This window comes from Streptomyces sp. NPDC006476 (assembly GCF_040612015.1).
Classification (GTDB): Bacteria; Actinomycetota; Actinomycetes; order Streptomycetales; family Streptomycetaceae; genus Streptomyces; species Streptomyces griseorubiginosus_B.
Map to the genome: position 1 here is coordinate 1 of NZ_JBEXPK010000013.1, position 112,419 is coordinate 112,419.

General features: G+C 71.0%; 102 protein-coding genes and 8 pseudogenes (1 of these 110 only partly in view). 41 read left to right on the plus strand and 69 right to left on the minus strand.

All coding sequences use genetic code 11. The annotated features are described in order from the left end of the window. Positions 1 to 266, minus strand: a 266-nt coding sequence (locus ABZZ74_RS16325; protein WP_356765300.1) for an endo-1,4-beta-xylanase, incomplete at its 3' end; no start/stop codon positions are given. 298 nt (positions 267 to 564) lie between these two features. On the opposite strand from ABZZ74_RS16325, the gene ABZZ74_RS16330 reads away from it, so the two are divergent. Beyond that, positions 565 to 1,539 carry a TauD/TfdA family dioxygenase gene (locus ABZZ74_RS16330; RefSeq protein ID WP_356765302.1) on the plus strand — a complete coding sequence of 325 codons (975 nt, stop codon included), beginning with the start codon at positions 565 to 567 and terminating at the stop codon, positions 1,537 to 1,539. A 2-nt stretch (positions 1,540 to 1,541) separates the two neighbouring features. Here the strand turns inward: ABZZ74_RS16330 and ABZZ74_RS16335 are convergent, their stop codons facing one another. From ABZZ74_RS16335 to ABZZ74_RS16350, 4 genes and pseudogenes are all read right to left on the minus strand, one after another. After that, a complete protein-coding gene (locus tag ABZZ74_RS16335) occupies positions 1,542 to 2,570 on the minus strand; it encodes an LLM class flavin-dependent oxidoreductase (RefSeq protein WP_356765304.1) in 1,029 nt (342 codons plus the stop codon). Positions 2,571 to 2,663: 93 nt separating this feature from the next. Continuing rightward, positions 2,664 to 4,169: a metallophosphoesterase gene (locus ABZZ74_RS16340; RefSeq protein WP_356765306.1), complete on the minus strand. Its 1,506-nt coding sequence runs from the start codon at positions 4,167 to 4,169 to the stop codon at positions 2,664 to 2,666. Between the two features lie 33 nt (positions 4,170 to 4,202). Then, a complete protein-coding gene (locus tag ABZZ74_RS16345) occupies positions 4,203 to 5,222 on the minus strand; it encodes a MerR family transcriptional regulator (protein ID WP_356765308.1) in 1,020 nt (339 codons plus the stop codon). Positions 5,223 to 5,322: 100 nt separating this feature from the next. After that, positions 5,323 to 5,415, minus strand: a pseudogene (locus ABZZ74_RS16350) (DUF5914 domain-containing protein); the annotation flags it as partial. Between ABZZ74_RS16350 and ABZZ74_RS16355 the strand changes: the two are divergent. Then, a pseudogene (locus ABZZ74_RS16355) lies at positions 5,416 to 5,685 on the plus strand (FAD-dependent oxidoreductase); the annotation flags it as partial. A gap of 42 nt (positions 5,686 to 5,727) precedes the next feature. Here ABZZ74_RS16355 and ABZZ74_RS16360 read toward each other — a convergent pair. Both ABZZ74_RS16360 and ABZZ74_RS16365 read right to left on the minus strand, forming a co-directional pair. Continuing rightward, positions 5,728 to 6,624: an MHYT domain-containing protein gene (locus ABZZ74_RS16360; RefSeq protein ID WP_356765310.1), complete on the minus strand. Its 897-nt coding sequence runs from the start codon at positions 6,622 to 6,624 to the stop codon at positions 5,728 to 5,730. Between the two features lie 162 nt (positions 6,625 to 6,786). Then, complete coding sequence (locus ABZZ74_RS16365) at positions 6,787 to 7,605, minus strand: SDR family oxidoreductase (RefSeq protein WP_356765312.1); 819 nt, start codon at positions 7,603 to 7,605, stop codon at positions 6,787 to 6,789. Positions 7,606 to 7,732: 127 nt separating this feature from the next. Here ABZZ74_RS16365 and ABZZ74_RS16370 point away from each other — a divergent pair, with 127 nt between their 5' ends. Further along, entirely contained in the window at positions 7,733 to 8,593 is an 861-nt protein-coding gene (locus ABZZ74_RS16370; RefSeq protein ID WP_356765314.1) for a helix-turn-helix transcriptional regulator, read from the plus strand. Between the two features lie 27 nt (positions 8,594 to 8,620). On the opposite strand, the pseudogene ABZZ74_RS16375 reads toward ABZZ74_RS16370, so the two are convergent. Continuing rightward, positions 8,621 to 9,093 (minus strand): annotated as a pseudogene (locus ABZZ74_RS16375) (transposase); the annotation flags it as partial. A 13-nt stretch (positions 9,094 to 9,106) separates the two neighbouring features. Here ABZZ74_RS16375 and tnpA point away from each other — a divergent pair. Then, on the plus strand, positions 9,107 to 9,382 hold the full coding sequence (gene tnpA, locus ABZZ74_RS16380) for an IS200/IS605 family transposase (RefSeq protein WP_356765316.1): 276 nt from the start codon (positions 9,107 to 9,109) through the stop codon (positions 9,380 to 9,382). Between the two features lie 45 nt (positions 9,383 to 9,427). On the opposite strand, the gene ABZZ74_RS16385 is transcribed toward tnpA, so the two are convergent. Together ABZZ74_RS16385 and ABZZ74_RS16390 are read right to left on the minus strand one after the other, a co-directional pair. Continuing rightward, on the minus strand, positions 9,428 to 9,970 hold the full coding sequence (locus tag ABZZ74_RS16385) for an FABP family protein (protein ID WP_356765318.1): 543 nt from the start codon (positions 9,968 to 9,970) through the stop codon (positions 9,428 to 9,430). Between the two features lie 60 nt (positions 9,971 to 10,030). Beyond that, a complete protein-coding gene (locus ABZZ74_RS16390) occupies positions 10,031 to 10,411 on the minus strand; it encodes a helix-turn-helix domain-containing protein (protein ID WP_356765320.1) in 381 nt (126 codons plus the stop codon). Positions 10,412 to 10,934: 523 nt separating this feature from the next. On the opposite strand from ABZZ74_RS16390, the gene ABZZ74_RS16395 reads away from it, so the two are divergent. Further along, positions 10,935 to 12,206, plus strand: coding sequence for a hypothetical protein (locus ABZZ74_RS16395; RefSeq protein ID WP_356765322.1), 1,272 nt, complete (start codon positions 10,935 to 10,937; stop codon positions 12,204 to 12,206). A 278-nt stretch (positions 12,207 to 12,484) separates the two neighbouring features. Continuing rightward, complete coding sequence (locus ABZZ74_RS16400) at positions 12,485 to 14,878, plus strand: M4 family metallopeptidase (RefSeq protein ID WP_356765324.1); 2,394 nt, start codon at positions 12,485 to 12,487, stop codon at positions 14,876 to 14,878. A 52-nt stretch (positions 14,879 to 14,930) separates the two neighbouring features. On the opposite strand, the gene ABZZ74_RS16405 is transcribed toward ABZZ74_RS16400, so the two are convergent. From ABZZ74_RS16405 to ABZZ74_RS16420, 4 genes are all read right to left on the minus strand, one after another. Then, a complete protein-coding gene (locus ABZZ74_RS16405) occupies positions 14,931 to 16,130 on the minus strand; it encodes a glycoside hydrolase family 64 protein (RefSeq protein WP_356765326.1) in 1,200 nt (399 codons plus the stop codon). A gap of 184 nt (positions 16,131 to 16,314) precedes the next feature. Further along, positions 16,315 to 17,070, minus strand: a complete 756-nt coding sequence (locus ABZZ74_RS16410; RefSeq protein WP_356765328.1) for a dienelactone hydrolase family protein — start codon at positions 17,068 to 17,070, stop codon at positions 16,315 to 16,317. Positions 17,071 to 17,194: 124 nt separating this feature from the next. Beyond that, on the minus strand, positions 17,195 to 17,815 hold the full coding sequence (locus ABZZ74_RS16415) for an L-threonylcarbamoyladenylate synthase (protein WP_356765330.1): 621 nt from the start codon (positions 17,813 to 17,815) through the stop codon (positions 17,195 to 17,197). Positions 17,816 to 17,824: 9 nt separating this feature from the next. Next, a complete protein-coding gene (locus ABZZ74_RS16420; protein ID WP_356765332.1) occupies positions 17,825 to 18,319 on the minus strand; it encodes an FBP domain-containing protein in 495 nt (164 codons plus the stop codon). Between the two features lie 72 nt (positions 18,320 to 18,391). On the opposite strand from ABZZ74_RS16420, the gene ABZZ74_RS16425 reads away from it, so the two are divergent. The 7 genes from ABZZ74_RS16425 to ABZZ74_RS16455 all read left to right on the plus strand — a co-directional run bounded on the left by ABZZ74_RS16425 (position 18,392) and on the right by ABZZ74_RS16455 (position 25,061). After that, positions 18,392 to 18,973 carry a TetR/AcrR family transcriptional regulator gene (locus tag ABZZ74_RS16425; RefSeq protein ID WP_133042574.1) on the plus strand — a complete coding sequence of 194 codons (582 nt, stop codon included), beginning with the start codon at positions 18,392 to 18,394 and terminating at the stop codon, positions 18,971 to 18,973. Between the two features lie 4 nt (positions 18,974 to 18,977). Beyond that, positions 18,978 to 20,165: a GDSL-type esterase/lipase family protein gene (locus tag ABZZ74_RS16430; RefSeq protein ID WP_356765335.1), complete on the plus strand. Its 1,188-nt coding sequence runs from the start codon at positions 18,978 to 18,980 to the stop codon at positions 20,163 to 20,165. Between the two features lie 102 nt (positions 20,166 to 20,267). Further along, positions 20,268 to 21,791 carry a helix-turn-helix domain-containing protein gene (locus tag ABZZ74_RS16435; protein WP_356765337.1) on the plus strand — a complete coding sequence of 508 codons (1,524 nt, stop codon included), beginning with the start codon at positions 20,268 to 20,270 and terminating at the stop codon, positions 21,789 to 21,791. 257 nt (positions 21,792 to 22,048) lie between these two features. Continuing rightward, positions 22,049 to 23,398, plus strand: coding sequence for a transaminase (locus ABZZ74_RS16440; protein WP_356765339.1), 1,350 nt, complete (start codon positions 22,049 to 22,051; stop codon positions 23,396 to 23,398). A gap of 13 nt (positions 23,399 to 23,411) precedes the next feature. Next, the gene (locus tag ABZZ74_RS16445) at positions 23,412 to 23,852 is read left to right on the plus strand and encodes an Lrp/AsnC family transcriptional regulator (protein WP_356765341.1); all 441 of its coding nucleotides are present in this window, start codon (positions 23,412 to 23,414) and stop codon (positions 23,850 to 23,852) included. A 62-nt stretch (positions 23,853 to 23,914) separates the two neighbouring features. Beyond that, positions 23,915 to 24,151, plus strand: coding sequence for a hypothetical protein (locus tag ABZZ74_RS16450; protein ID WP_356765343.1), 237 nt, complete (start codon positions 23,915 to 23,917; stop codon positions 24,149 to 24,151). A gap of 133 nt (positions 24,152 to 24,284) precedes the next feature. Continuing rightward, positions 24,285 to 25,061, plus strand: coding sequence for an alpha/beta fold hydrolase (locus ABZZ74_RS16455; RefSeq protein WP_356765345.1), 777 nt, complete (start codon positions 24,285 to 24,287; stop codon positions 25,059 to 25,061). A gap of 5 nt (positions 25,062 to 25,066) precedes the next feature. Here the strand turns inward: ABZZ74_RS16455 and ABZZ74_RS16460 are convergent, their stop codons facing one another. After that, positions 25,067 to 25,600, minus strand: coding sequence for a DoxX family protein (locus ABZZ74_RS16460; RefSeq protein WP_356765347.1), 534 nt, complete (start codon positions 25,598 to 25,600; stop codon positions 25,067 to 25,069). Between the two features lie 170 nt (positions 25,601 to 25,770). On the opposite strand from ABZZ74_RS16460, the gene ABZZ74_RS16465 reads away from it, so the two are divergent. Beyond that, the gene (locus ABZZ74_RS16465; protein WP_356765349.1) at positions 25,771 to 26,301 is read left to right on the plus strand and encodes a hypothetical protein; all 531 of its coding nucleotides are present in this window, start codon (positions 25,771 to 25,773) and stop codon (positions 26,299 to 26,301) included. A 503-nt stretch (positions 26,302 to 26,804) separates the two neighbouring features. Here the strand turns inward: ABZZ74_RS16465 and ABZZ74_RS16470 are convergent. Together ABZZ74_RS16470 and ABZZ74_RS16475 are read right to left on the minus strand one after the other, a co-directional pair. Beyond that, positions 26,805 to 28,088, minus strand: coding sequence for an MFS transporter (locus ABZZ74_RS16470; RefSeq protein ID WP_356765351.1), 1,284 nt, complete (start codon positions 28,086 to 28,088; stop codon positions 26,805 to 26,807). A gap of 301 nt (positions 28,089 to 28,389) precedes the next feature. Beyond that, complete coding sequence (locus ABZZ74_RS16475; protein WP_356765353.1) at positions 28,390 to 28,956, minus strand: hemerythrin domain-containing protein; 567 nt, start codon at positions 28,954 to 28,956, stop codon at positions 28,390 to 28,392. Positions 28,957 to 29,134: 178 nt separating this feature from the next. Here ABZZ74_RS16475 and ABZZ74_RS16480 point away from each other — a divergent pair, with 178 nt between their 5' ends. Next, the gene (locus ABZZ74_RS16480; RefSeq protein ID WP_356765355.1) at positions 29,135 to 30,328 is read left to right on the plus strand and encodes an amidohydrolase; all 1,194 of its coding nucleotides are present in this window, start codon (positions 29,135 to 29,137) and stop codon (positions 30,326 to 30,328) included. Here ABZZ74_RS16480 and ABZZ74_RS16485 read toward each other — a convergent pair. The 9 genes and pseudogenes from ABZZ74_RS16485 to ABZZ74_RS16525 all read right to left on the minus strand — a co-directional run bounded on the left by ABZZ74_RS16485 (position 30,312) and on the right by ABZZ74_RS16525 (position 42,786). Continuing rightward, a complete protein-coding gene (locus tag ABZZ74_RS16485) occupies positions 30,312 to 31,307 on the minus strand; it encodes a M23 family metallopeptidase (protein WP_356765668.1) in 996 nt (331 codons plus the stop codon). The genes ABZZ74_RS16480 and ABZZ74_RS16485 overlap by 17 nt on opposite strands. A gap of 203 nt (positions 31,308 to 31,510) precedes the next feature. Then, positions 31,511 to 32,413, minus strand: a complete 903-nt coding sequence (locus ABZZ74_RS16490; protein ID WP_356765357.1) for a peptidoglycan-binding domain-containing protein — start codon at positions 32,411 to 32,413, stop codon at positions 31,511 to 31,513. A 109-nt stretch (positions 32,414 to 32,522) separates the two neighbouring features. Beyond that, a complete protein-coding gene (locus tag ABZZ74_RS16495; protein ID WP_356765359.1) occupies positions 32,523 to 33,416 on the minus strand; it encodes an oxygenase MpaB family protein in 894 nt (297 codons plus the stop codon). Between the two features lie 102 nt (positions 33,417 to 33,518). After that, a complete protein-coding gene (locus ABZZ74_RS16500; RefSeq protein ID WP_133042561.1) occupies positions 33,519 to 33,689 on the minus strand; it encodes a hydrophobic protein in 171 nt (56 codons plus the stop codon). Between the two features lie 133 nt (positions 33,690 to 33,822). Continuing rightward, positions 33,823 to 34,286, minus strand: a pseudogene (locus ABZZ74_RS16505) (ferritin-like domain-containing protein). A gap of 73 nt (positions 34,287 to 34,359) precedes the next feature. Then, entirely contained in the window at positions 34,360 to 34,848 is a 489-nt protein-coding gene (locus tag ABZZ74_RS16510) for an ATP-binding protein (protein WP_356765670.1), read from the minus strand. 417 nt (positions 34,849 to 35,265) lie between these two features. Further along, positions 35,266 to 35,550 (minus strand): annotated as a pseudogene (locus tag ABZZ74_RS16515) (SpoIIE family protein phosphatase); the annotation flags it as partial. Between the two features lie 383 nt (positions 35,551 to 35,933). Next, positions 35,934 to 38,438 carry a SpoIIE family protein phosphatase gene (locus ABZZ74_RS16520; RefSeq protein ID WP_356765361.1) on the minus strand — a complete coding sequence of 835 codons (2,505 nt, stop codon included), beginning with the start codon at positions 38,436 to 38,438 and terminating at the stop codon, positions 35,934 to 35,936. Between the two features lie 76 nt (positions 38,439 to 38,514). After that, positions 38,515 to 42,786, minus strand: coding sequence for a HAMP domain-containing protein (locus tag ABZZ74_RS16525; RefSeq protein WP_356765363.1), 4,272 nt, complete (start codon positions 42,784 to 42,786; stop codon positions 38,515 to 38,517). A gap of 398 nt (positions 42,787 to 43,184) precedes the next feature. Between ABZZ74_RS16525 and ABZZ74_RS16530 the strand changes: the two genes are divergently transcribed. Further along, positions 43,185 to 44,024, plus strand: coding sequence for a SigB/SigF/SigG family RNA polymerase sigma factor (locus tag ABZZ74_RS16530; protein ID WP_356765365.1), 840 nt, complete (start codon positions 43,185 to 43,187; stop codon positions 44,022 to 44,024). 3 nt (positions 44,025 to 44,027) lie between these two features. On the opposite strand, the pseudogene ABZZ74_RS16535 reads toward ABZZ74_RS16530, so the two are convergent. Both ABZZ74_RS16535 and ABZZ74_RS16540 read right to left on the minus strand, forming a co-directional pair. After that, positions 44,028 to 44,506 (minus strand): annotated as a pseudogene (locus ABZZ74_RS16535) (MSMEG_6728 family protein). 23 nt (positions 44,507 to 44,529) lie between these two features. After that, positions 44,530 to 44,850: pseudogene (locus ABZZ74_RS16540) on the minus strand (short-chain dehydrogenase); the annotation flags it as partial. 346 nt (positions 44,851 to 45,196) lie between these two features. Between ABZZ74_RS16540 and ABZZ74_RS16545 the strand changes: the two are divergent. Then, positions 45,197 to 45,664 carry a hypothetical protein gene (locus tag ABZZ74_RS16545; RefSeq protein ID WP_356765367.1) on the plus strand — a complete coding sequence of 156 codons (468 nt, stop codon included), beginning with the start codon at positions 45,197 to 45,199 and terminating at the stop codon, positions 45,662 to 45,664. 48 nt (positions 45,665 to 45,712) lie between these two features. On the opposite strand, the gene ABZZ74_RS16550 is transcribed toward ABZZ74_RS16545, so the two are convergent. Further along, positions 45,713 to 46,591, minus strand: coding sequence for a UbiA family prenyltransferase (locus tag ABZZ74_RS16550; protein ID WP_356765369.1), 879 nt, complete (start codon positions 46,589 to 46,591; stop codon positions 45,713 to 45,715). Positions 46,592 to 46,700: 109 nt separating this feature from the next. Here ABZZ74_RS16550 and ABZZ74_RS16555 point away from each other — a divergent pair, with 109 nt between their 5' ends. The 3 genes from ABZZ74_RS16555 to ABZZ74_RS16565 are packed head-to-tail and all read left to right on the plus strand — an operon-like array spanning position 46,701 to position 49,349. Then, positions 46,701 to 47,777, plus strand: a complete 1,077-nt coding sequence (locus ABZZ74_RS16555) for a 3-oxoacyl-[acyl-carrier-protein] synthase III C-terminal domain-containing protein (RefSeq protein ID WP_356765371.1) — start codon at positions 46,701 to 46,703, stop codon at positions 47,775 to 47,777. Positions 47,778 to 47,784: 7 nt separating this feature from the next. After that, positions 47,785 to 48,333, plus strand: a complete 549-nt coding sequence (locus ABZZ74_RS16560; protein ID WP_356765373.1) for an isoprenylcysteine carboxylmethyltransferase family protein — start codon at positions 47,785 to 47,787, stop codon at positions 48,331 to 48,333. Further along, positions 48,318 to 49,349: an NAD(P)/FAD-dependent oxidoreductase gene (locus ABZZ74_RS16565; RefSeq protein ID WP_356765375.1), complete on the plus strand. Its 1,032-nt coding sequence runs from the start codon at positions 48,318 to 48,320 to the stop codon at positions 49,347 to 49,349. The genes ABZZ74_RS16560 and ABZZ74_RS16565 overlap by 16 nt, the downstream gene beginning before the upstream one ends. Positions 49,350 to 49,362: 13 nt before the next feature. On the opposite strand, the gene ABZZ74_RS16570 is transcribed toward ABZZ74_RS16565, so the two are convergent. Next, positions 49,363 to 49,623: a hypothetical protein gene (locus tag ABZZ74_RS16570; RefSeq protein WP_356765377.1), complete on the minus strand. Its 261-nt coding sequence runs from the start codon at positions 49,621 to 49,623 to the stop codon at positions 49,363 to 49,365. 401 nt (positions 49,624 to 50,024) lie between these two features. Between ABZZ74_RS16570 and ABZZ74_RS16575 the strand changes: the two genes are divergently transcribed. The 4 genes from ABZZ74_RS16575 (at position 50,025) to ABZZ74_RS16590 (ending at position 54,795) form a co-directional block, all read left to right on the plus strand. Continuing rightward, a complete protein-coding gene (locus ABZZ74_RS16575; RefSeq protein ID WP_356765672.1) occupies positions 50,025 to 50,831 on the plus strand; it encodes an SDR family oxidoreductase in 807 nt (268 codons plus the stop codon). Between the two features lie 6 nt (positions 50,832 to 50,837). Further along, positions 50,838 to 52,178 carry an NAD(P)/FAD-dependent oxidoreductase gene (locus ABZZ74_RS16580; protein WP_356765379.1) on the plus strand — a complete coding sequence of 447 codons (1,341 nt, stop codon included), beginning with the start codon at positions 50,838 to 50,840 and terminating at the stop codon, positions 52,176 to 52,178. A 92-nt stretch (positions 52,179 to 52,270) separates the two neighbouring features. Beyond that, positions 52,271 to 53,755: a cytochrome ubiquinol oxidase subunit I gene (locus ABZZ74_RS16585; protein ID WP_356765381.1), complete on the plus strand. Its 1,485-nt coding sequence runs from the start codon at positions 52,271 to 52,273 to the stop codon at positions 53,753 to 53,755. Further along, complete coding sequence (locus ABZZ74_RS16590) at positions 53,755 to 54,795, plus strand: cytochrome d ubiquinol oxidase subunit II (RefSeq protein WP_356765383.1); 1,041 nt, start codon at positions 53,755 to 53,757, stop codon at positions 54,793 to 54,795. Before ABZZ74_RS16585 ends, ABZZ74_RS16590 begins: the two co-directional genes overlap by 1 nt. 14 nt (positions 54,796 to 54,809) lie before the next feature. Here the strand turns inward: ABZZ74_RS16590 and ABZZ74_RS16595 are convergent, their stop codons facing one another. The 4 genes from ABZZ74_RS16595 to ABZZ74_RS16610 form a co-directional block, all read right to left on the minus strand. Beyond that, entirely contained in the window at positions 54,810 to 56,390 is a 1,581-nt protein-coding gene (locus ABZZ74_RS16595; protein WP_356765385.1) for a GMC family oxidoreductase, read from the minus strand. A 170-nt stretch (positions 56,391 to 56,560) separates the two neighbouring features. Next, on the minus strand, positions 56,561 to 57,046 hold the full coding sequence (locus ABZZ74_RS16600; protein WP_356765674.1) for a gluconokinase: 486 nt from the start codon (positions 57,044 to 57,046) through the stop codon (positions 56,561 to 56,563). 78 nt (positions 57,047 to 57,124) lie between these two features. Continuing rightward, the gene (locus ABZZ74_RS16605; protein ID WP_356765387.1) at positions 57,125 to 58,069 is read right to left on the minus strand and encodes a cyclase family protein; all 945 of its coding nucleotides are present in this window, start codon (positions 58,067 to 58,069) and stop codon (positions 57,125 to 57,127) included. A 3-nt stretch (positions 58,070 to 58,072) separates the two neighbouring features. Beyond that, positions 58,073 to 59,893, minus strand: coding sequence for a glycoside hydrolase family 15 protein (locus ABZZ74_RS16610; protein WP_356765388.1), 1,821 nt, complete (start codon positions 59,891 to 59,893; stop codon positions 58,073 to 58,075). 269 nt (positions 59,894 to 60,162) lie between these two features. Here ABZZ74_RS16610 and ABZZ74_RS16615 point away from each other — a divergent pair, with 269 nt between their 5' ends. The 4 genes from ABZZ74_RS16615 (at position 60,163) to ABZZ74_RS16630 (ending at position 65,711) form a co-directional block, all read left to right on the plus strand. Beyond that, positions 60,163 to 61,116, plus strand: coding sequence for a DUF389 domain-containing protein (locus tag ABZZ74_RS16615; RefSeq protein ID WP_356765390.1), 954 nt, complete (start codon positions 60,163 to 60,165; stop codon positions 61,114 to 61,116). Positions 61,117 to 61,324: 208 nt separating this feature from the next. After that, on the plus strand, positions 61,325 to 62,245 hold the full coding sequence (locus ABZZ74_RS16620) for an aldose 1-epimerase family protein (RefSeq protein WP_356765392.1): 921 nt from the start codon (positions 61,325 to 61,327) through the stop codon (positions 62,243 to 62,245). A 138-nt stretch (positions 62,246 to 62,383) separates the two neighbouring features. After that, the gene (locus ABZZ74_RS16625; protein WP_356765394.1) at positions 62,384 to 64,162 is read left to right on the plus strand and encodes a cation:proton antiporter; all 1,779 of its coding nucleotides are present in this window, start codon (positions 62,384 to 62,386) and stop codon (positions 64,160 to 64,162) included. Between the two features lie 187 nt (positions 64,163 to 64,349). Next, complete coding sequence (locus ABZZ74_RS16630) at positions 64,350 to 65,711, plus strand: alpha-lytic protease prodomain-containing protein (protein ID WP_356765396.1); 1,362 nt, start codon at positions 64,350 to 64,352, stop codon at positions 65,709 to 65,711. A 58-nt stretch (positions 65,712 to 65,769) separates the two neighbouring features. Here the strand turns inward: ABZZ74_RS16630 and ABZZ74_RS16635 are convergent, their stop codons facing one another. The 8 genes from ABZZ74_RS16635 to ABZZ74_RS16670 form a co-directional block, all read right to left on the minus strand. After that, positions 65,770 to 66,843: a serine hydrolase domain-containing protein gene (locus ABZZ74_RS16635; protein ID WP_356765398.1), complete on the minus strand. Its 1,074-nt coding sequence runs from the start codon at positions 66,841 to 66,843 to the stop codon at positions 65,770 to 65,772. Continuing rightward, positions 66,840 to 67,760 (minus strand): hypothetical protein, encoded by a 921-nt coding sequence (locus ABZZ74_RS16640; protein WP_356765400.1) that lies wholly within the window; start codon positions 67,758 to 67,760, stop codon positions 66,840 to 66,842. The genes ABZZ74_RS16635 and ABZZ74_RS16640 overlap by 4 nt, the downstream gene beginning before the upstream one ends. Next, entirely contained in the window at positions 67,757 to 68,656 is a 900-nt protein-coding gene (locus ABZZ74_RS16645; protein ID WP_356765402.1) for a hypothetical protein, read from the minus strand. Before ABZZ74_RS16645 ends, ABZZ74_RS16640 begins: the two co-directional genes overlap by 4 nt. After that, positions 68,653 to 69,336, minus strand: a complete 684-nt coding sequence (locus tag ABZZ74_RS16650) for a hypothetical protein (protein WP_356765404.1) — start codon at positions 69,334 to 69,336, stop codon at positions 68,653 to 68,655. Before ABZZ74_RS16650 ends, ABZZ74_RS16645 begins: the two co-directional genes overlap by 4 nt. Positions 69,337 to 69,358: 22 nt before the next feature. Next, on the minus strand, positions 69,359 to 69,544 hold the full coding sequence (locus ABZZ74_RS16655) for a hypothetical protein (protein ID WP_356765406.1): 186 nt from the start codon (positions 69,542 to 69,544) through the stop codon (positions 69,359 to 69,361). Between the two features lie 114 nt (positions 69,545 to 69,658). Next, positions 69,659 to 70,777 carry a hypothetical protein gene (locus ABZZ74_RS16660; RefSeq protein WP_356765408.1) on the minus strand — a complete coding sequence of 373 codons (1,119 nt, stop codon included), beginning with the start codon at positions 70,775 to 70,777 and terminating at the stop codon, positions 69,659 to 69,661. Positions 70,778 to 70,913: 136 nt separating this feature from the next. Next, positions 70,914 to 71,804: an SDR family oxidoreductase gene (locus tag ABZZ74_RS16665; RefSeq protein ID WP_356765676.1), complete on the minus strand. Its 891-nt coding sequence runs from the start codon at positions 71,802 to 71,804 to the stop codon at positions 70,914 to 70,916. A gap of 99 nt (positions 71,805 to 71,903) precedes the next feature. Then, positions 71,904 to 72,329 carry an ANTAR domain-containing protein gene (locus ABZZ74_RS16670; RefSeq protein WP_356765410.1) on the minus strand — a complete coding sequence of 142 codons (426 nt, stop codon included), beginning with the start codon at positions 72,327 to 72,329 and terminating at the stop codon, positions 71,904 to 71,906. A 246-nt stretch (positions 72,330 to 72,575) separates the two neighbouring features. Between ABZZ74_RS16670 and ABZZ74_RS16675 the strand changes: the two genes are divergently transcribed. Further along, positions 72,576 to 73,532 (plus strand): helix-turn-helix transcriptional regulator, encoded by a 957-nt coding sequence (locus ABZZ74_RS16675; RefSeq protein WP_356765412.1) that lies wholly within the window; start codon positions 72,576 to 72,578, stop codon positions 73,530 to 73,532. Between the two features lie 34 nt (positions 73,533 to 73,566). Here the strand turns inward: ABZZ74_RS16675 and ABZZ74_RS16680 are convergent, their stop codons facing one another. Genes ABZZ74_RS16680 through ABZZ74_RS16690 form a run of 3 tightly spaced genes read right to left on the minus strand, consistent with a single transcriptional unit; the run spans position 73,567 to position 75,094 of the window. Further along, a complete protein-coding gene (locus tag ABZZ74_RS16680) occupies positions 73,567 to 74,532 on the minus strand; it encodes a YihY/virulence factor BrkB family protein (RefSeq protein WP_356765414.1) in 966 nt (321 codons plus the stop codon). 6 nt (positions 74,533 to 74,538) lie between these two features. Continuing rightward, entirely contained in the window at positions 74,539 to 74,712 is a 174-nt protein-coding gene (locus ABZZ74_RS16685; protein ID WP_356765416.1) for a hypothetical protein, read from the minus strand. 25 nt (positions 74,713 to 74,737) lie between these two features. Next, a complete protein-coding gene (locus tag ABZZ74_RS16690) occupies positions 74,738 to 75,094 on the minus strand; it encodes a PRC-barrel domain-containing protein (RefSeq protein WP_356765678.1) in 357 nt (118 codons plus the stop codon). 187 nt (positions 75,095 to 75,281) lie between these two features. On the opposite strand from ABZZ74_RS16690, the gene msrA reads away from it, so the two are divergent. Beyond that, a complete protein-coding gene (msrA, locus tag ABZZ74_RS16695) occupies positions 75,282 to 75,794 on the plus strand; it encodes a peptide-methionine (S)-S-oxide reductase MsrA (protein ID WP_356765418.1) in 513 nt (170 codons plus the stop codon). Positions 75,795 to 75,882: 88 nt separating this feature from the next. Here msrA and ABZZ74_RS16700 read toward each other — a convergent pair whose 3' ends face one another. Both ABZZ74_RS16700 and ABZZ74_RS16705 read right to left on the minus strand, forming a co-directional pair. After that, on the minus strand, positions 75,883 to 76,989 hold the full coding sequence (locus ABZZ74_RS16700) for an epoxide hydrolase family protein (protein ID WP_356765420.1): 1,107 nt from the start codon (positions 76,987 to 76,989) through the stop codon (positions 75,883 to 75,885). Positions 76,990 to 77,109: 120 nt separating this feature from the next. Next, positions 77,110 to 77,976 carry a hypothetical protein gene (locus ABZZ74_RS16705; RefSeq protein ID WP_356765422.1) on the minus strand — a complete coding sequence of 289 codons (867 nt, stop codon included), beginning with the start codon at positions 77,974 to 77,976 and terminating at the stop codon, positions 77,110 to 77,112. 208 nt (positions 77,977 to 78,184) lie between these two features. Between ABZZ74_RS16705 and ABZZ74_RS16710 the strand changes: the two genes are divergently transcribed. After that, positions 78,185 to 80,533, plus strand: a complete 2,349-nt coding sequence (locus ABZZ74_RS16710) for a glycoside hydrolase family 95-like protein (RefSeq protein ID WP_356765424.1) — start codon at positions 78,185 to 78,187, stop codon at positions 80,531 to 80,533. A 15-nt stretch (positions 80,534 to 80,548) separates the two neighbouring features. Here ABZZ74_RS16710 and ABZZ74_RS16715 read toward each other — a convergent pair whose 3' ends face one another. Further along, positions 80,549 to 80,842 carry a hypothetical protein gene (locus ABZZ74_RS16715; protein ID WP_356765426.1) on the minus strand — a complete coding sequence of 98 codons (294 nt, stop codon included), beginning with the start codon at positions 80,840 to 80,842 and terminating at the stop codon, positions 80,549 to 80,551. 81 nt (positions 80,843 to 80,923) lie between these two features. Here ABZZ74_RS16715 and ABZZ74_RS16720 point away from each other — a divergent pair, with 81 nt between their 5' ends. Further along, positions 80,924 to 81,130 carry a hypothetical protein gene (locus ABZZ74_RS16720; RefSeq protein ID WP_356765428.1) on the plus strand — a complete coding sequence of 69 codons (207 nt, stop codon included), beginning with the start codon at positions 80,924 to 80,926 and terminating at the stop codon, positions 81,128 to 81,130. A gap of 101 nt (positions 81,131 to 81,231) precedes the next feature. Continuing rightward, entirely contained in the window at positions 81,232 to 81,657 is a 426-nt protein-coding gene (locus ABZZ74_RS16725; protein WP_356765430.1) for a DUF6003 family protein, read from the plus strand. A 53-nt stretch (positions 81,658 to 81,710) separates the two neighbouring features. Here the strand turns inward: ABZZ74_RS16725 and ABZZ74_RS16730 are convergent, their stop codons facing one another. After that, positions 81,711 to 83,243: an MFS transporter gene (locus tag ABZZ74_RS16730; RefSeq protein WP_356765680.1), complete on the minus strand. Its 1,533-nt coding sequence runs from the start codon at positions 83,241 to 83,243 to the stop codon at positions 81,711 to 81,713. A 145-nt stretch (positions 83,244 to 83,388) separates the two neighbouring features. Beyond that, positions 83,389 to 84,243, minus strand: coding sequence for a DMT family transporter (locus ABZZ74_RS16735; RefSeq protein WP_356765432.1), 855 nt, complete (start codon positions 84,241 to 84,243; stop codon positions 83,389 to 83,391). A gap of 148 nt (positions 84,244 to 84,391) precedes the next feature. On the opposite strand from ABZZ74_RS16735, the gene ABZZ74_RS16740 reads away from it, so the two are divergent. Both ABZZ74_RS16740 and ABZZ74_RS16745 read left to right on the plus strand, forming a co-directional pair. Beyond that, complete coding sequence (locus tag ABZZ74_RS16740; protein WP_356765434.1) at positions 84,392 to 84,931, plus strand: isochorismatase family cysteine hydrolase; 540 nt, start codon at positions 84,392 to 84,394, stop codon at positions 84,929 to 84,931. Positions 84,932 to 85,185: 254 nt separating this feature from the next. Then, positions 85,186 to 87,102, plus strand: coding sequence for an N-acetylmuramoyl-L-alanine amidase (locus ABZZ74_RS16745; RefSeq protein ID WP_356765436.1), 1,917 nt, complete (start codon positions 85,186 to 85,188; stop codon positions 87,100 to 87,102). Positions 87,103 to 87,223: 121 nt separating this feature from the next. Here ABZZ74_RS16745 and ABZZ74_RS16750 read toward each other — a convergent pair whose 3' ends face one another. The 5 genes from ABZZ74_RS16750 to ABZZ74_RS16770 are packed head-to-tail and all read right to left on the minus strand — an operon-like array spanning position 87,224 to position 92,367. Continuing rightward, the gene (locus ABZZ74_RS16750) at positions 87,224 to 88,237 is read right to left on the minus strand and encodes a Gfo/Idh/MocA family oxidoreductase (protein ID WP_356765438.1); all 1,014 of its coding nucleotides are present in this window, start codon (positions 88,235 to 88,237) and stop codon (positions 87,224 to 87,226) included. Further along, the gene (locus ABZZ74_RS16755; protein WP_356765440.1) at positions 88,234 to 89,238 is read right to left on the minus strand and encodes a Gfo/Idh/MocA family oxidoreductase; all 1,005 of its coding nucleotides are present in this window, start codon (positions 89,236 to 89,238) and stop codon (positions 88,234 to 88,236) included. The genes ABZZ74_RS16750 and ABZZ74_RS16755 overlap by 4 nt, the downstream gene beginning before the upstream one ends. Positions 89,239 to 89,252: 14 nt before the next feature. Next, positions 89,253 to 90,080 carry a carbohydrate ABC transporter permease gene (locus ABZZ74_RS16760; protein ID WP_356765442.1) on the minus strand — a complete coding sequence of 276 codons (828 nt, stop codon included), beginning with the start codon at positions 90,078 to 90,080 and terminating at the stop codon, positions 89,253 to 89,255. Continuing rightward, on the minus strand, positions 90,077 to 91,021 hold the full coding sequence (locus ABZZ74_RS16765; protein ID WP_356765444.1) for a sugar ABC transporter permease: 945 nt from the start codon (positions 91,019 to 91,021) through the stop codon (positions 90,077 to 90,079). The genes ABZZ74_RS16760 and ABZZ74_RS16765 overlap by 4 nt, the downstream gene beginning before the upstream one ends. Continuing rightward, on the minus strand, positions 91,021 to 92,367 hold the full coding sequence (locus ABZZ74_RS16770; RefSeq protein ID WP_356765446.1) for an extracellular solute-binding protein: 1,347 nt from the start codon (positions 92,365 to 92,367) through the stop codon (positions 91,021 to 91,023). The genes ABZZ74_RS16765 and ABZZ74_RS16770 overlap by 1 nt, the downstream gene beginning before the upstream one ends. A 191-nt stretch (positions 92,368 to 92,558) precedes the next feature. On the opposite strand from ABZZ74_RS16770, the gene ABZZ74_RS16775 reads away from it, so the two are divergent. From ABZZ74_RS16775 to ABZZ74_RS16795, 5 genes are all read left to right on the plus strand, one after another. Beyond that, a complete protein-coding gene (locus ABZZ74_RS16775; protein WP_356765448.1) occupies positions 92,559 to 93,986 on the plus strand; it encodes an ROK family protein in 1,428 nt (475 codons plus the stop codon). A 108-nt stretch (positions 93,987 to 94,094) separates the two neighbouring features. Next, positions 94,095 to 94,934, plus strand: a complete 840-nt coding sequence (locus tag ABZZ74_RS16780; protein ID WP_356765450.1) for a hypothetical protein — start codon at positions 94,095 to 94,097, stop codon at positions 94,932 to 94,934. Positions 94,935 to 95,152: 218 nt separating this feature from the next. After that, positions 95,153 to 95,899, plus strand: coding sequence for a DUF5995 family protein (locus ABZZ74_RS16785; RefSeq protein WP_356765452.1), 747 nt, complete (start codon positions 95,153 to 95,155; stop codon positions 95,897 to 95,899). A 387-nt stretch (positions 95,900 to 96,286) separates the two neighbouring features. Further along, positions 96,287 to 96,532, plus strand: coding sequence for a BlaI/MecI/CopY family transcriptional regulator (locus ABZZ74_RS16790; RefSeq protein ID WP_356765454.1), 246 nt, complete (start codon positions 96,287 to 96,289; stop codon positions 96,530 to 96,532). Then, entirely contained in the window at positions 96,529 to 97,437 is a 909-nt protein-coding gene (locus tag ABZZ74_RS16795; protein ID WP_356765456.1) for a M56 family metallopeptidase, read from the plus strand. Before ABZZ74_RS16790 ends, ABZZ74_RS16795 begins: the two co-directional genes overlap by 4 nt. A 295-nt stretch (positions 97,438 to 97,732) precedes the next feature. Here the strand turns inward: ABZZ74_RS16795 and ABZZ74_RS16800 are convergent, their stop codons facing one another. The 14 genes and pseudogenes from ABZZ74_RS16800 to ABZZ74_RS16865 all read right to left on the minus strand — a co-directional run bounded on the left by ABZZ74_RS16800 (position 97,733) and on the right by ABZZ74_RS16865 (position 111,913). Continuing rightward, entirely contained in the window at positions 97,733 to 100,009 is a 2,277-nt protein-coding gene (locus tag ABZZ74_RS16800) for a heavy metal translocating P-type ATPase (protein ID WP_356765458.1), read from the minus strand. A gap of 114 nt (positions 100,010 to 100,123) precedes the next feature. Continuing rightward, positions 100,124 to 100,432: a heavy-metal-associated domain-containing protein gene (locus ABZZ74_RS16805; protein ID WP_356765460.1), complete on the minus strand. Its 309-nt coding sequence runs from the start codon at positions 100,430 to 100,432 to the stop codon at positions 100,124 to 100,126. Between the two features lie 280 nt (positions 100,433 to 100,712). Beyond that, positions 100,713 to 101,582: a DUF5134 domain-containing protein gene (locus tag ABZZ74_RS16810; RefSeq protein WP_356765462.1), complete on the minus strand. Its 870-nt coding sequence runs from the start codon at positions 101,580 to 101,582 to the stop codon at positions 100,713 to 100,715. A 68-nt stretch (positions 101,583 to 101,650) separates the two neighbouring features. Further along, a complete protein-coding gene (locus ABZZ74_RS16815) occupies positions 101,651 to 103,078 on the minus strand; it encodes a hypothetical protein (RefSeq protein ID WP_356765464.1) in 1,428 nt (475 codons plus the stop codon). Between the two features lie 149 nt (positions 103,079 to 103,227). Beyond that, positions 103,228 to 103,641 (minus strand): annotated as a pseudogene (locus ABZZ74_RS16820) (sugar phosphate nucleotidyltransferase); the annotation flags it as partial. Between the two features lie 13 nt (positions 103,642 to 103,654). Further along, positions 103,655 to 104,866 (minus strand): nitric oxide synthase oxygenase, encoded by a 1,212-nt coding sequence (locus ABZZ74_RS16825; RefSeq protein ID WP_356765466.1) that lies wholly within the window; start codon positions 104,864 to 104,866, stop codon positions 103,655 to 103,657. A 174-nt stretch (positions 104,867 to 105,040) separates the two neighbouring features. After that, on the minus strand, positions 105,041 to 105,742 hold the full coding sequence (locus ABZZ74_RS16830) for a sterol desaturase family protein (RefSeq protein WP_356765468.1): 702 nt from the start codon (positions 105,740 to 105,742) through the stop codon (positions 105,041 to 105,043). After that, positions 105,742 to 106,581 (minus strand): SDR family oxidoreductase, encoded by an 840-nt coding sequence (locus tag ABZZ74_RS16835; protein WP_356765470.1) that lies wholly within the window; start codon positions 106,579 to 106,581, stop codon positions 105,742 to 105,744. The genes ABZZ74_RS16830 and ABZZ74_RS16835 overlap by 1 nt, the downstream gene beginning before the upstream one ends. Before the next feature lie 45 nt (positions 106,582 to 106,626). Further along, on the minus strand, positions 106,627 to 107,178 hold the full coding sequence (locus ABZZ74_RS16840) for a flavin reductase family protein (protein WP_356765472.1): 552 nt from the start codon (positions 107,176 to 107,178) through the stop codon (positions 106,627 to 106,629). Then, positions 107,175 to 107,672 (minus strand): SRPBCC family protein, encoded by a 498-nt coding sequence (locus ABZZ74_RS16845; protein WP_356765474.1) that lies wholly within the window; start codon positions 107,670 to 107,672, stop codon positions 107,175 to 107,177. Before ABZZ74_RS16845 ends, ABZZ74_RS16840 begins: the two co-directional genes overlap by 4 nt. 1 nt (position 107,673) lies before the next feature. Then, the gene (locus ABZZ74_RS16850; RefSeq protein ID WP_356765476.1) at positions 107,674 to 108,936 is read right to left on the minus strand and encodes an aminotransferase class III-fold pyridoxal phosphate-dependent enzyme; all 1,263 of its coding nucleotides are present in this window, start codon (positions 108,934 to 108,936) and stop codon (positions 107,674 to 107,676) included. Continuing rightward, positions 108,933 to 110,021 carry an SDR family oxidoreductase gene (locus ABZZ74_RS16855; protein ID WP_356765478.1) on the minus strand — a complete coding sequence of 363 codons (1,089 nt, stop codon included), beginning with the start codon at positions 110,019 to 110,021 and terminating at the stop codon, positions 108,933 to 108,935. The genes ABZZ74_RS16850 and ABZZ74_RS16855 overlap by 4 nt, the downstream gene beginning before the upstream one ends. A gap of 86 nt (positions 110,022 to 110,107) precedes the next feature. Continuing rightward, on the minus strand, positions 110,108 to 111,244 hold the full coding sequence (locus ABZZ74_RS16860) for an acyl-CoA dehydrogenase family protein (protein ID WP_356765480.1): 1,137 nt from the start codon (positions 111,242 to 111,244) through the stop codon (positions 110,108 to 110,110). 192 nt (positions 111,245 to 111,436) lie between these two features. Continuing rightward, entirely contained in the window at positions 111,437 to 111,913 is a 477-nt protein-coding gene (locus ABZZ74_RS16865) for an SRPBCC family protein (protein ID WP_356765482.1), read from the minus strand. 277 nt (positions 111,914 to 112,190) lie between these two features. On the opposite strand from ABZZ74_RS16865, the gene ABZZ74_RS16870 reads away from it, so the two are divergent. After that, on the plus strand, positions 112,191 to 112,419 hold the 5' portion of the coding sequence (locus ABZZ74_RS16870) for a response regulator transcription factor (RefSeq protein WP_356765484.1). Its footprint extends 473 nt past the window's final position; the window shows 229 of its 702 coding nt (coding positions 1-229); the start codon lies at positions 112,191 to 112,193; the stop codon falls past the right edge of the window.

A 112,419-nucleotide genomic window follows, 5' to 3' on the forward strand; every position in this document is an offset into this window, starting at 1 on the left:
GTGGTGTCCCACTTCATCTCGTTCTCCGGGGTGATCATGTTGAACTCCCGGTCGAGAATCGTGGAGTACGTCGAGTCACCGAGCTTCCCGGCGGCGACGGCGGTGCCGAAGTAGCGCCCGGACTGGGCTGCCTGGGCCCCGAGGGTCGAGGCCTTGACGGTGGCGTCGGGCGCCGCGGCCGCTGTTCCGGCGGCCAGCAGTGCGGTGGCGGCCATCAGGCCGACGGCGGAAAGCCGACGCCCTCGTAAGGGGTGGAGAGGGTTCATGACGCTCCTCTGCGGTGGTGTGGGGTGCGCACGCACTTGAGCGGGACATGACATCCGAGGATCGATATGTCGAACGTCGACCGTCTTCTCGGACGTCTTTGGATGATAGGAGGCCCACAGGAAGCGTCAATGCTTCTCGCATCATTCGTCGTTCACTTCGAAACTTTCGACCCGCCCGGTGGCCCCGCCACGTGCCCCGTCGGCGGCTCGCGACACCCTGTCGCCAGGCGCCGGAAACGCTGTCACGATCTCCGTGGCGGCTCGCACCGAACCGCCACGGACGAGCGACGGAGCGCGTATGACGGCGGAGTGGGATGCGATGGCAACGGCTGGACGGGCGGCCGGGATCGAGGTGAAACCGGTCGCCGGGCACATCGGAGCCGAGATCACGGGCGTCGACCTGGCGAGTGACCTCGACGACGCCGTCGTCACCGCGATCCGGGCGGCGGTGCTGCGCTGGAAGGTCGTGTTCTTCCGCGGTCAACGGCTCGACCACGCCGCCCACGTGGCCTTCGCGCGCCGGTTCGGACAGCCCGTCGTGCTGGGCAAGCGGGGCAGCGCCTCGCCGCCCGACGTCCCCGAGGTGGAGACCACCGCCGACCGGCTGGAACTGGGCGGGAAGTTCGGCATGGAGCACGAGGAGTGGCTGCAGCGCCGGCGGCACACCCTGCTGCGCGGCTGGCACTGCGACCACGGCGCCCGCGTCGACCCACCGGCGGCGACGATCCTGCGCGCCGAGACCGTACCGCCCTACGGCGGCGACACGACCTGGTCCAACCTGGCCGCCGCCTACGCCGGACTCTCAGCGCCCGTACGGGACTTCGCCGACCGGCTGCGGGCCGAGCACCGTCTCGGCGTCGGCTACCAGCCCCGCCCCGGCGACGACAGCTACCTGCGCCATCTGCTGGACCACCAGGTCGCCTCCGAGCATCCGCTGGTGCGCGTGCACCCCGAGACGGGGGAGCGGGTGCTGTTTGTCAACGGCTACTACCTGGAACAGATCACTGGCGTCTCCCGCCCCGAGAGCCGGGCCCTGCTCGACATGCTGCTGGAACAGGCGGTACGGCCCGAATACACCGTGCGCTTCCGCTGGGAGCCGGGCAGCGTCGCCTTCTGGGACAACCGGGCCACCATCCACCTCGCACCCAGCGACAACGCCCACCTCGACTTCCCGCGCATCATGCACCGCGTGATGCTCACCGGCGACGTCCCCGTCAGCGTGGACGGCACGCCGTCCCGGCCGATCACCGGCACCGCACCCGGGCGCTGGTGAGCTCACACCGACGGCTGCCAGCCGAGCGCGGGGCCCAGCTTCGTGGCCATGTCGGTCAGGATCTGCACATAGTCCTCGTGCTCGAAGGTGAACGGCAGCGCGAACGCCACCTCGTCCACCTCGCGGAACGCCGCGTGTCCGGCCAGCCGCTCGGCGATCTCGTCCGAGGTGCCGACGAGGTCGGGTGCGAACAGCAGCCGCGCGGGGCCTTGTGGTGACGTCGTACGAGGGGTGCGCTTGGCCGCGTACTCCTCGTACCGCTTGCGCTGCTCCGGCGTCGCGGAGTCGGTCGGGATGACGACCAGGCCCTGGGAGACGCGGGCGCCTTCCCCGTCCGGGTGCCGATCGCGGAAGGCGCGGATGTGGGAGAGCTGGATCTCGGCGAAGTCGTACGGCCCCTCCGTCTCCTCCACCTTGACGACGCTGCTGGTCAAGAAGTTCATGCCGTGCTCGCCTGCCCAGCGCGCCGAGCTGAGGCTGCCGCCGCCGTACCACACACGCCGGCCCAGGCCGGGGGAGTGCGGCTGCACTCGATCGGAGAAAACCTCGAAACCTTCGACGCCGCTGACGTCGGTCACGCTCTCGCCGCGTACGAAGGCGAGCAGCCGCCGCACCCGCTCGTAGGAGAAGTCCTCCGCATCCGCGGTGTCCGGATACAGCGCCTCCTTGACCTGCTCGAAGTGCATCGGCGGACCGACGCTGACACCCGGGTTGACGCGGCCTCCGGACAGGATGTCCACCGTCGCCAGGTCCTCCGCCAGCCGCAGCGGGTTCTCCCAGCCGAGCGGAATGACCGCCGTGCCCAGTTCGATGCGGCGGGTGCGCTGCGAGGCCGCCGCCATCACGGCGACGGGGGAGGAGATGCCGTACTGCAGATGCCGGTGGCGCAGCCACGCGCTGTCGAAGCCGAGCCGCTCGCCCAGCTCGATGATCTCGAGCGTGGACTCGTGGCCCCGGCGCGGATCGGCCTCGTCGAACAGTCCGATGGTCAAGAAGCCCAGCCTGCGCAGGGGGCGAGAGGTCGGCGGCACGGGTTCCTCCGTCGTTGCTTGATGAATCAAGTAGTACGGCAGTGCCAACCGGGACGTCGCGAGAAGTGTTCCGCCCCCAGGGTCAAGATCCGGTCAGGTCAGCGCGATGACGAACTCGTCCTCGATCGGCGGCTCGATCTCCTGCGCACGGTTGCCGGTGGCGGCGAAGCACCGCACCCGCACCGCCTCCGGACTCACGTCCAGGCGCAGGAAGCTCTTGAAGAAGGGCGGGCTGTAGGTCGCCGAGCTCGGAGAGAACAGCTGCGTGTAGATCTTGCGCACCGGCAGGCGGAAGCGCGAGGTACGGTCCGGGCGGCCGCCCGCGCCGAGCAGGCTCGCCACCAGACGCACCCGCCGGGTCACCCGCACCGGTCCGCCCGGCGTACGGGTCGGCTGGATGCCCAGCCGCTCGGCGATCACCGCCATCGCCTCCGCCTCGGTGAGCGTGAAAAAGCGGCGCAGCCGCAGCCGGCGGCCGTACAGGCGGCTGTAGAAGGCCAGGGAGTCACCGCGCAGCGGATAGCAGCGGAAGTCCTTCTCCGTGACGTTCGCGATGTCGACGCGCGGGATGGTGTGCGTGGCGTGCATGAACGCGCCGCCGCCGCCCGAGACGACGTACTGGATGGTGCGGCCCTCCACCTGGACCGGATAGCGCTGGTAGTTGTGGATGTCGCCGCCTATCGCCGCCACGTAGTGATGTGCCGGGTCGCGGACGATGTCGTCGACGGTGCCGCCCCCACCCTCGATCGTGCACGGGTGGTGCTCGCCGTCCACGTACAGGGGCGAACCGGTGACCAGGATCTTCGGGCGGGGCCCTTGCGAGACCTCACGCAGCCAGGCGCCCTGCTCGGCGTCGATGGTGCCCAGCAGACCCGTGTCGATGCCTATGATGCGCAGCGGTCCGGCGTCGATCGCCCAATACGGCCCCGGCTGCACCGCCTGCTGCTCGGGTGCGGACCTCAACTGCCGTTCCTCGTCGAGGTGTTGTCCGTCGTTGGAGCGCGGCCGGTGCCACAACAGCGAACGCATCCACGCCCGCGTGAAGCGCCGCGGCGCCGCCTCACGGGGCAGGGCCGGGGCGTTGCCGCAGAACACCCGCATGAAGGCACCCAGGTCCTCGTACCAGTCGTGGTTGCCCGGCACCGCGTAGATCGGCGCCGGGTAGTCCTGGTAGGGACGGAAGAACTTGGTGCCGTAGTCGTCGGCGCTGCCGACCGGATAGATGACGTCACTGGCGATGACGGCGAAGTCCGTCCCCCGACCGATCTTCAAGAAGCCCGGAACCACGGCGTACTGGGAGTCGTCGCCCTCACCCGTGTCGCCCATCAGCATGAAGGAGAACCGCTCCGGGTCCGCACGCCGGATCACCTTGTCGGCGGGTGCCCCCGCCGCCTCCCGCTGGGCCACCCACCTGCTGCGGGTGTGCCCCGTCGGGTCCCCGAACCACGAGGCCACCACACCGTTGCGGGCGGCCCACAGCGTCCTGGGGCTCAGCCAGGAGAGCTTCTCGACCTTGGACGGCATCAGCCGCTTGTACTCACCGGGTTCCGCGACGCCCCAGCCGGCACCCGCGGCGGTATCGCGTGAGGATTCAGACACCGGTGCACCGTAACAACAGGCCAATCCCGTTGCTCAGGCGGGAGTTGAAAGATCCAGGGCACTCAGCACGCGCAGCGCCTCGTGCAGGCCACGCGGGCGCAGCGGGCCGGGAATCCGGGTCCGTTTCCAGCCCGGACCGCACAGCAGCACCCGGCTCTGCATTCGGGCACCGCGAACGCCCCAGCGGGTCTCCATGAGGTGCTGGACCAACGGCGTACTGGCCGTGGAGACCGACTGCGACCACAGGGCCACGGCCGCCGGACCCACGCGCCGCACCGCGGCGATCAGCGCGTCCGGGGCCACGGCTCCGCCCAGCATGAGGGTGGGGACCCCGCGTTCGGTCAGTGTGGAGTTCAGTGCCTCCAGCGGGAGCGTGTGCTGCTCGCCCGGAACGCAGGCCAGCACCACCGGAGACGAGTGCGCCCCCTGCTGAGCGGACGCGCCGCGCACGTACAGGTGGCGCAAGGTCGCGGAGATGTGCCAGGACAGGAGGTGCTCCACCTCGACGTAACGCTCACCGGCCGACTGCCACTTGCGTCCGACGGCCTGCAGGGCGGGAGCCAGGATCTCCTCCCACGCGACCACCAGCCCATGCGCGCTGATCGCGGCGGTGAGCTGCTGCTGGACGGCGAAGGCGTCCAGCCGGACCGCTGCGCGGGCCAGGCCCCTGCACTCCTGGCGCACGCTCCCCAACGGCAGCCCGCTGCCGGACCGGGAGGCGTACAAAGGCTCCGCCACCTGCTCGTCCACAGCTGGGAGGTGGTGCGCCGACGGGGACTGCGGGGTGCTTCTCCCGGCGTGTTCCATCGCCGTCCGGGCCGCTTCCGCCGGCGGAATGCCGGCGGCCGTCATGCGGCACATCTCCAGGAGCATGGACACGTCGGCGGGCGTCCACCGGCGATGGCTTCCCCGCGCCCTGGTCGCCGGGCCCAGCCCGTATCGGCGGTCCCAGGAGCGCAGGGTGGTGGGGCTGACCCCCAGACGCCGGGCGAGGAACCCGGTGGTCACCCCGGCATCCGAGGACGCGCCTGCGTCCGCCTCGGGCCCGTCCATGGCCACCCTGTGAACCGCCCGCCTCAGCCGGGGAAGCGGCCGTCGAGCGCAGCAGCCAGCGGCGTTCGGCGTAGACGAGGTCGTCGCGCCACAGGCGTCAGGCCGCCGCCGTCATGATCCGGCGCAGCACCGGGGCCGCCGTACGAGCCGCGGCGAAGCCGGGACGCTCCGAGCAGGCCACGACCGCTTCTACCCCCTGTTCCCCGTCGGCGGGTACGGCGACCGACCCGGGGTCAGGACGCCGGACCCGAGACTGGTGCTCGCGGGTGAGCTCGTCCGCACCGATCTGCCTGTCGCCCTGATGGAACGGGCGGCCACCAGCGGCTTCCTCGCCGCCAACGCCCTGCTGCGGGAATGGGGAGTGCGGGGTCACCCGCTGTGGACCGTGCCCAACCACGGCCGTCTCCGTCTGCGCCGTGCCGAGCACCGGAAGGCGGCATCTCGGGTGGGGCGGTCGGGCTGAGCTGTCGCCGGACGAGTGACCGGCCCGCGCACCCTTCGGACGTCACCAGTCGTCGGCGCGCGGCGGGGTCCACTGCGGTGCGGCGGGTGCGGTGCCGTACGTCTCCTGCCGGGCCCGCGCGGTCACGGCGGGACCGCCGAGCAGCGTGCCCTCGGGCCGGGGCGCGGGCGGGTCGGCCCGAGGGGGTGACGGCGACCGGTTCCACTCGCCGTCGCCCAGCACCAGCAGCGGGTCGAACATGACGACCACACCGGCCAGCAGCAGGAAGACCGCCGGTCCCAGCAGCATGGGCAGCAGCAGGGACGTGGGCGAGTCGCCCGCGAAGGTGCCGGAGCCGTGCACATGGACGCTGACCGCGGCCATCGCCGTGTAGTGCATGCCGGACACGGCCACGCCCATCACCAGGCTGGCGCCGAGGCTCGCAAGGAACCCGCGGATGGAGACCGCCGCCCACAGTGCGGCGGTCGCGGCGACGATCGCGATCAGCACCGACAGGCCGACGGTGGCGGTGTCGTACACGATGTCCCCGTTGACCTGCATGGCGGCCATGCCGAGGTAGTGCATCGCGGCGACGCCCAGGCCGGTGATCACACCCGCGACGCCCAAGGTGACCCGGTCCGCACCGCGGTAGCCGACGATGAAGACGCCGATGCCGACCACGACGATCGCCACGGCCAGACTCAGCAGTGTCAGCCCCGCGTCGTAGCGGATCCCGGTCTGTGCGACCTGGAAGCCGAGCATCGCGATGAAGTGCATCGTCCAGATCCCGCAGCCGATGGACGCGGCGCCCAGCGCCAGCCAACCGTGTTTCCAGGACTGCTGGTTGAGCAGGGAGCGGACGATGCACCGCAGTCCGAGCGCCCCTCCCAGGCAGGCCATCAGATAGGCCGCCACCGGGGTCACCGCGCCATAGCGGAACCCGTCGATCGTGCCTTGCATACGCCAACTCCCCCCAGAGCCACGGCGGTTGTGGAGCAAGGTCTACGGGCAAGCACCCCACGGAATCAAGAGCTTACCGCCGGTAATTGAATTTTTCTCAATTACCGGCGATCGACTCCGGTCATCCATGGGTGAGTTCTCGCCATGATCGACCGTTCGGGGTCAGCCCTGCTGTACGGGCACCACCACGAGTTCGGCGATGTTGACGTGCGCCGGCGCGGCGGCGGAGAAGGCGATCACCTCGGCCACGTCCTCGGCGGCCAGCGGACGCAGATCGCTGCGCATCCGGTCCAGCGCCGTCCGCATGTCGTCGTCCCCCATGTCCGCGCCGAGTTCCGTGACGGTCACACCTGGTTCGACGGTACGCACGCGAACCCCGCGAGGGCCCAGTTCGGCGCGCAGATTGCGGGTGAGGTGGGCGATCGCGGCCTTGGTGGCGCAGTACACCGACCAGTTGGGATACAGGGAGTGGCCCGCCACCGAGCCGACATGGACCAGATCCGCGGCACGCCCCTCGGCCGCGGCGCTGAGCAGACCGCCGGTGAAGACCCGCGCGGTGTGCAGCACACCGCGCAGGTTGACGTCGAGCATGCGGTCCCATTCGTCGGTCCGGGCCGCCTCGAAGGGAGCGCCGAGCATCACCCCGGCGTTGGCCACGACGAGATCCACCCGGCCCAGACCCGAGCCGACGGCCTCGGCGACGCCGTCGAGCGCCTCGACATCGGTGAGGTCGACGGCGAACGGGAGGACGGTGCCGGACGCCGTCGCCCTGAGCTCCTCGGCCAGTTCCTCGAGCCGGTCCTCGCGGCGGCCCAGGAGCGCGACATCGGCACCCCCGGCCGCCAGCCGGCGGGCGGTGGCGGCGCCGATGCCGCTGGTGGCGCCGGTGACGACGGCGACCCGACCGGTCAGAGGCGGGGCGGGGCGGTAGGTGTCGTAGGTCGCAAGCGTGGTGTCCCGGTGGGGAGATGAAGAAGTCATGCCGCTGAGCCTGGTGCCGGCCGGATCGGCGCACCAGGCCGCCGCTCCCCGCCGAGCGCCGATCCTAGGAGTACGACGGCCACCCTCCGATCTCCCTTCCCGGGGCGCGCGTGCCTAGGGTGAGGCCATGGACAGCGCGAACCCGCTCGGCGAGTATCTGCGTGCCCGGCGCGCCCTGGTGAGCCCCGAGGACAGTGGCCTGCCGATCACGGGCCGGCGCCGGGTCGCAGGGCTGCGCCGGGAAGAGGTCGCGCTGCTGGCCGGTGTCAGCTCGGACTACTACGTACGGCTGGAGCAGGGCCGCGAACGGCACCCCTCCGCCCAGGTGGTCGACGCCCTGGCCCAGGCCCTGCGCCTGGACATGGAAGCCGCCGACCACCTGCACCGCCTGGCCCACCCGGCTCCGAAACGGCCCGCGTCACGCGCACGGGCCGAGCGGGTCAGCCCGGTCCTGCTGCGGATGATGCACGACTGGCACCGCACCCCGGCCGTGGTCCTGGACCACTGCCTGACGGTTGTCGCGCACAACGCCCTCGGCAAGGCCCTCTTCGCCGGCCACACCTACAGCGAGGATCTGGTGCGGCTGGTGTTCCTGGATCCGGACGCGCGCACGTTCTATCCGGACTGGGAGCGGGTCGCCGTCAACACCGTAGGCGGACTGCGCTCTTCGGCGGGCACGGGCCACGACGACCCCCGCCTGATCCGCACGGTCGGCGAACTCTCCCTGAAGAGCGCCGAGTTCCGGCGCCTGTGGGCCCGCCACGACATCCGCCAGAAGACCCGCGAGACCAAACGCTTCCAGCATCCCCTCGTGGGTGAACTGACCCTGGACTACGAGTCCTTGACCGTCAACAGTGCCCCCGGCCAGCAACTGGTCGTCTACCAGGCCGCCCCCGGCAGCACCTCGGAACAGGCCCTCGCTCTCCTGGGAAGCCTCACGGCCGACCGGCCCGACCGCGACCAAGCCGTATCCGAGAAGTCAACTTGACCCGGGGACTCCTCTGTCCAGACACCCCTATCGGGTGGCAGGGACGCGTGACTCACGCCCCGCGTTCCACACGCTCTCGCCACGGGCGGCGATGTTGTGGGAAGCATTCCGGTCGGCGTGGGCAACGACCCCGCACCCCCGGCAGATGAAAAGTCCTTGATCGACACGGTTGCGTTTGTCGACGTGGCCGCACTGGGCGCGTGTCTGGGACGTGTAGCGGGATCGACGAAGACTAGGGGCACGCCGACCCGCTTGGCCTTGTAGACGATGAAGTCTGCGAGCTGGGCGAAGGACCAGGAGTGGAGCGCGACCCGTTGGGGCTTGCCAAGCCGTACCCTCTGCCGGATTCCCTTGAGTTCTTCCAGGTGCCGCGCCTCGCGGCGGGAGCGCTCCTTGAGCCGGCGCTTGGCGGACTTGGTGCGCTTCTTGTGGAGCTTGGCCCGCAGGGCAAGCTGCCTCTTGCGATACCGGTTCAGGGCGCGTCCGGCGGCCTGGTAGCCGGACCACCTGCTCGTGCACCACCCGCCCAAGGTCGCCATCTCGCGGTTGGTCGGCTCCCTCGAGGGCGTCTCCGCCCGCAGGCTCCGCCAGGAGTTCTCCGGCCACATCCGCACGTACCTGTGGGGCGACCACTTCTGGTCCCCGTCCTACTTCGCCGCATCCTGTGGCGGCGCACCGCCAGCGATCATCAAGGAGTACATCGAGAACCAGAAGCAACCCGACTCAGGACAACAGTGCCCACCCGTGCGGGTCACCCCTATCTTGAGAAGCGCTTCCTCCCGGGCGTGAACGCCCGGGCTTCCGCGCTAGATCATGCTGAAAGGCCGACCCCGCCTACCGCTCGCGGCGCAACGTCGCCGACAGGTGATGCCGCAACGGCTGGCCGACCGCCGCCAGGTCGTGGACGAACGCGAGGGTGTCCTCGTCGGTGAGGGTGTAGCGGCGGCGGGTGGCGTCGACCTGTTTGGCCGTAGGAGTCAGGGCCACGCTGTCGGTGGCGAGGTCGACCACATCGTCAGCCGCCCGGCCCACCGCGATCTCGGCGATCCCGGTCGGCTGGGTGATCAGCGCCTCCACCCGGCCCTCCGGCTGCAGCCGCCACCACCCGCTCTCGCGCGCCGCCGGTCGCACGGGCGCACCGTCAGCGTCGATCAGCCACGCCCGGGCCTCGTACCGCAGGAAGGGCCGACCGTCGTGGCTGAAGGTGACCTCCTGCGCGTACGAGAAGTCGGCATCGAGCGTCGGATACTCGCCCGCGCCGCGCCCGCGCCACACCCCCAGCAGACCGAGCACGGGTTGCAGCAGCTCATGCGGCTGAGGAGCGGCGTCCGGTCGTCGGCTCTCGGGATACGGGTACTCCGCTACGACGTCGAACACGGCTGCGCTCCTCGGGTTGTGCCGGTGCCGGGGCAGAGCTTAGGGCCGCCGCCCCCTGCGTCAGGCGTCGAAACGGCTGCGAGCCGCCTCGATGTGGCCGAAGTACCGGTGAGTCCAGTCGCACATGCTGTCGACCGTCGCCCGCAATCCCTGGCCGGCGTCGGTCAGGGTGTACTCGACCCGGGGCGGGACGGTGGGGTGCACCGTCCGCTCCACCAGGCCGTTGCGCTCCAGCATCCGCAGGTTCTGGGTGAGCATCTTGTGGCTGACGCCCTCGATCTCTTTGCGCAGTTCGGTGAAGCGGAGGGTGCCCTCGCCGAGCGCCTCGATGATCAGGAACGCCCACTTGTTGGCCACGTCGGAGAAGATCTCCCGCGCCAACGAGTCCGCCCGCCGCAGATCCGCCGCGTCGACCGAGCCACCGGCCTGCTTGGTTCCCATCAGATTCCCCCAGTCACTGAGCGGCACGTCCTCGAAAGACGGATCATACTCTCCTGTGGTTCCTCAGTAACCACAGGAGACCGACCGTCTCCTCTTCCGGAGAACATGCCGATCAGACCGGGGCGCATCGGCTTCGTAGAACAACTCGTGGAGGTACGCGCCTTCGGCGGCGGCACCGGACCGTGCTGGCCGGGAGCGAGTCGAGGAGCCTGCCGCAGTTCGCCGCGCAGCACCTCCGGGCTCCCGCCCGTGCCGTCATCGGCCCGTTGCAGGATCCGGGCGAGCGTGAGGCGGCCGAGTCCGGCACCGATGATCGTGACGTCAGTGGCCATTACTCCTGCCTGCCTCCCGCAAGGGCGCAGCATGCCGTTTCCCCGCCGACCGTCATCGGGCGGTTGCCCGCCCTGCCCCGGTAGGGATTTCCCGAGGGGGGAAAGGCCTGGCAGCACGATGGTCCACGGAAAGGCGCGTTGCGAAGGTCGATGTGTCCGAGCACCGCAGCGCCGCATCCGAAGGAACCTCCATGCGCAGCTCTCGTCTCGTCGCCGCTTGTCTGGCCGGCCTCGTCGTCCCCGGTCTTGGCGTGACGGCCGTCGTCCCCGCTTCGGCCGCGTCCGCCTCGCACGCCGCGCCGGCATCGGCGGGGTCGTCGAAGCCTGCGAAGGGGGTGACGCTCACGCTTCCCGCGCCGCGGGGCCGTTATGCCACCGGCGAGTCGTCCTTCCGGCTCGCCGACGGCAAGCGCGCGGACCCGTGGGTGGCCGGCCGGTCCTACCGGGAGCTGATGATCAGCGTGTTCTACCCGGCGGTGCACACGGGCGGGCGGCCCTTCACGAAACAGTTCCCGCCGGCCGTGGCAGCGGCGACCGGTGCGGCGGTCGAGGAGAGCGACATGCTGCCGGCCGGTCTGGTGGATTGGGCCGCCACGAGGACGCACTCGGTCGCGGACGCCGCCATGGCACCGGGCCGTTTCCCGGTCGTCCTGTATTCGCCCGGTGCCGGGGACCCGAGGGGCTGGAACGTGTCCCTGGTCGAGGACCTCGCCTCGCGCGGCTACGTGGTGGTCACCGTCGATCACACCGGGGAGGCCCCGGCGGTGCAGTTCCCGGACGGCCATGTGGTGGGCAACGGGCCGATGACGGCGGCCTGGGACCAGGCGTTCCGCAACGGCACGACCCTGGCGTTCTTCACGAAGCTGATGGACACGCGCATCGCCGACTCCGAACTGGTGCTGGACCGGCTGACGCGTCTGCCGAAGCGGCTGAGCGACGGCATGGACCTGAACCGGATCGGCATGTTCGGGCACTCCGCCGGCGGGTTCACGGCGGCGAACATGATGTACGGCGATCGGCGGATCAAAGCCGGCGTCAATCTGGACGGCACGCTGGAGTACACCGCCAAGCCCGACGGAACCAACCTCAGCGAGGTCGCCCTGCACGGACTGGACCGGCCGTTTCTGCTGATGGGCAACAGCTCGGCGGACGACGGGAGCGATGTGCTCCGCGAGCCGTCGTGGGCGTCGCTCTGGCGGCACCAGCGCGGCTGGAAGGCCGACGTCACGCTGGACGACTCCGTGCACGCCTCGTTCACGGACGCCAAGGCGCTGCTGCCGCAGCTGGCGGGCCGGGTCCCGGCGGCGACGCTGGACGCGGCGGTCGGGACGGTCGACGCACATCGAGCGGTGGCGGCGAACCGGGCGCTGGTGGCCTCGTTCTTCGACCGGTTCCTCAAGGGCCGTGACGACCATCTGCTGGACGGCGGTCCGTCGCCGTACCCGATCACCTTCGTGCGGTAGCGGTAGGCGTGGCACAGCGAAAGAACAGGTGAAGCACAATTCTGCCAGGGGCGGGCGCCTTGCACCCGCCCCTCACCGAGGGATAACCCTTGACGCGTTCCTTACTTGCTGACATGTCACCGACAAGTCTGTCATTCTCCCTCTCAACTACCGCACGGTAGCCGCACGTCGCCGCCGCGCGTGCCCGGTCCCGCACAGCTCGGCTCGTCCCGGACAGCAGACCCGGCTGCCCGGTCTCTCACCGGTCGCCCCACGCGGCCGCAGCAGTAGGAGAACGAGTGAGACGCATCCCCCGCAAGCGGACCGCGGTAGGAGCCCTGCTCTCCACCGCCGCCGTCCTCGCCGTCGGCATGCAGTCGGTCCCCGCGAACGCCGAGCCGGCATCCGCCCGCCCCAGCCCCCTGCGCACCGGGGGCGTCGAGGCGAAGCTGAACCCGGCGCAGCACACCGCCCTGATCAGGGCCGCGCAGCAGAACACCACCGCGACCGCCCGCACCCTCGGCCTCGGGGCCAAGGAGAAGCTGGTCGTCAAGGACGTCGTCAAGGACAACGACGGTACGCTGCACACCCGTTACGAGCGCACCTACGCCGGTCTGCCGGTCCTCGGCGGCGACCTCGTCGTGCACACCCCGCCCGCCTCCCGCGCGGCGGGCACGGTGAGTACCACGTTCAACAACAGGCACACCGTCAAGGTCGCCACCACCACGGCCGCCGTCGCCAAGTCGGCCGCCGAGGCGAAGGCCCTCGCCGGCGCCAAGGCCCTCGGCGCCAAGCAGACCAGGGCCGACAACGCGCGCAAGGTCATCTGGGCGGGCACCGGCACCCCGAGGCTCGCGTGGGAGACCGTCATCGGCGGCTTCCAGGACGACGGCACGCCCAGCAAGCTGCATGTCATCACCGACGCCACCACCGGCAAGGAGCTCCACCGCTACCAGGCGGTCGAGACAGGCACCGGCAACACCCAGTACAGCGGCACCGTCACGCTCAACACGACGCTGTCCGGGTCGACGTACCAGCTGTACGACACCACCCGCGGCGGTCACAAGACGTACAACCTCGGCAACGGCACCTCGGGCACCGGCACCCTGATGACCGACTCCGACGACGTCTGGGGCACCGGATCCGGCTCCAACACCCAGACCGCCGGCGCCGACGCCGCCTACGGCGCCCAGGAGACCTGGGACTTCTACAAGAACACCTTCGGCCGCAGCGGCATCAAGAACGACGGCAACGCCGCCTACTCCCGCGTCCACTACAGCAGCAACTACGTCAACGCCTTCTGGGACGACGACTGCTTCTGCATGACCTACGGCGACGGCTCCGGCGGCACCCACGCCCTGACCTCGCTCGACGTCGCCGGTCACGAGATGAGCCACGGCGTCACGTCGAACACCGCGGGTCTGGACTACAGCGGTGAGTCGGGCGGGTTGAACGAGGCGACCTCCGACATCTTCGGCACCGGCGTGGAGTTCTACGCCAACAACTCCTCCGACGTCGGTGACTACCTCATCGGCGAGAAGATCGACATCAACGGCGACGGCACCCCGCTGCGCTACATGGACAAGCCCAGCAAGGACGGCTCGTCGGCCGACAGTTGGTACTCGGGCGTCGGAAACCTCGACGTCCACTACTCCTCGGGCCCGGCGAACCACATGTTCTACCTGCTGTCCGAGGGCAGCGGCAGCAAGACCATCAACGGCGTCACCTACAACAGCCCCACCTCCGACGGCGTCGCCGTCGCCGGCATCGGCCGCGCCGCGGCGCTGCAGATCTGGTACAAGGCGCTGACGACGTACATGACGTCCAGCACCAACTACGCCGGAGCCCGCACCGCCGCCCTCAACGCCGCCGCCGCGCTGTACGGCACCGGCTCCACCCAGTACGCGGGCGTCGGCAACGCCTTCGCGGGCATCAACGTCGGCAGCCACATCACGGTGCCGACCAGCGGCGTCACGGTCACCAACCCCGGCAGCCAGTCCTCGACCGTCGGCACCGCGGTGAGCCTGCAGATCTCCGCGAGCAGCACCAACAGCGGCTCCCTGAGCTACGCCGCGAGCGGACTGCCCACCGGCCTGTCGATCAACAGCTCCACCGGTGTCATCTCCGGCACCCCGACGACGGCCGGCACTTACAGCACCACCGTCACGGTGACCGACTCGACCGGGGCCACCGGCACCGCCTCCTTCACCTGGACGGTCAGCTCCAGCGGTGGCGGCGGCAGTTGCACCTCGGCCCAGCTCCTGGGCAACCAGGGCTTCGAGTCGGGCAACACCACCTGGACCGCCTCCAGCGGAGTGATCACCAACTCCAGCAGCGAGAGCGCCCACGGCGGCTCGTACTACGCCTGGCTCGACGGGTACGGCTCCACCCACACCGACACGCTCTCGCAGTCGGTGACCATCCCGAGCGGCTGCAAGGCGACGCTCACCTTCTATCTGCACATCGACACCGCGGAGACCGGCAGCACGGCGTACGACAAGCTGACGGTCACCGCCGGTTCGAGCACCCTGGCGACGTACTCGAACCTCAACGCCGCCTCCGGCTACACCCAGAAGTCCTTCGACCTGTCGTCCCTTGCGGGCTCGACCGTCACCCTGAAGTTCAGCGGGATTGAGGACTCCTCGCTGCAGACCAGCTTCGTCGTCGACGACACCGCCCTGACGACCGGCTGAGCCTTCGCACCGCCATGGGCCTCACCCCGCGCGGGGTGAGGCCCGTTCGGCGTCAGTTGAAGGGATCGAGGGTCAGATACGCCTGCTGCGGACTGCCGTCCTGGACGAGCGACTCGTGGTTGCCGACGTCGTCGAAGGCGAACGCGTAGGCCTTGCCGTCGGCCATCTGCGCGTGGATCGCGCGGGCGTACTGGTTGGTCACCGCGTCCTGGTAGAAGTTCGCCGCGGAGCTGTCCGGCTGGTTGGGGTTGACCAGCAGGGTGGAGCGGTTGAAGCCCGCGCACAGGGTGCGTGAAATGGGCCCGCGCACCTGGTCGTTGGGGGCGTCGAGCAGCTTGTGGCAGCCGAAGACGCTGTCCGCGTCCGGCTTCTGGAAGCTGGTGACGACCGCGCCCGAACCGTTGGTGAAGTTCATGACGTTGCCCGAGACCCGGCCGAAGTACTTGGTGTTCGGCTGATCGGCGAACGGTGTGACGGTCAGGGTCGTCGACGCGTACTTCTGCCACACGCGGTTGATGTAGTCGTCCATCACGGACGCCGGCAGCGCACCGGACTCCAGTCCGTGCCCCGGCGCCAGCGCCCGCAGCACCGTGCCGTCGGACCGGGTCTGGATCAGCCCTGCCCAGCCGCCGGACCGGCCGCGCAGGTCGCCCAGGACCCCGTTGTATCCGCCCGGCTTGAGGTGCCCGGTGCTCACCGTGGTCCCGTCGGAGCGCTGCACGCCGACCGCGTAGGGAGCCGAGAACATGTCGACCTGTGTGCTGTTCAGCCACAGGCCGGAGTCGTTCAGGGTGTACTCGGACCAGTTGAAGAGGATGTCGTGGTTGGGGTCGGTGGGGTTCTGCACCGCGGGCTGCACCAGGCCGCCGGTGGTCAGCTTGAACACCAGCTTCTGGCCGTAGGAGAAGTAGATCCGCCCGGAGAACTGGGGGATCCGGATGGTCGTGGACCCGCCCGCGGCGGGTCCGGGGATGGACGCGTCCGGTGCGGGAGTGGGTGGGTTGCCGCCGGCCGGCCATGCGTGGAAGGTGCCGTTCGCGTCCGCCCAGCCCTGCTGGCCGGTCGAGAGCAGGGTGCCGATCGTGTAGACGTAGACCGCGTCGCTCCGGCCGGAGTTGTTGGTCAGCTTCAGGGGGATCGTGGCGGGCACGGCCGCGTCGGCGGACGACGGTGAATGGACGGCGAGGACCGCCGCGAGCAGGGCGGCCGCCGCGGCCGGGGCCAGCAGCCGGTGAGTGAGCCTTCTGGGCACGCTCCACCTCCGTGGGGGTTCATCTGTTGTGGGGGGATGACCTGAGGGGAATGGTCCGGACCATGGTGAGAGCGCTCTCAAGGTGGCACCGAGGCGCGTGCATGTCAATGAGTTGAACGGAAGACGACGAGCGGCACCCGCGGAGCGAACTCCGCGGGCGCCGCCCGTCGTTGGTGGGTGGTGGTCAGAAGGTGCGGTCGAGGAGGTCGAGGAGCGCCGCCCAGTGCCGCTCGTCACCCTCCTTGTTGTAGGCGGCCGTGTCCGCCTGGGTGTAGCCGTGGGGCGCGCCCGCGTAGACCTCGCAGCGGTGCCGTACGCCCGCCGCCGTCAGCGTCTCCTCCAGCAGCTGCTGCTGCTCGGGCGGCATGGAGGGATCCTCGTCGGCGTGGCCGAAGTACAGCTCCGCCGTGACGCGCTCGGCCTCCAGGTGCGGGCTGTCCGGGTCGTCCGTCGCCAGCCGCCCGCCGTGGAAACCGGCCGCGGCGGCGACCCGGTCCGGATGGGCTCCAACCGTGTACAGGACCAGTCGGGCGCCCATGCAGTAGCCGGTCACCGCGACCGGGCCGTCCGCCACCAGCGGGGAGTCCGCCAGCCACTGGAGGTAGGCACCCGCGTCCCGCTTGGCGCGCTCGGGGGTGTGGGCCTGCATGACCGGCATGATCTGTTCCCACATCTGCGGCCGGGTCGACGGGTCGATGAACTCCGGCAGGTCAAAGACCGGCGAACGTCCGCTCCGGTAGAAGACGTTGGGCACCAGGACCGTGTAACCGGCCTCGGCGAGCCGGTCGGCCATCGACTTCAGGTGGGGGCGGAGCCCGAAGGCGTCCATGTACATCAGGACACCGGGCCGGGCGCTGCCGTCGGCGGCGTGCGCCACATAGGCGTCGGCGACGCCGTCCTCGGTGGTGATGTCAAGGGCTGTTCCCTGTACGGAGGTCATGGGGGCTGCCTCTCTGCGCGCTCGGCGGCGACCGGATGCACGGCCCGACGGGCCGGGTGCGGTCATCGTTGCATGGGCCACTCGCCGGGCCGAAAGGGCCCCCTGCCTCGGGTGATGCTGGAGCTCACTCGAAGCGTGAGACGTCCCCGGCTCCCCGCCGCACGATCTGCGCCTCGCCGTCGGAGAAGTCGATGACCGTCGTGGGCTCGGTGCCGCAGTCGCCGGAGTCGACCACCGCGTCCAGCACATGGTCCAGGCGGTCCTTGATCTCCCAGCCCTGCGTCATCGGCTCCTCCTCGTCGGGCAGCAGCAGGGTGCTCGACAGCAGCGGCTCGCCCAGCTCGGCGAGGAGGGCGTGGGTGACGACGTGGTCGGGGATGCGGACGCCGACCGTCTTCTTCTTCGGGTGCTGCAGCATCCGCGGCACCTCGCGCGTCGCCGGCAGGATGAACGTGTAGCTGCCCGGCGTGGACGCCTTGATCGCACGGAAGACGTCGTTGTCGACGCGCACGAACTGGCCCAGCTGCGCGAAGTCCTGGCACACCAGGGTGAAGTGGTGCCGGTCGTTGAGGTGGCGGATGGTGCGGATCCGCTCGATGCCGTCACGGCTGCCGAGCCGGCAGCCCAGCGCGTAGCAGGAGTCGGTCGGGTACGCGATCAGCGCGTCCGACCGGATGCTGTCCGCGATCTGGGCGATGGTGCGCGGCTGGGGGTTGTCGGGGTGCACGTCGAAGTACTTCGCCATCCGCAGAGCTTATGCCTGCCGCACCTTGGCCACGAACGCGGCGACGTTGGCGACGGTGCGCCGCACCTTCTCCTCCAGGGTGATCGTCTCGTGCAGCCGGGCACCGGCGCCCGCGTCCTTCTTGCCGCGCACATACAGCGAACAGGCCAGGTCACTGCAGATGTAGGCGCCCACCGAGTTGCCCTGCTGCCCGGCCTTGCCCGCGCGCGGGGCGACCATCAGCGAGACGCCGCCGGAGTGCGTGGTCAGGCACATGGAGCACATGCTGCGCCGCGTCTGCCAGGACCCGGCACTCGAGCCGCGCAGGACGACGCCCCGCAACTGCCCCTCCGACTCGGCCACCAGATAGGCGCGGTCGGGTGCCTGCGGGTCGCGCCAGCCCAGGAAGTCCAGGTCCTCCCACGGCTGCTCGGCCAGCTCACGGGGGACGGACAGACGCTTGGCCTCTCCCTTGCTGCAGTTGACGAAGGCGGCACGGATCTCTTGCTCGGTCAGCGGTTTCATAAACGCGAGGCTAATTTGCCTAAAGCTATTAGGCAAACGCATAATCGCTTCAGGCAGACTGAAGGGAAGCACATGGGACGCGTGGGCCTGACCACCGAACGCCTCGTCCGCGCGGGCGCCGAACTCGCCGACGAGGCCGGCTTCGAACAGGTCACCGTCTCCGCCCTGGCCAGACGCTTCGACGTCAAGGTCGCCAGCCTGTACTCCCACGTGAAGAGCTCCCAGGACCTCAAGACCCGGATCGCCCTGTTCGCCCTGGAGGAACTCGCCGACCTGGCCGCCGACGCCCTGGCCGGACGCTCCGGCAAGGACGCCCTGACCGCCTTCGCCAACGTCTACCGCGACTACGGCCGCGAGCACCCCGGCCGGTCGGCGGCCGCCCGGCTCAGGCTCGACCCCGAGACGGCCGCCGCCAGCGCGGGCGTACGGCACGCCCAGATGACCCGCGCCCTCCTGCGCGGCTACGACCTGCCCGAACCCGAGCAGACACACGCGGTCCGGCTGCTGGGAAGCGTCTTTCACGGGTACGTGAGTCTGGAGCTCGCCGGCGGCTTCAGCCACAGCCTCCCCGACTCCGAGGAGAGCTGGGCCCGCATGCTGGACGCCCTCGACGCGCTGCTGCGCAACTGGCCGACCCGACCGACAGGAGTCTGAGCAGATGACGAGCACCGCCGCACCCTTGATCTCCACCCCCGTCACCGCGTCCCTGCTGCGCGGCGCCCTGGAGGTCGAGCACACCGAGGACGGCGTGCTGCCCCACCGCCTGCCCGCCTGGGCCCGCGCCCAGTGCACCGACGGACAGCTCCTCATGGCGGAGTCCCAGCCCTCCGGCGTACGCCTCGTCCTCCGCAGCCGCACCCGGACGGTGGAACTCGACGCGCGCCCCACCAAGCGCGTCTACCCCGGCCTCGCCCACCGCCCCGAGGACGGGATCTACGAGCTGTTCATCGACGGCGCGCCCTACGCGCAGGGCACGGTCACCGGCGGCAACACCCTCACCATCGACATGGCCGCCGGCACCGCCGAACTGCAGCCCGGCCCGGCCGGCACCCTCCGCTTCGCCGAACTGCCCGACGGCGACAAGGACATCGAGATCTGGCTGCCGCACACCGAGACCACCGAACTCATGGCCCTGCGCACCGACGCGCCGGTGGAGTCCGCCCCGTACTCGGGACGCAGGGTCTGGCTGCACCACGGCAGCTCCATCAGCCACGGCTCCAACGCCACCACCCCCAGCACCACCTGGCCGGCGCTCGCCGCCTCCCTCGCCGGCGTCGAGCTCGTCAACCTCGGCCTGGGCGGCAGCGCGCTGCTCGATCCTTTCACCGCCCGCGCCCTGCGCGACACGCCCGCCGACCTGATCAGCGTCAAGATCGGCATCAACCTCGTCAACACCGATCTGATGCGGCTGCGTGCCTTCACCCCCGCCGTGCACGGCTTCCTCGACACCATCCGCGAAGGCCACCCCACCACACCGCTGCTGGTCGTCTCGCCCATCCTGTGCCCGATGCACGAGGACACCCCCGGCCCCACCGCGATGGACGTCAACAGCCTCGCCGCCGACCAGGTCCGCTTCCAGGCCATGGGCGACCCGGCCGAGGTCGCCGGCGGCAAGCTCACCCTGCACGTCATCCGTGACGAACTGGCCCGCATCGTCGCCCAGCGCGCGGCCGACGATCCCCACCTCCACTACCTCGACGGCCGCGAGCTGTACGGCGAGAAGGACGCCGAGGAACTCCCCCTCCCCGACGCCCTCCACCCCGACGGCCCCACCCACCGCCTCATCGCCGAGCGCTTCACGGAACTGGCCTTCGCCGCGGAGGGCCCCTTCACGGCCCGCTCCTGATCCCACGTCAGTCCGATCGTGCTCGTACGACCGCTGGGCACTCGTGGGGTAACGTCCCGGCGATACGCCGAGGCAGAAGCGATGCACGAGGAGAAGGGCGACATGGCAGGCCGAAGGGACGGAGGCCGTCCCACGCAGATCACGGGTGCCGACGACGCGCTGTGGGCGCGACAACTGCTCGAACAGCTTCGGCACACCGGGCGCGACGTCCACCGGGTCGTCTCCTGGCTCGCCGGAGCCGTCCACGGCTCGGCCTGTCTGCAAGGCGCCGACGGCGGCCTCGTCGCCGGTACGCCTGTGACGCTGGACGCCGATCTGGTCGCGGACGTAGCAGGCGGACGCATCTCCTCCGCCGCCTGGGACGACACGGGCCGCCATCTGCGCCTGGTCGGGGTGGAGCAGCCCGGGTCCCCGACGGCCTGCGTGCTCGCGGTCAGCCGTGAAACGCCCTTCGACCGGCGCGCCTCCGACATCGTCAGTCACACCGCCCAGGTCCTCGAACTGCTTCTGCGGGCCAACAGGTCCACCGAGGCCGCCCACCGCCTGAAACGCGCGACCTCCGATCTGCGCCTGGCGATCCTGCAGTTGCTGATGGTGGAGGACACCGTCGCCGCGCGCCGGGTCGCCGCCGGGCTGTGGCCCGGTCTGCTGGACACCGACACCGCCTGCGTCTATGTGCTGGAGGGGTGCGCTCAGGACCGTGACCGCATCGCCGAGGACTGCCTGGACGTGACACGGGAACAGGCGCTGGTCGTGCGCTGCCCGGCGGTCGACGCGCACGTCATCGTCGTGGCGCCGCGCGACACCGTCGCCGTACAACTGCGCGACCTCGTCGGTCGGCGGCCGGGCATCCTGCTCGGTGGCAGCGCCCCGCAGAGCCTCGCCAGCACCGCGACCGCCTACGGACAGGCCGTCAGCGCCCTCGCCGTCGCCCGGTTCCGCCCGGACAAGCAGGCCGTGTACGCCGAACGCACCCATCCCGAGCGCCTGATGGACCCGGCCGCACTGCACGCCTGGACCGCCCGCCTGCTGCGCCCGCTCGACACCCTGGCCCATCACACCCGCGGCGAACTCCTCGCCACCACCCGCCTCGGCCTGGAATTCACCGCCGTCAGCGCCGCGAAGATCCTCGGCGTCAGCCGCAACACCGTGCGCGCCCGCATGGAACGCGTGGAGACCCTGCTCCGCGCCGACTTCTCCGACCTCACCGTCCGCGCCGTCGTCCATCTCGCCCTCAACACCCAGGTCGGCCTGGCCCTCGACGCCGGTGAGCCCACCACACCGCATGCCCCGCTCGCCAACCTGCTGACCGGCCCCGCGCTGGGCACCTGGGCCCAGGACCTCATCGGCCGGCTCGACTCCGACGCCCGCGACCTGCGCCGCACCCTGCGCACCTGGATCGCCGCCGGAGGCAACGCCGAACGCGCCGCGCAGACCCTGGGCATGCACCCGCAGACCGTCCGTGAACACGTCCGCAGCGCCGAACCGGTCCTCGAACGCCAACTTCTGGCCGCCGGCAGCGACCTCTACGAGGTCGTCCTCGCGCACCTGGCCCTCGGTGACCTGCGGGCACCCGTCTTCCACGGGGCGAAAACGGACCATCCGGACTCACCTGTGCACGGGTGAGCCTTTCGGCCACGACAGCGGGCATCGACGCGGTACCGAACCCGTCGGCAGGCACGTAACTTCGACCTCCCTAGGGGCGCGACCGGAGCGGGGGACCGGTCGGGCCCCTTTTGGTTTTCATGTTGCGCCTGACAGTGGGTACGTTCGAATCGATCGTTGACGCACTCGATTCTGTCGCGATCTATTGATTGAGCCGTCGTTTCCGTCGTACCGTCCCACTGTTCGCCACCACCCCGACCGACGCACAGAGGTGAGCCATGGACCGCCCCCGGCTTCAGGAGCTGCTGGCTCGCGAGAGCGCGGAGGCCACGCGTCGCTGCCCGCGTTCGCAGGACGCCTACGCCCGCGCCGACCACCTTTTCGGCCGGGTGCCGATGACCTGGATGAACAAGACGGCGGGCCCCTTCCCGCGCTATCTGGCCACCGCCCGCGGGGCACGCGTCACGGACATCGACGGGCACGAGTACGTCGACTTCTGCCTCGGCGACACGGGAGCGATGACCGGCCACTCGCCGGCGGCCGTGGCCGAGGCGGTCAACCGGCGCTTCACCGAGCTGGGCGGTTCCACCGCGATGCTGCCGACGGAGGACGCCGAGTGGGTCGGCGCCGAGTTGACCCGGCGCTTCGGCCTGACCCGCTGGAGCTTCTCGCTGACCGCGACGGACGCCAACCGGTGGGCGATCCGGCTCGCCCGGGCCGTCACCGGCCGCTCGAAGATCCTGTTCAACAGCTACAGCTACCACGGCAGCGTGGACGAATCCCTCATCGTGGTCGGACCGGACGGCGGGGGAGCGGCCCGGCCCGGCAACGTCGGCGCCCCCTGCGACGTGACACTGACCAGCCGGGTTGCCGAGTTCAACGACCTGGAGCAGCTGGAGCGGGAACTCGCCCACGGCGACGTGGCCGCCGTTCTGATGGAACCCGCGCTCACCAACATCGGCATCGTGCTGCCCGAGACCGGCTATCTGGAGGGTGTACGCGAGCTGACCCGCCGTCACGGCACCCTGCTCATCAACGACGAGACCCACACCTTCTCGGCCGGCCCCGGCGGCTGCACCGCCGCCTGGGACCTGGAGCCCGACCTGCTCACCATCGGCAAGGCGATCGGCGGCGGCATCCCGGCCGGCGGCTACGGCCTGTCCGCCGAACTCGCCGACCGGCTCCTGGACCGCGCCGACCTCGATCTGGTCGACATGGGCGGCGTCGGCGGCACCCTCGCCGGCAACGCCCTCTCGGTCGCCGCCATGCGCGCCACCCTCGAACACGTCCTGACCGACGAGGCGTTCGCCCACATGGCCAAGCTCTCGGAACGCTTCGAGGCCGGCGTCCGCGCGGGCATCGACGCCCACGCCCTGCCCTGGTCCGTCAGCCGCCTGGGAGCCCGCACCGAATACCGCTTCGCCTCCCCGGCCCCGCGCACCGGCACCGAGTCGGCGGCCGCCGCGGACACCGAACTGGAGGACTTCCTGCATCTGTACCTGGCCAACCGGGGCATCCTGCTGACTCCGTTCCACAACATGGCCCTCATGTGTCCCGACACCACCGAGCAGGACGTCGACCTGCACACCGAGGTCTTCGCCGCCGCCCTTTCCGAACTGACGGCCTGAACCGGGGGCATCCGTGGACGAGATCGACCGGGCCATCCTGCGCGAACTGCAGGCCGACGGCCGTATCGCCTACGCCGACCTCGGCCCCAAGGTCGGCCTGTCCGCCTCGGCGGCACGCCAGCGTCTGCAGCGGCTGCTGGACTCCAGGGCCGTCCAGGTCGTCGGCGTCACCGACCCGATGGCCATGGGCGGCCAGGCCATGGCCCTGCTCGGCATCACCGTCGACGGTGACGTGCGCGCGGTCGCCGACGAACTGGCCCGGCACCCGGAGGTCGTCTACTCGGTGCTGACCTCCGGCGGCTTCGACCTCTTCGCCGAGGTCGTCGCACCCGGCCCGCGCGAACTCCTCGACTTCGTCAACGACGTCGTACGCCCGGTCGAGGGGGTCGAGCGGATCCAGCCGTTCCCCTACTTCGGCATCCACACCCACCGCTTCCTCTGGGATGTCGGCTGAATGCCCAGCGTGAGACGGGTACTCGGAGGACTCCGGAACGACAACCGCTGGAGGAGGTCCGCATGACCAGCAGCACGGAGACCGGCGGCGTGACCGGTACGCCGGACAAGGACTACAACCTGATCTGGTACGTCGAGGCGTGTCTGAACAACGCCCTGCGCCTGGAGTCCTACATCCAGGACGCGGAGCGCGAGAAGGACACCGAGGTCGCGGACCTTTTCCGCAAGGCCCAGGCGGACAGCCGCAAGGGCGCGGAACTGGGCAAGGACCTCCTGAGGGCACGTCTCAACGGCGGCTGAGTACCGCTCACGCTGGGGCCCGGCACCGTGCACGCCACGGTGCCGGGCTTTTCGACGTCCGCGGACCGGTGACGGCAGGCTCGCCTCCCGCTACCCTACTCGCCAGTAACCGGAGTGCATCCAGGAGGCGACCATGCCGCAGCTCGACGTCGACGGCGCGACCCTGACCTACGACGACGAGGGCCCCCGCGACGGCGAGCCCACGCCCCTGGTCTTCGTGCACGGCTGGACGGCGAACCGGCACCGCTGGGACCACCAGATGACCCACTTCGCCGACGCACGCCGCGTGATCCGTCTCGACCTGCGCGGCCACGGCGACAGCACCGGGGGAGGCGTACGGACGATCGCGGAGCTGGCCCGGGACGTCCTGGCGCTGCTGGACCACCTCAAGGTCGAGCGGGCCGTCCTCGTCGGCCATTCGATGGGCGGCATGATCGCCCAGACCATCGCCCTGGACCACCCCGAGCGCGTCGAACGCCTGGTGCTGGTCAACTCCATCGGACGCATGGCCTACAGCCGGGGCCGGGGACTGCTGATGGCGGCCTCCACCCTGGTGCCCTTCAAGCTGTTCGTCGCCGCCAACATCCAGCGCGCCTTCGCCCCGGGACACCCCCGCGAGGAGATCCGCGCCCATGTCAAGGCCTCGGCGGACACCCCGCGCGAGGTCGTCATGACCCTCTACGGCGCCATGCGTGCCTTCGACGTCCTGGACCGGGCCGGCGAGATCCAGGCGCCGACTCTGATGATCCACGGCTACCACGACATCCAGCTACCCGTGCGGCAGATGCTGCGCATGGCCAAGGCCTACCCTGACGTGGTGGTCCGCATCATCGACGCCGGTCACGAACTGCCCGTCGAGCGGCCCGCCGAACTCACCACCGCCCTCGACCGCTTCCTGACCGCCGCGTGAGGTGATCAGCGCGCCAGTTTGGCCCTGACCCCGCCCGCCGCCACCGCCGGGCGCGCCGTCGCCCGCACCGAGCGCCGCACCAGGTGTGCCTCCCGACGCAGATCATGGGCGGCGTGCCGGCCACGCCACACCAGCGAGGGGGACCCGGCGGTGTCGTCGGCCGCGATCAGCAGTCCGCCCAGCATCGAGAGGTTCTTCAGGAAGTGGATGCGCTGCTGGGCCCGCTCGTCGGGATCCTCCTCCTCCCAGAAGCGGTGCCCCGCCAGTGTGGTGGGCACCAGCGTGCCCGCGATGGCCAGCGCGGCCAGTCGCGGCAGCCGCCCGGTGCCCAGCAGCAGGCCCGCGGCCACCTGCACGGCACCGCTGAGCCGTACGGCCTGTTCGGTGCGGTCCGGCAGGGCGTCGACGCGTTCCGTGATCGGCTGGACGACGGGTTCGGCCGCGGGCGCGACCTTCTCCGGCGAGCGCAGGGAGTTCAGTCCGCCGGCCAGGAACATCGAGGCGAGCATGGGGCGGCCGACCAGTCGCAGGACACTCATGACTGTCTCCAAAGGGTGAGGACATGGGTACGGAGACCGAACGGGTTCCCGCGCTCATGTGGTCGATGCCACGCCCCGTGACCGGTCGCAGGTATGTTCACCGGCCATGGCCGCCCGCTACCGTTTTCCGCGCATTACCTCTCACACCCCGCAGTACGGACGGCCCCGCAGTGCTCACAGACCTCTCCCCGCTCATCGCGGCGACCGCCCAATGGCTGACCCGCGCCTACCCCTCCGGTGGCGGCGCGCTGGCCTCGGTCCTGTGCGAGGTGCAGGCACGCCAGGCCGTGACGGTCGCGGCGTGGCTGCGCTACCCGACCCCGATGGACGCCGCGCTCGTCGGCATGGCGGGCCCCGGCGGATCAGCCCGGCTGGACTGGATCACCGGCGCGGAGCCGGCCGACGACCCGGACGACGAGGACGCCCATGCCTGGCGCACCTGGGTGGACGAGGTCGTGGCGAGCTGGGCGGCCGCCCTGCTGAGCGACCCCGGCCTGGCCGCGACGGCGGTGGCCGCCCTCGCCATGGGCAGCCACACGACCGGTACACCCGTCGAGTTCCGCCGCCTGCTCGCCCCCGACGACGCCGACCGCCGCGCCGCCGCCCTCCTGCGCCACCCCGACCTGCTCGCCCCCGTGGCAACACTCCACCAGCCCCAACTCCTGAACCGCCTCGAACCGGGCCAGGCACTGACCGCCTGAGCGTCGACTGGACCGCTGTCCAGCCAGTCCGCCGGTTCGCCTGCAGGCGTCATGAGCATGGTCGCCCCTCGAGCCATGTCCGGCCGGGCCGGTCCCTCGTCGTCTCAGCGGCGACTGGGTTGTTGTTCAGCCAGGCCGCCGGTTGGCCTGCAGGCAGGCCTCTTGAGCATGGTCGCTGTTGTCGTAGCGCTCGGGGCCACCTCCGGCCGGGCCAGGCCTCACCGCTTCAGCGGGCCGGTTCGCCGGCAGGCCCGCTGCGTGTTCTCGCCGCTGCGGCAGCTCTGGCCGGGGCAGCCGTCATTGCTTCTGCGGTGACTGGGCGGAGGTGCGCTTGCCGCTGAGCTCGTTGACCACGGTGTAGGTTTTGGTCCGCCCGGCCACCGGCTTGAGGTCGAGCCGGCCGGTTCGCCACAAGGCCTCCTGAGCATGGTCGAAGGTGCGGCAGCGCCCGGGACCAGCTCCGGCCGGGCCCAGACCCTATGGTCCGGGCGTCGTTCGGGCGCTCAGGCTGCCGTGCCCAGCGTGTCCCGGTCGGTGACGTCGCCCTCCTCCTCGCGCACCATGACCGGCTGCGGAACCCGGCGTGTGCGCAGCAGGAGGCCGGAAGCGATGGTGCCGGTGATGAGCAGGCCCCCGGCGATCAGGGCGCCGCGGACCCCGGCCACTTCCATCAGCAGGCCGAGCGCGGGCGGCCCGCCCAGGCTCCACACCGTGCCGATGCTGCCCCACACGCCCAGCACCCGGCCGCGCAGATGGACGGGCGGGTCGGTCTGCAGTACGGCGGTGCCCGCGGTGTCGGAGACGGACTCCACCACGGCCATCGGCAGCACCAGAACCAGCAGCATCCCCAGCGAGGGCGACAGACCCGCGGCCACCTGCAGCAGCCCCCCGGCGGCGGCCAGCACGCCCACCAGCCGCACCGACGGCCGGCGTAGCCGCCCACCGAGAACGGCCCCCACGATGCCGCCCACGGCGAGCACCGTGGACACCGTGCCGAACGCCCCCGCCCCGCCCGCGAGCGGCCCGGTGACCAGCACCGCCAGCGTCAGCCCGTAGTTGCGGCCGAAGACCGCGCTGACGGCCGTGACACCGGCCAGCGCGACCAGCCGCGGGCGCCGGGCGAAGTAGTCCAGTCCCTCCCGGACCGTCATCGCGGCAGGCTCACCCGCCGGCCCCTCGACGACACGGCCCGCTCCGCGCACGGGACGCAGGAAGGGGATCACCGAGGCCACGAACAGGAACGACAGCCCGTTCGCCGCGTAGGCGGAGGCCGTGCCGAGGAAGCCGACGGCGACCCCGGCCAGGGCGGCGCCCACCAGCCGGCCCGCGCTGTGCACGAGGGCGCCCACCCCGATGGCGGAGGGAACGTCCTCGGCCGGGACGAGATCATTGCCCAGCAGGGCACAGGCGGGCCCGTCGACCGTGGCGACGACGCCGGTCACGGCGGCCAGCACCATCAGCACCGTCATGTCCAGCCGGTCCAGGGCCACCAGCACGGCCATCACGAAGGCCACGACACCCAGCAGGGCCTGGCTGACGGCGGCCGTCAGCTTCCGTGGCCAGCGGTCCACCGCCGCCCCGCCCAGCAGGCTCATCAGCAGGGCGGGCGCGGCCTGCACGGACATGGACAGTCCGGTCGCGGCGGCGGACCCGGTGATCTGCAGGACCAGCAGGTTCTGCACGGTCAGCTGCATCCACGTACCGGCGTTGGACACGAAGTTGGCGACGGACCACCAGCGCATGCTCCGGTAGCGGAGCGAGCGCCAGGGCGAGCGCGAAGGAGCCATGGAGGAAGACACAGTGCGGTACTCGAAGACGAGTCGGACGACTCAGCGAACGGACGACGAGGGAGTACCTTGCTGCGCTGCACGGGTCTCCATGGAGCCGGGATACGGCGCGGCCCATGGTGGCAGAAGAGATGAGCGGGTCAGTGCCGAAGGCGTCGCCCCGGGCGAGCGGTGTCGATCAAGTCCGATGGGGTGCAGGGGACTTGATACCTGGAGTGCCGTTGCTCACAGAAGTGCTGGTGGGGACGTGCGGGAGCCCGCCGCCTGGGGGCGACGGGCTCCTGAGTACGAGGCTGCCGGGTCAGTCGTCCATCTTGCCGCGGCCGCTGAGCGCGTCCCGCAGCCGGTCGACCAGCCCGGCCCCGGGCGCCAGCATCTTGTTGGCCGGGGGCTTGTCCGGCGCGGAGGGGTGCGGCCGGGTCGGCGCCATCTTCTTCGCCTGACGCACCTTGTCGCCCAGCTTGTCCAGCGCCTCCGGGGGACACGCCGCACGCAGCCGGGGGAAGAGGTTCTCCTCCTCGTCCGCGATGTGCGAGCGGATCTCCGTCATCAGCAGGCCGATGAGCCGGTCGAACTCCATGTGGTCCGCCTCGCAGCTCTCCAGATCCTTCATGATCTGCTCTGCCTTGGCGTGGTCCTCAAGTTCCTTGTCCGCGATGGCGTCCCCGCCGGCGACGTGCTCACGCACCGCCGGGTAGACATAGGCCTCCTCGGCGACCGAGTGCCGTACCAGTTCCATCGTGGCCTGGTCCGCGTACACCTTGCGGTTCTTGTCGCCGGGCGGCAGTGCCTCGATCCGGCCGAAGATCTCCTCGACCTCTCGGTGATCGGTCGTCAGCTCGTTGATGACGTTCCCACCGTGTCCCATGCTCCTCACCTCCAGCCAGGAAGCGGCGTCTCCCCGTCCGGATCCGCCGCGCACTCCGAGTGCCCTGGCCTTCGACTCACTAACGCCCCGCCCCCGCCCTCGGCCCACGGGGTGTACGACGCGTGCTCATTGGAACTCGCCTCCGTGAACGCCGACAGGACTGACCGGGGAGGCCGAGGTGTCCGATGCCGTCGACGAGGTGCTCGGGAGGGTGGGCGGCGAGGTGGCCGTCCGGGCGGAGCGACTGTGGCAGACGGCGATGGCGCTGCATGCGGACCCGGAATGCTCGTTCGCCGAACACCACGCGGCCGAGCTGCTCAGCGGGGAGCTGGAACGCGAGGGCTTCACCGTCGAACGCGGCCTCGCCGGACTGCCCACCGCCTTCGCCGCCAGGGCGGGCACGGGCCCGCGTCCCGCGGTGGCCCTGCTGCTCGAGTACGACGCCTTGCCGGGCCTGGGGCACGCCTGCGGGCACAACCTGATCGCTGCGGCCGGACTCGGCGCCGCCCTCGCCGCGCGGGCCGCGCTGGGCGACGCCCCCGGGACCGTGTGGGCCGTGGGAACGCCGGCGGAGGAGGGCGGCGGCGGGAAGGTCATCGAGACCGACGCCGGGGTCTTCGACGACCTCGACGCCGCGCTCATGTTCCACCCCGGGGTCCACGACTGGCAGTGGGCGCCGCTGACCGCGCAGACCCAGTACCGCGTCGGCTTCCACGGCCGCGCCGCGCACCCCACCGGAAACCCCACCGAGGGCATCGACGCGCTGGCCGCTCTCATCCAGCTGTTCAACACTCTCGCCGTCGTCGAGCGGCGGCTGCCGGCCGGCTCGCACATCCAGGGCATCGTCACCGACGGCGGGCGGGCGACGAACATCGTCCCCGAGTACGCCGAAGGCCTCTTCGGCCTGCGCGCGGCGACCACCTTCGGTCTGGAGGACCTGGCCGGCGAGCTGTTGACCTGCGCCCACGGCGTCGCCCGGGCGACGGACACGACCGTGACGGTCGAACGCGCCACACCCCGCTACGAGCACTTCCGCGACAGCCGTGTGCTGTCCGCCCGCTTCGCCCACCATCTGGCCCACGCGGGCATCGAGCTCACCCCGCCCGAACCGGGTGTGTTCCTGGGTTCCTCCGACATCGGCAACGTCAGCGGCCGCGTACCCGCTATCCACCCCTTCGTGGCGATCATGACGTCGGAAGGTTCCGATCACACCCCCGAGTTCGCCACCGCGGCCTCCTCCGAGCGCGGTCGCCGGGTGATGCTCGCTGCGACGGAGGCCCTGGCCCGCACGACGGTGGAGACGCTGCTGTCCGCCGACCTCAGGGACCGGGCGTGGAGCGAGCACGAGCTCAATGTCAGCGTGCGGGCGTGAGCCACGGCAGGGGATCGGTGTACTGCCCGTCGATCAGCACCTCGAAGTGCAGATGCGGCCCGGTCGACAGCCCGGTGGAGCCCACCAGCCCGACCGGGGTGCCGGTCGTGACGCTCTGTCCGACGGTGACCTGCAGCGCGGAGAGATGACTGTACGTCGTCTCCAGCCGCTTGCCCCCGATCGTGCCGTGGTCGATCACGACCCGGTTGCCGTACGCCGTGGTCATGCCGGCGAACTCCACCCGGCCGTCCCGCGCGGCGGACACCTGCGCTCCCTGCGGCGCACCGAAGTCGACCCCGGTGTGCAACTTGGTCACCCCGGTCAGCGGGTGCTTGCGGGAGCCGAAGGGGGAGGTGACGGTGAGCGTGGTGACCGGTGGGGCCAGGATGGCGATGGGTGCCTGGTTCGTGTTCTGCTCGGGGTTCTGCCGTACGAGCGCCTCGTACTGCGGCAGCCGGGCCTTGACCTGTTGCACGAAGTCCTGGGCCGCGGCCGGCACGCGGCCCGCCTTCTCCACCGGGCCGGTCCCGGCCCGGTAAGCGGCGAGGGTGAGATCGACCAGGTCCCCGTTGATGGTTCCCTTGGTCCTCAGCCTGGTCACCTGGTGCACGAGGGAACAGTCCTGCCGCCCCAGCGCCATGATCGCGTCCACCGCGTCGTGCGGGGAGGAGCGCCCGTTGCCGTCCTCGTCGCGCCCCCAGGTGCGCCACTGCGCGTCGGTGAAGCGGGCGATGCCCTGCTGGGACAGGCTCGCGGTGTCGTCGCTCCATCCGGACAGCTGATCGATCTGTGCGGCGAGCACGGACGGGGTGACGATGGCGCACGATCGGGTCGCCTTGCGCAGCCATGGTACGTAGGAGCCGTCGACCTTGCTCGTGGCGGAGTCGGCCGCGTCCGCCCCCTGGGGCAGTACGGAGGACAGGCCTCCGGTTGAGGCCAGGAACACCGACACCCCGGTCATCGCGACCAGCCCGGGCATCACGATCAGCAGGAAAGGACCGGGCCCCTTTCGCCGTGGACCGCTTTTCACGCTCGTGCTGTCCTGGACGACCGGAGTGTCCTCCGTCTGCTGGGGCACGCGACTCACGCTCGCAGGCTAGCCATTCCCTGACGTGACGTCACCGGACGCCGGGTCAAAGGGGGTTGCCCGAAAGGGCAGGGATGTCGCCGGACATGCGCGGGTCAGGGTTTCTTGGTCTCCGACTCCAGCGAGGCTCGGGTCGCCCTGCCGTACACGCCCGATTCGTCCTGCAGGACGAGACGGGTGAACTGATAACTGCGGACGGCGCTCTGCACGTCGCTGTCGTAGACACCGTCGGCGTCCTGGCTGTACAGGCCCACCTGGCGCAGCCGCAGCTGGAGTTCGACCACTTCCGGGCCGGTGTCGCCCAGCCGCAGGACGGGGGGCTGTCCGCTGGAGGCGCTGGGGGAGGGGGTCGCCGAGGCGGTGGCGGACGGGGTGCCGTCCGTGGGTGCCGGGTCCGTCGGGGTCGCCGTCCGGCTGGGCGTCGCGCCGGCCGGCTCCGACGTCGTCGGTGACGGCGAGGTGGACGACGCGCTCGCGGACGGCCGCACGGCTGCCGCGCTCGTGGAGGTGCCGGGATCCGGCAGGGGTGCCCGGATGCCGTCCGACCGCGAGGTGTCGTGGGAGGGCCCCTCGTACAACAGCCCGCCCACCGTGCCTCCCACGGCCAGGACGGCGACGGCGGCTCCCGCGAACAGGAGCCCGACGCGGCGACGCGGCGCGACCGGCTCGTCGACCGACGGGAAGGGCGTCGTCGGGGTGTCGCCCTCGGCCGGCATCGAGCTGTCCGGGGCGTGTACGGGTGACACATGCACGCCGTCAACTGCTGGGACGGTGTCGGGAGTTGCCGAGTCGTCGGGGTCGCTGGAGCCGTCCTCGTCCTCCAGTTCCACGAAGGGCCGGATCCGCACCGGGTCGAAATCCTCGGCGGCTGCTGCCGCCGCCGTACGGCTGTGGCGGTGGGCGTCGGAGACACGTCGTCCGCAGGCACAGGACGGAGTGCCGTCCGCTGCCCTGGGTGCGCCGCATAACGGGCAGACATGGGGGGTGTGTTCAGTCACGCCGGATCCCTCTCCGTGAAGAATCCAGAGTTTATTCATATGTTCAACACGCAATCTCCGAGGATGGGAGATGGCGTGTGTCCTCCCTCTTTTCGGGAGCCGGGACCGCTCAGCTCGCGGCCGGCGCGGTGCCAGGGCGGGACGGGGCCAGGACCCAGCGCACCGCCGAGGTCATCGCGGAGCCCAGGGGCCGTACACACCACTCGTCGACCACCGGCAGCCGAGGCAGGCGCAGTTCGCGGGCGGCCCAGGAGGGCAGGAGGGAGACCGCGTTGGCGGCCAGCACGCCGTAGGGGAGCCGGGCGGCCAGCGGTACCGGGGGATTGAGCAGGAGGAAGCGTGCGGCCTCGCGGGCCTGCGACGAGGCGCGCAGCTCGGGACGGTAGGCCTCGAGGACCCCCGCGAGCTCCTCGCGGTTGGTGGGCGGGTCGACGACGCCGAGTTCGGCGGCGATCCGCGCGGCGTCGGCGACGTACGCGTCACAGCCGTCCTCCGGCAGCGGCCGCGCGCCGTAACGCTGGTGCGCGCGCAGGAAGCTGTCGACCTCGGCGGCGTGCACCCAGGCGAGCAGGTGCGGGTCGGCGGCGTGGTAGCTCTCGCCCTCGGGGGTCCTGCCGCGCACCCGCTCGTGCACCGCCCGGACCTGGGCGCACGCCTCCTGGGCGTGGGCTGCGGTGCCGAACGTGGTGGTGGCCAGGAAGGTGCTCGTCCGCTGCAGCCGGCCCCAGGGGTCCCCGCGGTAACCGGAGTGCGCCGCCACGGCCGCCATGGCCAGCGGGTGCAGGGACTGCAGGAGCAGCGCCGACAGACCGCCGATGAACATCGAGGCGTCCGAGTGCACCCGGCGTATGGGGCGTTCGGGGCCGAACCAGCGGGGGCCGGGAGTGCCGTGGATCCGGGCCCGATTGCGCGGGCCGTCCGGGCCGGCGACACGGGCGAAGAGGCCCTTGCCCAGTTGCTCGCGCAGACCGAGTGCGCCGGATCCGGCGATTTTCGTCAGCACCTGGTCCTCCTCCAGATCACCTGGATCACGGCTGTGACCCCGCGTACGCGAACAGGTCCCGTCGGCTTCCTGCCCACGGGACCCGCTCACCACCCCGATGTCCTACCAGCGATACCAGCGGCCCCTGCGGCCACCATGCCCGGCGGGCCGCGCCACGAATCCCAGCAGCCACAGCACCAGAACCGCGATGGCGACCCACCACAGCGCCTTCAGGGCGAATCCGGCACCGAAAAGAACAACAGCCAGCAGCAGTACGAGAAGCAAGGGAACCATGTTTGTCTACCTCCGCAGTTTCTGGTGCCCCGGGAAAAGCGCGTCACGCACGTCAATTTCCCTTTGTTTGTCGTCAAGGCCGGGAATTCGGTCCGTTTCGTGTTTCCCGACCGGGCGGTGCGAAACGTCTGGTTCAGCCCTTGGCGGCCTTCGCCGCGTCCGCCTCCGTGTCGGCGCGGGACGTGGAAAGGGTGCCGCCCGCGTTCTCCAGATGGGCGCGCACGAACCACTGGAACTGCTCGAGGTCCCGCAGCTGCTCGATGAGCAGGTCCTCCGTCGCCGGGTCGATCTCCCCGACGGTCTTGACGGCGGCGCGTACGTCCTCGATGAGGCCGGTGTAGACGACGTCGAGCGCTCCCAGGTGCGCGATGGCGTCCTCGCGGCCGATCGAGTAGTCGTCCCAGGTGCGCTCCTTGACCAGGGAGCCGGGCGTGCTGCGATGAAGTGCGGTCCCACGACGTTCCAGTGCACGTGCTTGAGGGTGAGGTGGAGGTCGTTGAGGGCGTGCAGTCGCAGCCGCAGGACGTCGATGAGCCGGCCTGCCGCCTCGCGCTCGATGCCCGGGACCGTGTACTTGGGGGTAAAAGCCTTCGCCATCTCGAAACTCCTTGTCCGTGGGGCGACGGTGGAAGTCCGGATGCCCCGCCTTCGAGTTCCCAGACCGGCGATTTCACTGTGACGGGTGCAGTTTCACCAGACGTGTGAGGCCGGAGATGGTCAGCACCGGGTGCAGCAATGGCGGGGCGACCAGTTCGATGCGGTATTCCACACCTGTCAGATCGACGAGGAGGGGACCGGATTCGGCTTCCAGCGCCTCGGCGAGCAGCTCGCTGTTGCTCATGTCCATCTCGCCCTCGATGCCCAGGACGGCTCTGCCGTCGGCGGCGCGGCGGTGGAGAGTGGAGGCAGGATCCCGCGGCTTCCAGCGTCCGGCGTCGGCGACGGTGACCCGCACGGTGTCCGTGGACGCCTCGGCGGCCAGCCGGACGTCCCCGCCGGGCGTGTCGCGGTGGCCGTGCTCGATGGCGTCGGCGCAGGCCTCGCCGGCGGCGATGAGGACGTCCTGGGCGACACGCCGGGGCATGTCGCAGCGTGCGAGCCAGTCGCGCAGCGCGTGGCGCGCGAGGGCGAGCCGGCCGGACTCGGCGGGAAAGTCCACCCGCAGCGGGGCGGGATGGCGGCGGGATGGCGGTAGAGCAGCAGGGGGACGTCGTCCTCGTAGCCGCCCTCGGGGGCCAGTTCGGCCATGACGTGGTCGGCCGGCCCACGGACGTCCAGCCGGCGGCCGGCGTGCAGCGCCTCGGCGGAGCGCTGGATGCCCGTGCCGAGCGGCTGGCGCCGGCGTGCGACGAGGCCGTCGGCGTACAGCAGGAAGAGAGGAGCGGCCCGGCAGTCGGCAGACGTCCTCGGGGCGCTGGAGACCGGGACGGATGGCCAGGGGCAGGGCGTGCCCGCGGTCGAGGAGGCGGCTGCCGCCGTCCGGCAGGGCGAGCACGCTCGGGGGGGACCGGCCCTTGGCGAAGTGGTCGAGCGCCGTGAGGGTGCGTGCCGGACTGGGGTCCTGCAGGAACAGCGCCCGGCAGGCGCTGCGCAACTGTCCCATGACGGTGGCCGCCCGCAGCCCGCGCCCGACGCAGTCGCCGACCACGATGCCGATCCGGTCGTCCGGCAGCGTGATGACGTCGTACCAGTCGCCGCGATCTCCAGGGGAGGAGTCGCCGGCTCGTAACGCACGGCGAACCCCTCGGGCAACTGGGCCGGGCCGAGGATGGCGCGCCCTCGTTCCAGGTGGCCTCTCCCGTGGTGAGGACGCGGGCGATGCGGGGCCCCACGTCGGGCCAGATCTCCGACCAGACCTCACTGGCCGGACGGCCCAGCGCCCAGGGGTACTTGCGCCCCAGCGTGTCGCGTCGGTAGGCGGCGTTGCAGAAGAAGGTGAGGTCCGGGCCCCAGGCCATCCACATGGAGAACCGCGACGAGAGCAGGATGTCCACCGCCGTCAGCAGGCTCTGCGGCCACCGGGACGGCGGCCCGAGCGGCGTGGCCGACCAGTCCACGGCGGCCAGGTCCGCGCCCATGCCGGGATCGGCGGCGAAGGCCTCGGGCCAGGCCGCCTGCCGGGGGTCGTCTGCACTGTCGTCCGCGAGGGCCACCGGATTCCCGGTTCTCGTTCCCGTCGACTCGGAGCTCCGCCTTCTGTTCCGCCGCGACCCTCTCGGCGGATGCACTGCCCTCGCAACGAGGCTAGGCCACCCGGACACCCACGATGCAGGTGTCGTCGTCGGTGTCGGACCGGCTGTAGGTCAGCAGCCGGTCCAACTGCTGGTCGAGCGTGGGCGAGCCCGTGCGGGCCGCCGTCAGCAGCTGCGCCAGGGACTCCTCCACGGAGCGGTCGCGGCGCTCGATCAGACCGTCGGTGTACATCAGCAGGGTGTCGCCCACCGCCAGCTGGACCTCCTGCTCTTCATACCCCGCTTCCGGCACGGCACCCAGCAGCATCCCCTTGACCAGGGGCAGCGGAGCGGCCTCGCCGACGCGCACCAGGACCGGCGGCAGATGGCCCGCCCGGGCCCAGCGCAGGGTGCGCCGCTCGGGATCGTAGAGACCGCAGACCGCGGTGGCGGTGACGGCGCCGTTGAGATGGTGGGCCACCATGTTCAGCCAGGACAGCAGCTGTCCCGGCCCGGCGCCCGTCACGGCCAGTCCGCGCAGCGCGTTGCGCAGGACGACCATGCTGGTGGCCGCCTCGATGCCGTGTCCGGCGACGTCGCCCACGCACAGCAGCACCAGCCCGGAGGGCAGCACGACCGCGTCGTACCAGTCGCCGCCGACGAGGTTCTGCGTCTCGGCGGGGCGGTAGCGCACGGCCACCCGCAGGCCGGGGGCCTCCAGCGGCGCCTGCGCGGGCGGCATGATCGCGTGCTGCAGCTGGAGGGTGAGCCGGGCGCGTTCGCTGGCCTGCTGCTCGGTGTGGGCGAGCTGGTCGCGGGTGGCGGCCAGGGCGACCTCCGTCCAGTGCTGGGCGGAGATGTCCTGGTAGGCGCCCCGGACGACGAACAGGCGGCCGTCGGAGTCCAGCACCGGCTCGGCCACCACGCGGATGTGCCGGGTGACGCCGTCGGGCCGCTGCAGCCGGAACGCGGTGGACGCCGGCCGGCGATGATGCAGCAGGGTGCGCAGGAACCGGCCGATGGCGACGGCGTCGTCGGGGTGGGCGTGGGCGGGCAGGTCCTCCAGGGGGACCGGGCCGCTGGAGTCGGGCTTGCCGTAGAGGCTGTAGAGCTGGCCGTTCCAGGTGATCTCGCCGGTGAGGAGGTTCTCCTCGAAGCCGCCGATGCGGCCCAGCCGCTGGGCGTGCTGGAGCAGGCTCGCCAGCCGGGCCGCCTCGTCCTCTATGCGCCAGATCAGCAGGACGCTGCCGCCGTGCCGGGTGATGTTGATGTCGGCGACGGCGGCCAGCGGGACGTCGTCCACCAGCGCGGTCAGCCGCATGCGATGGGTGCGGTACGGCTCACCGGTGGCGTAGACCCGTTCCACCTGCTCGAACAGATCGCTCTGGCCGGCGGCCATGGGGTAGGCCTCCAGCAGCAGCGCGCCGCTGATGACGCCCCGCGGCCGGCCGGCTGGGTCGAGGAAACGGCTGTTGACGTGCTGGATGCGGAAGTCGACGAGGTCGCCGCCGGCGTCCAGGTACGGCACGAGCACAAGGGCCGGGTCGTGCAGTCCGTCGGCCAGGTCCATCAGTTCGGCCACGTCCGGCAGGATCCGGGGTTTGTGGTCGTCCTCCGGGTGCTGGTGGGCGTAGGTCTCCAGGGTGTGCGCGCACAGCTCGCCGAGCGCCTCGATCTGCCGGACGATCTGCGGCGGCTGCGGCTCCAGCGGCGTCGGCCAGACGATCTCCAGTACGCCGTGAATCCGGCCGCCGGTTCCGGCGGGTACGGCGACGCGGCCGCCGTCCGGGTACTGGTGCTGGCCGAGGGAGGGCAGGCCGGTCTTGGACAGGGAGCCGATCCACTGGTCCTCGCGGTCGCCGAGCCCGCGCCGCGCCACCGTCGCCACCCCTGGCGGCACGTACCGCCAGCGTCCCGCCTCGGCGGTGGAGAATCCGGCGCTGCCGGCCAGGGTGAGCGCGCCGTCGGGGCTCAGCGCCCAGATGGCCACCGCCACCGCGCCCAGCGGCATGAGGGCGTGGTCGAGCAGGGAGTCGGCCACGGCCTGGGCGTCGCGGGCGGCCAGCGCACCGCTCTCGGCGGCCCGCAGCCGTACGGCGGAGGAGCCGTCGCCCTCGGCGCGGCCGGTCGCCGCGGCCAGGAAGGCCGTGGTGACCTCGGAGAGCCGGTCGCGTGAGGCCTGGTTGATCACGTCCACGGCGAACTCCAGCGGGGTCACGCCCGCCTGCTCGGCCAGCTCCTCCAGCTGCCGCGCCGCCTGTGTGGGCCCGCAGCCCAGCCGTTCCACCAGGATGCCCTTGGCCAGTTCGATCAGGGCGCGCCCGTCCGCCTCGGCCTGGGCGGCCCGCACTTCCTGCCGCAGCCGTTCCACGGTCGCGGCCAGCCGGCCGACGGGGGAGGTGCGCCCGTCCTCCCCGGTCGTCGTCGTGCCGGGCGCCTCCTCGCCGGTGCGGGCGCCGGGCACCTCGGCTCCCGGATCGGCGCCGGCGAGGTCGACGCCCGGTGCGGAGGGTGCCGGCCGGCCGGCCGTGCCGGTGGCGCTGCCGTCCGGCTCGGGCGGCTGGTGGAGATTGCTCACGGTTGACCTGTTCCTCGGCTCGGACGTCCAGGGACGCCGCACGATCGGCGGATGGGCACGCTGGTGGGGGTACCCCTCACTCCGCCAGCCAGTGTCGGACGCGGCCGATGAGGTCGTTGGTGTCGACGGGCTTGGTGACGTAGTCGTTGGCGCCCGAGGCGAGGCTCTTCTCCTGGTCGCCCGGCATCGCCTTGGCGGTGACGGCGATGATGGGCAGCTCCGCGTACTGGGGCATGGCGCGGATCTCGGCGGTGGCGGCGTACCCGTCCATCTCCGGCATCATCACGTCCATCAGGACCAGCGCGATGTCGGGGTGGGCGAGCAGCATCTCGATGCCCTTGCGGCCGTTGTCGGCGTGCAGGACCTGGAAGCCGTGCAGCTCCAGCACCCCGCTGAGGGCGAAGAGGTTGCGCGCGTCGTCGTCGACGACCAGCAGCGTACGGCCGACGAAGGCGTCGTCCATGACATGCGCGGCCGGACGGTGCGGTTCCTCGGCGCGCACCAGCGACAGCACGTCCCCCGGCTCCTCGGCGGACAGGTGCAGCGTGATGCGTTCGCGCAGCTCGTCGAGGCTGGAGAGGAAGTCCAGCGGCCGGCCGACCGCGCCGGCGCGCAGCCGCTGCTCGTGGGCCAGGTCGACCCGGTGACCGGTGTGCACCAGCACCGGCACGCTGGCCAGCGCCGAGTCGCCCCGCATGGCCTCCAGCAGGTGGGCGCCCTCGTCGTCGGGCATGCCGAGTTCCAGGACGACGCAGTGGCAGGGCTCGGCGGCCAGTGTGCTCGCCGCCTCCTGCGCCCCGACCGCCGTGATGATGTCGATCGGCCCGTGCGGGTCGTCGGGATCGGACGCGAGGTCGGCGACCGCGCGCTCGGCGACGAGGGTCAGCAGCCCGCGGGGACGCTCCTCGACCACCAGCAGCCGCCTGCGGCGCTGCTCGGGTCCCTGGGCAACGGGGATTTCCTCCCCCTGCGCCGGCGGAAGCTCGGCGGTGGTCGTGGCGTGGGGCTGCTCCAGCGGCCTGCCGCCGTCCAGCAGATCCGCGAAGTCGGCGCGGGCGACGGGCAGATACAGCGTGAAGGTGCTGCCCTGACCGGGTGTGCTGTCGACGGTGACGGCGCCGCCGAGCAGATGGGCGATCTCGCGGGTGATGGACAGGCCCAGGCCGGTGCCGCCGTACTTGCGGCTGGTGGTGCCGTCCGCCTGCTGGAACGCCCCGAAGATCGTCTCCAGTTGCTGCTGGGGGATGCCGATGCCGGTGTCCTTGACCCGGAAGGCCACCACCGGGCCGCCGCGGTGGACGCCCGCGGGCACCTCCCGGTCCGAGGCGGGCTCGATGTGCAGCTCCACGCCGCCCTGCTCGGTGAACTTCACCGCGTTCGACAGCAGGTTGCGCAGGATCTGCCGCAGCCGGGAGTCGTCGGTGAGCAGGTCGGCCGGGGTGCCCGGCGCGGTGGCCACGGTGAACTCCAGGCTCTTCTGCGTCGTCATCGGCCGGAACGTGGCCTCGACGTACTCCAGCAGCTGGCGAAGCGGGACGCGTTCGGGAGCGACGTCCATCTTGCCGGCCTCGACCTTCGACAGGTCCAGGATGTCGTTGATCAGCTGGAGCAGGTCCGAGCCGGCGGAGTGGATGATGCCCGCGTACTCGACCTGCTTGGGGGTGAGGTTGCGGGAGGGGTTCTGCGCCAGCAACTGAGCGAGGATCAGCAGGCTGTTGAGCGGGGTGCGCAGCTCGTGGCTCATGTTGGCCAGGAACTCCGACTTGTACTTGGAGGCCAGCGCCAGCTCCTGGGCGCGGGTCTCCAGTTCCTGGCGCGCCTGCTCGATCTGCAGGTTCTTCGCCTCGATGTCGCGGTTCTGCGAGGCCAGCAGGGACGCCTTCTCCTCCAGCTCGGCGTTGGAGCGCTGCAGCTCGTCCTGCTGGACCTGCAACTCCTCCGAGCGGGCCTGGAGTTCGGCGGTCAGCCGCTGCGACTCGTCCAGCAGCTCGTCGGTGCGGGCGTTGGCGACGATGGTGTTGAGGTTGACGCCGATGGTCGGCATCAGCTGGCTGAGGAAGTCCTGGTGGATCTTTGTGAAGCGGGTGACGGAGGCCAGTTCGATGACGCCGAGGACCTGGTCCTCCACGACGATCGGGAGCACGACCAGGGCGCTGGGTGCGGTGTGCCCGAGTCCGGAGGAGATGGTGACGTAGCCCGGCGGCAGTTCCTCCACGCTGATGGGCTTGTGGTTGCGCGCGGCCTGTCCGACCAGCGAGCGTCCGACGGGGATGCGCTCGGGCCGGTCGCTGTCGTCGGGGTAGCCGTAGGAGCCCACCAGCCGCAGTTCATGGCCGCGTGCGCTCTCCTCCGCCAGGTAGAAGGCGCCGTACTGGGCGCTGACCAGTGGTGAGAGCTCGTCCATGATGAGCTCGGCGACGACGGGCAGCTCGCGGTGGCCCTGCATCAGGCCGGAGATGCGGGCGAGGTTGGTCTTGAGCCAGTCCTGTTCCTGGTTGGCCCGGGTGGTCTGCCGCAGGGACTCCACCATGGAGTTGATGTTGTCCTTGAGCTCGGCGACCTCGCCAGAGGCCTCCACCGTGATCGAGCGGGTCAGGTCGCCCTCGGCTACGGCGCTGGCGACCTCGGCGATCGCCCGGACCTGCCGGGTGAGGTTGCCGGCCAGTTCGTTGACGTTCTCCGTCAGCCGCTTCCAGGTGCCCTCGACGCCCTCGACCTCGGCCTGTCCGCCGAGCCGGCCCTCGCTGCCGACCTCGCGGGCGACGCGGGTGACCTCGGCCGCGAACGACGACAGCTGGTCGACCATCGTATTGATGGTCGTCTTCAGCTCCAGGATCTCGCCGCGGGCGTCGACGTCGATCTTCTTCGACAGGTCACCGTTGGCCACCGCGGTGGTCACCAGGGCGATGTTGCGCACCTGCCCGGTGAGGTTGTTGGCCATGGAGTTGACGTTGTCGGTGAGGTCCTTCCAGGTGCCGGCCACGTTCGGCACGTGCGCCTGTCCGCCGAGGCGGCCCTCGGTGCCGACCTCGCGGGCGACGCGGGTGACCTCGTCGGCGAACGCGGACAGCGTGTCGACCATGGTGTTGATGACGTCCGCGAGGGCGGCCACCTCGCCCTTGGCCTCCACGGTGATCTTCTGCGAGAGGTCACCGCGGGCGACGGCCGTGGCGACCTGGGCGATCGAGCGGACCTGCCCGGTGAGGTTCGACGCCATCACGTTGACGTTGTCGGTGAGGTCCTTCCACGTGCCGGACACGCCCCGCACGATGGCCTGTCCGCCGAGGTTGCCCTCGGTGCCGACCTCGCGGGCGACGCGGGTGACCTCGTCGGCGAAGGCGGAGAGCTGGTCGACCATCGTGTTGATGGTCTCCTTCAGTTCCAGGATCTCGCCGCGGGCGTCCACGGTGATCTTCTGGGACAGGTCGCCGTTGGCCACGGCTGTGGCGACCTGGGCGATCGAGCGGACCTGCCCGGTCAGGTTGCCCGCCATGAAGTTCACGGAGTCCGTCAGGTCACGCCAGGTGCCCTTCACGCCCTTGACGTCGGCCTGACCGCCGAGCCGCCCCTCGGTGCCGACCTCGCGGGCGACGCGGGTGACCTCGTCGGCGAAGGCGGAGAGCTGGTCGACCATCGTGTTGATGGTGTTCTTCAGTTCCAGGATCTCGCCGCGGGCGTCCACGGTGATCTTCTGGGACAGGTCGCCCTGTGCCACGGCGGTCGTCACCTGGGCGATGTTGCGGACCTGGGAGGTGAGGTTGCCCGCCATGAAGTTGACCGAGTCGGTCAGGTCGCGCCAGACGCCGCCGACCCCCGGCACTTGGGCCTGTCCGCCGAGGCGGCCCTCGCTGCCGACCTCGCGGGCGACGCGGGTGACCTCGGCTGCGAACGAGGACAGCTGGTCGACCATCGTGTTGACGGTCTCCTTCAGCTGCAGGATCTCGCCGCGCGCGGGCACGTCGATCTTCTGCGACAGATCGCCCTTGGCGACCGCCGTGGCGACCTGGGCGATGTCACGCACCTGCGTGGTCAGATTGCCCGCCATGGCGTTGACCGAGTCGGTCAGATCGGCCCAGGTGCCCGAGACGCCCGGCACCTCAGCCTGTCCGCCCAGCGTGCCCTCGGTGCCCACCTCGCGCGCCACCCGTGTCACTTCGGAGGTGAAGACCGACAGCTGGTCCACCATGCCGTTGAAGACCGTGGCGATGTCGCCCAGCAGACCCTCGCCGTCCGACGGCAGCCGGGTGCCGAAGTCACCGTCCCGTACGGCGGTCAGCCCGGCCAGCAGCTGCCGCAGCTCCTGCTCACCCGGGGCCCGCTCGACGGCCTCGGTAGTCCTGCTCGCCATGCGCACCCCTTGTTCCACTCCCCAAGAGCCCTCACCCCGAGGACTCGGAACCGCGCCGGGACCCCGTACGACCCCGCCTCACCGTCCGCGTTTACGCAGTTCACGGAGCGGCCCGATGAGAAAATCCGGTGAAGATTAACGCAGTTGTCGTGCGACAACCAAAGCCTCCAAAGAACATCGCAGCCGGCTCGAAATTCCGCGACCCGAGCTGCATGAAGGGTGTCTTCCCGGGTACACGAGCCGGTTTGCCAACCGGGTCCCACCGGGCCGGGCGATGGATGAAAATCGGCCACTTGTCCGTCTGGCGCGCAAGATTGTGGTGAGAAGCAGAATCCGGGGTATCCGCCAGCCCGAGCGGCTGGCAGGCCGCGAGTCGATACGAGGGAGAGGCATCCATCATGACGGCGGCGTTGACGACCGAATCCGGGACGGACCAGCTGTCGGAGGTAGCCGACCCCATCAACGTCACCCCTCGCGACGCCCGCGAGCTGACCCGGCACTTCCTGGCCCGGCTGGCGGAGCTGGAAGAGGGCACCCAGGAGTACCAGTACGCGCGCAACACGCTGATCGAGATGAACATCTCGCTGGTGCGCTACGCCGCCGCCCGGTTCCGCAGCCGCGGCCCGGCGGAGATGGAGGACATCGTCCAGGTCGGCGTGATCGGCCTGATCAAGGCGATCGACCGGTTCGAGGTCTCGCGCGAGGTGGAGTTCACCTCCTTCTCCATTCCCTACATCGTCGGCGAGATCAAGCGGTTCTTCCGCGACACCTCCTGGGCCGTCCACGTGCCCCGCCGACTGCAGGAGGCCCGGGTCCAGCTGGCCCACGCCACCGAGGAGCTCAGCAGCCGCCTGGGCCGCACGCCCACGGTGGCGGAGCTGTCGCAGCTGATGAGCCTGTCGGAGGAGGAGGTCATCGAGGCCCGCGTCGCCTCCAACGGCTACAACTCCTCCTCGCTCGACGCCGCCGTCTCCACCAGTGAGGACGGCGAGGGCGTGCTCGCGGACTTCATCGGCACCGAGGACGCCGCTCTGGAGCTGGTGGAGGACTTCCACTCCCTGGCGCCCCTGATCGCCGAACTCGACGAGCGGGAGCGGCTGATCCTGCACATGCGCTTCGTGGAGGAGTGCACCCAGGCCGAGATCGGCAAGCGGCTGGGCATCTCGCAGATGCATGTCTCCCGCCTGCTCAACCGTCTTCTGGCCCGGCTGCGCGCGGCCCTGCTCACCACGAGCTGAGCCTCAGGAGGCCCGCGCGTCCCGGCGGTCCGAGGTCGGCCACACAGAGGGCAGATCGTCGGGCACGCCGAGAAACAGCTCGCCGTAGACGGCGGGGTCCTTGCGGCCGAGCGCCGAGCGGTGACTGCGGTGGAACTGCTCGTCGCCCAGCCAGGGCGGCAGTTCCCGCTCGGCGGCCAGCTGCCCCTGCTCACGCACGGCATGTCCCGGGCGGTGTGCCGCGAAACCGGCGACGAGCGAGGCGGCGCAGCTGTCCTGGTGCCCCTGTTCGCGCCAGACTCGGCAGATCTCCAGCCCGTAGCGGACGAGAGCCTCCTCGTACCCGGCCCACATCCGCACCGCCGGGTGCCGACGCCAGCCGTAGCCCGGCACGGTCAGCCGCGCAGCACCAGAAGCGCCTCGACGCGTTGTTTGCCCAGGCGGCGGCGGTCCAGGAGCTGGGCCGTCGTCCTGAAGGCCGGGTCGGGGAGGAAGGTCTGCATGGTCGTCTTCCGTCGTTCGCCGGTCACGGGGCCGATCGCACCGCCTGATCCGCTCGGCTCCCGGCGCCGAGCGGGCGGGTGTGCTGCCAGGACTGCCGCCCGCCGCGCAGCTCTCGCCGGGCCAGGCGCAGCACGAGGGGTGGCAGCGCCGCGCGCAGCCAGCCTGGTGCGTACACGGCGGTGCGCCGCCGCTCCACGGCGCGGACGAGCCGGTCGGCCACCGTCTCCGCGGCGAGGACGCGGCGGGCCGGCGGCGGCATGTGAGCCCGCAGTTCACGCAGCACGGCGTACTCGTCGGCGTGCCGCACCATGTCGGTGTCCAACCAGTTGAGGTAGGCGATGCCCCGGATCCGCCGCGCTCGCCCCGGCCGCGACGGGTACGGCGATCCGCCTTCGTGTGTCAGGACTGCCCTCGGTTGTCTGCGGACTGGTGGTACGAGCCCGCGACGGCCACACCGAGACGGCGGCCAGCTGGGCGTCCGGCTACGCGACCGCGATCAGTGTCCCGGGATCGTCCTCCCTCGGAGCGTGCGACATCGCTCGTATGGACGTCGTCACCAGCTCTGGCCGACTTCTCGTCGAGCTCCGGCCGCGGTGAGCAAGATCAGCACAAAGCGCCAAGAATATGGATGAACAGAGAAGTGTCCTGATACGTACCTTGTGAGGAGGTGGCGGACCGAGGAGGAGCTCATGAACGCCGTCGTATCCGAACCCCGCGTACCGTCCCAGGCACGGCGGGTACTCACCCTGAGCGTCTGTCTGTGGGTGCTTCGCCTGCTCACCGCCGCCGGTCTGGCGGTGGACGCCTACGTGCACGCCGACCTCGCCGCGACCTACGATCCGGTCACCAAGACGATCAGCCAGGGGGATCTGTTCCGCATCGGGGCCGGCGCCGCGGCACTGGCGGCCCTGCTGGTGCTCGTTGTCGGTACGCGGCCCCTCGTGTGGGCCTTCGCGCTGCTGGTGGCCGCGGCCGGCCTCGCGGCGGTGCTGCTCTACCGGTACGTCGACGTCGGCGCCCTCGGGCCGCTGCCCAGCATGTACGAACCCGCCTGGTATGCGGAGAAGACCGCGTCCGCTGTCGCCGAGGCGGCAGCGACGCTCACCGCCGCCGCGGGGCTGCTCCTGGCCCACCGCCTGCGCAGGCGTTCTGGGTGAGGCGGGCAGGCCCGGCGCTCATCGGCGCACGATCGAGGTGATGCGTCGTCACGCGAGACTCGCGCCGCGCAGGAGGAGGAGGGCGACGTCGAAGGCGGCCAGGCCCAGGCACAGGAGGAAGGGCGTCCGGCTTCGCCCGGCCGGCCACAGGGCCACGGTCAGGGAGAGGGCGCAGGTCGCGGCGAGCCCGGCTCGTTCGGGGACGCCGACGGGACCCGCCGGGCCCACGACCAGCACGGCCGAGCCCGCCGCCAGCGCCGACGCCGCCAGCTTCCGCGCGCCGCGCAGGCCCACGCGTTGGGGCAGGCCGCGGATGTTCACGGCGAGGTCGTCGTCGATGTCCGGCAGGACGTTCGCCGCGTGGGCTCCCACCCCCAGCAGCGCCGCACCCGCCGACGCCCACCAGTGCGGCCAGGGGCCACCCGGCAGGGCGAGGGTGACGAACGCGGGCAGCAGCCCGAAGGCGACCGCATACGGCAGCCATGACCAGACGGTGCTCTTGAGGCCGAGGTTGTAGCCCCAGGCCGCGGCCACGCCGATCAGGTGTGCGCCGCCTGCCTGCCACCCGTTCGTGAGGGAGAGCGGCACACAGGCCGCGAGGGCGCAGCCCGCCGCGATCGTCACCACCCGAGCGGAGGTCGCTCCGGTCGCCAGGGGCTTGTCGTGGCGGGTGGCCGCCACGTCCCGGTCGGCGTCGATCAGGTCGTTGCTCCAGCCCACCGACAACTGCCCGGTGAGCACCGCCGCCGCGGTCAGCGCCGAGCCGGCGCCACCCCGTCCGGACGCGGTGGCCAACGCCGTGACCACCGCCGTCACGGCCGCCGAGGGAGCGGGGTGCGCAGCCCTCAGGAGGCCGATCGCACGCCCGGCTGCGCGGCGGCGGGCCTTTGCGCCGGCCGGGGTTGCCGGGGTTTCGACGCTGTGCACACCCCGCATGCTAGGCGCGGTCGGCCTGCCCCTACCGTTGCCACACTCGCGAAATGCCGATGATGTGCGCCTTGTGAGCATTCGCGGTGTAGATCCCTATTCTTCTCGAATGACGCGTATCGCCGCCGTCCACGGAGTGCTGCCGCCTCACCGCTACGACCAGCGCGAGATCACCGACGCCCTCGCAGCGATGCGCCTTCCCGCAGCCGCTGACCCCGAGCGGGACCGCGGCGTTCTGGACCGGCTGCACGCCACGGCCTGTGTCCGTACCCGCCACCTCGTCCTGCCGCTGGAGCGGTACGCCCTGCTGGACGGCTTCGGCCAGACCAACGACCTGTTCATCGCGGAGGGCCTGCGGCTCGGCCACGAGACGCTGCGCGCCGCCCTGGACCAGGCCGGGCTCCTCCCGCACGAGGTGGACCTCGTCTTCGCGACCTCGGTCACCGGGATCGCGGCCCCGTCACTGGAGGCCCGGCTGGCCGGCCGCCTGGGGCTGCGCCCGGACGTGAAGCGCGTGCCGGTCTTCGGCCTGGGCTGCGTGGCCGGAGCCGCCGGGCTGGCCAGGGTCCACGACTATCTGCAGGGCCACCCGGACCAGGTCGCGGTGCTGCTCTCGGTGGAGCTGTGCTCCCTCACCCTGCAGCGCGGTGACACCTCCGTGCAGAACACGGTGGCCGGTGCGCTCTTCGGCGACGGTGCCGCCGCCCTGGTCGCTGTCGGCCGGGACCATCCCCGCCTTGGGGAGTACGCCGGACCGCGGGTGGTGGCCACGCGCAGCCGCCTGTACCCGGGTACCGAGGACGCCCTGGGCTGGGACATCGGCGACAGGGGCTTCGCGATCGTGCTCGGCGCCGAACTGCCGGACCTGGTCCGGCTCCATCTGGGCGAAGAGGTGCGCTCCTTCCTGGCCGCACACGGCCTCAAGCCGGACGACATCACCGGCTGGGTCTGTCACCCCGGCGGCCCCAAGGTGCTGGAGGCGCTGCGGGAGACACTCGGTCTGGGCCCCGACTCGCTGGAGCTGACCTGGCGCTCCCTCGCCGGGGTCGGGAACCTCTCCTCCGCCTCCGTGCTGCACATCCTGCGCGACACCCTGGCCCTGCGCCCGCCCCCGGCCGGTAGCCCCGGCCTGCTGCTGGCGCTCGGACCGGGCTTCAGCTCCGAACTCGTCCTCCTGCGCTGGTAGGTGACGGATGACCGGCTACACCCTGCTGATCCTGCTCGTGGCCGCCGAGCGCGTCGGCGAACTCGTCGTCGCGCGCCGCAACGCCTCCTGGAGCCGCGCACGCGGCGGCGTGGCGTACGGCGACGGCCACTACCCGGCGATGGTCGCCCTGCACACCGGACTGCTGGCCGGCTGTCTCGCCGAGACCCAGCTCGCCCCGCGGCCCTTCCAGCCGCTGCTCGGCTGGCCGATGCTGGCCCTCGCACTTGGGGCGCAGGCGCTGCGCTGGTGGTGCATCAGCACCCTGGGGCCGCGCTGGAACACCCGGGTCATCGTCGTGCCCGGCCTGCCGCTGGTCAGCGCCGGCCCCTACCGGTTGCTGCGCCACCCCAACTACGTCGCCGTGGTCGTGGAGGGACTCGCCCTGCCGCTGGTCCACGGAGCATGGCTGACCGCGACCGGTTTCACCCTGCTCAACCTGCCCCTCCTGTGCGTCCGGCTCCGCTGCGAGAACGCGGCCCTGGCCCGGTCCGCCCCGCCTCCGGCCCCCGCGACCCCGCCATGCTCGACCTGCTGATCGTCGGCGGCGGGCCCGCCGGACTCGCCACGGCGATCCACGCCGCCCGCGCCGGCCTCGACGTGGCCGTGGCCGAGCCCCGGCCGACGCCGGTCGACAAGGCCTGCGGTGAAGGACTGATGCCGGGCGCGGTGCGGGCCCTCGCCGAACTGGGCATCGCCCCGCCCGGGCAACCGCTGCGCGGAATCCGCTACGTCGACGCCGTCGACGACGTCCGGACACGGGCCGAGGCTCGATTCCGCCACGGACCCGGCATGGGTGTGCGGCGTACCGACCTGCACGCGGCGCTGGCCCGGCGAGCGGCGGAGCTGGGTGTCCCGGTGCACCCGGTCAAGGTCGACGCGAGGATGGTCCGGCAGGACGCCCGCAGTGTCAGTGCGGCCGGTCTGACGGCCCGGTATCTCGTCGCCGCCGACGGCCTGCACTCGCCCGTCCGCCGACACCTCGGCCTGGACCTGCCCGATCCGCGCCCGCCCCGCTACGGGCTGCGCGGACACTTCACCGTCCCGCCCTGGACCGACCATGTCGAGGTCCACTGGTCCGCGCGAGCCGAGGCCTATGTCACCCCGCTGGGGCCGCAGCTGCTCGGCGTGGCGATCCTGACCGGCCGACGGGCACCGTTCGACGTGCAGCTCGCCGGCTTCCCGTCCCTGGCCGCCCGTCTGCCCGTGCGCGCCTGCACAGCCGTCCGGGGCGCTGGACCGCTGCGGCAACGGGTCCGTGTCCGGGTGGCCGGCCGGGTCCTCCTGGTGGGCGATGCCGCCGGATACATCGACGCGCTGACCGGCGAAGGCATCTCCCTCGCCCTGGCCGGTGCCGCCCAGCTCGTCCGCTGCGTCCGAGCCGACCGTCCCGGCGCCTACGAGCACGCCTGGCGCCGTGCCTCACGCCGCCACCGACTGCTCACCGACGCCCTGGTACGCCTGCGCGCTCGCCCCCGGCTCACCCACCTGATCGTGCCCACCGCCGCGCGCCTGCCCTCGTTGTTCGCAGGGCTGGTCAACGGCCTGGCGTGAGGCGCTCGGTTTTTCAGGCCTCTTCCAGAGCGTCCCCGAATTCGCGCAGCAGGCGGCCGTGGTGGCTGTGCGCGAGCTTGTGTCCGACCGTGATGGCAACCGCAACCGGCCATTCGATGATCTCCAGTGCGGCGAGTACGCCGAGCCCGGCGACAAAGGCGAGGTGCTCGGGCGGGGGCAGTTCGAGCCGCCTTCCGAACACGTCGAGCACCACGGCGTTGCGTGCGACGGCCGCGTCGGCTGCCGCATGGGGACTCTTAATTTCCGCGTCCACGGCAGGAGCTCCGGACCGAACGGGGCCGGACTGCTGTGTGGCGACCGTTGATGCAGTCATGTGCTGTCCGCCCATCATCTTCCATCTCATGCACTTGCTGCATATTTTAGGACTTTTCGCCGAGTGGCTGCGCGGTTGCGGCGGGGCCGGGCGGGGCGGCTCGTAGTCCGGCCGTGTGGAAAGCCCGGCATAAGACGACTCCGCGGCGTGCCGGTCAGTCCCGTCGGCGACACAGGGTGCTTTCGTCTGGAGACCGGGCACACGACGGCTCCGGGTCTGTCCTGGCGAGCCCGGACCACTCCCGGTCTTTGTCATGCGCGTCGCGCGTTCTCGGCGCGTGTGCCGTCCGAAGCGCCGAAGGAGAGATCGTGGTGGCAGCGAAAGTCGAGAGCCGCGGGCCGATGCCCATGCAGCTCCTCAAGGGCCAGAAGGCGCTGGTGACCGGCGCCAACTCGGGCATCGGTCTGGCGACCGCCGTCGCCCTGGGCCGGGCGGGAGCGGACGTCGTGGTGAACTACGTCGTCGGTGCGCACGAGGCCGAGGACGTAGTGAAGGAGATCGAGGGCTTCGGAGTCCGTGCCTACGCCCACGAGGCCGACGTGTCAGACGAGGACCAGGTGAAGGCCATGGTCGCGCGGATGGTCGAGGAGTTCGGCACCATCGACATCATGGTGGCCAACGCGGGCCTCCAGCGGGACTCGGCCGTCACGGAGATGACGCTCGCCCAGTGGCAGAAGGTCATCGACGTCAACCTGACTGGTCAGTTCCTGTGCGCGCGGGAGTCCGCCAAGGAGTTCGTGCGGCGCGGCGTGGTGGAGGAGGTCTCCCGCTCGGCCGGGAAGATCATCTGCATGAGCTCGGTGCACCAGATCGTCCCGTGGTCGGGGCACGTGAACTACGCATCCTCCAAGGGCGGTGTCGGCATGCTGATGCAGACCCTCGCCCAGGAGCTGGCCCCCCATCGGATCCGGGTCAACGCGGTCGCGCCGGGTGCCATCCGCACACCGATCAACCGCGACGCCTGGTCCACCCCCGAGGCCGAGGCCGGTCTGTTGCGCCTCATCCCCTACCGCCGCGTGGGCGACCCCGAGGACATCGCCAACGCCGTCGTCGCCATGGCGTCCGACCTGCTCGACTACGTCGTCGGCACCACTCTCTACGTCGACGGCGGAATGACGCTCTTCCCCGGCTTCGCCACCGGGGGCTGATCTTCAATGCGGGATCATGTCACGCCCCGCCGGGTGGTGATCCTCGGCGGGGGGTTCGCCGGGCTGTTCGCCGCCCGTGCCCTGCGGAAGTCACCGGTGGCCGTGACCCTGGTCGACCGCCGGGCCCACCACCTCTTCCAGCCGCTGCTCTACCAGTGCGCCTCCGGGATCCTGTCGGAGGGCCAGATCGCGCAACCGCTCCGCGGGGTCCTCCGGCGCCACCACAACGTGAGGTGCGTGCTCGCCGAGGCCACCGACGTGGACGCCGGTGCCCGGCTGGTGCACGCCCGTCGCCCGGGGGGCGGAATGCTTCAGCTGCCCTACGACGATCTGATCGTCGCCGTGGGCATGCGCCAGTCCTATTTCGGGCACGACGAGTTCGCCGGACACGCCCCCGGCATGAAGACTCTGAACGACGCGCTGGACATCCGCCGACGGATCTACCGGGCGTTCGAGATGGCCGAGACGGCGGCGGACGACCGGGAACGGCAGCAGTGGCTCACCTTCGCGCTCGTCGGCGGCGGCCCCACCGGTGTCGAACTCGCCGGACAGATCCGGGAGATCGCCGGACACACGCTCGACCGGGAGTTCCAGAGGATCGAGTCCGCCGACGCCCGGGTGCTGCTCTTCGAGGGGTCCGACGCGGTGCTGGGTGCGTTCGGCCCTCAGCTGGCTCACCGTGCGGCCAGGACCCTCAAGAGCCTCGGCGTCGAGGTCCACACGGGCACGAGGGTCACCGACATCGACGCGGACGGCCTGACGGTGCGGGATCACGACGGCGGGACGACCCGGTTCGACGCTCGCACGGTGCTGTGGACGGCGGGCGTCGAGGCCCCGCCGATCGCCGCCGCGCTGGCCCGGGCGACCGGCGCCAAACAGGACCGGGCCGGACGCCTCCTCGTCGAACCCGACCTCACCCTCCCCGGACACCCGGAGATCCGCGTCACCGGCGACGTGATGAGCCTGAACAGACTGCCCGGCCTGGCCGAGGTCGCCATGCAGACGGGCGCCTACGCCGGCCGGAGGGTGCGCCACGCCGTCGAGGGCAGGACCAGGCAGCCCAAGCCCTTCAAGTACGTGGATCTCGGCAGCGCCGCCTACATCGCCCGGGGCCGGGCCGTCGTCAAGGCCGGCCCGGTGCATCTGTCGGGCCTCACCGGCTGGCTGGTCTGGCTCTTCATCCACCTGGCCTTCCTCACCGGCTTCCGCAGCAGGCTGGGCGCGGTGCTCAGCTGGTCCGTCGCCTTCGCCACCAGCTCGCGCCGCGAACGCGCCTTCGCCCTGCCCGACAGGGACGCTTCGGGCGCCCGGGCGTCCGGGCCGAAGGCGCCCCCGCCGCCTCCCTGAGGACGGGCCACCCCGACCGGTCCTCCGCGGGCGTTCCTCCGCATCCTGTCCCTCCTCAGCCCCGCCCCGCGGGGCAGACCATCGAGGCGCACATGCTCCGTACCGCCGTCCTCCTGGCGAACAACGCCCCGGCCCAGCTGCTGCCGGCTCGCGAACTGATGGCCTTCACCCTCGCCTCGCACATCCTGTTGGTCCCGTTTGGGGTGGCACTGCCCTTCATCACGCTGCTGATGCACCACCGGGGACTGCGCCGCAACGACGCAGTCGCCCTCCAGCTCGCGCGGCGCTGGTCGGCGGTGATGGCGGTCCAGTTCGCCATCGGCATCATCACCGGCACCGTGCTGTCCTTCGAGTTCGGTCTGCTGTGGCCCGGCATGATGGGCCGCTGGGGCGACGTCTTCGGCCTCGGGTTCGGCGTCGAGGCCTGGGCGTTCTTCCTCGAGGCCGTCCTCATCGCCGTCTACCTGTACGGATGGCGCCGGCTCAAGCCCTGGACCCACTTCTGGCTCGCCGTACCGCTGCCGCTGGCCGCCCTGATGGGAGCGTTCGGCATCATCGCGGCCAACTCCTGGATGAACACCCCGCAGGGGTTCAGCCTCGACTCCCGGGGCAAGCCGACCGACGTCGACGTGCGACAGGCCGTCTTCTCCCCGATGTTCGGCCCGGAGTACTGGCACTTCGTGGTCGCGATGCTCCTGACCGCCGGCTACGTCGTCGCCGGCGTGTACGCGGTCGGCTGGCTGCGCGGGCGCCGTGACCGCTACCACCGGCTCGGATTCACCGTGCCGTTCACGGTCGCCGCGATCCTCACGCCGGTCCAGTTCATGCTCGGCGACTCCGCCGCCCGCGCGGTCTTCCACAAGCAGCCCGTCAAGTTCGCCGCCACGGAGATTGTCTGGAAGACCGACACCCACGTACCGGAGTACATGTTCGGACGGCTGAACAGTGACGGGACGATCTCCGGCGGACTGAAGATCCCCCAGCTGGACTCGATCCTCGCCGGCTTCAAGCCCAGCACCCAGGTGACCGGGCTGACCTCGGTGCCGGCCTCCGACCGCCCCACCGCCGTCCAGGCCACGATCGCGCACTGGGCCTTCGACATCATGGTCACCATCGGCAGCGTGCTGATCCTGCTCGCGCTCTGGTACGCCTGGTCCTGGTGGAGACACCGGGACAACCCGCACAGCCGCTGGTTCTACCGCTGCGCCGCGCTCGCCGGAGCCGCCTGCCTGGTGACCGTGGAGTGTGGGTGGATCACCACGGAGGTCGGCCGGCAGCCCTGGATCGTCTACAACCACATGAGGGTCTCGGAGGCGGTGACCGGCACCGGCGCCGGATCGCTGTGGGCGATGCTCGGCATCGTCATGGCCGTGTACGTCGCCGTCTTCGGATCGTTCCTCGCGGTTGTCCTTACAATGCGCACGCGCTGGCGCGTCGCCGACGAGGGCTCGGCCGCGCGCGCCGACCTGCCGCCGGAGAGCGACACCCCGTACGGTCCGAGAAGCGAGCCGGAGCACGCGACCGCCGGGACCGCGTCCGAGGGCGGGTCCGGCCACACCTCTGGCGGTGCGTCGTGATGGCCGAGTTCATCGCGTGGGTGCTGGTGGTCGTGATCGCCGCCTACGCGTGCGCCGGGGGCACCGACTACGGCGCGGGCTTCTGGGACCTGCTGGCAGGCGGCGCCGAGCGCGGCAAGCGGCCCCGCTGGCTCATCGACCACGCCATGGCACCGGTCTGGGAGGTCAACAACGTCTGGTTGATCTTCACCCTGGTCATCATGTGGACGGGCTTCCCGACGATGTTCCAGGCCGTCTTCTCCGCGATGTGGCTGCCGCTCGCCCTCGCCGCCGTGGGCCTGGTGCTCCGAGGTGCCGGGTTCGCGCTGCGCAAGCCGACCCGCCGCCTGGCCCGGCAGCGGGTCTACGGGGCGATGTTCGCCATCTCGTCGCTGGTCACCCCGTTCTTCCTGGGGGCGGTGCTCGGCGGCATCGCCTCCGGGCGGGTCAAGGTCGGCACGTCCGCCTCCGCGGACGCCTGGGCCAATCCGACCTCCGTCCTCGCCGGACTGCTGGCCGTCGCCGCCACCGCGTTCCTCGGAGCGGTGTTCCTCTGCTCCGACGCCCTCCGGTTCGGCGCCGACGACCTCGTCGGCTACTTCCGCCTGCGAGCGATGTCCGCCTTCGCCGCGGTCGTCGTCCTCGCCCTCATCGGTCTGCCCGTCACCCACAACGACGCCCGGTATGTCTGGGACGGTCTCACCGGCGGCCTGGGCCTGCTCCTGATCGCGCTGGCCGCGGTCTGCGGGCTGGCCACGGTGTTGCTGCTGTGGCGCCGGTCCTTCGGCTGGTCCCGCTACACCTCGGTGGCCTGCGTCGCCCTGACCGTCGGCGCCTGGGGCTTCGCGCAGCGCCCCTACCTGCTGCCCACCTCGCTGACGGTGACCGAGGCGGCCGGCGCCTCGCACACCCTGCGCTGGCTGGTGATCGTCACGGGCATCGCGATCGTGCTAGTCGGCCCCGCGCTGGTGCTGGTCTACCGGCTCGACACCATGGGCGAGCTGGAAGAGCTCACCGACGCCGACACCGGGGCCGTCGGAGCGGCGGGGGACAACGTGTAGGCGCGCGGCTCCCGTCAGGCCAGCCGGGCGGCGATGTGGTCGCCCACTCGCAGGGCGTTGGCGATGGCGGTCAGGGACGGGTTCACCGCGCCGATGCTCGGGAAGAAGCTGGTGTCCACGACGTAGAGGTTGTCGAGGTCGTGCGCCTTGCAGTTGACGTCGAGGGCCGAACTGCGCGGGTCGGTACCGAACCGCACGGTGCCGGCCTGGTGCGCGGTGGCGCCGATCGGCATGCCCTTGTGCAGGTAGATGCTGTGATCGAGCAGGTGGTGCTCGTGCATGCCCAGGTGCCCGAGCATGCCCCGCAGTTTGTGCTGGAGGCGCTTGAGCCCGGCGATGTTGTTCTTCTCGTCGAGTGCCAGGTGGATGCCGTCGTCCTCGTCGAGGGTGACCCGGCTCTCGGGCAGGGGGAGGTCCTCCCCGCACAGCCAGAAGTCGACGGCGTGGTGCGCCAGTACCTCGAAGGGCATGTCGGGCATGACGGTGCCGGCCCACCGCGGCGCCTCGCCGTGGATCTGGTCGGCGTCCGACTTGCCGAGCATCTGGATGCCGCCGAGCGGATACTCCCAGTCGTCGGCGCCGAGATACCAGTCGTTCAGCGCCAGGGTCTTCTGGAACCGGGTGGGGTTCGGTTCCTTCGACACCGCCATCAGAGCCAGGTTGTTGTGGCGCATGTAGTGGCGTCCCACCACATCCGAGCTGTTGGCGAGGCCGCCGGGGTGCTTGTCGTTGGTCGAACGCAGCAGTAGGACGGCTGAGTTGACGGCGCCGGCGGCGACCACCACGATGTCGGCGCCGAACGTCTGGGGCACTCCGTTACTGAGTTCGGCGACGACCCTGGTGACGGTGCGTCCGGTCGGGTCGGTCTCGAGGCGCCGCACGTTCGCGTCGGTCACCATCGTGACGTTGTCGTACGTGAGCGCGGGGTCGACGCAGATCACCTGTGCGTCGGACTTGGCGCCCATCAGACAGGGGAAGCCGTCGACCCGGTCGCAGCGTATGCAGACGCTGTCGTGGGTGGCCCGGCCGTGCTCGTCCTGGGTCAGGTTCACGCCGATGGGCAGGTGGAAGGGATGCAGGCCGACCTTCCCCAGATCGTCGCTGAGCTGCTGGATGCGTGCCTCGTGCTCGACGGGCGGGTGGAGGTACTGGGCGCTGGTGGGACCTGCGGTGGGGTCCTCGCCGTGCCGGCCGTGCACCAGGTAGAGGTGTTCGGCCTGGGTGTAGTACGGCTCCAGGTCCTCGTAGCGGATCGGCCAGGCCGGGGAGATGCCGTCGTGGTGGCGCAGTTCGCCGAAGTCCTCGGGCCGCAGCCGGAAGAGCGCGGCGCCGTAGAACTTGGTGTTGCCCCCGACGTAGTAGTTGACCTCCGGGGGGAACTCCTTGCCGTGTTTGTCGTACCAGAACTCGGGGGCCCGGTACTTGCCCTTGACGAAGACGGCCGTGGAGTCCCAGTTGTCGCGCTCCCGCGGCAGGTAGCCGCCGCGTTCCAGGATCAGGACCCGTTTGCCGGTGGGGGCCAGCCGGTGGGCGAGCGTTCCGCCGCCCGCTCCCGTACCGATGACGATGACGTCGTAGTGCTGATCGTCTGCCATGAGAGGTCCCGTCTTTGGAGTCGCCGGCTGTCCTGCCGTAGCGCCTGTCCGGGTCTCTGGGCGGCGCTGTTCCGCACGGACACTCGGGCAATCGGAACATTCAGCGCCATTTCCCAAGTTATCGGGTGGGCCGGGTGGCGGCGACCCGGCGCAGTCGGGCATGGGTGCGGTCAGCGGCTCTCCCGCAGAGCTAGGACCACTTCGTCGACGATCGCCCGGGGGTCGGCCGTCGCGTCGACGGTCAGGCCGGGCTCGTCCGGCCGCAACGGCTCCAGGGCGGCGTACTGGGAGTCCACCAGCCGGGCGGGCATGAAATGGCCGGCTCGGGCGGCGACCCGCCGGTCGGCGGTGGCCCGGTCGAGAGTCAGACACAAGAACCACACGTCCGGGTCCGCCCCGCGGAACGCATCCCGGTACTCGTGCTTGAGGGCGGAGCACGCCACCACCCCGCCCCGCCCGTTGCCGACCGCCTCGCGGATCCAGGCCGCGAGGGACCGCAGCCAGGGCCGGCGATCCTCGTCGTCCAGTGGGTGCCCCGATGCCATCTTCGCGCGGTTCGCGGCGGAGTGGACGTCGTCCCCCTCCAGAAAAGGCACCATCAGTCGCTGCGCGAGCAGCCGCCCCACGGTGGACTTCCCCGACCCCGAGACACCCATGACCACGACGACCGCGGGCGCCCTGTCAGCCGTTCGCACAACGCTCCCCTTCCCCCGGATCGGATCCGGGTCCCGGTCTCAGAGGACGGCGATCGGGTTGACCGGTGAGCCGGTGGCGTCCGGCAGCCTCAGCGGGGCGATCACGCAGAGGAACGACCAGCGTCCCTCCGCCTCGCAGACCGGTGCCAGGTCCTCGAACTGCAGGTAGTCCAGCAGGTGAAGGCCCATGGCGTGGATCGCCAGCACATGCACGGGAAAGCCGACGCCCTCGGTGGAACTCGGGGCGGTGTCGTTGTTGCCGTCGCCGCCGAGCACGGCGACCCGCCGGTCCGCCAGGAACTCCAGCGCGGACGGATGCAGCCCCGCGCGCGCGTCCGCCGCGTGCCAGGCGCCCAGCTCCCCACGGCGTCGCCGGTGGCCGACCCTGACGAAGAGGAGGTCGCCCTCGCCCACGTGGACGTGCTGGGCGGCCTCGGCGGCGGTGAGGTCGTCGACACTCACGTGATCACCGGGTTCGAGCCACGGCACGCCCCGCAGCCGCGGGATGTCCAACAGCACGCCGCGTCCGACGATCCCGTTGCGCGCCGCCTCGACGGACAGCGCCGTGGCCCCGTCCGCCGTGACGCTGTTCGCGCTGACTCCGCCGTGCAGGGTGCCGTCGTAGATCACGTGGCAGAGGGCGTCGATGTGGCTGTCGGCGTCGCCGTGCACGTTCATCGCGAAGCTGTCCATCGCGAAGTCGAGCCCGCTCGAGGGGCGTTGCTCCGGCCGCCCGCTCATCCGGTGCCTCGCCGGCTCCGGATTGTCGGGACCGGACCGCGTCTCCACCGGCGCGGCGAGCGTGACCGTCCGGCCGCTGCGCACGTCCCGGCTGGCGGCCAGCACCCGGGCGGGAGTGAGCGCGCTCAGGGCGCCCCGATCACCCTTGGCCCAGGCGGAGCGCTCGGCCAAGCGCCGGTAGAGCACGTCGAATTCGGCCTCGGTCAGCCGCGGCGGTCCTGGCGTACGGGCATGGGTGACCATGCGTCAGCGTCCGTGTTCCGCGTCGAGCGCCTCGTCGAGCGTGATGGCGGCCATGATCAGGGAGAGGTGGGTGAACGCCTGGGGGAAGTTGCCCAGTTGCTCCCCGCTCGGACCGACCTCCTCGGCGAACAGACCGACGTGGTTGGCGTAGGTCTGCATCTTCTCGAAGGTGTAGCGGGCCTGGGACACCCGCCCCGCCCGGGCCAGTGCGTCGACGTAGAGGAAGGTACACAGACTGAACGTGCCCTCGGAGCCGCGCAGACCGTCCGGTGATGACGCCGGGTCGTAGCGGTAGACGAGGCTGTCGGAGACGAGCTTGCGGTCCATCGCGTCCAGGGTGGACAGCCAGGCCGCGGTCCGGGGAGCGGTGAACCCGACCATGGGCATGACCAGCAGCGATGCGTCCAGGACGTCGCCGTCGTAGTGCTGGACGAAGGCGCGCTCCTTCTCGCTCCAGCCGCGTTCCATGACCTGGTCGAACACGGCGTCCCTCGCCTTGCGCCACCGCTCCACGTCGGCGGGGCGGCGGAAGTGGTCGGCCAGGCGCAGCCCGTGGTCGAAGGCGACCCACGACATCACCCGGCTGTAGGTGAAGTCCTGGCGGCCGCCACGGGTCTCCCAGATGCCCTCGTCCGGCCGGTCCCAGTTGTCGGCCAGCCAGTCCAGCGTCCTGGCTAGCGTCTGCCATCCCTCGAAGCTGGCCTGCTGGGCGATCTCGCGGCCCTGGGACACCGCGTAGAGGGCCTCGCCGTAGATGTCCAGCTGGAGCTGGTCGGCGGCGCCGTTGCCGACGCGGACCGGGGAGGAACCGCGGTAGCCCTCGAAGTGCTCGAGTGTCTCCTCCGGCAGCTCGGGGTTGCCGTCGATCCGGTACATCGTCTGGAGGGCCTCCTCCTCCTTGCCCTCGCGCTCACGCAGTCTCTCCATCAGCCAGTGGACGAAGGCGGTGGCCTCCTCGACGAAGCCGAGGTCCAGCATGGCCCGCACCGACAGAGCGCCGTCGCGGACCCAGGTGAACCGGTAGTCCCAGTTGCGCTCTCCGCCCACCTGTTCGGGCAGTCCCATCGTGGCCGCCGCGATCAGGGCGCCGGTGGGGGCGTAGGTGAGGAGTTTGAGCGTGATGACCGAACGGTGCACGAGCTCGGGCCACCGTCCGCGGTAGCGGGACTGGCGCAGCCAGTGCTGCCAGAACAGGCTGACCTCCTCGAACTGCCCGGTCAGCCCCTCGACCGTGGGAGGTGCCGGCGCCTCGCCGCCGGACGCGCAGACGGTGAACACGACGCCGCCGGACTGACCGGCGCGCAGTGTCACCCTGCCGCGCACGTCCTCGCCGTCCCGTTCCAGCGGGAAGGTGGACCGCAGGTGCCCGTCGATCCCGGGCGCCCTGAACACGGCGCCGTCCTCGTCGAGTCGGAGTTCGTGCTCGGCCCGGCCGTAGTCGAAGCGCGGCCGGCACTCGAGCGTGAAGTCGACCGTCCCCCGCACGGCACGCACCACGCGGATCAGGGTGTGACGGTCGGTGGCGGTGCGGGTCCGGTCCGGGGGCATGAAGTCGACCACCTCGCCCACCCCGTCCGGCGACATGAACCGGGTCACCAGAATGGCCGTGTCGGGGTAGTAAAGCTGCTTGTAGGTCGCCTCGGGATGCTCGGGGGCCAGCCGCATGTACCCGCCGCCGTCGTGGTGGAGCAGCGAGGCGAAGATGCTGGGCGAGTCGAAACGGGGAGCCGCGAACCAGTCGACGACGCCCTGCGACGAGACGAGCGCCGCGGTCTGCAGATCGCCCACCAGACCGTGTTCGGCGATGGGAGGGTAGCGGTCCATTTGCTGCTCCCCGGCGTCGGGAATCCCCCTACGTCCCTCCACTATCCGGCACCCCTGCCGTCCCTGCCATGTCGACGCGGTCGAGGGCCGTCCACCCGCGTGCCACCGAACAGGTGAGGCCGGGCGACCGCGGCAGGCCCTGCCTTCGTCTTGCCGGTCACCCTCCGGCAGGTGTTACTGACTGTGGTCGGCCGGGCACAGCCGGACCCGGCGCGGCGTGCGGACACTGCGGCACCCGTTCCGCCGTGGCCGACTGACGGAGGCTGCGGATGGAGATGATTCACGTCCGATTGGTGAGTCCGGTCGATCTCACCCCTCGGGCGGTCGGGCTGCTCACCGATGACCGCTATGTCTTCAACCTCGTCGTCCATCCCGGACTGGCCCACAACCCCGACGGCGACGCGGTCGAGTGCGACATTCTGGCGGGCGCGGCCAACACCGTGCTGCGCGGTCTGCGCGAGCTGGAGGTCGACCGCCGCGGATCCATCGTCATCGAGCCGGTCGACATGGCCTTCTCCGGCACCGCGGCCGAGGCGGAGCAGCAGCAACTCGGGGCGCTCGCCCACGCGCCCGTCTGGGAGGAGGTCGAAGCGCGCATTCGCGCCGAGGGCACCTACCTGCCGAGCTTCTACGTCTACCTGGTCATCGCAGGCGTCATCGGGGCGGTGGGCATCATCACCAACTCCCAGATCCTGATCGTCGCGGCGATGGTCGTCGGACCGGAGTACGGCGCCATTACCAGCGTCGCGCTGGGCCTCGACCGCGGCAACGGCACCCGGATCCGGCAGGGCCTGTTCGCCCTCACCGTGGGGTTCCTGATGGCCGTCCTGGTGACCTTCCTGTTCTCGGCGGCGATCCGGGGCCTCGGCCTTGAATCCAAGGCGTTCGACCTGGGTTTCAGGCCGGTCTCCACGCTGATCGACGCCCCCAACAGCTTCTCCGTCGTCGTCGCGGTGCTGGCCGGCATCGTCGGGATCGTGTCCCTGACCCAGGCCAGGACGAGCGCGCTGCTCGGCGTCTTCATCTCGGTGACCACCATCCCCGCCGCCGCGGACATCGGCGTCTCCTGCGCGTTCTCCAGCTGGAGCGAGGCGCGCGGATCCCTGGTCCAGCTCCTGCTCAACATCGTGCTGCTGATCCTCGTGGGCGTGCTGACGCTCCGATTCCAGCGGGCGGTCTGGCGGTACATCACCCGGCGCAGCGAGCGCTCCGGCGGCGGGTGAGGCCTCCGTCCCGTGCGGGAACGGCACCCGGCCGAGCCGTGCGGTGACCCCACCGGGCGAACGTGCCTGGCGATTCTGCCGGCGTGAACGTGTCGCGCTTGACCGCGCCGGAGGGTGGCCGCACGCTCGCGACGAGGAGGCCGCAACGAGAGGGCACCATCACGCCCACGTCCGAGGACGTCGGCCGGACGGACCGAGGAGGCCAGGCGTGCAGGAGAGCAGTACTGGGCGCCAACTGACCCTGCGCCACGGCGCGCACACCGCGGTCGTCGTCGAGCTGGGTGCGGCGCTGCGGTCGTACTCCGTCGGTGACCGTGCCGTCGTCGACGGATTCGCCGCACAGGACCGGATCACCGGCGGGCGGGGCCAGATCCTGGTGCCGTGGCCCAACCGGATCCGCGACGGCCGGTACCGCTGGAACGGACAGGACCACCAGCTGCCGCTCACCGAACCGGCCGGCGCCAACGCGATCCACGGACTGCTCCGGTGGACCTCGTGGCAGGTCGAGGAGGCGAGCGACAGCCGGGCCGTCCTGGAGGTGTCGCTGTGGCCGCAGCCGGGCTACCCGTTCCACCTGCGCGTCCGCGCCGAGTACGCGCTGCGCGACGGCGGGCTGGACGTCGCCGTCACCGCGCGCAACCTCGGTACGAGCGCCGCACCCTACGGCTTCGGGCAGCATCCCTACGTCACGGCGGGCACCGCGGTGGTCGACCAGGCGGTGCTGACCGTCCCCGCACGGACGTGGCTGCGCACCGATGAGCGCGGCCTGCCGGTGGCGACCGAGCCGGTCGCCGGGACGCCGTACGACCTGCGTACGCCCCAGCCGGTCGGAGCGCGCCTACTCGACACACCGTTCGGCGACCTCGACCGGGACACGGAGGGGCGGGTCGTGGTCCGCCTGGCTCATCCGTCCGGTGCGTCCGGCACGGACGTGTGGCTCGGCGAGGGCGCCGACTACGTCCAGCTCTATACCGGCGACACCCTTCCGCCGGGGGAGCGCCGTCGCGCGATCGCCGTCGAACCGATGAGCTGTCCGCCGGACGCCTTCCGCAGCGGCACGTCTCTCGTCGGTCTCGGTCCGGGGGAGCGGCACACCGTCCGCTGGGGGATCACACCCTGGGGGACATGACGGCACCCGCACGGTGCCGCGGTCATACCGGCCAGGACCGCCCCCACCGCCTCATGGCCACCCCGTCCCCGGTCTCCGCCCGCGGCTCGTGGGCAGGCGGATCCACCCCAACCATCACCACGCGACGCAGAGGCCCCCGTGACGACGAATCAGGTGCTCATCGGAGTGGGCCTGATCCTGGTCCTCGCCGTCGGATCGCAGATCCTCGCGAGCCGCCTGCGCATCCCGGCCCTCATCATCCTGCTGCCGGTGGGCTTCGCCGCCGGCGCCTTGATCGACGACGTCGACCCCCAGCGGCTGCTGGGCCCGGCGTTCTCACCGCTGGTGTCGCTGGCCGTCGCCGTGATCCTCTACGACGCGGGCCTCGGCCTGGACCTGGCGAGGCTGAAGGGGAACACCCGGCGCGTCGTCGTCCGGCTGCTGTGGATCGGTGTCCTGGTCACCTGGCTGCTCGCCGCGCTCATCTCCGCGCCGTTGCTGGGCATGTCCCGGCGCGCGGCCGTCATGATCGGCGCGATCCTCGTCGTCTCGGGGCCGACCGTCGTGGGGCCTCTTCTCAGCTTCGTACGGCCCAAGGACCGGCTCAGGCACCTCCTGGTCTGGGAAGGCTCCCTCATCGACCCGGTCGGGGGCATTCTCGGGGCACTGGTCTTCCACGCGGTCTCGGCGAGCACGAAGCACCGGTTCGTCAACGGTGCCGCCGGGTTCCTGGTCAGCATCGGTGTCGGAATGGCCGGAGGCGTCGTCGGGGCGGCTCTGCTGTGGGTGCTGTTCCGGGTGCTGCGGCTGGGCGAGGTCCTCGGCACCACCGCACAGCTCGCCGCGGTGATCGGGGTGGCGGCGCTGTGCGACGTCCTGCGCGACGACACCGGACTCATCGCCGCGGTGATGATGGGCCTGGCCGTCGCCAACCTGCCAGGCATCGACGTCCCCGCCCGCCGACCGTTCTTCGAGACCCTGGTCAGCCTGATCCTCGGCCTGCTGTTCATCTCCATCTCGGCCACCGTCACCCCGCGCTCGCTGAACCATGTGGGGCTCCCCGCGCTCGGGCTCGCCGCCTTTCTGGTGCTGGCCGTGCGGCCGCTGGTCGCGGCCGTGTCCACCGTCGGCACCGACCTGACGCGCGGCGAGCGGGGCTTCATCGGCTGGATGGCGCCCCGAGGCATCGTCGCGGCCGCCACCGCGTCGACGTTCACCGCCGGCCTCGTTGCCAAGGGGATCGGTGGCGCGTCCAAGATCCTCCCCGCCACGTTCGTGGTCATCGTCGCGACCGTGACGCTCTACGGTCTGACCGCCTCACCCGTGGCCCGGCGGCTGCGCGTCGTGCGCCCCTCCCGCTCGCGTCCGCTCCTGGTGGGCGGTGACCCGTGGGTGGTCGACCTGGGAGCGGCCCTGAAGTCGGCGGGGCTCGAAGTGCTGATGTGGGCGGGGCAGGAGCAGCAGCGCGCACGCATCAGACAGGCCGGGATCGAGCTCGCGCCCGGTGAACTGCTGGCCGCCGTCACGGGGCAGGACCCCGAACTCGAAGGCATCACGGCGGTGTTCTTCCTCACCGCCGAGGACGACTTCAACGCGCTGGCGGCGGCGATTCTGCGCGGCAGCGTGGAGGGGGTGGTCCACCACCTCGGCGCACCGCCCGACAGCCGAGGCGTGGTGGCGCCGTTCATCGGAGGCGAGGTCCTGTTCGGCACGGATCTGACCTGGCCGGCTCTCTCCCGCCGGTACGAGCAGGGGGCTGCCGTCCTGGCGCAGCCTGCCGGGGCCGCACTGCCGCACGGCTCCGACATGCTGTTCCTGGTACGGCCGGACGGCCGCCTCGATCCGGTCACGGAAGCACACGGACCACGGCCCGGCCCGGGGGACACGGTCGTCCTGCTGACCCCGGGCGGAGGGGGCACCGAGGGTCCACCGAAGTAGGCCCACCGCCGTGGCACGTCGTGGAAAGAGCCGGCGGGCGAGTGACACCCGCCGGGCCGCTACTGCACATGCCCTCTCGTGTGTCCCCCGAACTGTGCAAAAGCGCCGCGGTTGACATCTCCCACCCCATGGGGGGCTAGGCCTTTGGGGCCATCCGAACCCGCGCCCCCGTAGGAGGTACGCCCCCATGGCAGGCAGACCCCGTGCGCTCGCCCGCAACGCCGCCCTGGTAGCCCTCGGCACACTCGTCCTGACCGCGCTCCACCCGGCCGCGTCGGCCCAGCCGCCGTCCGGCCCCGCCCCCAGTGCCGCCCAGACCCTCGGCGCCGACAAGCCGTCCGCCCAAGTCCTGCGCGCGCTCGAGCGAGATCTGCGCCTGACGCCGACTCAGGCATCCGCCCGCCTGGTCAACGAGGCGGAGGCCGGAACCCGGGCCGGCGTCCTGCACAACGCCCTGGGCACTCGCTTCGCCGGCGCCTGGGTCAAGGGCGCGGCCTCCACCCAGCTGAGCGTCGCCACCACTTCCCGCGCCGACTTCCCGCTCATCCGGGCCCAGGGCGCCAGGCCGGCCCTCGTCCGCTGGACCCTGAACGACCTGCGCACGGCCCAGAGCAAGCTGGACAAGGCGGCCGCCCACCGGATCACCGCCAACACCCCCGTGTGGTACACGGACGCCCGTACCAACCGGGTGGTCGTGGAGGCCAGAAGCCGTTCGGCGGCGGCCGCCTTCATCAAGGCCGCCGGCGTCACGGCCGACCGCATCCGCGTTCGCGTCACGGCCGACCGCCCGCGCCTGCTGAAGGACCTCGTCGGCGGGGACGCCTACTACATCAACGGCACCGCCCGCTGCTCCATCGGATTCTCCGTCACCAAGGGCACCACGCAGGGCTTCGCCACCGCCGGCCACTGCGGCAAGCCCGGGGCGAAGACCACCGGCTTCGACCAGACCGACCAGGGCACCTTCCAAGCCTCCACCTTCCCCGGCAAGGACATGGCCTGGGTGGGCGTCAACGCCAACTGGACCGCCACCCCCGACGTCAAGGCGGACAACGGACAGACGGTGCAGGTCGCCGGTTCGGCCGAGGCACTGATCGGCGCGTCCGTGTGCCGCTCCGGTTCCACCAGCGGCTGGCACTGCGGCACCATCCAGCAGACGGACGCGACCGTCAACTACGCCGAGGGCACCGTCAACGGCCTGACCCAGACGGACGTGTGCGCCGAGCCCGGTGACTCCGGCGGCCCCTACATCTCCGGCGCGCAGGCGCAGGGCACCACCTCGGGCGGCTCCGGCGACTGCACGAGGGGCGGCACCACCTTCTTCCAGCCCATCAACGCGACGCTCAGCGACTTCGGTCTCACCCTGAAGACCACCGGCCAGACCGCCGCCGCGCAGACCCCCGGGACGACGGACGCCTGGAGCGTGGGACGCGTCTACCGGGTGGGCACCACGGTGACGCACGGACAGGCCCGCTACCGGTGCCTGCAGACCCACCAGGCCCAGAGCGCCTGGGCCCCCGACGCCACGCCGGCCCTCTGGCAGCGTCTGTGACACCCGCTCTCCGCCCGGGCGCGACACCACATGGCGCCCGGGCGGAGCCGGTACGGCGCTAAGCGCCCGCCAGCAGTCCGTACGCGGTCGCCACGAACGGGTCGTTGGCCCGAAACCGCCGCGTGCACACCGCCACCAGCGCGGTGGCGGTGTCCGGTCGAAACCCCAGGAACGCCTGCTGACCGAGCGTGGCCCCGCTGTGGAAGTACAGCGGCCCACCAGCGGTCGGATGCCGGAACCAGCCCACCGTGTGCACATGCCGGTGCCCCAGCCCGCGCCGCAGCACGGGACGCCGTACCGCACCGAGAGCACCCTCCAACGGCGAACCGGCGGGCCGGAGATGGCCTTCGAGGAACGCGAGCAGGTCGTGCGGGGTGGCACGCACGGCGCCCGCGGCCTGGAAGCCGCCCGCTTCGAAGGCAGGCGTCGGCGTACAGCCGTCCCTGCGGTGCCCCACCGCATCGGAGCCCGGCTCGTCCGGCCGCATGGCGGTGTCGCCGAGGCCGAGGGGCTGCAGCACCCGCGTGGACAGAAGGTCCTCCCACGAGGTATTCGTGACCGTGGCGAGCGCGTGCCCGAGGACGGCCACCCCGAAGTTGGAGTAGTGCCAACGCGTCCCGGGGCGGTGTCGGCCGCGATGCCGCAGGAACGCGTCCACGACCCGCGCGGCGGGATACCGGCCGTAGGGGTTGGTGTGCCAGACGGGCAGGGCACGTGCGTAGAAGTCCGACGGCAGCGCCGGCAGCCCGGCCGTGTGGGTGACGAGGTGCGCCAGAGTGACGGGCGACCTCGGAGCCGGCCGTCCCGGGGCCAGGAGCTCGCCCGCCGGCTCGGCTCCGGTCACGACACCTCGCTGGATCAGCTCGGTCAGCAGCAAGGCGGTGAACGTCTTGGTGGCCGAGCCGATTTCGTACCGCAGCTCCTCGCGGGGGCACGCGGGGGGAGGGGCGGTGCCGCCGCAGCGCACCAGGCGCTGCCCGCGCCGGGACACCGCGAACACGACATCGGGTGCGTCGACCGCTTCGACGGCCGCCGCCAACTGTCCGCCGAGGACTCCCTCGTCAGCGCCCTCGGCCGAAGGCGGACCGAGGTCGAGGTCCTGGCCCGGCCACAACACCGTACGGCCGCTCATGACGCGGTGTGCGTGAGCGCGGTCAGGGATCGGGAGGTGGCCAGTGCGGAGGCGAAGGCGGCGACCAGCGTCGGGTGGTAGACGAGGTCGAACAGTTCGTCGCCGTCGGCGGCCGGCATCTCGCGTACCGCGGGCATGGCACCGTCCGCCCGCTGTGCGGCGGCGAAACCCGCCCAGGCGCGTCCGTCCAGCGTGGGAGCGGGCAGACAGGCGTCCACGACGAGGAGTTCGCCCAGCAGGTCCCAGCGGCGCAGATCCAGCCAGTCATCGATCCAGACGGGCAGCCACGCTGCCAGGTAGTCGGCGAGGCGGGGAGGCAGCCCCTCCGGGCTCTCGCCCCAGTCGGTGAGATGGAACACGGCGTGGGTCACGTCGTAGGCGATGTGCCCCTCCACCGTCCATGGCTCGGGCGCCCGGGCCAGCCATGTCGCCGCCAGCGCCTCGCCTTCGGGCGGGCGCGGATCCAGTCCGAAGCGGCGCTGGAAGGCGGAGAGGCCGAGCCGCCGGGTCGGGGTGGTCTCGAACGCCGTCCAGCTGTGCAGACGATGGTTGAGTACCGCGGCCTCCTCCACCTCTGGCTGGCTGTAGCCCAGTTCGCGGAACGGCAGGTACACCTCGAAGGGGATCGGCGAGATCGGTTCGGTGCGCTGGCCGCGGACCAGCATCCGTCCGCCGTCAAGTGTCTCGCGCCAGACGTGGTCCAGCAGTCGGCGGGCGAGCTCGGCCTGCCGTGAGCCGGTCACGCCTTCACGGAACAACACCTTGCAGACCAGGGCGAGTTCGCCGATCGGTTTGAACCGCTCGAGGAAGCCGATCTCCGGATCCACGTCCGGCTCGAGCCGGAAGCCGTCGCGGTGGGCCCACAGCCATTCCATGGCGCGAACTCCCACGGTGTGCAGCAGACGCGTGTCGGTCATCCGTAGGCTCCTTGCCCGCGGTGCGCGGTCAGACCGGCCGCGAAGGCGGCCATCAGGGTGGAGTGGTAGGTGTGGGCGAAGTCGCCGGCACCGGACTCTTCTTCCGGCAGACCCCCGGAGGGCAGCTGCGCGGCGGCGATCCGCGTCCAGCTCTCGTGCGGCGTCGCTTCGTCGGGCGGCTGCGGCAGGCTTGCCGCCACGGCCAGCAACTCGCAGCTCAGATCCCACATCCCGGCCTCCAGACAGGTGGCCAGCCAGGCCGGCAGCCAGTCCCTCACGTACTCCGCCAGTTCGGCCGGCAGACCCGGTCCGCCGCGCCCCCAGTCGGTGAGGTGGAAGACGACGTGGGTGAGGGCGTAGCCGGAGTGGCGCTCGAACGTCCACGGCTCGGGCAGTCCGCCGAGCCACGTCCGTTCCACCACCCGCTCCGGCGGTGCGCGTCCGGGTATCCCACTGTGCCGTTCGGCCAGTACGACGCCGAGGCGCCGGGTGGGGTCCTGCTCGGCGAGCTGCCAGCCGCGGGTGCGGGCGACGGTGGCCGCCCGCTGTTCGTAGCCGGGATGCCGTAGTCCCGCCGCGGCGAACGCGGCGTAGACCTCCAGCGGGTAGGTGGCGAACGGCTCGGCCTGCTGCAGCCGTACGAACAGTGCGCCGTCGTCGGTCTGGTGCCAGGCGAAGGTGAGGAGGTCCTGCACGCGCGCGTGGAGCGGGTCGGAGGCCGGGGTGTGCAGGGAGAGGCTGGCGCACACCTGTGCCAGTTCGCCCAGGGGTTTCCAGCTGGCGTTGACCTGGCCGTCGGGGGAGAGGGCGTCTGCGCCCAGCGCGAAGCGGCCCTGATGCTCGGTCAGCCAGCTCAGCGCGGTCTCCTCCACCTGCCTGACCGGGTGCGAGGTCACACGAGTACTCCCGTGCCCAGCAGCCGCGCGGTACGCACCTGAAGCAGCACGCGCGCGTCGCTGCCGCCCATCAGCTCCACGAAGTCGAGCCCGGCGTCCAGTCCCAGGGTGTCGGGCACCTTCTCCAGCGTCGCCAGCCAGCGTCCGGCTCCGGCCGCCTGCTGCCAGTCGCGGCGGCGGACGGCCCGTACGAATCCACGGGCCAGGTCGAGCGTTCTGTCGCGGGCCACGCGGGTCGGGGCGCACTCCAGGCCCGGTAGTGCGAGGGGTGCCAGGACGGCGAGTTGGTGGGTCAGAAAGGGCCAGGGAACGCCGTCGATCCAGGCGGCGTCGGGTTCTTCCGGTGCGGCGCCGGACGCGTCGGCGAGCCGCGCCGCGCGTGCCATCGCCCAATGGCTCCACAGGAGGGTGGGCGCGGCCCGTGGACGCGGCGGAAAGGCGTCCAGTGTGCCCGTGACGAGGTCGATCCGGTCCTGGGTGAGCGGCGCGCGGTGCAGAAGGGCCGGCATCAGCAGGTCCGCGCCGAGGACGCGGGCCGCGGCGAGCTCCAGGTCGCGGCCCGGACCGCCCGCCGGGTCGGCCGGCGGGGCGTGGCCTCCGCCGTGAAGGTCGGAGACCACGCTCGAAGCGAGGTCCTGCACCGCGCCCTGCAGGAGGGCGGTAGTACCTGACTGCTTCATGGGGTTGCTCCCGTCGCTGTGCTCAGCCCTTCTTGGGCCGCGGCGTCGGCGGCGACAGCAGGAGGGATGTCGTGCCGGACGAGAGCGCCAGTGCGGCGCATTCCCTGCTGTCCCGGTACACGCCGTCCGGCTCGGTGGGGTCGAGCACCGCCTCGAGGTCGATGTCACGCACGCGGACCTCGTCGGTGATCTTCTGTGGCGAAGCCATACCACCATCTCCTCATGTGGTTGTGGGTTCGGCTCACACCTCTAGTGTCCCATTCACCCCATATGACACGGAAAGAACTGAAAAATAGCACTTCCATGTTCAACTTCAAGCAAGTCAGCGACCGCCGACCGGTCCCACCACGCGGGTCGTGGAGACCACGCCCGGCAATGCTTGCCGGCCCGTGAGTATGCCTTCGCCGGAAGGATCGCCCTTGAGGTGCTTGTCGAAGAAGGCGAGGGCGTAGGCGCTCAACGCGTCCTGCTGTGTCCGGGGGCTGAGTTCGTGGTCGGCGCAGGTGCTGTCGTCCTCACCCAGGGCGGCGGGAGGCGTCCACTGCGCGTTGAAGAAGTTGTGGTTCCCGTCGCGCAGGGAGACGGAGTAGGCCGGTTGACCGGTGAGGCCCTCCACGTCGTCCAGGTACTGCTGCCCGCTCTCCCCGACGGCGCCGTCACACCCGGACGTCACCACGGCGACCGGAGTCCGCGTGATGAGCGTGTCGCTGTTGTCCCCCTCCGAGACGTCGAACTTCACCGGCGCCAGGGCCAGTACGGCGCCGACGCGCACACCGCCGGGAACCTCGCCCCGGTGCTTGTCCGAGGCCTCCCACATCACGCCCTTGCCGCCGCGCGAATGCCCCAGCGTCCCGACGCGCCGCATGTCCAGATGCCCGCGCAGCACGGGGAGTTGCCGGGCCAGCGGACCGCCGCCCAGGTCGAGTCGCCGTAGCAGGCGCAGATGCTCGTTGATCAGACGCGCCCGGTCCCCGTAGTCGAACGACGTCATGTTGATGCCGTCGGCGCTCAGGGACACGACGACGAAACCGCGCGCCGCGAGCGCCTGCCCGAGGTAGTCATAGCCCCGGTAACTGGGGTACGGCTCGCCCTTCTCACACGGCCAGCTCTGGGCGTCGGTGTCCGTGCACGCGTACCAGGAGCCGTGCGACATCACCACCACCGGCAGCCGCCCCCGCAGCCGGCCCGGATAGTGCACCACGGCGCGTACCTCGCTGACCGTGCCGCTCTGCGGATCGGTGAAGGCGCTGTCGCCCAGGTCGTACGAGGCCGTCACCACCCGCGCACCGGTGTCCGCGTCGACGGCCGCCGGTGCCTCCACGGCGTTCGTGGCGGCCGCCGTGGCCGAGGACGCGAGCCCGGCCCCCAGTAGCACGGCGGCCATCAGCGCCCCGCCCACCGGCAGATGTAATCCGGCGGGCCGGCTCGCTCGTCTCGTCATCGTCGTGACTCCTTGTCGTCCAGCCGCACAGGGAGGCGCCCCTGTGCTCGTCGCGCGGCGGTTGCTTGCCGCCGCACTCCTGGAGACGAACCAGGAGCCTCATGGGTTGGACCGACTTCCTTGAGACACACGGGAGTCACGGCAGGGGTGTGCCGCCGGTCGCGTTGAGGATCTCGGCGGTGATGAAGCTCGCTTCCTGGGAGGCGAGATAGACGTACGCCGGGGCCAGTTCGGCGGGCTGTGCGGGACGGCCCATGGGCGCCTGTTTGCCGAACTCCGCCGTGTCCGGCATCGTGGCCGGGATCAACGGTGTCCAAACGGGCCCCGGCGCAACGGCGTTGACGCGGATGCCGCGCTCCGTGACCATCTGGGCCAGCCCCTGCGTGAAGGTGACGATCGCGCCCTTGGTCATCGCGTAGTCCAGCAGATGCGGACTGGGCTTGTACGCCTGCACGGACGTGGAGTTGATGACGCTGCCGCCTTCCGGGATGTGCGGCAGGGCGAACTTGGTGAGCCAGAACATCCCGTACAGGTTGGTCCGCATGACGCGGTCGAACTGCTCGGTGGTGATGGCCTCGATGCCGTCGGGCTGCGACATCTGGAAGGCCGCGTTGTTCACCAGGACGTCGATGTGCCCGAACTCCGCGACGGCCCGGTCGATCAGCGCCCGGCAGTTGTCCTCCTCGCGGATGTCGCACGCGACGGCGACCGCTTTGCGGCCCGCGTCCTCCACCAGCCGCGCCGTCTCCCGCGCGTCGTCCGCTTCCTCCTCCAGGTGCGTGAACAGTACGTCCGCACCCTCACGCGCGAAGGCCAGGGCCACGGCCCGTCCGATACCGGAGTCCCCGCCCGTGATCACCGTCTTGCGGCCCGACAGGCGGCCGGTGCCGCGGTAGGACTCCTCACCGTGGTCGGGCGGCGGGTCCATCGGCCCGGTCCAGCCCGGATGCGGCTGGTCCTGGGAGGGGAACTCGGGCTGGGGATGCTGGGTGGTCGGGTCCTGCTGCACGTCCTGCTCGTCGCTTATGCCGGCCTCCTGTTCGTCCGGGCGGTACGCACAGGCCCCTGGGTTCCCGGATCCCCGGCCGCGAAAAGCCGCCCGGCCGCCGACGACCGCGCAGGCCGGCTACCCGCCGCAGTCGCAGATCTCGGCGGTCTCGCCGGACCACACCGAGTTGCCCATACGCGAGTCGGCAGCCGAACACGGGCGGCGTCCGCCCCTCCCGCCCTGCCCGGAGCGGGAAGCGGACCGCAGCCGCTCCCGCCGGGTCGTGATCACCGCGGTGTGGAGCGTGGTACGGACGGCGTCGGGAAGCTCACCGTCCTCGGCCCACCGCAGGACGTGCTGGGCGATCTCCCTGAGCTTGATGTTGGTGTGCTGAGAGACGAACTGCAGCACCTCCCAGCCCTCCTGGGAACGCAGACGCGCCGCGGCCATCAGCACCCCGATCGCCTGGTCGACGGCGGCATGCGAGACCAGCGCCTGTCGCAGCTGGTCGACCTCCTCCTGGAGCGCGGCGATCTTGTCGGCCGCATCCTCTGCTGGGGCCATGTGAGGCTGCCTTCCCGTTCCCTGCTCACAGAGCCGCACCGGCGGCGAACGTCAGCACTGAGTCACTCCTCTCCACCCTCTGTTGCACTGATCACGGGTGCCAGCCGTATAACGAAGACTCATGGGGGCAGTAGCCAGAAAACGAAAGCTGCCTGTTCCCGACGGCGCACAGACGGCGCAGGCGCCCGCGAAACCGCCCTGACCTGCGGTGACGGGTCGTTTCACCAGCAAGGGGAGAAGGCCGACGTGCAAACGATCACCTTCGACAGTGACGACCTCGGCCGGACCGAGGAGTTCCTCAGCCGCGCCTACGCGAAGATGCACATCGGCAACGGCAGCCAGGACAGCAGCCGCGCCCGGATCAGCCGCAGCACCCTCGGCCCCGTCACAGTCGACGAGCTCGACCTCGACTTCGACATGAGCTACGCGGTCACCCCGCTGGGGCGGATCTGCCTCTGCCTGGTCCACGAGGGCACCATCCAGGACCACCGCTACCAGGGTGGCGAGGACGCCTTCGGCCCCGGTGACGTGGTGTCCTTCGCACCGCCCGAGCTGCCGTACGCGGGACGCATCTGCAGCGCCCGCTACAACATCACGATGCTCGACCCGGACGTGTTGTCGCAGGTGGCCGCCGACGGCGGGTCCGGGGTCGCGCCGGTACGGCTGACCGGTCACCGGCCGTACTCCCCGGCCGCCGCGCAGCGGCTCGCGCACACGATCACCTACCTGCGCGATCACGTCCTGGCGGACCCCGGCGGCGCCGGGCATCCACTGATCGTCTCCACGGCCGCACAACACCTGGCAGCGACCGTGCTGGCCACCTTCCCCAACACCGCCGTCACCGAGCCGACCCCCTCCGACCGCCTGGACGCCCACCCGGTGGCCCTGCGCCGGGCGCTGTCCTACATGGGCGACCACGCGGACGAGCCCCTCACGGTCGCCGACATCGCCGCCGCTGCCCATGTCACCGTCCGCGCGCTCCAGTACGCCTTCCGCCGCCACCTGGACACCACCCCCCTCGCCCACCTCCGCCGGATCCGCCTCGCCCACGCCCACCAGGACCTGACCGACGCCGACCCCACCCGCGGAGCCACGGTCACCGACGTCGCCGCCCGCTGGGGCTTCCACCACGCCGGCCGCTTCGCGACCCTGTACCGCCAGGCCTACGGCCGCTCACCGCAGCGGACACTGCGAGACGGGTGACGCCCGGAGGGCCGGGGTCTGCCGGCCGGCGGCGTCAGGGTCCGGGGCCCGGGTCGGGGTGCACGGCCGACTTGATCCCGGCGCGCGCCGCTTCCAGTTGGGCGGCGAAGGCGATTCCGAGAAACAGGGCGATCCCGGTGACGTTGGCCCACAGCAGCAGGGCTATGAACGCGGTCAACGGGCCGTACACGGAGCCGAACGCCGCGCTCTTGCCGATGTAGAGGGACAGCAGCAGGGTGGCCGCGATCCACAGCACGAGATGGACAGCGCTGCCGAAGGCGAGCCACGTATAGCCCGGCTGCCTGCGGCGCGGCGACCATCGGAAGATCACCGCCGACGCGATCCACGCGAGCGCCAGCCCCACCGGTATCTCCAGTACGTCCCACCACCGGCCGTTCCCACCCGGTGCGCCCAGGACCTCGGCGACGGCCTCTCCGACCGCCTTGCCGGCCACGAGCACCACGAACCCGAGCACCAACGGCAGCCCGGCAGCCACAGAAAGCAGCAGGGCACGGCCGTACTTGTGCGGGAAGGGGCGGTCGCGTTCGATGCCGTAGATGCGGTTGGCGCCCCGCTCGATCTGCCCCATCGCCGAGGCGAGGTTCAGCAGAGCGAAGGCGAGTCCCAGCCACAGCGCGAGGGTGCTCCAGACACCGCCGTGCGCGGTGCGCCGCGTTCCGGCGAACGCCTCGTGCAGCACCTGGGCGCCGGCGCCGGGCACGATGTCACCGAGGGCGCGTTCGACGACCCGGCCCACCGCGTCGGTGTGCACGGACGTGGCCAGACCCACGAGGGCCAGCGTGAGGGGGACCAGTCCGAGCACGATCTGGAAGGCCAGGGCCCGCGCATTGGTGAAACCGTCGGCATAGCGGAACCGGGCGAAGGAGTCCAGCAGCAGGCGAAGACTGCCGTAGTGCCGCAGCGCGGTCAGCGCCTCGTCGCCGGAGAGCTCCTCCCCGATCATGTCCTTCGTCTGGGGGACATGGACGGCGGTTCCCATCGCGCGTCAGCGTGCGATGCGGTGCCTGCGTCCTCCGCGGCGGAAGCGCATGGCCCCGTACGCGAGGTCGGCGAGCAGCAGGACGACGCCGATGATCAGCAGGTAGAAGAGGCCGTGCGCGGCGAATCCGATGATGCCCAGGACGAGGGCCACGAGGATGAGGAGCAGGAACAGACTCATCGGCGCTCCCGGCGGTTTCGGGGGGTCAGCGGCGGGCGAGACGGCGTTCGCCGCCCGCCCCGGTCGAGTAGTCGAGCTCGTAATGCGCGAAGATGTCCGGCTCGTCGGTGGCCGGCAGTTCGCCGTCGGTGTCGATGGTGGGGGCCTTCTTCACCACGTCCTTGGGGTGGGTGATCTTGAGGTACCCCGGGCCGACGGTCGCGCCGGACAACGGAACGAACACCAGGCGACGACGGGTGGGCAGACCCACGGTGACCGTCGCGAAGAAGGGTAGGTCGGTCCCGGTGTCCACGTAGACCGCTTCCAGGGTGCCGATCTTGTGGCCACTGGGGTCGACCACGTCGTGTCCGCGCCATTCGCGGATGTCACCTGCCTCGAACATCATCAGCCTCCGATGCTGGGGGTACCCCCGATCGTGGGATTGATGTCTGCGCGGGACCGCCCTGAATGAGGCCGTGCGAGGAATTGTTCACGCCCTCCGTGCGCTGTTGTATGCGCAAGGACGGGACGCCGACGGCATGGGCGATCAGCGCGAGTGACCGAGGCGACAGACAATGGGAGGAGCCGACATGGCGGCACAGACGCAGCGGGCCGTGCTGGCGGGCGGATGCTTCTGGGGAATGCAGGACCTGATCCGCCGGCTCCCGGGCGTGACCGCGACCCGGGTCGGATACACGGGGGGAGACGTGCCGAACGCGACGTACCGCAACCACGGCACCCACGCCGAGGCCATCGAGATCCTCTACGACCCCGAGAAGACCGACTACCGCACCCTCCTGGAGTTCTTCTTCCAGATCCACGACCCGAGCACCAAGAACCGCCAGGGCAACGACATCGGCCTCAGCTACCGCTCCGCGATCTACTACGTCGACGACGAGCAGAAGCGCATCGCCGAGGACACCATCGCCGACGTGGACGCCTCCGGCCTGTGGCCGGGCGAGGTCGTCACCGAGGTCGAGCCGGTCGGTCCCTTCTGGGAGGCCGAGCCCGAGCACCAGGACTACCTGGAGCGCTACCCCGACGGCTACACCTGCCACTTCCCCCGCCCGGGCTGGCGCCTGCCCGCCCGCACCGAGGGCTGAGCCCCTCCGCCCCGGTCCTCGGGAAGGCCCCCCAAGACGGACTGGCCATCAGCGGTATACGCACCCGCTGTGGCCAGTCCAGGCATGCTCACCGACCGTCGGCGAGATCAATGGCTGTGCGTACGCCCGCGGCGTACCGTTCGGGTCGTTCCCATGCCGCGAAGTGGCCGCCCATAGGCTCCTCGCTCCAGGAGCGGACGTCGAAGAAGCGGGCCGCGAACTCGCGGGGGGCGTTGACAAGGTCCCGCGGGAAGATCGTGAACGCGGTCGGGACCTCGATACGGCGGGTTGCCCTCGGCCCGCTGTCGACGTATGGCGTGAAGGAGGTGCCGATCGCGCCGCTGACCCAGTACGCCGTGATCCAGGTGAGAAGTTCGTCCCGGGTGAACACCTTCTCCACGTCGCCGTCGCAGTCCGTCCAGGAGCGCAGCTTCTCGAGGATCCAGGCGGCCAGGCCGGCCGGGGAGTCGCCCAGGGCGACGGCCAGGGTGTGGGGCTTGGTCGCCTGCACGTGCATGTAGCCGCCCTCCGCCTGCAGCCACGCGTGCCCGCGGGCGACGTAGGCGCGCTCGGTGGCGGACAGATCCTGCGGAGGATCGTCCCGGTACCGGTGTTGGGACACGTCGGTCAGATGCAGGGCCGCGACCCGGTCGGGATACTCGGTGGCCACCGCTTCGGCGACGTCACAGCCGACGTCCCCGGCCGAGACGACGTACCGCTCATATCCGAACTCGGACATGGCGTGCGCGACCGCAGCGGCCATGCGTGCCGAGGAGATGCCCCGCTCGGCGACGGGCGCGGCGAAGGGGAAACCTGGCAGGGCCGGGACGACCACATGGACGTCCGACAGCAGTGGCAGGACCCTTTCGAACCGCAGGACCGAGTCGGGCCAGCCGTGCAACAACAGTACGGCGACGGCGTCGTCGCGCGCCGCACGCCGGTGAACCGCCCGCACGGGCGCGAGGTCATGCTCGGCCAGCGCCCAGGGGTGGACGAGCAGACGGGCTTCGTGCTCCCGCCAGCCGTAGCCGTCGGCCCAGTGGTCAAGCAGGGAGTCGAGGTAGTCGGGGTCTACGCCCCGCAGCCATCCGTGGCCCTCGGGCACATCGACGCGCCGACGGGCACGCAGGCGTGCGCGAAGGTCGTCCAGCAGCGATTGCTCGACGGGTGGGGGAGCGGCCGTAACGCCGGTCATTCCTGATCCTTCCTGCCGGTTAGGACTCCTGCGGTCCTCCCTCGCGACTACCGCGCTTCCCTCCAGCCACACCTGCGCTCCTGACCGGAACGCCGACAGCGACGTGACCGGTCGCGTGGCTCAGACGGTGGTGTCGGTGAGTCCGACCGGGTTGCCGGACGGCAGCAGCCCCGACTTCCGTACCGCCGCGGCCAACGGCGTGAGCAACTCGGCGAGACGCGCGCTGTCTTGGTGGCCGAGGGCCCGCCAGGGGTGTTCGGCGAGGGAATCGGTCTGCGCCTCGACGGCGTCATGGGCGGCCGTGCCTGCCGCGGTCAGCGCCCCGTCTTCCGTCAGCCAGCCGCGCTCCCGCAGCTCCGCCTCGGCCGCAGCCCAGTCACTCAGATCCCACTTGCGGCCCTCGCGCAGCAGCGCCGCGTCGGAATCTCCCCTCGCCGCCTTCAGGGCCATCGCTGCGACGGGGGAGAGGCGATGGGCGACGAGCGTGGCGACATGTCCGTCACCGCGGTGTTCGCGCAAGGTGGTCAGGGCCTGCCAGAGGCGGGTGTGCGGCAGCCGGGGGCGGTCGAGGGCCTGATTGGCGGCGGCCAGCGGTCGTCCTGCGGTGTCGGCGGCTTCGGCGGCGTTCCACGCCAGGTCCGCGGCCTCGGCCAGATCCGCCGAGGTGATGACGTCGGGGCCGAACAGGCGCGTCATGGCGGCCTCCATGGCGCGTTCGCGCGCCGCCAGGACGTCCGGTGGGGCGGCGTACTGCCAGGCGTCCGGGAGCGCCCGTGCCACGCGATCGGGGTGGAAGACGTAGAAGCACGAGGTGACGACGGAGGCGGGTACGGCCCCGAGCGGAGCCGCCCGCAGGGCGAAGTAGCCCATCCAGAACCCGCGCATCCCGAGCTCGTCGGCGGCCCGGCGGGCTTCGGGTGCGAAGTAGACGAGATCGTGAACCGGTTCAAGCCGTTCCCACATCGCCCGTGCCGTGCTCGTCCCCATGCCGCATCCTCCTGCCGGTCGATCCGAACACGCGTCCTTCAGTGCGCTGCCGACAGCAAGCATGGGTTATGACCGCGGTCATAACAAGCTCCGCGCCCCTTCAATACATCGGGCCTCTCCCGCTCTGTTGACACCCTCCAGTCGCAACCCTATGTTCCATCGCGAGATAGATCCGATGAATTTCAGAGCCGAGCCGTCTGGAGGCGCCGTGTCCCATCCCTCCGTGCCCGATCCGTCCAGACGCTCCGTCCTCGCCACCGGATCAGCCCTGAGCGGCGCGCTGCTGACGGCGGGTCTGGCCGTCCCGCGGGCGTCGGCCGACGAGAGCGGGGCAACGGCGTCCGCACCGTATCCCTCGCACACCTCCGACCCCTGGCGCTCCGTTCTCGAGGACGCGGACATGGTGTGGCAGCGGATGCCGACGGCCTGGTACGAAGGCCCCTTCCTCGGCAACGGCTTCCTCGGCTCCGGCATCTACGTCGAGCCGGGCGCCACCGCGACGGCCGTGCGCTTCAACGTCCAGCACTCCGAAGTCCAGGACCACCGCCCCGAGTTCGGTTCCCTCTTCGGCCTGGCCCGGTTGCCGATCGGCCACTTCACCCTCGAGCCGGTGGGAGCGATCACCGGCATCGACTGGCGGTTGTCCCTGCGTGACGCCGAGTTGACCGGCACACTGACCACCGAGAAGGGCAGCTTGGCGCTGCGCGCCCTGGTCCACAACGACCGTTCGGTCCTGGCGGTGGAAGTGACGCCGAGCGAGGGCGAGCGCGGCTTTCGCTGGGTCTTCCATCCCGCCGACGCGATCAGCCCACGAGCCGCCTTCAAACCGCTCCCGGACGGCTACCAGGGCAACCCTCCCGCCCAGGTCGCCGACCACGACGGAGTCAGCGCCGCCGTCCAGCCGTTGCTGTCGGGCGGGCAGCACGTCACCGCGTGGCGCCAGCGCTCTGCCGGCCGGAGCCGGACGCTGTACGTACACGTCGCGCACTCCTATCCGCAGACCACGGCCCTGAACCGGGCACTCAGGACGATCCGCACGACCGCCCGACTTCCCTACGACGCCCTCGCGCTCACCCACCGCGCCTGGTGGCACTCGTACTACCGCAAGAGCTTCCTGTCCCTGCCCGACGCCCGCATCCAGCGTTTCTACTGGATCCAGCTGTACAAGGCCGCCTCCGCCGCCCGCCGCGACGCCCCCGTGATGGCCACCAGCGGACCCTGGCTGGAGCCGACCCCGTGGCCCAACACCTGGTGGAACCTCAACGCCCAGCTCGAGTACTGGCTCATCCACGGCTCCAACCATCTCGAACTCGACGCCATCACACGGGCGTTGAGCGAATACCGGGACAATCTCGCCGCCGAGGTGGCGCAGCCGTACCGCAGCGACTCGCTCGGCATCCCCCGCACCACCGATCCCCACCTGGTCAACGGGGCGGCCAGCCCGCTCATGGGCTACGGCGTCGGCATCCCGGGCCAGGACCCGCCCACCCCCGAAGTGGGCGATCTGACCTGGGCGTTGCACAACGTATGGCTCAGCTACCGCCACACCATGGACACCTCCATCCTGCGAGACGTCCTCTTCCCTCTCCTTCGCAAGGCGATCAACTACTACCTGCACTTCCTCGAGCCCGGCCCGGACGGCAGACTCCACCTGCCCGCCACCTTCTCCCCTGAGTACGGCGGCGACTCCCGGGACTGCAACTACGACCTGATGCTGCTGACCTGGGGCTGCCGCACCCTCGTCGAATCGGCCGAACTCCTGGGCGTCGACGACCCCTTGGTGCCCCGCTGGCGGGAGGTGCTGGCGAAACGGGTGCCGTATCCCACGGATGCGAACGGCTTCATGATCGGTGCGGACATCCCGTTCGCGAAGTCGCACCGCCACTACTCGCATCTGCTCGCGGTCTACCCGCTCTACGAGGTGACCGGCCGGACCCCGGACGAACGCGCCCTGATCGAGAAGTCACTGGCCCACTGGGTCGGCTTCGAAGGCGCCCTGCAGGGCTACACCTTCACGGGCGCGGCCTCGATGTCGGCGCTGCTGGGCAAGGGCGACGACGCCTTGCACTACCTCGACGAACTCATGACCCGCTTCATCCAGCCCAACACCATGTACCAGGAGTCGGGCCCGGTGATCGAGACACCCCTGTCGGCGGCCCAGTCGCTGCACGACATGATCTGCCAGTCCTGGGGCGGCACCATCCGGGTCTTCCCCGCGCTGCCCGCCGCCTGGGCGGACCTGGTCGTGCACGATTTCCGCACCCAGGGCGCCTTCCTGCTCGGCGCCCGCCGTCAGTCCGGCACCACCCGCTGGGTCCGGCTGCACAGCGAGGCCGGCGCTCCCTGCGTCGTACGGCACGGCATCGACGGGCCGGTCGAGGTGCGCGACGAACGGGGGCGCCCCCTCCGGTACGCGCAAGCCGGCGACGGAGCGATCAGGATCGCGCTGCACAAGGGCGAGACCGCGCTCATCACCGCGCGCGGTGACCACCCCGACCTGACCATCACTGCCGTACGACCGAATCAGGACGCACCACGCTGGGGGCTGCCCGCGTAGGCAACCGCCGATTCCTCATGCTCGCCGCGGCAACCCCACCCGACGCCCCAGCCCGAACTCCTCAGCCTGATCGTCACTGACCACCGCGAAGGTTCCCGAGGGCACGTGGGGCAACGCGGCGACACGAGACGCCACGTCCAGAAGCGCGTCTTCGTCGGCTCCGGTGACGACGAAGACGTAGACGTCCCCGTATTCCTCCCCGTCATCGAAGACCTCCACCGCGCTCTGCTCTTCGAGGTCCTCCAAGAAGCCCTCTATCTCTTCGATCCAGGGGACGATCACAGCAGCCGACGCTCGAGCCAACTTCACCGCACCTTCACATCCCGTCGACGGGTGTTCCGCTGTGTGCCGGGCACCCGGGGTGCACGGAAGGCGATGGAGGGTGGCGTTGTGATCGTCGTGGCGGTGTTGGTGGTTCCTCTGCTGGGTGGGCTGTTGCTGGTCATGGACCGTGTCGAGGACTGGGTGACCGCGGCGCCCGGCCCCCCGCGGCACGCGCATGCGCGGCGTCATCTGAAGCTGATCCCCGGCGGGTTGCAGAAGTCTCGTGACGTGCCCGCGCCGGAGTCGGCACGGCGTGAGCCGGACGCGGCCTGAGGCCCCGACACCCGCGTTCACTCGACACGGTGAGCCCGCGGTAATCCGGGCGCGGCGGGGTAATGGGACGTCGATCAGCCCCCGTTGAGAAGGAGCCGACGATGACTGATGACGCCTACCTGTTCCTGCTCGGCGACATCTCCGCGCCGCTCGGGGTGACCCCGGCGGCCGTCGGTGACCTCGCCTGCATGGAGACGCCCGCCGTACGCGCATGGCTGGACGCACAGAAGAGCACGCCGACCTCTCCGCATCTGCGGCTGCTGCCGCCGGAGGAGACCGGGTCCATTCCGGAGGGGACCGAGCGGCTGCCCGTCCCGCTCAGCGAGGAGGAACTGAGCCGCGTCCGCCACCACTTGACACCCGAGCCGCTCGCCCAGGTCGAGCAGGAGCTGCTCGCCTACCGCGACTGCTCCGACGGCCGCGACAACCTCATCGGACGGGCCCTCGCCGCCGGCGTCCCGCCGCACCGCATCGTCGAACTGACCGGAGTGGATCCCGCGACGGTCACGGAGGCGGCGCGCGGCTGACGACACGCCCGCCTCGGCCGCCCTCGGCCTCAGCCGAACCGGCCGTACCCGGATCAGTGGTGGACCGCCGTCGCCGTGGACGGCTGCTCCGCCTCGGCCTGGGCGGTGCCTCCGGGGTGGCGCAGCGCGCAGAAGTAGCCGATGCCCAGGGCGATGGCCATGCCGTAGAAGACCCACTGGTTGGCCTCGGCGAAGTCCATGCGAATCGTCGACATCGCATCCCGCATCATCGTCGCCGCCGTACCGGAACCGGTGGGCTGTCGCGCGTCACCGTTGCCCGCGATCACTTCCGCGGCGTCCTGCGCCACGGAGTGCGCGGCGGCCGAGGACAGGCCGCGGGCGGTGAGGCTGTGCACGACGTTGTCGGTCATGGCGTGGTTCAGCACGGTTCCGAAGACGGCCAGACCGATGCTGGCGGCGTAGTTGCGGACGGTCTGGGTGATGCCGGTGACCTCGCCGTAGGTGGCGTCGATGGAGCGGTTGACGGCGTCCGTCGAGGCGGGGGCGAGGATGAAGCCGATGCCGGCGCCCGCGAGTGCCGCGTAGGGCCACTGGTCGTGCATGGACAGGTCGGTGAGTTTGCCCGCCCACAGGGCGAAGCCGACGGCGCCGACCACGCAACCGATCTTCATGGCCGGTCGTGCGCCCTGCTTGTCGAGGATGCGGCCGCCCCACTGGGAAGCGATCGCGAACCCGGCGAAGACGTAGAGAAGGAACAGTGCGGCCTGGTTGGGGGAGGCGCTGAGGGAGACCTGGGCGTAGACGGAGGCGAAGAAGAACAGCGGGACGAACGCCAGCATCGCGAAGAACAGCACCAGCGAGTCGACTGTGAAGGCGCGGTCGCGGAAGACCGCCAGGTTGATCAGCGGATGACGGGTCCTCAGCTCGTAGCGGCAGAACACGGCCAGTACGGCCAGACCGCCGATGATGCACCCCCAGGTCGCGGCGCTGTCCCACCCCCAGGCCGACGCCTGCTGGAAGCCGAGCACGCTCAGACCCATGCCGGCTGCGACCAGTACGGCGCCGACGACATCCAGTGTCTCGTCGCGGCGGCGGTCCGAGATATGGGCGAGGGCGGTCAGGATCAGGGCGACGACGGCGACCGGCACGTTGACCCAGAAGATCGCGCGCCAGGTCCAGGACGTCAGCCAGCCACCGAGCAGCGGGCCCAGCGCGGTGAGGGCGCCGGTCAGTCCGAAGAACAGGGCGAGGGCCCGGCCGCGGCGCCGGACGGGGAAGACCGCCACGACCACCGCCAGCGCCGCGGGAAAGAGCAGCGCGGCGCCCAGCCCCTGGGTGGCCCGGAAGACGATCAGCCAGGTCAGCGCGTAGTCGCCCTTGGGGACACAGCCGCACAGCACCGAGGAGACGACGAAGACCAGGGTGCCGATGACCACGACACGGCGTGGGCCGAACAGGTCGGCGAGGCGTCCGCCGAGGGCGAAGAAGGCCGCCAGGGCCAGCAGATAGGCGTTGACCACCCATCGCATACCCGACGCGGTCAGGTGCAGCTCGTAGACGATGTCGGGTGCCGCGATGGACACGATCGTCTGGTCGATGAAGGTCATCGCCACCGCGAACATCATGGCGGCGAGAGCCAGTGACTGGGAGGGCGCGGGAGCGGCGTGAGCGGCCCTGCTCCCGGCGCGTTCGGTGTTTCTACCGATCACCCGACCAGGATGCGCCCACGGTCCCGATACCGCATCCGATACGTTCTCGACCTGCGGATTTTCACTGTTCCAGGATGACGATCGCCTGCACCGCGCGGCTCAGCACCACCACGCCCGTGACGATCAGGAGGGCGCCCAGCGCGGCCGGCGCCAGCCACCAGCCCGTGCGGATCTCCTCGTCGAACAGCACGACGCCGAGCGCGAGGCTCACCGTCGCGTCGCCGATGGTCAGCGCCGGCTGGGACGCGGCCAGCGGGCCGACCTGCAGGGCGTTCTCCAGCAGGAGCACCGCCATGACTCCGGCAAGGGCGAAGCCGTAGGTCTGCCAGGAGGTGAGGAAGGCCGTGAGGCCGTGGTCGGCGAAAGTGCCCGTCGCCGTTTTGAGTAGGGCGGCCGTGACGGCGTTGGCGATCGCGGCGGCGGCCCCCAGGAGAGCGGCCCGCACCGCTGCGGGGCGGCCTTGGCCGGACAGCAGGACGGCGACCGCCACCGCCCCCAGGCAGGGGCCGAGGCCGACGATCCATCGCGCCGGCGAGGCCTGGTCGGTGGCCCCGTGCGGGGCGGCCGAGGCGAGGACCAGCGCCAGGCCGGCCACCACGGCGCTCACTCCCCACCAGCCCCAGGCCGGCAGCCGTCGGTGCATCAGCGGCGCGGCGATCATGAGGGCGAAGGGCAGCTCCAGGATGAACAGCGGCTGGACCAGGGCCAGGGGGCCGTTGACCAGTGCCAGGCTCTGGAAGAGCGCGGCGCCGATCACGCCGGCCATGCCGATCACCCAGGCGGGCCGACGGACCAGTTCCCCCAGCAGGCGCAGCCCCCGTCTGTCGGCGGTGGAGGCCGCCTTGCGCTGGAAGGCGGTGCCCATGGCATTGCTCGCGGCGCCCGCGACGGCGAAGACAGCGGCGAACTCGATCATGCGGCGCCTCGGCTGGCAGGTACAGGGCTCTGTCCGGTTTCCCCTTCTGGCCTCAAGCAGCCCTCAGCCTACGAGGCGGCCGGTGCTCGGGCATGCGGGATGTTGCCGAAGTCTGCATGGCGTCCCCCAACGGGGCACCCTGGTGGGTATGGGCAAGAGCGCACTGATCGTCATCGACATGATCAACACCTATGATCACGCCGACGCCGACCTGCTGCTGCCCTCGGTCACGGAGGTCGTACCACGGGTGGCCGCGCTGCTGGAGCGAGCCCGCGACAACGACGTACCCGTCATCTACGTCAACGACAACTTCGGCGAATGGCGCTCGCACCACGGCGAACTCCTCGACAAGGCCCTGTCCGGTCCGCACGCGGCACTCGTGGAACCGCTCGTGCCCGACGACCGCTCCCTCTTCGTCGTCAAGGCACGCCACTCGGTCTTCTTCGAAACCCCGTTGAACTATCTGCTCTCCCAACAGGGCATCGACCACCTGGTGTTGTGCGGGCAGGTCACCGAGCAGTGCATCCTCTATTCGGCGCTGGACGCCCACATCCGCCACTTCGGCGTGACCGTTCCCCGGGACGCGGTGGCCCACATCCACGGCGACCTCGCCCAGGCCGCACTGCGCATGATGGAACGCAACATGGGCGCCCAGGTGCGTGACGGCGACGATCTGTGGCGCGGCTGAGCACAGCCTGCCCCCTTCGCGTTCCAGGACCGTGGTCGTGTCAGGACCCTCTGTAGTGATGAACTGCCCGTCCCCGGAGCGAGGTTGACGCGAGTTCCCCCTGAGGTGGATCATCCACTTCGCAGAAGCCGACGGACAGCGGCGCAGAGTTCGTGCAGAGGCGCGCGTACTCGTAGTCGGTCGACCACCTGACGCGCCGTCATATGTGCTGTCCGCCCGGCCGTTTCGATCTCTCTCAGGTCCGGGGGACCTTCATGACCACAAGCAGTACCGGACGCGGACACGCGTCCAAGCGTCGCCGTGTGAGCCTGTTGGCCGCGGTCGCGCTCGCCGTCGGGGGCGGCATAGCGGTGCCGATGACGGCACTGGCCACCGGTACGGCCGCGCCCGCGGCAACCGGTCTGCAGCAGGACTTCAAGGACGCCGCAGACGCGTATCACGTCCCGCGCCAGGTGCTGCTCGCGGTGGCGTACCAGGAGTCCGCCTGGGAAACCCATCCCGGGCAGCACAGCACGGACGGCGGCTACGGGCCGATGCACCTGACCGACGTCACCCCGGCCATGATGGCCGGCGGCGACGCGGGCGCGGCGGGCCGCGGCGATCTGACCAAGCTGGCCGCCGACCCGGCCCTGCACACCGTGCAGGCCGCCGCGAAGCTGACCGGCCTGTCGGCGCAGAAGCTGCGCACCGACCCGTCCGCCAACATCCGCGGCGGCGCGGCCCTGCTCGCCTCGTACCAGAAGGCCGCGACCGGCTCCACCTCAGCGGAGCCCGGCAACTGGTACGCGGCCGTGGCCCGTTACAGCCAGTCCACCCGGCGCCAGGGCGCCGAGGCCTTCGCCGACCGCGTCTTCGCCACCATGAAGAAGGGCGCCCACCGCACCACGACCGACGGCACACGCGTCTCCCTGACGGCCGACACCGATGTCCGCCCGGCCACCGGCCAGTTGGCGTCGCTGCACCTGAAGGCCGCGGCGGACGCCACCACCGAGTGCCCCACCACCGTCGCCTGCACCTTCGTCCCGGCGTCGCCGTCCAACGGCCAGGTCTCCAACCGCCCCGCCAACGGCATCCGGATCGACACCATCGTCATCCACGACACCGAGAGCTCCTACGACGCCGCCATCACCACTTTCGAGCAGGCGGGCGGCGCCGCGGCGCACTACGTGATGCGCTCCTCCGACGGCGCGGTCACGCAGATGGTCCCCACGAAGGACCTCGCCTTCCACGCGGGCAACTACTCCACCAACATGCACTCGATCGGCATCGAGCACGAGGGCTACGCCGCCCACGGCGCGACCTGGTACACCGAGGCGCAGTACGAGGCCACGGCCGACCTGGTGAAGTACCTCGCCGCCCGCTTCGGCATACCGCTGGACCGCGAGCACATCATCGGCCACGACAACGTCGCCGGCCCCAAGTCCTCCCTCGTCTCCGGCATGCACTGGGACCCGGGCCCGGGCTGGGACTGGAACCACTTCATGAACCTGCTCGGGGTGCACACCGGGCCCCGCGGCGTCGGTCCCGTCGGCTCGGTCGTCACCATCGCCCCGCGCTTCGACGCCAACCTGCAGACCGTCCAGATCTGCCCCTCCGACGACCCGACCGGCGCCACCACCGCCTGCACCGAGACGCAGCAGAAGGCGAACCTCGTCTACCTGCGAACCGAGCCCAGAGACACCGCCCCGCTCTTCGGCGACCAGGCCATCCACCCCGGCGCGGCCGGCACCGACCGCATCAACGACTGGGGCAGCACGGCCGTGGCCGGCCAGCAGTTCGTCGTCGCCGACCAGGACGGCGACTGGACCGCCATCTGGTACAGCGGCGCCAAGGTGTGGTTCTACAACCCGCACGGCTGCAATACCGCGCCGGCCCACGGCGTGAAGGTGATCACGGCGGCCGGCAGCTCCCCGGTGGCGGTGTACGGCTCCAGCTACCCCGACGCCTCCGAGTACCCCTCGGGTCTGTCGCCCTCCACGCAGGCTCCGCTGAGCATGTACACCGTCCCCACCGGCCAGGCCTACGTGGCGACCACCGCACCGTCCCTCACGGACGACTACTTCCCCTCCAGCGGGCGGGTCGTCACCGGCGCCAAGGCGATGTACACCATCCAGTACAACCACCGCGTCGCCCTCGTGTACGCGGCGGGCGTCACGGCCACGGACGCCTGACACCCGGCTGAGAGCACACCGACGGACAACCCCGGTGCCCAGGAGGTTCCCGCCTCCTGGGCACCGGTCGTACCCCGGGGCCCCGGGAGGACCTGTCCCCATGCGACCAAAGGGGCCGCCATCAGCCCGGCAGCGCCACCGGCTGGCCCGTGCGCAGTGACTCGTACGCCGCCAGTACCACCCGCAGGGACCGCAGGCCCGCCTCCCCGTCCGGGGCCGGGCGTCGGCCGGTGCGGGCGGTGTCGAGGAAGGCGTCCAGCATCGCCGCGTCCAGGTCGTCGCCCCCCGGTTCCCAGCGGGCGCGGGCGGTGGTGGTGTCGAAGCCGTCCAACAGCCGGGGGAAGGCGTCGAGTTCGACGATCGCCCGCTCGCCCACGCAGGTCAGCGTCAGACCGCCCCACGTCGGATGGTCCCGCGGGTGGCTCCAGCTGCAGTCCACGGCGGCCACCGTGCCGCCGGGGTAGCGGATGGTGACCAGTCCCGCGGTCTCCACGTCCAGGCCGAGGTCGGCGTCCAGGACGGCGTTGGCCTGGGCGTAGACCTCCGCGGCCTGTTCGCCGTCCAGGAGCACGTCCAGCAGGTCGGCGATGTGCACGGTGTGATCCATCAGCGCGCCGCCGCCCGCGAGTTCACGGCTGCCGAACCAAGGGCTCGAACGGGCCGGATTGCGGCCGTTGTTGGTGCCGTGGACGCTGATCACCCGGCCCAGCGAGCCGTCTGCCACGGCCCGGCGCAGCGCGGCGAAGGCGGAGCCGAAACGGACCGGGTAGGCGGTCATCAGGCCGACCCCGGCACGGGCACAGGCGTCGATGACGGCGCGGGCGTCGGCCTCGGTGGTGGCCAGCGGCTTCTCGCACAGCACATGGGCACCGGCCGCCGCGGCTCGTTCGACGAGGGCGCGGTGGCGGGCGTTCTCGCTGGTGACGACGACCGCGTCGAGCGGCTGGGCGAACACCTCGTCCCAGGTGGCGGCGTACGGCACGCCGAGCCGCTCGGCGACGGCCGGGCCGCGGTCCGGGTCGCCGGGCGGGGCGTCGGGGTCGGCTGCGACGAGATCGACGTCCTCGCGGTCGCGCAGCAGGGTGAGGTAGGTGGCGGCGTGGACGTGGGCGAAGGACAGAACGGCGACTTTCACGCGGGGCTCCCCTCGAGACGCACGGCCCGCCCGGTGCGCGCGGACACGGTGGCGGCTTCGGCGATGCGGACGGCCGCCACACCGTCTTCGGCGGTCACTCGAGGCTCGGGCCCGCGCCCAGTGAAGGCGGCGGCGAACTCGGCTATCTGAAGGGCGTACGGGGACTGGCCGAAGTCGCCCGACAGGATGCCGTCGGCCCCGGCGGCGTCCCGGTCGCTGCCGGTGACGCGCAGACCGGGGGAGGCCAGTGAGTCGTGGCTGAGGGTGCCACCGGTACCGGCGACGTGGAACGTGGTGCGGAACGGGGTGGCGGGCGGCGCCCACACACCCACCACCTGAGTGATCACCCCGCTCCCATGGGTGAGGACGGCGGTACCGGAGGCCACGGCCCCCTCGGGGGCGGGGGAGGTGAGATGGCCGCGTTGGTCGGCGTGGACCCGGACCACCTCGCCGAACAGCCAGCGCGCGATGTCGAAGTCATGGATCATCTGGTCGACGAGAATCCCTCCGGAGCGCTCCGGGTCGGCGAACCAAGGGCTCCAGGTGGGATAACGGCCGGTGCGGGTGAACCGGGCCACCGCGACGCGGCCCAGCGCACCGGCCGCGACCAGTTCGCGCAGCCGGGCGTAGGCCGGGAAGAACCGCACCACATGCCCGGGGTAGAGACGCAGTCGCGCGGACCGGGCGGTGTCGGCGATCAGTTCGGCGTCGGCGGTGGTGAGGGCCAGCGGCTTCTCGCACAGCACGTGCGCGCCGGCGGCCAGGGCGGCGAGCGCGATCTCGCGGTGCGTGTCGGTCGGGCTGCACACGTCCACCACGTTCGCCCCGGCGATCGCCTCCTGTCGCGTGCCGACGGCGGTGGCGCCGAAGTCGCGGGCCAGGCCGGGGGCGTGGCCGTCGGGGGCGTAGATGCGGACACGGGCGCCGAGCGCGGTCCAGGCGGGCAGATGGGTACGGGCGATGCCGCCCGCGCCGATCAGAGCCACGTCGAGTTCTGCCATCTGCTGCGAGCCTCCTAGCCCTTGAGGGCGCCGCTGAGCACGCCGTTGATGAAGTGCCGCTGGAAGAAGAGGTAGACCAGGACGACGGGCGTGATGACGATGAGCGTCGCCGCGGCCAGCAAGGGCACGTCGACGTCGAACTGCCCGGTGAAGAAACCGAGTCCGGCCGGGGCCGTCCGTCTGCTCGGGTCCTGGATCAGGATCAGCGGCAGCAGGAACTGGTTCCAGCTCCACACGAAGTACAGCACGCCGAGCGTGGTGACGGCAGGCCGGGAACTGGGCATGAGCACCCGCCACAACGTCGTCCAGGACGAGGCCCCGTCCAGCCGGGCGGCCTCGATGAGGCTGCGCGGCATGGTCGCGAAGTGCGCCCGCATCCAGAACACGCCGAAGGGCATGAAGGCGGCGATCTCCGCCAGCGCCAGCCCCGGCACGGTGTTGGTCAGTCCGAGTGCCCGCAGGTCGTAGTAGAGCGGGATGACGGTGACCTCGGTCGGGATGGACAGGCCGAGGAGCAGGTAGGCGTAGAGCTTTCCGCCGCCGGGGACGTCCATGGTGGCCAGCGCGTACCCGGCGAGCGTGGCGCACAGCACGGCGGCCGGGACGACCGCGAGAGCGATCACCGTGCTGGAGCGCAGCAGCGGCCCGAACCCGGCGCGGGACCAGGCGTGTACGAAGTTCTCCAGATGGATGCCGTGTGTCGGCAGCGCCAGCCCGGTCAGCGGTGTCCCGGCGGGCTGCACCGAGGCCAGCAGGAGCGACAGGAACGGTACGAGGACGGCGGCGCAGAAGAGTGCCAGTACGGCCGGTGCGGCGAGCCCTTTGGCCCTGTGGGTCGTCACGGGGCCTCCCGGGCAAGGCGGTTGATGACGAGGACGGCGACGGAGATGACCGCCGTCAGGACGACCGCGAGCGCGCCGGCCAGGCCCACCTGCCCGCCGCCGAAGGCGAGACGGTAGATGAGGATGCCGGGCACGACGGTGCTGTTGCCGGGGCCGCCGCCGGTGGTGATGTAGATGAGGTCGAAGCTGGACAGCGCCGCGATCACGGTGATGGACAGCGCGACGGCGATCTCCGGTCGCAGCAGGGGCACCGTGATGGACCAGAACTCCCGCACCGGGCCCGCGCCGTCGACCCGGGCGGCCTCGTGGATCTCCTGGTCGATGCGCTGCGTGCCGGAGAGGAACAGCACCATGCACAGTCCGGCCACCACCCAGGTGCCGATCAGCCCCACGGCCGGAAGCGACCAGCTGAAGCTGCCCAGCCACGAGTCGGCGAACCGGCCCAGGCCCACCGCGCGCAGCACCTGGTTGAGGGTGCCGTCCTCGGCGTACACCCAGCGCCAGATGATGGCGACCGCGACCAGCGGCACGACCTGCGGCAGGAACAGCAGCGTACGGACGGCCACCGTGCCGCGGCGGCCGGAGCGGCGGGCGACGATGGCCGCCGAGACCAGGCCGACGCAGATGGGCAGGACGGAGAAGAACAGGATGAGCGCGTCGGCATGCCAGGCCGCCGCGCGCAGCTGTGGATCGCTGAAGACCTTGCGGTAGTTGGCGATCCCGGTGAAGGACGGCAGGGTCACACCGTCCCAGTCGAACAGGGACAGGTAGGCGGTGTGCAGGGCGGGCAGGACGGCGAAGAGCGTGTACGGCAGCAGGGCGGGCAGCACGTACAGCAGGGCCGTGGCACGGCGCCCTCGCCGTGCGCCGGGCCGCCGGCCGGCCCGGGCGCGGGCGTGGCCGGTGGGCGCGGGCCGGGGACGGTGGGTGGTGACGGCCATCAGCTGTGGTACTGGTCGAAGTCGGACTGGAGGTTGGCCAGGAACTTCTCCACGCTCACCTTGCCGCCGGCCAGCAGCTGCAGTTGCGTGGTGAGGGTGTCGGGCATGGTCGGGCTGGAGGCGTTCTGGACGAACGGCTCGAGGCCGGAGTCCTTCGCGATGCCCTGCCAGCTGGTGGCGACGTCGCCGAGCAGTCCGCGCTGCTGCGGCATGGAGGAGGCGTCGGGGGCCATGAAGCCGGACTTGGCGATGATGGGCGCGGCTTCGGTGCTCGCGCAGAAGTCCAGGAAGGCGGTGGCCGCGGCGGCGTGCTTGGTGTTGCCGGCGACGCAGTAGTAGACGCCTGCGCCGGTGGTGTGCAGGGTGCCGCCCTGGTCGGCGGGCGGCGCGTTGAACATGCCCGCGTCGTCGCCGAGGCCCTTGGCGACGGCGGCCGCGGCCCAGTTGCCGCTGATGCGGAAGACGCCGGTGCCCTTGGCGAAGGCCGCCGTGGCGTCGTTGTCGCTGACGCCGTTGACCTTCGGTGTCACATAGCCCTTGTCCACCCAGCGTTTGAGGGTCGCGGTCGCGGCGACGGCCTCCGCTCCGGTGATCTTGGCTCCCTTGTGGCCGTAGGCCCAGGCCTGGCGGTCGGCCGGCTTCATGTAGACGGAAAGGAGCACGTTGAAGGGGTGGTTGAGGCCACCGTCGAGGTTGCCGGTGACGAGCGCGGTCTCACCGGCCGCCTTGGCCTTGGCGAACATCGCCTCCAGGTCGGCGATTGACGCCGCCGGTACGGTGATGCCGAGCTTCTTCGCCTTGGCCTTGTTGTAGTAGACGCCCTCGAAGGACAGCCCACCGGACACGCCGTACAGGGCGCCGGTTCCGGTGGTCCGGCCGTCGGCGGTGAAGGTGATCTGGTCGAGGCCGGGGAACTTGCCGGGCCAGCCGTACGCCTTGCTGTAGGCGCCGACATCGAGCAAGAGCCGTCCCTTGACCAGGTTGTTCATGCCGGAGACGAACTGGGCGATGTCGGGTGCGCTGTCCGCGGACATCGTGGTGTTGATGCTCTTGAGGTAGTCGTCCCAGCCCGTGTACTGGCGCTTGAAGGTGATGTTGGGGTACTTGGCGTGAAAGGCCGCCATCAGTCCGGGCGTCATGGTGGTGTCGTCCGCGTCGGCGATGACCAGGGTGATCTTCTCGGTCGGGACGGCGGTGGCGGCGGGCCCGGACGCGCCGCTGCTCGCGGACGACTTGGCCCCGGGGGTCAGGGAACTGCCGCACGCGGCGAGCAGGGTGGTGCCGGCGGCGGCGAGGAAGACGCGTCTGGGCAGATGGGTCGGGAGATGCGGGCGACTGTGGCTCATGGCGGTGTCTCCTGGAACGGCGGAGAGGGTTGCCGGGGCGCCGGGTGGGGCCGGTCCGGGGCGAAGGCCGTGGGAAGGCGGAAGCTGCGCAGGGTCGAGCACTGCACAAGGCTTTTAATAAAGCAGTTGTGTTTTATAATCGGCATGGCGCCGTGGGGCGTCAAGACGTCACGAGGTATGAGGAGGTGGCAGTGGCGCAATCGGACCCGGAGGCCGTCTGGCCGCTGAGCGGAGCAGCGCAGCCGGGGGCACCGAGCGCACCGGCCGTGGTCGCGGTGGCGGATCTGCGGGCGACCAACGCTGCGGCCGTACTCGCCGTCGTCCGTTCGGCGGACCCGCACCCGCGCCTGTCCGAACTGGCCGGGGCCACCAACCTCTCCCGCCCCACGGTCGAGGTGATCACCGAGGAACTCGCCGACTGCGGACTGATCGAGGTCGCACCCGCCCTGTCCGCCCGCGGTCAGCGCTCGCCCGGCCGCCCGGCCCGCCGTTTCCGCTTCCGGGCGCACGCCGGGTTCGTCGTCGGCGTCGACGTCCGTCCCCGATCCCTCACCGTCTGCCTGGCCGACCTCGACGGCGAACCCGTCGCGGTGCGGCGCCGGAGGGTCCGCGCCGAACTCACCGGCGCGGCCCGGGCCCGCGCGGTCACGGAAGTGATCGACGAAGCCATGGCCGAGGCCGGCGCCGACACGGCCCGGGTCTGGGCCGCCACCGTCGGCACCCCCGGCCTCGTCGACCGCGCCAACGCCCGCGTCCGCCAGGCCGACAACCTCCCCACCTGGGCCGACACCGACATCGTCGGCATCCTCCGCGACCACCTGCACTGCCCGGTCGCCGTGGAGAACGACGCCAACCTCGCCGCCCTCGGAGAGCAGTGGCGAGGAGTCGGCCGGACCTCGCCCGCCGTGCGGGTCGAGGAAGAGGGCGCAGGCGAACGACCGGCCGTCGAGTCACCGCCCGGAGGGCGTCGGCCCACGACGGCGGCCGAGCGACCCGCGGACTCCTCGACGCGCCGGCAGGAAGAGGAACCGCCGGCCGACCTGACCCGCGAGTCCATCGGCGCGATGGTCGACGAGATGGTGTTCGTGCTGCTCGGCGAACGCCTCGGCGCCGGAGTCATCACCGGCGGCCGACTGCTGCGAGGTCACCACGGGGCAGCCGGAGAGATCGGCTTCATCCGCTTCCCGGGCCCGCCCGACACCTCCGACTCCCTCGGCTCACCGGACACCCCCGGGCTGGAACCACTGCCCGCCGCCGTCGTCACGGCCGCCGCGGCCGGAGAGGCGGACGCCGTCAACGCCGTCGAGTCGTACGGCCGACGGCTCGCCGAAGGCATCGCCCCGGTGCTCCTCGCCCTCGACCCGGCCCTGGTCGTCATCGGCACCAGCCAGTTCCCCACCCCCGAGACCGCTGCCGCCGCCGACATCCTGCTGACGGCCGCCCGCCGGCACGCACACACGCTGCTGGTCGACCCGCCGCACTGGCAGCTGTCCGCCCTCGGCGACGACGGCGTCCTGACCGGCGCTGTCCGCTTCGCCCTCTCCTCCGTCGAGGTCGTCCTGCGTACCCGCCCGACAAGCCTGGTCGCGCGGGTACGACAGGACGGTGCACCGGGGTGACCCCGGGCCCGGCCCTGCCTCCCAGGGGTTGCCGACAGCGCGGGAGCGGATATTCGCTCACCGCTCGGGTAGGACAGTGGTCCAGCGGTCCGCTCGAAGGGACGTGACGTGCAGGGACTGGTCCGCGTGTCGGTCAGCGGGGAGATCGTCGTGGCCAAATACGGGGATCTGATCGACGACGTACTGGAGGAGCCGCTGTACTGCCCCCGTTGCGGTCGCACTACGGGGCTGATCCTCGTGGCTCGCGGGCGCGAGGCGTACCTGGAGTGCGCAGCGGGCCACGAATGGACCGACCCCGAGGTGGCCGCCTGTGGGGTACGGCAACTGCTCCACCTGGGGGCGCAGGGCGCGGAGGGCCGATTTCCGGGCGCGGCGGTCAGGATCGACATGCTGCCGCGGATCACCGAGGACCGGACCCTGTACCCGCCCCCGCCCGACGCCCCCGAGCGTCAACTGCGCTGGGAGGGCCGGGTGGTGACCACGACCGGCATCGCACCGCTCACCGACTGCCTCCACTGGGCACGGCGACTGTGCGTCTGGGCGGTGCCGACCGACGGAGACGTCTACGAGTGGCTGTACCCGCCCGCGGGCGGCAACGCCCTCGACGCGCACATGACCGTCGTCCTCGTGGCCCTGGCCCTCTACGCGGCCTGCGCCGAACAGGAGCTGCCCCGCTGCGACCAGGTGCCGCTGAGCCAGGCGCTGGACCTGCTGTCGAGTGACGCACTGCGCCGGGTACGGCCCGCTGGCGTGGGCGGTCGGCTGCGGGTGACCGACGTCCACCGGCTCGCGACCGCGTCCCCGGAGACCTTCGAGCGGTGGCGCCGGGCCGCCCACCGAGTGCTCGACGCGAACCTCGACGACCGGGATCCGGTTCTCCTGGCGGACCGCAACAGGTATCTGCCCACCATGGCTGACGACCTGACCTGGTACGCCGAACAGCCCTGACGGTGTCGGTGATGCGACTCCGGCACACGCGCTTCTGCATTCCGACGAGCCGCCCCAGCGAAGTCCTGCGAGTGAACGGCCCTTCGCAGCCCAAGAGTTCTCGTCTCGTTGCCTGCAGGGCAGGGGCCCACCGGGGTGTGTCGTGGTACGACAGGTTTGCCGAACCAGGGGACAGCAGACGGGGGTTGAGCATGGGGGCGGAGAATATCGATGATGTCGTGAACGGACTTGCCGACATCGTGCGGGACGCCGGCCGCGCCGGTGACCGGATCGGGTACTTCGCGGCGCTGTACCGGCAGGTGACCGTTGAGGTCCGTTCAGCCATCCAGGCCGGGCAGTTCGAGGACGGCGCCCGCATGGACCGCTTCGACACGCACTTCGGCAACCGCTACTTCGAGGCGTACGACGCCTGGCGCCGGGACCAGAGCGGTCCGCGCTGCTGGCGCGAGGCGTTCGGGCTGCTCAAGGACGACGACACCATCATCGTCCAGCACCTGATACTCGGCGTGAACGCACACATCAACCTCGACCTGGCCGTCGCCGCCGCGCGCACCAGCCCCGGCCAGGACATCCACGCGCTGCGACACGACTTCCTGCTGATCAACGACATCCTCGGGCGGGTGGTGCTGGCCGTGCAGGACTCGGTCGACGCCCTGTCGCCCTTCATGTCGTTGCTGGACAAGGTCGGAGGCCGCACCGACGAGCGGATCCTCGACTTCAGCATCCGCCAGTCGCGCGAGGAGGCGTGGTACAGCGCCGTACTGCTGGCCGGCCAGAGCGATCAGGAGCGTGAGGCCACCATCGAACGGCTCGACATCCGGGCGGCCGTGCTGGCACGGCTGATCGCGCGGCCAGGTGGTCTGGTTCGGCCGGTTCTGGAGCTGATCCGGCACACCGAAAGCGATGACGTACCGGCCGTGATCACGCACCTCGACCAGGCCATGGAGCACGCTTCGGCCGGTTGAGAGGCGCCTTCACGCCGATCCGTACCCCGCGGCTCCGTCCGTGCGGTCCTCCCCGCTCTTTCGGGCGTCAGACCTGTACGCGGCCGGCGCGGGGGACCGGCCTCGCGGGCGTAGCGACCGGCGTCGCCGGCCTGTTCGCCCGCTGACGGCCCCAGCGACAGCCCCCCGCTCTCCGCTCCGAGGGACGGGGGCTCTGCCGTGCTTGACCTATTCGCTCCGGGTGTTCTGCCCACGATGCTTGGTGATCGGGGTCGCAGGAGCCCTCTCGTGCTCGATGCCGGACGCCTCCTCTCCCCACGACCGCGCAGAGAGCCCGGACCTCGCCGTCTACGATGAAACGCGCGCCGGTACCGGAGGCCTCGCGCTCCGGAAGCGAAGGGAGCGGTCGTGCGTCAACGGGGTGAGCTGAAGGCGGAGATCATGGACCGTCTCTGGCACAAGGAAGGCCGGGCCTGGGTGTACACGCCCACCTGCACTCGCCGGCAGTACACGGCGTCCCTGATGCACGAGGCGCTGGGCAGCGCTCCGGACCCGGCCGGGACCCTGGTCGGTTTCCTGGAAGAGATGACGCCGGATGAGACGCAGGCGCTACGCTCGGCTCTCCGAAGGGCGAACAGGCGGAGTGGGGCATGATCACAGCCGTGGCGCTGGCCGGATACGCGGTGCTGGTGGGCGCCGTGGCGCCACCCCTGCTGACGCGGGCGCAATGGACTCATCATGCGCCGACCGCCGCGGTTCTGGCCTGGCAGGCGCTCATGGCCACGTTCGTCGTCGCCACCGCCCTGGCTGTCTACCACCTGGCGCTCACCGAGCAGCACGTGCACGACGGGCTGGTCGGACTGCTCACCGCGTGCGGCCTGGCCGCCGACGCGCCCACGAGTGACGGACCGCCCAGCCTCGGTGACGTGCTGGTGCTCGCCGCTCCTGTGGCTGTCCTCCTGCTGCCGGTGGGCTGGCTCGTCCGCTGCGCCTGGCGGGCCCGGCGTGCCCGCTGGCGTCAGTTGGACATGCTCGCTCTCGTCGGCAGGCAATCCCCGAAGTACGGTGCCACGATCGTGGAATACGAGATTCCGGCCGTGTACTGCCTGCCGGGCCGCCGCTCCCGTGTGGTGGTCACCAGCGGTGCGCTGGACACCCTCTCCGAAGTCCAGCTGCGCGCCGTGCTCGAACACGAACGGGCTCATATCGCCGGGCGGCACCATGTGCCGAAGGTCCTGGTCGACGCCTTTTCCCGTGCCTTTCGGGGTCTTCCGCTGGCCCAGCACGCCAAGGAGCAGACGCACCTGCTGTTGGAAATGATCGCCGACGACCGTGCCCTGCGGTACCACTCGAGGGATGCGCTGGCCAGCGCCATGTACGAGGTCGCGGCGGGGCGGGCACCTCATGGGGCCCTGGGGGCCGGCGGATCGGGCGCCCTCATCCGGCTGCGCCGTATTCTCACGCCGCAGCCCAGGCCGAACCGTGCGACGTGGCTGGGCATCCTGGCGGCCACGATCGTGGCTCCCTTGCTGCCCCTGCTGCTGGCATGCGGGCCCTGACTCACCTGACCAGGGCCCGCACATCCCTCAATTGCGCTCTCGCGCAGCAGGATCACCTCGCCGGGAACCCCCGACCGCCTTCCTGAAAGACGCCGGGGAGCCAGCGCAACGAGCGGGGGCTTCCGGAGTTCCATGAGGTGTCGTAGTCACCCTACTCTTTAATTACTAAGCAGACTAGTTGCATGGCGGATTGCATGACACGTCGCGCTCCGTCGGAACCGTTGTCCACGGGTGGAACACAGCGAGGCGCCCGGTCGTGATCCGGGCGCCTGTGCCAACAGGGTTTAGCCGAGGCCTACTTGAAGGCGCGCAGCCGCAGGCTGTTGGTGACTACGAATACCGACGAGAACGCCATCGCGGCTCCGGCGATCATCGGGTTGAGCATGCCGAGGGCGGCCAGGGGGATCGCGGCGACGTTGTAACCGAAGGCCCAGAAGAGGTTGCCCTTGATGGTGGCCAGGGTCTTGCGGGACAGGCGGATGGCGTCCGCGGCCACGCGCAGGTCGCCGCGGACGAGGGTCAGGTCGCCGGCCTCGATCGCCGCGTCTGTGCCGGTGCCCATCGCCAGGCCCAGGTCAGCGGTTGCCAGGGCGGCCGCGTCGTTGACACCGTCGCCGACCATCGCGACCGAACGGCCCTCTGCCTGCAGGCGCCTCACGACGTCCACCTTGTCCTGGGGCAGGACCTCGGCGATCACCTGGTCGATGCCGACCGCGCGGGCGACCGACTCGGCGACGAGCTGGTTGTCGCCGGTCAGCAGAACGGGCTCGAGGCCCAGCCGGCGCAGTTGGGCGACGGCTTCCGCGCTGGTCTCCTTGATGGCGTCGGCCACGGTGAGCACACCGCGGGCCTCGCCGTCGAAGGCCACCGCGACCGCGGTACGGCCCTCCGCCTCCGCCGCGGCCTTCGCCTGGGCGAGTTCGCGGGGCAGTTCGATGGCCCACTCCTTGAGCAGCTTTTCGCGTCCGACCAGGACCGCGTGTCCGTCGACGACGCCCTGGACGCCGAGTCCGGCGACGTTCTCGAAGTTCTCCGGGACCGGCAGGCTGCCGGCCCGCTCGATCGCCCCTGTGGCGATGGCCTGGGCGATCGGGTGCTCGGAGGAGTGCTCCAACGCACCCGCGAGGCGGAGCAGTTCCTCCCTGTCCGCTCCCTTGGCGACGTGGACGTCCTGCAGGGTCATCCGGCCGGTGGTCACGGTGCCGGTCTTGTCCAGGACGACGGTGTCGACGCGGCGGGTCGATTCCAGGACCTCGGGGCCCTTGATGAGGATGCCGAGTTGGGCGCCGCGGCCGGTGCCGACCATGAGTGCGGTCGGGGTGGCCAGGCCCAGGGCGCAGGGGCAGGCGATGATCAAGACCGCGACTGCGGCGGTGAAGGCGGCGGTTGTCTCGCCGGTGACGAGGATCCAGGTCAGCAGGGTGCCGAGGGCGAGGAGGATGACGATGGGGACGAAGACGGCGGAGATGCGGTCGGCGAGGCGCTGCACGGCCGCCTTGCCGTTCTGCGCGTCCTCGACGAGCTTCGCCATCCGGGCGAGTTGGGTGCCGGCGCCGACGCGGGTGGCCTCGACGACGAGTCGCCCTCCGGCATTCACGGTGGCGCCGGTGACCGGGTCGCCGACGGCGACGTCGACCGGCAAGGACTCCCCGGTGAGCATGGAGGCGTCCACCGCGGAGGCGCCCTCGACGACGGTTCCGTCGGTGGCGATCTTCTCGCCGGGGCGTACGACGAACCGGTCGCCGACCGCCAACTGGCCGACGGGAATGCGTATCTCCTTGCCACCGCGCAGCACGGCCACGTCCTTGGCGCCCAGCTCCATGAGCGCACGCAGGGCCGCGCCCGCCTTGCGCTTGGACTTCGCCTCCAGGTACCGGCCGGCGAGGATGAACGCGGTCACACCGGCTGCGGCCTCCAGGTAGATGCTGGAGGAGCCGTCGGTGCGGGAGACGGTGAGGTCGAATCCGTGCCGCATGCCCGTCATTCCGGCCATCCCGAAGAACAGTGCCCACAGCGACCAGCCGAACGCGGCCAGGGTGCCGACGGACACCAGGGTGTCCATGGTCGCGGCGCCGTGCCGGGCGTTGGTGAAGGCCGCCTTGTGGAACGGAAGGGCTCCCCACACCACGACCGGGGCGGCCAGGGTCAGCGACAGCCACTGCCAGTTGTCGAACTGCAGGGCCGGGACCATCGCCATCAGCACCACGGGCGCGGCGAGCGCAACGGAGACGTACAGGCGCTGGCGCAGGGAGAGCAGTTCGCCGTCCGGCCTGGCCTCGGCCTCGGTGACCCCCGGCTTCTCGGTGGCCGGAGGTGGGGGCTCCTCGGCGGTGTAGCCGGTCTTCTCGACGGTCGCGATGAGGTCGGCGACCTCGACGCCTTCCGGGTAGGAGACCTTCGCCTTCTCGGTGGCGAAGTTGACCGTGGCGGTGACGCCGTCCATGCGGTTGAGCTTCTTCTCGATGCGGGCCGCGCACGAGGCGCACGTCATCCCGCCGATGGAGAGCTCGACTTCGGAGGCGGGTACGGATGCTGTGGGGGACTGCGTCTTCTCGGGAGCCGTGCTGGTCATGCGTATCTCCAGGGGGAGGCCGGGACGCACGGCGTCCGTATCAGCGGAGCGATGCGTCCCGGCACGGGGAGGGAATGCGTGTCGTGCCCCGGGGCAGGGCGCCCCGAGGGGCCGTCAGGCCCGGCCGACGAGTTCGTAGCCGGCCTCGTCGACGGCGGCGCGGACGGCCGACTCGTCGAGCGGGGCGGCGGAGGTGACGGTCACCTGGCCGGACTTGGCGACGGCCTGGACCGCGGTCACGCCGTCCAGGGCGGAGATCTCCTTGGAGACGGCGCCCTCGCAGTGACCGCAGGTCATGCCGGACACCTGGTAGACGGTGGTGACGCCGGGGGCCTGGATGTCGTGGACGTCGGGCGTGCTGCCGGAGCCACAGGACGAGCCGCCGCAGCAGGAGCCGGAGGTGGAGATCGTCTGATCGGTCATGGCTTCATCCTCGGTGTGAACGCGTGGGATCGGTGTGTGGGAGGACGGCGTTCCCGTCCTCCCGACACGGCAACTGTATACCCCCTAGGGGTATATCGCCATCCTCCGTCTCCGCCCGCATGGAGCCGTTCACGCCGAGTCCTCCCCACTAAGATCCTTAGTGACGCTATGCATGCGCGCTGCAACGTCGACCCGCTGTCGCCGCTGTCCGCCGACGTCGGGGAGTCCGTGGCGTCCATCGCGAGCGTCGGCCGGTCGCTTGAAGTCGGTGCGTCCGTCCTCAGGTCGCCATCATCAGCAGCATCCCGGACATGGTCGCGCCCATGCCGACATGGGCCGCCAGGGCGGCCTGCGGGGCGGCGCCGACTTTCCGGCGGCGGCCGTGAGCGGTGCCCTCGCCCGTGCGGGCCTTGTCCCACACCGAGAGTGTGAGTGACGCGAGGAAGACGAGAAGCGTGTCCGGTACGGCGAGCAGCCAGCGGCTCCAGGTCCGGCCGGCGGCGAGGTTCTTGTCGATGCCCCGTACCCGGGCCCAGACGGACGCGCCGATCATCAGGGCGAAGTACACGGCGAGCATCACGATCACCCAGCGCCACAAGGGTGTCGACGACGAGGCTGACACGGCGGCGGAGTCCATGCCGGGCATGTTCATCCCCGGCATGTTCTCCATGCCCGCCATGCCCTGCATCCCCTCCGTGCCCGAGGTGCTGGTGCTCGCGGCGGCGTCCTGCATGCCCGGCATGTTCTCCATCCCGGGCATGTCCGCCATCGAGGAGCCCAGAGCCAGCACCGGGCCGGACGACGTGGGCGTCATGGCAAGCGTCATGATCACCATGCCGAAGCTTCCGGCGACGAGATGCACCCAGTGGCGGCCGTGCTTCCACCCGCACGTACGGGTGTGCTTGACCGCCAGCGCCACACCGCCGAGCCCCAGCAATGTGAACACCACCACCCACCACATGCCGTGGCCCGCGTACCAGGCGACCGTCGCAGGCAGGGCCATGAGGGCCATGCACAGGCCCATGGCCAGTTCACCTCCCGCCGCGAACCGGGTCTCGCCTCTGGTGGTCACCACCCGGACGGCGCTGACCGCGGCCACGAGGGCGGCGACTGCCGCGATGGACCAACTCAGAGCCAGACTTCCCATCATCACCTTCCCGATCAACTGCGGGCCTTCAACTGCTATGGCCCTTAGTACGAACGGAGTGTCGAAGGTGTTCAGCCGGCCGGGGGTACCGTTCTGGGTTTGCGACCGGACCGGGCGACGCCGACGAGAAGCGCCGCGGCCATTCCGTACAGCGTCACGGTCGCCGCTGTCCGTGCCGCTCCGTACGTCTGCGTCGGCGGCACGTACACGGGACGCGTCGCCGTGCGCGCCCGCGCGGAACCCTGCTCCACCGCGACCCAGCTCTCCGCCAACCGGTTGCGGGCGTCCCTGAAGGTCGCGTACAGGAACCAGCGGCCGTCGGCGTGCAGCCGGACCGTACCGTGTGCGGTGCCGGTGGAGTCGGCGGTGAGCCGTCCCGTGACCTCTTCTCCGGCCCGCCGGGCGACCAGGCCGGTGGGGCGCAGCCCTGGTTCGTCGGAGGAGAGGGTGACGTCGACCTCGTGCTCCCTGACGAAGGTGCTCCACCGTGCCTCGCCCACGTTGGTGCCCTGCCCGGGATCGTGGGCGATGGCTCGGGTCGGGGCCAGCAGGGGAAGGGCGAGCAGGACGGCGACGCCCACCGTCGCCGCCCGGACCCCGCGGTGCCAGCCGCGCGGCACCCCTTCGGCGACCAGGACGATCAGGGCGGAGCCGCCGACGCCGAGCAGGAGCGACGGCGCGATCTGCCCCGCGGGGACGGCCGTGCCGTGCGGCAACACCGGCAACAGGGGGACGTAGATCGCGTGCACGGCCGCCGGGACGACGAGGGTCAGCCACCAGGCGGACGGACGCCATCGCCGCACCAGGTCGGCGGCGAGGGCCACCACGAGCACGGGTGGGACGATGGGTGTGGAACGACCCAGGAGGGCCAGGAAGGCGACCGTCAGCAGCCGCGCGGCTGTCAGCAGCAGCGCCGCGCGGACGGACGCCCCGGGCCGGGAATCGAAACGGCGGATGAGCAGGACGGCCAGCGTCACGGCGGCGCTGACAATGGGGAGATACCACACGGCCGAAAACTGCGGCACGTCGGAGTCGTACTCCATCACCGGCACCAAGGCCGCGCCCAGGACCAGGGCTTCTGTGGCCGCGAGTGCGAATCCGCGCCTTTGCTCCAGTACGACCGCCCGCAGCAGAGTGACGGTCAGGGCGATCGTCGCGACGATCGCCAGGAGATGCGGCGGACTCCACAGGACGGCGTCGCGCCCGAAGGCGGTGTGCCATGCCGTGTCGGCGGGGGCCGAGATGCCTATGGACACGCCCGAGACGGTTGCCCAGCGCGGGACCGGCTCCCTCAACATCCCTTTCACGCCCTCCTCGCGGGCGCGCGGCCAGGCCCACAGGGCCAGTGCGCCGAGGGTGACCAGGAGCGAGCCGTAGAGCAGTACGTGGGGTGCGCTCCAGAAGGTGTCCCGGCCGACGTCAGTATGCAGCGAGTCGTCCCAGTAGGTGCTGAACAGCGCGAGTGCGCCACTCGACACCGCGGTCAGGAGGCGGCCCATGCCACTGTCCTCTCTTCGGGGGAGTCCCGTGACTTGCCAACTCCACTTATACCCCCTAGGGGTATACTTACTCAGGGATTCGCGGATGCTTCTGAGTCGAAGTCGTCGACTGGGGCGTCAATTCGGAGGTTTGGCCGGTCGGGGGGGGGCTCGCCGGTCCGCCGCGGGTACCAGCGCTCGGTCTGGGCGCGCAGTTCCTCGATGATGCCGGGGGTGACGACGTATCCGCCGATGGCCGCGTAGGCCGAGGGAGCGTCGTTGCCGTGCGCGCGGCACCTCGGCGACGAAGACGTCGTCCGGCCACAGGACGACCATCGGCTTACCGCCCGCAGCCGGGCGATGAGGGCGGGGTCGGGCCGGAAGTGATCCCGGATCAGGTCCTTGCCGCGGCCCGCGCCCACGACGGTGATGTCCGTGATGCCGGAGGCTACGAGCTCGCGCACGGTGTGCTCGATCACGGGTCTTCCGCCGATCGGCAGCATCTGCTTCGGCATCGCCTTCGTCAGCGGAAGGAGACGGGGTCCCAGGCCGGCGGCGGGAACGCCCGCCCTCCGGCTGGTCATTGCCGCCTGCCCCTCAAGATTGCCGGTCGTGGCCGAAGGGGCAGCGGCCCCTGCCCCGGGCCCGGGCGTCGTCGTCGAGATGGAAGTTGGGGTTCTGGTCGGTTTCGTCGTAGTAGCGGTGGAAGACCGGTGTGATGCCGCCTGAGACGGGTGGGACGATCCAGGTCCAGTCGGCCGGGACCGTCCGGCCCGCCCGCTCCTCTTTCTCCAGATGGGTCAGGAAGCGGCGGGATTCGGTGTGATGGTCGCTGATGCGCACGCCTGCCTCGGTGAAGGAGTGCAGGACGGCGACGTTCAGTTCGACCAGGGCGCGGTCGCGCCACAGGGTGGCTTCGTCGCTCGTGTCGAGGCCGAGGCGGGCCGCGACGAGGGCGAGCAGGTTGTAGCGGTCTTCGTCGACGAGGTTGCGGGCGCCGATCTCGGTGCCCATGTACCAGCCGTTGAAGGGGGCGAGAGGGTAGTCGATGCCGCCGATGCGCAGGCGCATGTTGGAGATGGCGGGCAATGCGTGCCAGCGCAGGTCGAGTTCGGCGAACCAGGGGTGGTCCGGATGGCGGAGGGGGACTTCGAGGACGGCGTCGGCGGGAAGGTCGAAGAGCTGCGGCTTGGTGTCGTGGGTGGCGATGACCAGGGGCAGGACGTCGAAGGGGCCTCCGGGGCCGTTCCAGCCCATGCGCTGGACCAGGTCGGTGAAGTCCGTGTAGGCGGCGTCGCCGACGACGCCGCCGTCAGGCCGGCGGTATCCGGCGTACCGGATGAGCTGGTCGTTCCACACGCGAGGACCGGGGCGGTCGGGGGTGTCGGGGGCGAAGACGGAGATGGTGGGGCGGATGCGCCCGCCGTTGGTGGCGCGGCGCAGGTGGGTGATCAGGTGTTCGTGGATCTCCTCGGGCGTGGTCGCCTCCCGCCGGTCCAGGACCTGCAGGCTGTTCCAGTACAGGCGGCCGATGCAGCGGCTGCTGTTGCGCCAGGCCACACGTGCGCCGAAGGTGAGCTCTTCGGTGGTGTGGCGGTAGGCGCCGGTCTCGTCGATCTGCCGCTGGACCTGCCGCAGGCGCGTGTGAAGGGGGACTGTCTGATTCGGGTGTTCGCTGTGGTGCTGGCGTACGAAGTCCAGTGCCTCGGTGAGATCCGTCTGGCTCGGCGGCGTGGACGGGACAGGAAGGGGGGTGTGGGTGTCCGGGGCGGAGGCGATGGGTGCTGCGAGGGTGTCGGATGAGTTCATGGCCTGGTCCTCGTGAGGGGGCGGCGCGGCCCGTGACGGCTGGGGCGGGACGTGCGGCCGGTGACCGTCCGCGGCGCGTGGGCGCCCGCGCCGGCCACCGGGGCCGGGGCATCGACGACGGGTCGTGGCCCCGGTGGTGGCGACGGCGCCCACGCGGCTTGGGAGGGCGGACGGTCAGGCGCCGCCGGATGACGCGCCCGCCGTCCGCCCGGCCTTGGGCGTACGGGCGATGGAGGTGCCGAACAGCTCGTCCCAGTACGGGGCGCTGATGCCGAAGCCGCGGGAGTCGTCGCGGAAGTGGTGGCGCATGTGGTACTCCCGCAGGGTGCGCAGCAGGCGGTTCTTGGGCTTGCCGTGGTGAAGGTAGAGATGGAACAGGTCGTAGGCCAGGTAGCCGACGACGTAGCCGGCGCCGAAGACCGGCGGAACGTCCAGCAGCCCGCTGGAGACGTAGAAGGTCGCCGCGACCATGGGGATGCTCAGCAGCGGGCTGAGGATGGAACGGCGCATGTCCTGCGGGTAGTCGTGGTGAACGCCGTGCAGGACGTAGTGGAGCTTGGCGCCGAAGCCGCGTGGTGGCTCGTAGTGCAGGACGATGCGGTGGCCCCAGTACTCGGACAGGGTCCAGGTGACGTACCCCGCCAGCGCCCAGCCCGCCATGGCCCAGCCACCGGTTCGGCCCACGGAGAGTGCCGCGGCAGCCGCGGCGACGGGAGTGAACATCCCGACGGTGGTGACGGGGTGGACGTGGATGAGACGGTCCACCAGGGAAATGCCGGTAACGGATGGGGCGTTGCCGCGGCGGACGGCGCCCTTGGTGGTGGAGCCCCTGACGATGCTGTTGACGAGGGACGCTCGCTTGGTGGGCGTGGCCATCAGGCGGCCTCCCTCGGCAGCGTGTGGCCCAGGCGGGCCTCGTAGGAGGTGCGGGCCTGGAAGTCGGTGGTGCGCAGCAACTGGTCGGCCTTGAGGAAGCGGCCCATGGCGTCCCGCCAGGGCTGGGGAAGCAGATAGAGCGAGCGGGTGACGGGGTTGGTCCAGCCGGGGACGTAGACGTTGTAGCGGGGGCGGCGCGCGGTGCGCAGGACCGCGGCGGCGATGTCCTGCGGGGTGAGCAGCGGTACGAAGCGGCCCTTGCCGACGCCGGAGGTCAGCTCGGTCCGGGCAGGGATGGGCAGGATGATCGACAGGTCCACGCCGGAGCCGCGCAGTTCGGCGCGGGCCGCCTCGGAGAGGCCCACCACACCGTGCTTGGCGGCGGAGTAGGTGGCGCAGCCGGGCAGGCCGACCATGCCGACGGCGGAGACCATGTTGATGATGTGCCCGTGGCCCCGTTCGCGCATCGGGCCCATCGCCGTCTTCATGCCGTTGATGGTGCCGAGCAGGTTGACCTCGATCTGGTGCAGGGTCGCCTCGTCGCTCTCGTGCTCCAGCCGGCTGACGATCATTTCGCCGGCGTTGTTGACGAGGATGTCGACCGGGCCGAGTTCGGCTTCGACGGTCTTCCAGAACTGCTTGACCGACGTCGGATCGGTGACGTCCAGCGGGTAGGCGTGTGCGCCGATCTCGCCGGCCACCTTGGCCGCGTACTCGATGGTGCGGGCGCCGATGGCGACCTTCGCGCCCTTGGCGATGAACATCTCGGCGGTGGCCCGGCCGATGCCTCGGCTGCCGCCGGTGATGGCCACGACCTGGTTGGTGAGGTTCCTGGGCATGTTTCCTCCCGGGGAGGTAGGACGAGGGGGCGGATACGGCAGTGGTCAGGACAGGGCGCGGAAGCGGCGTCCGTGCCAGAGCAGGGGGCGGATGCGGGAAGCGCCGAGAGAGCGGATCCGGCCGGTGACGATCGTGTGGTCGCCACCGGGATAGGTGTCCTGGACGTCGCAGGCGAGCCAGGCCGCGGATTCCTCCAGAAGGAGGGCCCCGGACTCGCGGCGCGACGGTGCGGCGGCGAAGCGGTTGTGCTGGCCGGTGCCGGGGTCGGCGAACGCCCTGGCGACATCGGCCTGGTCCTCGCGCAGCACGTTCACGGCGAAGGTCCCGTGACTGAGGATGTACTCGAGGGTGCGGCTGCGGTTGGCGATGCAGACCAGGATCAGCGGCGGATCCACGGACAGGGAGCAGACGGCGCTCGCCGTCATTCCGGCCGGCCCGTGGGCACCGTCGGTGGTGATGACGCTCACCGCGGCCGGCAGGTGGGCGAAGACCTCGCGGCACGTCCGGTCGGTCGTCCGCTGGGTCAAGGGCGGGGCGTCCGCGGGCCGTTCGGCCTCGGCCACATGGATCAGGGGGTAGCTGGGGGCGCTGGTCACGGCCGTCGGCCCCCGTCGGGGGCGCCGGCGCCGGCCGGTACCGTCTCCGGCTCGTCCAGCAGGACGTGCGGGCCGAACAGCCCCCGGGCGATCAGGCCCATCGTGTCGAGGAGCGTCCGGGCGGCGATGGGGTCGATGAGCGAGGCGAGGGTGGGGATGCCGAGGTCGAAGACGGCGGTGAAGCGGGCCGTGGTGCCGGGGGAGTCCTCCGACACGTACCAGCCGCCCTCGAAGCGCTCGAAGTCGCCGTCGAGCTGGGTGAACTCGATGCTGAGGGCGGCGGGGTCGATCGTGTCGCGTTCGGACCAGCACAGGACGCCGTTGCGGAAGTTGGCCTGCCAGTGGGAGTCGACGGTGCAGTGGTCGATCTCGACGACCCGCACCTCGCGGATGGCGTCGGTGAACTTGGGGTAGGCGCCGAAGTCGCGCAGTCGCTCGAAGACGGCCAGGGGGTTGAGGTCGGGTATGCGGACGTCGAGGGTCACTTCGGGCATGTCAGTGCAGTCCCTTCGTCAGAGCGGTGACCGCGGTGGTGAAGGCGGCCGAGATCCAGTCCAGGTCGGAGGGCGTGAGCACGGCGGGCGGAGTCAGCCGTACGACCCGGTGGGCGTTGAGGGAGTGGTTGACCAGCAGGCCGGCCTCCAGCAGGTGCAGCACGAGCTCGCCGGCGAGCTGCTCGTCGCGCATCTCGATGCCGAGCAGCAGGCCCCGGCCGCGTACCTCGCGGACCGCGTCGCCCAGCGGCGCGAGCACGTCCCGCAGCAGGAGGAGCAGGTCCTCGCCCAGCAGCCGGGCCCGGTGCACCAGACCCTCGTCCGCGATGGTCCGGACGGCCGCCTGCGCGGCGGCCATGGCGACGGGCGCTCCGGCGAAGGTGGAGGTGTGCAGGTACGGGTCGCGGTCGAACGGGGCGTAGGCCTCGGCGGTGGCGACGGCCGCCGCCACGGGGATGACTCCGCCGCTGAGGTTCTTGCCCACCAGCAGGACGTCCGGCCGCAGGCCGTCCTCGTCCGCGCCCCACCAGCTGCCGAGCCTGCCGAGGCCGGTCTGGATCTCGTCGAGAACGAAGAACGCCCCATGCCCGGCGCACAGTTGCTGCACGTCGCGGAGGTAGCCGGGCGGCGGCAGGACGACTCCCCCTTCGCCCTGTACGGGCTCGACGACCACGCAGGCGGGCGGTCCGTCGGCGAGGGCGGTGGCCAGCGCCTCCGTGTCGCCGTACGGGACGTGCTCGGAATCCAGCAGGGGGCGGAACGGCGCCTGGTACAGCTCCTTGGCCGTCAGCGCCAGCGCCCCGGTGGTCTTGCCGTGGTAGCCGCCGATGGTGGAGATCAGCCGGTGCCTGCCGTGGGCCCGGGCCAGCTTGACGGCCGTCTCCGTGGCCTCGGCACCGGAGTTGACGAAGTGGACGTGGTCCAGGCCGGGCGGCGTCACCTCCGCCAGTGCCGACGCGGCCTGGACGGCCACCGGCTCCAACAGCAGACGGGTCGCCAGCGGGTGGCGGGTCACCTGGTCGACCACCGCCTCGACGACACGGGGGTGGCAGTGGCCGAGCAGGAAGACGCCGTAGCCGCCGCAGTCCACGTACTCCTTGCCGTCGGCTCCGAAGACGCGGGAACCGTAGGAGGTGACCTCCATCGCCCCGCCGGTCAGGGAGGCGAGACGTGCCCGGCCCCGGCCGAGGTGCTTGCGGCAGGCGGCGAGGATGTCGGACGCGGAGGGTTGTGCCGCGGCGGGGGAGACGGTCGGCGCGGTCATGCGGGCACTCCGGCGGCCAGGGGCCGCGTGACGGCGGGCGCGTCGCCCAGCTTCTTGACCCGTGCGAGATGCAGAAGCGTCTGGCGCAGTGCCGCCTCCAGCTCCTCACCGGTCAACGGCGGCGGATCGCCGGGCAGTTCGCCGAGCGAGGTCGGGAAGGTGGGCGCATCGGCGAACAGCGCGGTCATGGCGAGCATGTCGTCGAAGCGGCGCAGTGCCCGCTTGGGGAGCCCTCCGGCCAGGAACACCGGCCGGATCAGGCGGTCGACCATGTCGGCGCCGACGATCCGCGGTATCAGGGTGCTCAGGCCCAGTTCGGTGCAGACACCGGAGACGACCTGGAGGACCTGTTCGGTGCGCAGGGCCTCCCGGCCGGCGGTGACCCACACCTCGCCGTCGCGGCGGTCGGCGGCGATCAGCGCCGCGATCGCGCGGGCCACGACGTCCTGCGGCACGAAGTCGATCAGCGAGGTGCCGGGGAGCGGAACCAGCGGCATCAGGCCGCGCAGCAGCATGAGCAGGATGTTGTGCAAGCCCTGGAAGGCGGCGATCTGCCCGGTGCGGGAGTCGCCGATGACGATGGAGGGCCGGACGATGACCGCCGGGACGCCGGAGGCACGTACGACCTCCTCGGCGGCGCGTTTGGAGTCCAGGTAGTCCTCCGGCCGGGCCCCTGCTTCGCCCACGTCGCGCCCCATTCGCGAGCGGGTCAGCTCGTGGCGGGCCACGAACGCGGTCGACACATGGTGGAGGACGGCGCCGGCGTCGGCCGCGAACTCGACGACCGCACGCGTCCCGGCCTCGTTCAGGGCATGTGTGGCCTCCGGCCCCTGGGTGAAGTCGGTGACCGCAGCGCAGTGCACGACGACGTCCACGCGGCGGGCGAGATCGGTGTACGTCGCGCGGTCCAGGCCCAGGCGGGGCGCGGTGAGGTCGCCGCAGATCTGCTGCGCGGCTGCGGGGCACGCGCAGCGGTGGATCAGGGCGATGACCTCGCAGAAGGAGGGGAGTTCGGCGAGCAGGGCGCTGCCGACCACGCCCGAGGCTCCGGTGAGCAGGACGGTGGGAGGGGTGGAAGAAGTCACTTGCTGTACCTCGCGGTGTCGTGGGCGGGGACGGCAGCGCCGCAGGAGGCAGCGGCCGGTCAGGGCCCGCTGTCGGAAAGAGGTGGTCAGGCGGGTATGCGCAAGGGTTCGCCGGCGCCGAAGTAGCCGGCCAGCGTCTCGTGCATCCGGGACCGAGAGGGTGGATGGAAGGCCAGGGCGCGGCAGGCCGAGTGGAGGTAGGCGATGTCGTCGCCGGAGACGAAGGCCATGCCGCCGAGAGCCTCGACGCACACGTCCAGGACCCGGACGATGAGGTCCTGTGTCGCGTACCGGCACACCAGCGCCTGGGCGAGGATCTCGTCGTCGATCGGCCCGTCGCTCGCCCGGGCGGCCAGTCCGCGCAGCATGAGGGCCGCGGACTCGACCGCTGTGACGGCCTGGGCGCCGGCCACGGCCGGCACGCCGGGCTTGACCAGGACCCGTTCCACCAGGGCCGAGGCCGCACCGAGGTAACTGGCCGTCATGAGTGCTTCGAACCAGAGGAATCCAACCGTGTTGAGGCGGTCGAGCCCGCCGTCGGCTCCCACGTCGGTACGGACCAGCAGATCGCCGGGAACCTCCACGTCCTCCAGGACGACCTCGTCGCTTTCCGCGCCCGCCAACACGGGGCTCTTCCAGAACGGCCGCACGGACAGACCCGGTGTCTTCGCCGGGACGACGGCGACGGCCAGGCGCGGTGTGCCGTCCTCGTCGGGGAAGGGGAAGGATGCGGTGAGCAGGTCCATGGACCAGGCAAGACTGCAGGGCTTCTTCGAGCCGGTCAGCCAGACCTTGTCGCCGTCCACACGGGCGCTGATCGCGGGGTTGAGGATGCCCTGCCCCGTGCGCCCCTCGGCGAACCCGGAGGCCAGGAGGAGGTTGTCCTTGGCGATGGCGGCCAGCAGCATCCACTCCATCCCGCTGCTCTGCGCGGCGGTCTCCACCAGGGAGGCGACGGAGAAGTGGTGCATGGTGGTGGCCACCGCCAGGGACGGCGAGCGAGTACCCACCGCGCGCTGGACGCGTACCGCGGTGAGCAGGTCGGCGCCCTTGCCGCCGTGTACGGCGGGCACCAGAAGGCCCGGACCGCCCGCGGTGCGGAAGTGGTCGAGTCCCGGGTTGCCGGGTGTCTCCCAGCTCGACAGCGGGGCGGCGGCCAAGGCTTCGTCCAGGCCCGGGAGGAGGTCGGTGAGAGTGGCGCGTTCGTGTTCCAGAAAGTGCATTTCCGCGAGCCTTACGTCGTCGAGGGAAGATCGCCGGAATGTCTGGAGCGGGCGGAACCGGCCGAGGCCCTGTCCCGCTGGCTGCCCCCAAACCTAGGAAGCGGTGTTGCAAGAGGCCTTCAGGTGGCCGGCAGAGGTGCTTAAGAGCTGCGACATGGATCAGGCAGGGGAACTGCACATCGCTTGAACTTGTCAGGAGAACTTCGGCTGCTCGGCTTCCGCCTCGGCCTTCAGCGCGGCCAGGGTGAGTTCGATGTTGCGCCGGCTGTGCTCGGCCCGGTCCAGCACGCCGGTGGTGATCATGCAGAGCAGCGCCATGGCCGTGCCGCGCAGGTCGCGGGTGCTCTCGGTGACCCGGCTTCCCCGGGCCGTCGGGACGATGTCGTAGCGCCACACCGAGACCGGCTCGCCGAGGCAGGAGACGCGGAACACCAGCCGGTCGTACGGCACGGCTTCCAGCACGGTGGTGGTCGTACGCCACCGCCACAGGCCGTTGCGGTTCCAGGCCCGGAAGGTCATGCCGGGGGAGAGACGAATCTGTGCGGCGCGGGCCGGAACGCGGGTCTCGACGACGAACCGCTCCCAGCGGCCAAGGTCAGTGAGAATGCCGTACACCGTGGTCGGATCGGCAGCGATCTCGATGCTGCCCACCAGGGTCGCCTCGCGCACGACGCTCCTTTCGATGCCGGCTGTAAGCGCTCGTCGGGACCGGGCCCGAGGGGGCGGGTTCGCCTGCGGCGTCACGTGGCCTGCGGTGAGGGAGACCTGCCGACCTGCGGGTGCGCGCAGGGATCAGCCATGACGTTACTGAACCCAACTGCAGTCCATTGCCAGGCGGTGTTCAAGAGATGTGCAACTCCATTGCACTACGAGTCTGCTTAGGACTTGGTTAGACTTGAAGTAGGCGTTTGAATATGCAACTTGATCAGAATGGTCCGGGGGGATCATGCGTGTTCTGCTGGTCGAAGATGACGAACATGTCGCCGACGCCCTGACCGCGGCGATGCGCCAATTCGGGCATGACATCCTGACAGCGCCCACGGCGGCCGAGGCGCTGACCAAACTGGAGGGCTGCGAGCTGATCCTTCTCGACCTCGGCCTGCCGGACCTGGACGGTGTCGAGGTCTGCAAGCGCATACGCTCCCGCTCCGCCGTACCGGTCATCGTGCTCACCG

Bases quoted from the DNA above. Each gene is read 5' to 3' on its own strand.
- ABZZ74_RS16815 (WP_356765464.1), bottom strand. From the start codon at position 103,078: ATGGGCCGCCTCCTGACCGCGGTGTCGAGTGGCGCACTCGCGCTGTTC.
- ABZZ74_RS16460 (WP_356765347.1), bottom strand. From the start codon at position 25,600: ATGAGTGTCCTGCGACTGGTCGGCCGCCCCATGCTCGCCTCGATGTTC.
- ABZZ74_RS16730 (WP_356765680.1), bottom strand. From the start codon at position 83,243: ATGATGTTCGCGGTGGCGATGACCTTCATCGACCAGACGATCGTGTCC.
- ABZZ74_RS16390 (WP_356765320.1), bottom strand. From the start codon at position 10,411: ATGGGAACCAAGCAGGCCGGTGGCTCGGTCGACGCGGCGGATCTGCGG.
- ABZZ74_RS16395 (WP_356765322.1), top strand. From the start codon at position 10,935: ATGCGCAGCTCTCGTCTCGTCGCCGCTTGTCTGGCCGGCCTCGTCGTC.
- ABZZ74_RS16470 (WP_356765351.1), bottom strand. From the start codon at position 28,088: ATGGCTCCTTCGCGCTCGCCCTGGCGCTCGCTCCGCTACCGGAGCATG.
- ABZZ74_RS16370 (WP_356765314.1), top strand. From the start codon at position 7,733: ATGGACAGCGCGAACCCGCTCGGCGAGTATCTGCGTGCCCGGCGCGCC.
- ABZZ74_RS16410 (WP_356765328.1), bottom strand. From the start codon at position 17,070: ATGACCTCCGTACAGGGAACAGCCCTTGACATCACCACCGAGGACGGC.
- ABZZ74_RS16700 (WP_356765420.1), bottom strand. From the start codon at position 76,989: ATGACCGGCGTTACGGCCGCTCCCCCACCCGTCGAGCAATCGCTGCTG.
- ABZZ74_RS16450 (WP_356765343.1), top strand. From the start codon at position 23,915: ATGACCAGCAGCACGGAGACCGGCGGCGTGACCGGTACGCCGGACAAG.
- ABZZ74_RS16830 (WP_356765468.1), bottom strand. From the start codon at position 105,742: ATGGCCACGCCCACCAAGCGAGCGTCCCTCGTCAACAGCATCGTCAGG.
- ABZZ74_RS16685 (WP_356765416.1), bottom strand. From the start codon at position 74,712: ATGAGTCTGTTCCTGCTCCTCATCCTCGTGGCCCTCGTCCTGGGCATC.
- ABZZ74_RS16330 (WP_356765302.1), top strand. From the start codon at position 565: ATGACGGCGGAGTGGGATGCGATGGCAACGGCTGGACGGGCGGCCGGG.
- ABZZ74_RS16615 (WP_356765390.1), top strand. From the start codon at position 60,163: ATGGAGATGATTCACGTCCGATTGGTGAGTCCGGTCGATCTCACCCCT.
- ABZZ74_RS16345 (WP_356765308.1), bottom strand. From the start codon at position 5,222: ATGGACGGGCCCGAGGCGGACGCAGGCGCGTCCTCGGATGCCGGGGTG.
- ABZZ74_RS16580 (WP_356765379.1), top strand. From the start codon at position 50,838: ATGCGGGATCATGTCACGCCCCGCCGGGTGGTGATCCTCGGCGGGGGG.
- ABZZ74_RS16585 (WP_356765381.1), top strand. From the start codon at position 52,271: ATGCTCCGTACCGCCGTCCTCCTGGCGAACAACGCCCCGGCCCAGCTG.
- ABZZ74_RS16415 (WP_356765330.1), bottom strand. From the start codon at position 17,815: ATGGCGAAGTACTTCGACGTGCACCCCGACAACCCCCAGCCGCGCACC.
- ABZZ74_RS16525 (WP_356765363.1), bottom strand. From the start codon at position 42,786: ATGGCGAGCAGGACTACCGAGGCCGTCGAGCGGGCCCCGGGTGAGCAG.
- ABZZ74_RS16360 (WP_356765310.1), bottom strand. From the start codon at position 6,624: ATGCAAGGCACGATCGACGGGTTCCGCTATGGCGCGGTGACCCCGGTG.
- ABZZ74_RS16485 (WP_356765668.1), bottom strand. From the start codon at position 31,307: ATGCCCGGGCTGGTCGCGATGACCGGGGTGTCGGTGTTCCTGGCCTCA.
- msrA (WP_356765418.1), top strand. From the start codon at position 75,282: ATGGCGGCACAGACGCAGCGGGCCGTGCTGGCGGGCGGATGCTTCTGG.
- ABZZ74_RS16425 (WP_133042574.1), top strand. From the start codon at position 18,392: ATGGGACGCGTGGGCCTGACCACCGAACGCCTCGTCCGCGCGGGCGCC.
- ABZZ74_RS16845 (WP_356765474.1), bottom strand. From the start codon at position 107,672: ATGCCCGAAGTGACCCTCGACGTCCGCATACCCGACCTCAACCCCCTG.
- ABZZ74_RS16690 (WP_356765678.1), bottom strand. From the start codon at position 75,094: ATGTTCGAGGCAGGTGACATCCGCGAATGGCGCGGACACGACGTGGTC.
- ABZZ74_RS16600 (WP_356765674.1), bottom strand. From the start codon at position 57,046: ATGGGTGTCTCGGGGTCGGGGAAGTCCACCGTGGGGCGGCTGCTCGCG.
- ABZZ74_RS16805 (WP_356765460.1), bottom strand. From the start codon at position 100,432: ATGACCGATCAGACGATCTCCACCTCCGGCTCCTGCTGCGGCGGCTCG.
- ABZZ74_RS16530 (WP_356765365.1), top strand. From the start codon at position 43,185: ATGACGGCGGCGTTGACGACCGAATCCGGGACGGACCAGCTGTCGGAG.
- ABZZ74_RS16810 (WP_356765462.1), bottom strand. From the start codon at position 101,582: ATGATGGGAAGTCTGGCTCTGAGTTGGTCCATCGCGGCAGTCGCCGCC.
- ABZZ74_RS16590 (WP_356765383.1), top strand. From the start codon at position 53,755: ATGGCCGAGTTCATCGCGTGGGTGCTGGTGGTCGTGATCGCCGCCTAC.
- ABZZ74_RS16765 (WP_356765444.1), bottom strand. From the start codon at position 91,021: ATGGCCGTCACCACCCACCGTCCCCGGCCCGCGCCCACCGGCCACGCC.
- ABZZ74_RS16735 (WP_356765432.1), bottom strand. From the start codon at position 84,243: ATGATCGAGTTCGCCGCTGTCTTCGCCGTCGCGGGCGCCGCGAGCAAT.
- ABZZ74_RS16605 (WP_356765387.1), bottom strand. From the start codon at position 58,069: ATGGTCACCCATGCCCGTACGCCAGGACCGCCGCGGCTGACCGAGGCC.
- ABZZ74_RS16610 (WP_356765388.1), bottom strand. From the start codon at position 59,893: ATGGACCGCTACCCTCCCATCGCCGAACACGGTCTGGTGGGCGATCTG.
- ABZZ74_RS16825 (WP_356765466.1), bottom strand. From the start codon at position 104,866: ATGAACTCATCCGACACCCTCGCAGCACCCATCGCCTCCGCCCCGGAC.
- ABZZ74_RS16650 (WP_356765404.1), bottom strand. From the start codon at position 69,336: ATGAAGCAGTCAGGTACTACCGCCCTCCTGCAGGGCGCGGTGCAGGAC.
- ABZZ74_RS16770 (WP_356765446.1), bottom strand. From the start codon at position 92,367: ATGAGCCACAGTCGCCCGCATCTCCCGACCCATCTGCCCAGACGCGTC.
- ABZZ74_RS16565 (WP_356765375.1), top strand. From the start codon at position 48,318: ATGCTCGACCTGCTGATCGTCGGCGGCGGGCCCGCCGGACTCGCCACG.
- ABZZ74_RS16670 (WP_356765410.1), bottom strand. From the start codon at position 72,329: ATGGCCCCAGCAGAGGATGCGGCCGACAAGATCGCCGCGCTCCAGGAG.
- ABZZ74_RS16755 (WP_356765440.1), bottom strand. From the start codon at position 89,238: ATGGCAGAACTCGACGTGGCTCTGATCGGCGCGGGCGGCATCGCCCGT.
- ABZZ74_RS16545 (WP_356765367.1), top strand. From the start codon at position 45,197: ATGAACGCCGTCGTATCCGAACCCCGCGTACCGTCCCAGGCACGGCGG.
- ABZZ74_RS16835 (WP_356765470.1), bottom strand. From the start codon at position 106,581: ATGCCCAGGAACCTCACCAACCAGGTCGTGGCCATCACCGGCGGCAGC.
- ABZZ74_RS16655 (WP_356765406.1), bottom strand. From the start codon at position 69,544: ATGGCTTCGCCACAGAAGATCACCGACGAGGTCCGCGTGCGTGACATC.
- ABZZ74_RS16640 (WP_356765400.1), bottom strand. From the start codon at position 67,760: ATGACCGACACGCGTCTGCTGCACACCGTGGGAGTTCGCGCCATGGAA.
- ABZZ74_RS16680 (WP_356765414.1), bottom strand. From the start codon at position 74,532: ATGGGAACCGCCGTCCATGTCCCCCAGACGAAGGACATGATCGGGGAG.
- ABZZ74_RS16420 (WP_356765332.1), bottom strand. From the start codon at position 18,319: ATGAAACCGCTGACCGAGCAAGAGATCCGTGCCGCCTTCGTCAACTGC.
- ABZZ74_RS16475 (WP_356765353.1), bottom strand. From the start codon at position 28,956: ATGGGACACGGTGGGAACGTCATCAACGAGCTGACGACCGATCACCGA.
- ABZZ74_RS16635 (WP_356765398.1), bottom strand. From the start codon at position 66,843: ATGAGCGGCCGTACGGTGTTGTGGCCGGGCCAGGACCTCGACCTCGGT.
- ABZZ74_RS16500 (WP_133042561.1), bottom strand. From the start codon at position 33,689: ATGGTTCCCTTGCTTCTCGTACTGCTGCTGGCTGTTGTTCTTTTCGGT.
- ABZZ74_RS16850 (WP_356765476.1), bottom strand. From the start codon at position 108,936: ATGACCGCGCCGACCGTCTCCCCCGCCGCGGCACAACCCTCCGCGTCC.
- ABZZ74_RS16795 (WP_356765456.1), top strand. From the start codon at position 96,529: ATGATCACAGCCGTGGCGCTGGCCGGATACGCGGTGCTGGTGGGCGCC.
- ABZZ74_RS16365 (WP_356765312.1), bottom strand. From the start codon at position 7,605: ATGACTTCTTCATCTCCCCACCGGGACACCACGCTTGCGACCTACGAC.
- ABZZ74_RS16660 (WP_356765408.1), bottom strand. From the start codon at position 70,777: ATGACGAGACGAGCGAGCCGGCCCGCCGGATTACATCTGCCGGTGGGC.
- ABZZ74_RS16575 (WP_356765672.1), top strand. From the start codon at position 50,025: ATGCCCATGCAGCTCCTCAAGGGCCAGAAGGCGCTGGTGACCGGCGCC.
- ABZZ74_RS16725 (WP_356765430.1), top strand. From the start codon at position 81,232: ATGACTGATGACGCCTACCTGTTCCTGCTCGGCGACATCTCCGCGCCG.
- ABZZ74_RS16740 (WP_356765434.1), top strand. From the start codon at position 84,392: ATGGGCAAGAGCGCACTGATCGTCATCGACATGATCAACACCTATGAT.
- ABZZ74_RS16560 (WP_356765373.1), top strand. From the start codon at position 47,785: ATGACCGGCTACACCCTGCTGATCCTGCTCGTGGCCGCCGAGCGCGTC.
- ABZZ74_RS16435 (WP_356765337.1), top strand. From the start codon at position 20,268: ATGGCAGGCCGAAGGGACGGAGGCCGTCCCACGCAGATCACGGGTGCC.
- ABZZ74_RS16455 (WP_356765345.1), top strand. From the start codon at position 24,285: ATGCCGCAGCTCGACGTCGACGGCGCGACCCTGACCTACGACGACGAG.
- ABZZ74_RS16555 (WP_356765371.1), top strand. From the start codon at position 46,701: ATGACGCGTATCGCCGCCGTCCACGGAGTGCTGCCGCCTCACCGCTAC.
- ABZZ74_RS16800 (WP_356765458.1), bottom strand. From the start codon at position 100,009: ATGACCAGCACGGCTCCCGAGAAGACGCAGTCCCCCACAGCATCCGTA.
- ABZZ74_RS16430 (WP_356765335.1), top strand. From the start codon at position 18,978: ATGACGAGCACCGCCGCACCCTTGATCTCCACCCCCGTCACCGCGTCC.
- ABZZ74_RS16860 (WP_356765480.1), bottom strand. From the start codon at position 111,244: ATGCACTTTCTGGAACACGAACGCGCCACTCTCACCGACCTCCTCCCG.
- ABZZ74_RS16745 (WP_356765436.1), top strand. From the start codon at position 85,186: ATGACCACAAGCAGTACCGGACGCGGACACGCGTCCAAGCGTCGCCGT.
- ABZZ74_RS16440 (WP_356765339.1), top strand. From the start codon at position 22,049: ATGGACCGCCCCCGGCTTCAGGAGCTGCTGGCTCGCGAGAGCGCGGAG.
- ABZZ74_RS16595 (WP_356765385.1), bottom strand. From the start codon at position 56,390: ATGGCAGACGATCAGCACTACGACGTCATCGTCATCGGTACGGGAGCG.
- ABZZ74_RS16630 (WP_356765396.1), top strand. From the start codon at position 64,350: ATGGCAGGCAGACCCCGTGCGCTCGCCCGCAACGCCGCCCTGGTAGCC.
- ABZZ74_RS16705 (WP_356765422.1), bottom strand. From the start codon at position 77,976: ATGGGGACGAGCACGGCACGGGCGATGTGGGAACGGCTTGAACCGGTT.